Below are 106,737 nucleotides of genomic sequence, written 5' to 3'. Positions count from 1 at the left end.
ATCTTTTTTGCTCATCCCCCTTCTGTTCAAGGAATCCTCCCCTTGAAACATATGGAAGAGGATTTAGCTTCCTCCCACAAACATTTTACTCATACGATGAAAATGGCTGTTGTTTTGGCAAACACAAATGAAATGAGCCGTGAGGAGTGGCTGTCAGCGCGACGTAATGGAATCGGAGGGAGCGACGTTGCGGCAATCGCAGGATTGAACAAATGGAAGTCGCCAGTTGCCGTGTATCTTGAAAAGATTGGACAAGCCCCAGAAGAGAGCGTGAACAGCGAAGCAGCGTATTGGGGCACAATGCTTGAGGATGTCGTCGCTCAAGAATTTAGCAAGCGAACAGGTCTCAAAGTTCGACGCAAAAACGCCATTCTGCAGCATCCTGAACACTCGTTTATGTTAGCAAACGTTGATCGGCTTATTGTTGGTGAAAAAACAGGTCTTGAATGTAAAACGGCAAGCGAATACCTCAAGGAAGAATGGAAAGACGATGAGGTTCCGGCTCAATATCTCATCCAATGCCAGCATTACATGGCCGTCACAGGTTTTGATTCCTGGTGGATTGCGGTTCTAATCGGTGGAAATAAGTTCATTTACAAGAAAATTGAGCGAGATGAGGAGATTATTCGATATCTCATCGAGATTGAATCAAACTTCTGGAACAATCACGTGCTAAAGAAGAATCCGCCAATGTTTGACGGTTCGGATGCTTCGAGCGATTTGCTGAAAGCTCTCTATCCGACAGCCAAATTTGACGAGGAAATTGAATTACCGCCTACTGCTCAAGAACTGATTGCCAAGTACGAGCAGGCAAAGCAGGAGGAAGAGGAAGCTTCTGCACGCAGAAAAGAGGCAGAAAATCAACTGAAAGCAATGCTTGGTGAATATGAAAAAGCTTTTGCTGGTGAGCGAATCATCACGTGGAAAAATGTTGTGAGCCATCGCGTGGATACGAAATTATTGAAAGCTAAGTATCCAGAAATATATCAAGAGGTCGCTAAGGAATCCATATCGCGGCGATTTGCAATTAAATAATGGAGGTCATAAATATGGCAACAAACCAAACGCTAAAAAATCAACTTGCTAACAAAGCAAAAAACACGGAGGCAGCGCCTCCTTCCCCAGCTCAAACAATTGCGGCATATCTCAAAAAGATGGGCCCGGAGATTGAAAAAGCGTTGCCTTCGCACATGAATGCTGACCGTATGGCGCGCATTGCGTTGACGACGATTCGAACGAATCCGAAGTTGTTAGAATGCTCGGTTCCATCGCTTCTCGGTGCAGTGATGCAGGCGGCGCAACTCGGTCTAGAGCCTGGACTTATCGGACATTGCTATTTAGTGCCATTCAAGAACGGGAAAACAGGCCAATACGAGGTGCAGTTTATCATTGGTTACAAAGGAATGATTGACCTAGCCAGACGGAGTGGAAACATCGAAAGCATCTACGCTCATGCGGTTTACGCAAATGACACGTTCGAATATGAGTACGGCTTGCATCCGAAGCTTGTTCATAAGCCAGCGATGACAGAGCGTGGCGAATTCATCGGCGCCTACGCAGTCGCTCATTTTAAAGACGGAGGCTATCAATTCGAATTCATGCCGAAAGAGGAGATTGAAAAACGTCGCAAACGCAGTAAGGCGGCGAACGCTGGTCCGTGGATGACGGACTACGAGGAAATGGCGAAGAAAACGGTCATTCGCCACATGTGGAAGTACTTGCCGATTTCCATTGAAATTCAGCAACAAGCCGCGCAAGACGAAGTAGTTCGAAAAGATGTGACAGCAGAGCCAGAACCAGTCGAATACATCGAAGCCGAAGCGTTTGAGGTGCCGATGGAGTCCGAGACACCGCAACAAGAGGAGATCGTCTTCGATGCTGAATGAGCAGCCAATATATAAAATCCTCCTCCCACGCTGGATTTGGGAGGAGGCAAAGGACAACGAGCATTTCAAACAGCTTGTACGAGAGTATATGCGGAGATATCCAGAATATACGGTAAAAAGTGTGAAAGATGGGTTTGCGATTTGCGTCAGGAAAGGGTGACAGCATGGGTGTAATTAGAATACAGAAGAATAGCAATTACGTGGTCATGAGCAAGGTTGGATTGCACGACGATCGTTTGAGTTGGAAAGCAAAGGGGTTACTTGCCTACATGCTCTCCATGCCCGACAATTGGACTTTCTACAACGAGGAACTAATGAAACATTCTCCCGATGGCAGTTCGACGTTTAAGGCTGCAATGAATGAGTTAAAAGAATACGGATACGTCGTCAGACAGAAGGTTAAGGACGAGAAGGGTAAATTCATCGGATGGGAAACGGTCGTATATGAACAACCTGTCGAAGATGAATACCGAAAGGTCGAAAACCGACCGTCGGAAAACCGACCGTCGGAAAACCGACCGTCGAAAAACCGACCGTCGAAAAATGCCCCCCTACTAAATAATAAAGAACTAAATAATAACTTACTAAGTAATAAAGAAAATAATGTAGTAGCAGTAGTAGTAGGGAACGCTCATCAGTTCTACCAAGATAACTTCGGTGTAGAAAATCCATTCATTGCCGAGTGCATAGACCAATGGGTTGACGACATTGGAGAGGAACTTGTGATTGAAGCGATGAAAAGAGCGTTGAAACAAAACAAGTCGTGGGGCTATGCAGAAGGCATATTAAAAGATTGGGCTAAGCATAACTTGCGCACACTTACGGATGTTGAAACTTATGAAAAAGAGTTTCATAGAAAACGAGAAGAGGTGGGGAATCGTGAGGTTCGCAAGCATCGCCGAGGTGTTAGCCGACCTTCAAAAGAAGGCGGAAAGTCATATGAACAAATCCTACGAGAAGCCGAAGAGGCAAGAAGAGCATGGGGATGGAAGGGATGACTATGAGTGCCCACAATGCAAAGATACGGAGTTAATTATCAAGCGTGACGAACAAGGAAATGAGATGGCTATTTTTTGCGAGTGTCGGGAACGAAAAGCTTGGAAACGCAGATTTAAGCAGGCGCTCATTCCAGAGGAATTTGTGCACGCGAATTTCGAGAATTTCAAGAGATCAACACCGTATCAACAATCCATGTATGATACGACGCTTGAATATATGAACGAGTTCAAGAAGGACAGCGAAAAAAAAGTAATCGCGAAACACAATTTAGGTTTTATTGCGGTCTTCGGCGAACAACGATTGCGAGAGCTTCCACATCATGAACGTGCACCGATGAAGCAAAAGCATAACAACTTCGGTGTCGGCAAAACCCATTTACAAATCGCGTTGGCCAAACGGCTGATTAAGGACGGATTCAATGTGCTGGTGGTTTCCGATGTCACATTCATGGATGAGCTGATACAAGCCAAGATGATGAATGACGAGGGAGAAACACTCAATCGGCTTCTGCATAGTGCGATTCACGCGGATGTGCTCGTCTGGGATGACATCGGCAAAGCGAAATGGTCTGAGGCGAAAGAAGCGTTGTACTACCAAATCATCAATGAACGGTATAGAAAACAAAAGCCGATTGTGTTCAACAGCAATGAAGATCGAGGGACATTGAGTGAAAAAATCGGATACGCGGCGGCAAGTAGATTGATAGGACAATGCGGTTCGTATCTCCTCGAAGTAGAAGGCGAAGATTTTCGATTACAAAAAAGTGGGTGAAAAGTGATGTGTCAAAAGTGTTTTGGAAAAGGATATTCGGTCAAAGAAGTGATACCAGGAGCATTTTCTTACACTCCTTGTGATTGCGAGTGCGCGCAAATCGCAAGACAACGAGCCGAAGAGGCGAGGGCTGAGTTTAGAAAAAGGCTACGTGAAGCGAAAGAACGATTGAAGATGGAGGTGAGTGGATGATGGCATTTCTCAGAGAAGTAGCAACAAAACAAAAACTAGTCCGAGAACGCAAAGAGTATTTAATTGATTTCCTCATCGATCACGAAGTATACGAAGCGCCAGACGGTCGGCAGCTATACGAATTGCCACTTGCTGAGTTGGAACAGATGTATATTTCATTGCGTTGCAAGATTGGCAGGGAGATGAGTCAAATACGCTCGTAAACTTCAAATTTTAGCCCATACGGCGTTTCTCTTGCTAGGGTGGAAAGTACCGACTAAAAAGAAAAACGCCTCACGAGGAAAAATAAAGCGTCTAGCGAGGTGATATGATGGACGTGTGTCATCATGGCAGAATCAGGTGCTGGGAATGTGCGCGTACGCAAGAATTGAAAGAGCGCGTCAATGAACTTGAGCAGGCAATTAGAGAGGCACTTGGGCGGATGAAGCATGGGGGTGCTGGAACACGGACGTATGTTGAGTATGTATTGCGGAAGGTGTTAGGTGATGATGTATGAAGCGGACGAGAATTGTAGAGTACGAGAACATTCCGGTTCGATACAATCCGGCTGTATGCCCGACATGCAAGCACTTCACCGGCGACGCGTGCCGGATACACGTTTCAAATGTCGAGCGACAAACGACGATCACGCAGACGTATTGCATAAGGAAGATCGACTTCAACAACCCGTTCAAGCGAAAAAACAGGTGCCAGCTACAAGAACAATACACGAATCCGTTTCATGTACAAAGGTTGGATGAACAATGAACGCAAACTATTGGCGTGGTGTTCTATAACTAAAATCAATAACTAACTATAACTAAACGAGGTGATATATGTTCATTTTTGACTTTAGTTCGGTCACAAATGATTTAGTTGAAATGTGTCGTGAGAAAAGTAAGCAATCTTGGAAACGTGGAGAGTTAAGAAGATTCACATATTGGATAGAAAGAGGAGCGAGGTATGCGGCAGTTCAGTTGGAATATGAAAAGGAGAGTGGAAAAGGTGAATCTACGAAAACTTTTTGAGATGCAACGCCAGCTAGATGAGTACATTGAGCAAAAGCATCCGCGGAAAGAAGGCGAGGACAGATTAGCGAAGAAAATCCTTGCATTACAAGTAGAGTTAGGGGAGTTAGCGAATGAATGGCGCGGTTTCAAGTTTTGGTCGAATGACCAAGAGCCGAGAACGATAGCTGAACGTGGTGTGTGTGTTCATTGTGCAGGAACAGGAAATGCTTTTTTTGATGACGATGAGGAAGAATGGGAAGATTGCCCATATTGCAAAGGTGAAGGAGAAGAAATTTATAACCCACTCCTCGAAGAATATGTAGACTGCTTGCATTTTCTTTTGAGTATTGGACTTGATGAAAATATTGGAACGTTGGAATGGGAACAAATCGAACCGTTGAAAAGAGAGTCAATTATAGAACAGTTTATAGACTTATTCGATTGTACAGTACGATTGAAGACTGATATCACAGAATACGTCGTCATTTGGGGATATTTCATCGGACTTAGCGAAATGCTCGGTTATACGTGGGAACAAATCGAAGAAGCCTATATTCAAAAGCACGCGGAGAACATCGCACGGCAGGAGCGTGGGTATTGATGCTGGAGTTGATATGTCTCGGTGTTTCAGAAAATAACATGACATGCTACAACACATTGTTTTACGTCAGACGCACAGAAAATGGATCGATTATTGTGTGTAGCCAATGCGGCGCAGAACACGAGGTTGTTGTATTTTTGCAAGGTAACACAACATTTCGCTGATGGAAACAGAATGTGGTCTAGTAGTTGAGCGCATTAGAACATGGAGGATGAAAGTTGACAAAATACGGTTCGAAAAAAACAGAAGTCGACGGACATACATTTGACAGCAAGGCAGAAGCACGCTACTACGAACAGCTGAAATGGTTGCTCGCAAACAAACAAATCAGATCATTCCGACTCCAGCCGCGGTACACGCTGTTGGAGTCGTTCAAAAAGAATGGCAAGACGTTCAGAAAGACAGAGTACATCGCGGACTTTGAAATCACACATTTGGACGGTTCGATTGAAGTTGTTGACGTGAAGGGGTATGAGACACCTGTTTTCGCACTCAAACGCAAGCTGTTTGAAAAATCATATCCACACAAGCTCAGCATTGTTACATACAACAAGAAATACGGCGGATGGATTGAATTGGACAAGCTCAAAAAGTTACGGAAGAAGGTGAAGAAGGAATGAGCAGATTCACGAGCATATCACCGTATCGGCAATGGGATGTACGATTCGGAACACGCCCACACGGAATAGATACAACGGTACGGACGTATCAGCTGACACCCGACCAGCTAGAGCGATTGAGAAATGGGGAAAAACTCGATGATATCTTGAAGGGAGCGAGCGAAGTGGTAAAACAAAAACTCGATTTGACGGTTGAAGAGTACGTGGGAATGAAGTTGAAAGGCATGAACGACGCGGAAATTGCGGAGGCGAAAGGATTGACGGACAAGCAACTGTATTCATGGAAGTATGTTAGACGCAGCAAAATCGCTCAGGCGGAACGCGATATGCAAGTGAAGATGGTTGAAAAAGAAGCGGAATCGGCACAACAAGAGGTTACAGCGACGGTTGAAGCGGAATCAGAAACACAAGAACCAACTGTCACAGAAGAAACACAGCCAGACGTGGCAGAGGACGACAATGGCATCGAATGGCTCAAGCGCGAGGTGATTCACGCACACAAGCTACTGACAGAGAAAGAGCAGGAATGCGAACGGCTCAAGCAGGAAGCGGAGCACTGGAAAGAGTTGTTCGAAACCGCGATGGCGGACAAGGAACGGCTGCATAAAGAAAATTTGCTGCTAGAAAATCAGGTTCAAAGATTAAAAGAGGTGAATGACGAACTAAAAGCGCGGAATGAGCGCTATTTCGCCTCGCTGACGCGTCTTGAACAAGAGGTGAAGGGGTTAAGACTATATGCGTTGCAAAAGCTCCATACGGACGTTTACGGGGCTTAAAATGGGTGTTCCGTATGAAGAAACAGAAACGAAAACGTAAAGGGTATCTGTTGTTTCGCGTTGAGGACGGACATAAGGTTTGGCTCTACGAGGAATTGCGAAAATACGAGCTTAACAGTGAAGGGGGAAGAAAAATGAATAATCCGCGAAAAGCGTTTCAAATGTTTATGAAGCACCAATTAGATTGGGCGACAGAAGAAGGGATGTTGGACTTGTCTGATGATGATATCGAAAAAATCATTTTTTTTGCTGAAGACGACTATGATTTTCATCGTGATTTTATTGAATTCATAAAGGATTATCTCTATTGGAATGGTGAGGAAATAGGTTTAGAAGATGATGAGTTTTAGTGTGTAAACAAAAAAAAGCCGGACTTCTCCCGGCGCTCACTACATTTATTATAGCATGGGAGTGGTCCGATGGAGGAACTTTTAAAACAGTACCGCGAATCGTTGCGATTAGCAAGGAAGCTCCTAGAAACGGCATCAGATGAAGATAAAAAGATAATCAGAGGAATGATTTCGGATCTTGAATTTACGATAGAGTGGTTGGCAACAGGAAGAAGACCGGAAAATCGACGTGGCATCGAGCGACGCGCTGCCTATCAACGCGAGAAACTTTTTGACCCGTTACTGATGCAAAAATATTTCCGTTCCAGCGAACCTGTCTATGAGTGGGACGATCACGAAAGGGAAAGTGTTATTACGAGCTGGGATCGGGAACGCATTGAGGACGCTTTATCCGTGCTCACCGAACGAGAACGGGAAGTGTATCTTATGTCACGAGGATATTGCTTAACATATAGCGAGATTGCGAATTATCTTTGTATCTCATCGAGTAGTGTTCAGACGATGATTGAACGCGCTGAAAGAAAAATCAAAAAACGCATAAAAGAAAGCCTCTTCTGCATGTGTAGCTGAAGAGGCTTTTTACATTATCGGTCGGTAGCTCCCAAATGTTTTTTTAATGCTTCTTGGAGAATCTGCGAATAGTTCACATCGTATTGTTTCGCAAGGTCGTCAAGCCATTTAGGAATGGTCAATGTCTTTTTGACGGCTTTGTTCTCCATTTCGTGACGAAAAGGTGGCATCCATACCTCGACGAACACAACGACTTGGTGTTTTTTTGTTTGAATTTCCGATACTTTTGAAGGCTGAGGGATTTCTTCATTTTCCTGCTCTAATCCATACAGATGTAATGCCATCGCTTCTTTTGCCATTTGAAATGCTTCTTCTTCCGTGTCTCCGCAAGTAAAGCAGCCAGGAAGATCAGGAAACTCAACAGATATTCCGTCGCTACCATAATCGAAAATGGCTGGATAAATATAACGGTCTTTTTTATGCATATATGTTAACCTCCTTTAGGAGGGACTTAAAGTAGTCCCGCCTGTTTAAGTATGCTTTTTACTGTTTTAGTTGGTAAGTCTTTCTTAGGATGAGGGATGGTCACTAATCCGGGTTTACTGGGATGTTTAAACTGATGATGACTGCCAGTCGTTCTGACTATGTACCATCCGTCTTGCTGTATCATTTTAATTAATTCTTTTGAAGAGTAACTCTTCATTTCCCTCCCTCCTTGATTTTATTATAACACGTATAATAATACGTATCAATACTTTTTTCGTTATTTTGTGCTTTTTTGTCGTGTAAATGCCACTAATATGTAGAACTGTCCTCCTTTTTTTGAGTGCCTAGTCATGCGCTAGGCACTTATTTTATGCATGGGGTGATGAGGATGTATAAGTTATGTGACCATTTATCGGATGATGAAATAAAGAAATTAAAGGCGAAGAAAAAAGAGAAAATGAGCCGTCGTGTTTTGCTCGAATTAATGGGCGTCCGGCGTGATACGTATAAGCGAGTGCGTGGGGCGATTCGAAGAAAGTGAGGGGAATAGTTTTGGTTAGTATCCCTTTTTGGTGTGTGTTGCTTATCATTTTGGCTGTCGGGCTAGCTATTGATTATTTGGTTTTTCATTTCTTTGACAAAGGGAGTTTGGATTTTGTAACACCTGCCATATGTTTAGTTATTTTTTTTGTCACAATTTTTCTAGTTATCGGATTAGCGTTGGGGAAATATGTGTTTTAAGTAAAAATCGTGCGAATGAGGAGGTAGGTGAGATGTAGATGCGGAAGTTGACGGAAAAGCAAAAAAGATTCGCTGATTACTACATCGAACTTGGCAACGCAGAAGAGGCGGCAAAAAGGGCTGGATATAGCGCTAGAGGCAATACAACGAAGCTACTACAAAATACTACAATTAGAGAGTACATCCAGCAACGATTGGCTGAAAAAGACAAGGAACGTATCGCCTCGCAAGATGAGATACTAGCGTTTTTAACAAAAGTGCTTCGTGGCGAGGAAACAGAACAAATACCGATGACAGGAAAAGACTTTTTTGAATTAGTGGAAAATACTCCGAATATTAAAGATCGTATCAAAGCAGCCGAGCTTCTCGGCAAACGCTTCGCGATGTGGACCGAGCGCCAGCAAATCGACGCGAATTTCGGCGTTCAAATTATCGACGATGTTGGTGGGACAGATGAAGAAGATTAGGCTTTCCGAAGTGTTTACGCCTACATTTCAAAAAGTATGGGCGCTGGTAAAAGAGCAGCGCTATTTGCGTTATGTGTTGAAAGGCGGCCGCGCCAGCGCGAAGTCTACACATATTGCGATGATGGTGTTGTTGCTGGTTATGCGCTTCCCAGTGACTGCTTTGGTTGTGCGTAGAGTCGGGAACACGCTCGCTGATTCGGTGTTGGAACAGTTGAAAGAAGCGATGGAAATACTAGGTGTCACCGAGTACTTTCAAATTACCGTGAACCCAATGCGGATCACGTATCTACCGCGAGGAAACCGTATTTTGTTCCGTGGTGCTGATGATCCGCAAAAAATCAAATCGATTAAAGCCTCGCGCTTTCCGTTGGCCGTTATGTGGATTGAGGAGCTCGCTGAGTTCAAGACGGAAGAAGAAGTGTCCGTTATCGAAAAGTCCGTGCTGCGCGGAGAACTTCCAGACGGATTGCGGTACACGTTTTTTTACAGCTATAACCCGCCAAAGCGAAGACAGTCGTGGGTCAACCAAAAGTACGAAACGCAATTTATTCCTGAAAACACGTTTGTTCACCATTCGACGTATCTCGATAACCCATTTTTATCTAAAGATTTCATCGAAGAAGCCGAGCATACGAAGCGAACGAATGAGATGAAGTACCGCCATGAATATCTCGGCGAGCCGATTGGAAGTGGTGTGGTGCCGTTCGATAATTTAGTATTTCGAACGATTACTGATGAGGAAATTAAACGGTTTGATAACATCCGCCAGGGCATTGACTGGGGATATGGAGTCGATCCGTTTGCGTTTGTACGTTGGCACTACGATAAAACACGGCGAATCATCTACGCCATCGATGAAATCTATGGCGTGAAGCTGTCGAATCGAGAAGCAGCTGAAAAAATTAAAGCGAAAAATTATCACGTAGAGCCGATTATCGCCGATAGCGCCGAGCCAAAGTCGGTGGATGAGATGAAGAAAGAACACGGCATCCTGCGAATTAAAGGCGCCAAAAAAGGTCCCGGAAGCGTGGAGTACGGCGAAAAATGGCTCGATGATTTAGAGGCGATTGTCATTGACCCGAAGCGTACGCCGAACATTGCAAGAGAGTTTGAGTCCATCGATTATCAAGTGGACTCCGATGGGAATCCAAAACCGAAGCTGGAAGATAAAAATAACCATACAATCGATGCCACTCGGTATGCGTTTGAAGACGATATGAAACGACCATCGGTATCAATTTTGAAGTAGGGAGGTGAGCGCGTGCTGATTGAAGATTTATTTCGCGCGCCATGGCATGAACAAGTGCTTTCAGAGTTATCAAAAGGAATCATGACAGATGAACAGCTTTTGGCGGCGATAGTGAAAGACTGGGAAACGAGCGATAAGCGCAAATTAATGGTGCTTGGCGAGCGATATTATCGCACGAAAATGGATATCGAAAAGAAGAACCAAGACATTACATGGCGCTCGAATCAAAAGTTGGCGCATGACTTCGTGAAGAAGTTGGTGAATCAGAAGGTCGGCTATTTACTTTCGAAAGAGCCGACGATTGCGACAGAAAACGAAGACTATCGCAAAATCATGCAAGACATGTTCGATAAACGGCTATTAAAAGTGATTAAAAATCTTGGCAAAGAAGCGATCAATAAAGGAATCGCTTTTTTGTATGTGTACATTGATGAAAAGGGCGAGCTGGCGTTTAAAAAGATTCCGAGCGAACAAATTATCCCGTTTTGGAAAGATAACGACCATGAAGAAATTGTGTCGTTTATTCGTGTGTATGAAGAAGTGGTGTACACGAACACACAAAAGCAAAAACAAAAGAAAGTGGAGTATCACCATCCAAAAGGCATTAAATATTACGTGTTACAAGCCGATTCACTCGTCCCAGACGTGTTGGCTGGAGTGGAAACAAACTATCATTTCATGATCAACGAAAAGCCGTATTTGTGGGAGCGCATGCCGTTAATTGCGTTTAAGTACAACGAAGAGGAGCAACCTCTCATCGACTGTATCAAGTCGCTCGTTGACGATTACAACTTGCAAGCTTCTGTAAATGCAGATTTACTCGCAGACATCCCGAATTTTATTTACAAGCTTGTGAATTACGGCGGCGTTGACTTACAGGAATTTTTAAACGACTTGAACCGATATCGCGCGGTGAAGTTAGACGAAAACGGCGATGTAGATAAGCTACAAGCCGATTTACAGACAGATGCGGTCGAAAAAGAGTTATTGCGCATTCGCAAGGCCATTTATGAATTTGGTCGCGGTGTCGACACACAAGACGAAAACTTAGGCAATGCAAGTGGAGTGGCGTTGCGATACCGATACTCTGACTTGGATATGGACTGCAATATTCTTGAAACCGAATTTCAATCAAGCCTCGAGCAATTGATTTGGTTCATTGACCAATATTTGCTGATGACAGGAAAAGGCGATTTTACGAATGAGCCCATTTCAATCATCTTTAACCGTGACATCATTATCAATGAGTCAGAGGTAATCGCCAACTGCCAGGCATCGGTTGGCATTCTTGACGACCAAACGATTCGAGAAAACCATCCGTGGTATACGGAACAAGTGGAAGAACGATTGAAAAAGCAACAGCAACAAGAACAGATGTACAACGGCTATCAAGGCGTGTTCCAGCAACAACAGAAAGATGGGAACGTAAATGAATAGTCGTCAATATTGGGAACAACGCGCGACGCAAAGAGAACAGGAAGCACAGCTGATCGTTGAGAAGTATTTAGCGCAGATGCAGCAGCGACTGAAAGAAGCGCAGCAAGACATTTTAAGACAAATTGAAGCCTTTTATGCTCGATATGCGAGAGATAATCAAATTTCGTTACATGAGGCAAGGAAGCTGCTAACATCACAAGAAATAGAAGCGTTCAAGGAAGTTGACCTTGCTCGGTTTCGCGCGATGGCGCTTGAAGGGAATCCGCAATACGAAAATCTATTGAATGCGATTAGCTATCGCGTTCGAATTTCGCGATTAGAGCTGCTTTTGGCGCAAATAGAAATGACGATGCTGCATTTATACGGCGGTAAAAATGGCTTACAAGACTACGTTTACACAGGGCTAGTCGATGTGTACCAAAACTCGTACTATCACTTTATGTACGACTTTGCGATGGCTGGTATACCTGCCAATGTGCAAATTCTTGACGACAGCACGATGCGTGAAGTGATGTCGTATAACTGGAGTGGGAAAGAATTTTCCGAGCGAATTTGGGGACATGAACAAGAAACGATGCAGAACATTCGAAAGTCGCTCGAACAAAGCTTTATCATTGGTCGTTCCATCGACAAAACAGCGAAAGAAATTGTGAAAGTGACGGATGTGGCATACTCGCGCGCTGAAGCGTTGGTCAGGACGGAAGCGAGTTTCTTTCACAATTTGGCTGCGCAAAACAGCTATCGCGATGCAGGGATGGAGAAATACGAGATTTTGGCCACGCTCGATATGCGAACATCGGATATTTGTAGAAGCCAAGACGGCAAGATTTATAACGTGAAAGATTACAAGCCGGGAACGAATGCGCCGCCATTTCATGTCCGTTGCCGAACGACGACGATTCCATATTTCGATGAGTCGGAGTACGCAAACGGCGAAAAACGTCAGTCGATGAATGGGTTGGTGGATTCCGTTTCGTATGAAGAGTGGTATAATAAAAATGTATTGAAACCAAAACTCGAGGCTGAACGTAAAGAAAGAGAGAAAGAACAAGCGCTAGAAGAGCAGATACGGGCTGATATTCGTAATGGTGTTTATAAGTTGGAGCATAGCCGAAATCATTACGACAAGCATAATCCATCTCATAAGCGTTATCTTGATTATGTGCAAAGAAATAAAGCGAAGGGCAGACAGAAACCAAGCTATTTAACAATTTCTTATGAAGAAGCTAATGAGTTAGTGAAAAAATATGCTGGTACTGGTACACTTCAGTTCAGCAGTAAAGGAGATTGGATAAATAAAGAACTCATAAAAGGCGACGAATATATCGGGGTATATGTAGATCAAACGACAGGGAAAGAAGTAAAAACAAAAGACTTTAAAATACATTATAGTAAGACAGGAACTCATATTGTTCCAACTTTAATAAAAGAAAGGGGGATGAAGCATTGAGATTATGGGAATATGTAGGGAAGAAAATACGAGTTACTCTCAAAGATGGTGAAATATTAGAGGGGATTGTCCAAGATTACACCGACCAAGAAGATACTGATGATGATTATGACAGCCTCGACATGTTTGTTGAGGGGAAATATATCGGTGTTGGTGAACCAGAAATTAAGTCAATCGAAATCATAGAATAAGCACCTAACCAGTTAAAACGGTTACGTGCTTTTTTATTTTCTCTCGTCTTTTTAGCATTTGTAGACGTTAAAGAACAAAGCGGTTCGTGGCCGTAACCACGTTAAAAAACGTAACCAGAGGAGGAATACCATGAAACGCGAATTTCTTGAAAGTTTAGGTCTCGAAAAAGACGTCATTGACAAAATTATGGCTGAGCATGGGAAGTCGGTAGAGGCGCAAAAAGCGAGAGTAGACGATTTAAAAACAAGTCTCGACGACATGAAAAAACAGCTAGAACAACGCGACAACGACTTAAAACAACTCAAGAAGCAAGCAGAAGGAAATGAAGAACTTCAAACGAAGCTTGCGGACTTAGAGAAGCGATATAAAGACGAGAAGGCAGCATATGAGGCAAAAATCAAAGAAACGCAATTGAACAGCGCGATTAAACTAGCAATCAACGGAAAAGTACATGACGCCGACTTAGTGGCATCGCTTCTTGATAAAAATACAATTGAACTCGATGAAAATGGCAACATAAAAGGACTGGAGGAGCAGCTAAAGACGCTGCAGGAAACCAAGTCCTTTTTATTTGTGCCTGAAAACAATCAACCAAAAATTACAGGTATTAAACCAGCAGAGGGTAGTCCGACTGGCGGTGAGCCGTTTAGTTTACGCGACGCATTAGCTCAGCGACTAGCACAACGATAAAAAGCACAACGATAAAAATTTGAAAAGGAGTGTTGTTAAATGCCTATCACATTAGAACAAGCAAAAGTCGGTATGGCTGACAAAGTAGACCAACAAGTAGTCGATGAATTTCGTCGTTCTTCTCTTTTACTTGACCGTTTAGTATTCGATGATGCTGTTTCGCCGGGTACAGGCGGCTCTACATTAACATACGGATACCAACGCTTGAAAACACCGTCTACCGCTCAATTCCGTAACATCAACGAAGAATACGCAGCAAACGAAGCAGACCGCGAAGACATCTATGTAAAACTCAAAATCTTCGGTGGTGCGTTTGAAATTGACCGTGTCATCCAAGACACAAGCGGCCAAATCGATGAAATACAGTTCCAGCTACAACAAAAAATCATTGGAGCGCGCAATTTGTTCCATTACACCGTTATCAACGGTGATTCTGCCTTCGACTCTAAAGCGTTCGACGGATTGAACAAGGCGTTAGCCGGTTCGTCTACGGAATTGAACACGGATGGTGTCATTGACGTATCGACTGCCGCTGCTATTGAAGCGGATAAATTTGCATTGCTTGATGCGATTGATAGCTTTCTTTCAGAACTAGATGGTCGTCCAACCATGCTCATGGGCAATAACAAGCTAATCACCAAAATTAAATCGGTTGCTCGCCGTGCCGGATACTTGACGCAATCGGAGGATGCGTTCGGCCGTACGGTCGATCGATATGACAATATTCCACTTTTAGACTTGGGTTATTTTGTACAAATTTCTAGCGGTGTTCCAACTACTGTTCCGGTCGTACCGATTGTGAATCGTACTATTAATACGCAAAATGTAGCGGGTTTAACGGATCTTTATGCCATCAGCATCGGTATGGATGGTTTCCACGGTGTAACGGTAAAAGGAAATTCTGTGATCCGCACATACTTGCCTGATTTCAATTTACCGGGAGCGGTCAAAAAAGGTGAGGTTGAAATGGTGGCGGCCATCGCATTGAAAGCGACGCGGAAAGCGGGCGTATTGCGCAACATTAAGGTAGCGTAAGGGGGTTAACAATATGGCGATTATCAAAGCTCCTAACCCGAAATACAACGGCGTGAGCGCTTCGCTTACGTTTGTGAATGGTCAAGCGGAAACTGACAATAAATGGCTGATTCAATGGTTTAAAGAGCAAGGATATGAAGTGAGTGAAGAAGAGAAAAAGGGAACGAAGAAAGCAACAGAAAAGGCAGCTGAATAACGATGACAGTGCTTGATATTGTCAAAGCCAAGCTGGACAATCCACCACCAGATGATCGCTTGGCTGTATACATTGACGAAGTAGGTCAAGTGATCAAAACGTTTTGTAATCGCGATGACATACCGGACGAACTGCGGTATGTCCATGCGAACATGGTGGTCGATTTCATTGGTCTGAAGCAAAAAAATGCTCCCGATGCCGAACCGGCTGTTCAATCCATCAAAGAAGGGGACGTGCAAGTCACGTTTACGGCTCATGAAAAGAGCCAAGGAGAAACAGAAGTGGAAAGCATCGTTCATTCCTATAAGAGCGCTTTGTATAAGTTTCGTAAAATGAGGTGGTAGCATGTCAGTTCGCGACATCTTTCTCAAAGCCAAATCCGCGGTGGAACGGCTGTATGACCGAGCAGCTACTATCCAGCGATATGAAGCGTATCAGAAGCCGAATGGCGCCGATGGAATGCAATGGGTGACAAAGCACGAAAACGTGCCTTGTCGCCTTTCTTCTGTCGGCATGCAGACGCTCAATAACGCATCACAGGACGATGTAAATGCTATTCAGTACGATGTGAAAGTTTTTTTGTCTAGCGACATTAACGTGCGAGCTGGCGATGTGTTTGTGATCGATGGGGTGCGCTACGAGTCAGCAAAAGAACCGTTTGTATATATTACCCACCAAGAAGTATTGCTCGTTCGAAAGGGTTATGCATAATGGGCTATGAGTTTAGTGAAGTTCGATTACTGAAACAGCAATTAGTAGAGTTGAATAAAATCGCTCATCAAGTGCAAATGAAGGTAGCCCAACGCATTGCTCAGTTGGCCATTCGGAAAGTGAAGAAGTTAACGCCTGTTGATACAGGGAATTTGCGAAACAATTGGAAGTATTATGTGATGAGCAAGGGCGATACAATATATATTCACATTTACAACCAAGCTGAATATGCGTCGTTTGTAGAAAACGGGCATCGTATCGTGGTGGCTGGACAGACCGTCGGATGGGTGGAAGGCCGGTTCATGTTGAAATTGACAATGAACGACATGCAAAAAATCGCCCCAAACATGTGGCAACGGGAGATGGAAAAGGAGATGAGGAGGATCTTTGGAGATTAAAACGCTCGTCATTCAGCAAATGAAAGAAGTTTTTGGAAACATCAAAGTATACGATGAAAAAGTCAAGCAGGGGCTTCAAACTCCTGCTTTTCTCGTTCGTATGATTCAGTCTGAACAAGAACGAAAAATTAAAGGGCAAGTGTGGCGGACGTACTCGTGGAATGTTGTATATTTCCCACAATCAACGGAAGTGGATGCTGAATGCGATGACGTGTTTGAAACGTTTCAAACAGAATTTCAATATATCGCCAACAAATATCATGTGCATCGGTTAGAAGGAACGAAACAGGATGACGTGCTGGTGATTACATTCGATGTGTCTGCACGTCTGCAAGAGGTGACGACCGAAACGAAGATGCAGACATTGGGAGGTGTTTGGATTGGCAAAGCAGACTGAAAAACAAGTGAGATATGGGAAATCGGCCTTCATTCGTGCGCCCGAATACGCAAAAGATCGATTGTTGCTTGAAGTGTTACTCGATGAATCAAGAACGTACACGAAAGAAGAAGTAGACTCGCTGTTGAGTGAGTGGAAAGTGAAGGAGGTTCAATAATGGCAGGTGGAACATGGAAAACGCAAAATAAAATTCGTCCTGGCGCGTATATCAACTTTGAAACGAACAGTTTAAACACGATGGCGCCTGATTCAAATGCAATCGTAGTGATTCCGATCAAGCTAGACTGGGGTGAAACAAGAAAATTTGTAAAAGTATCGCCGAATACGAAGTTTAAAGAAGTGTTCGGAAAAGATTTAAGTGCAATTGTTCCTGTTCGGGAAGCATTCAAAGCGACTAGTCAAGTGATCGTTTACAATTTGAACAGCGAAGGAACAAAAGCAACAGCGACGGGCGGAGGATTAACAGCGACAGCGAAATATGCGGGTGCGGACGGAAATAAAATTTCGGTTGTCGTTACAGCAAATTTAGACGGAACCGCGACAGTGAAGACATACTTTGATGGGGCGGTTGTCGATACACAAACGGTAGCTGCGATTGCCGACTTGCAGCCGAACGCTTTTGTTTCGTTCAATGGCCAGTTACCGACTTCTGATGTAACGTTGACGCTTACTGGCGGAACAACAGGAACAGCAACAAACGATGCATATGCTGAATTTGCCGCAGGATTGGATACGCAAGACTTCAAAGTGGTAGCTGTCGGCACAGACGATTCAACCGTGAAGGCGTTGTTAGCACTAAAAGTAAAAGAATGGCGCGAGAATTATGGGAAAAATGTGACGCTTGTCACTAACAATTACAACGCGGCCGATCATGAAGGTGTGGTATCTGTTCTCAATGGCGTCACGCTTGAGGGAAACGAGCAGTTATCAGCAAAAGAAGCACTGTATTGGTATGCGGCGGCGTATGCGAGCGCTGGCGTCAAGTCATTAACCTATGCCGAGTATCCGGGAGCAATCGACTGCGAGCGTAAAACACATGAAGAAATTGAACAAGCATTGAAAGATGGCCATATCGTTTATACGTTCAATCGTGATGCCGTTGTTGTAGAACAAGACATTAACACATTTCGTTCTTTTACGCCGACGAAAAACCAAGACTTCCGTAAAAACAAAATCATTCGCGAAATGGACATTGTTTCGGACAATACGCAGTATATCTACTCTAAATATTTTATCGGAAAAGTGAACAACAACGAAGATGGACGGAATTTGTTCAAAAAAGAAGTGATGAAAACCGTGTTAGATCCTCTTGTGCGTGTCGGGGCTTTAGAGCCATATAATCCAGATGAAGTTGTGGTTGAGCAAGGTGATGAAAAAGATGCTGTACTTGTGAATATGGGGCTGAAATTCGTTGACGCGATGGAAAAACTATACATGATTGTTGCGTGCAAGTAATAAACGGAGGTGATAAATATGCCACGTGTAATGGAATCAAAAGACGCGATTTCTTCGAAAGAAGGGACGTTATATATTACGATTGACGGAAAGTCATATGAGTTCGCGGAAATTGTGAAATTTGACGCCACGATTGAATATATCAAAGCTGACGTCAAACGTGTCGGTGCACGTATGAACGGAAGTAAAATCGTTGGGGCAAACGGAAAAGGGAACATGACGTATTACTACCACCGCCCAGAAATTCGAGCGATGGCATTGGAATATTTACGGACAGGGAAAGCGCCGATTTTCGATGCGATGTTGGTGAATGCAGATATTACGAGCGCGGCGGGTAAACAGACGGCGATTATCAAAAATATCGTGCCGGATAGCACGTTGATTGCTAAATTGGACGGCGATTCTGATGACGTTCTAAAAGATGAAGTATCGTTCACATTTGATGATTTCGATTTGCTAGATCAATTCAAAATTAACTAAGGAGGAGCCACATGAGTAAGTTTAAGGCGTTTTTAAAAGGGAATGTCAAACCATATGAAAATGTGGAGCTAAAGCTGGAGCGTTTTGACGAACCACTTGTATTGCGCCCGTTGACTGCGGGCGAAGCTGATGCAATCAACGAACGTTGTTTCAAGTTCCGCCCAGGAAAAGGCGGCAAAATGGAACGTGTTTTTGATGTGGTGAGATACAATCGTGAAATTTGTGTTGCATCGATTGTGTACCCAGATTTAAATGACCGCGAACTGCAAGAGTCCTATGGTGTTTTAGGTGCGGACAAGCTGTTTGCTGAAATGTTCCTTTTAGGCGAAGCCAACCAAATTCTTGAGAAGGTAACGGAAATTTCGGGGCTTGATAAGACGATGGATGAAGAGGTAGAAGAGGCAAAAAACTAATCGAGGAAGGTGGAGAGGCGTTCTATGCGCATATTGCTCTCCACCGTTTTCATTGGCGTCCTCGTGAGTTTTTAGAAATGGACCGAAGAGAGAAGGCCTTTGTCATAGCCAGTATTCAGATTGAACTAAAGAAAGAGAAAGAAGAGCATGACCGCATAAAAAGCAAAATGAGGGGGTGAGCGAATGGCTGGAGTTCAAACGACGTTGGCGTTAAACGACAAATTGACAGGACCACTCATGAAAATGATTCGTGCGATGGATGCAACCATTCGCGTCATGGAAAAGATGGATGCGAGCGCAACGCAATTAGATACAAAAGGATTAGCGAAAGCACGTAAAGCGATTACGAACGCATCGGCTGATTTAGAGCGATTAATAGTGGCTTCCAAACAGGCGGATAGCTCTTTAGCGCCATTAGGCTCCAAATTCGCCAACTTGCCTCCTCCTGTTGGTCGGGCGACAGGTGCTGTGAAAGAGTTTTTTGGCGCATTTTTATTATCAACAGCAGCTTTTGCTGCACTACAAGGAATTCAAAACGGAATTCAGTCATTTGTTCAAGCCTCAGACGCTTATGTTTCTACATCGGCACGCCTAGCGAATATCAATGACGGCTTACAAACACAAGCGCAATTGCAAGAGAAAATATATCAAGCCGCGCAACGTAGCCGAAGTGGGTATATGGATATGGCGAACTCTGTGGCTAAGTTAGGGTCGTTGGCGTCTGATGCGTTTGGAAATACCGATGAAATCATTCGTTTTTCTGAACTAATGGGGAAAGCATTTGCTGCAAATGGTATATCAAAAATTGGTCGTGAATCAGCTATGTATCAGCTCACTCAATCTATGGCAGCAGGCAGATTACAAGGAGAAGAGTACAATAGTATCGCAGATAATGCTGGTTTTCTTTTAGATGCAATTGCGAAAATGATGAAGGTTCCAAAAGGAGAGCTTAAAAATTTGGCTTCTGAAGGCAAGATCACGGCCAATATTGTTAAAGCTGCCCTGTTCAAAGCCGCCGATGACATTGAAAAGAAATTCAAAAACATGCCATTGACGTTTGCGGATGCGATGACCATGTTTAAAAACTGGTCGCTCCGTGCGTTTGAACCGTTACTCATTCGCTTTAATCAGTTTGTGAACTCAGATGCGTTCGCAACAATGGCGGAACACGCAATGTTTTTTGTCAATGTGTTCATTAAAGGAATTGATCTCGCTTTCGATGCGCTGGAGTTCTTTTATCGAATGGTCGGTGCTGTCGGTCGGTTTTTTGAAGAAAACTGGTCGTGGATTGCGCCGATTTTAACGGTGATTGGTTCTGTTTTAGCTGGGATTGGCACGATTTTGCTTGGCGTTGCGGCGAAATGGTTGATAGTGCGAACAGCCACCCTCATGGCAGCAGCCGCAAAATGGGTATATGATGCAGCTATGCTTAGTTCGCCAGCTACATGGGTGTTACTAGGAATTATTGCGTTACTTGCCTTAGTAATTTATGCGACAGTAAATTGGGCAGACCAAACAGCTACAGTAGTTGGATTCATTACAGGTTTATTCGCAAGTTTAGGAGCGTTCATTTGGAATATCGTCGCGAATATTTGGAATGCGTTTGCGATGGTTGCTGAATTTATTATGAACGTCTTTTTTGACCCTGTATATGCGGTGAAAAAGCTATTTTACGATATGGTAAAAATGGTCGTAGACAATATGACTGCGCTTACTGGTTCATTTGACACGGCTGCGAGTTTTCTTGCGCGTGTTTTTGTGAAAGGAGCAAATATCGCCATTGGCGCGGTCAACGGTTTAATCAAAGCTTTAAACATGATACCGGGGGTAAACATTAGCGCGATTGGTAAGCTGAGTGCTGGTTCGGTAGGTAGTATATCCAACGGGCTTAAAAACTTTGTGGCGAATCTAAAACCGCCAACAAGCAGCGAATTTATGGTCAATATTCCTAGGATGAAAATGTTGAATGTCCCACAAGCGTTCGCGGCAGGAAATGCGGCAGGAATGAAATTTACTAAAAACATGTCTGAAAAGCTTTCTGGGATATTGGAAAAAGCAAAAAGTTTAGCGCCTAATACGAAAATGGAAAACCCGTTTAAACAATCATTAGGCAACCAAATTGCAAATAGCCCAGGCATGAAAAACCCTCTAGCGAGTGGAAAAGAGGATAAGAACCCGACAGGCGGTAAGCTCGATAAAATCGGGAAAATTGACGACGAAATTAACATCGCGGAGGAAGATTTGCAAGTTTTCAAAGAGTTAGCAACGATTAAGTCTATTCAAAACTTCGTCACGTTAACGCCGACTGTACAAGTAAAGACGGGGGACATTCGAAATAACGTCGATGTGGATCAACTCGTTCGTCGTTTTGAAGAAAGTATGGTAAACGAAATCGCCCGTTCGGCGGAAGGAGCGTATGCGTGATGGAACGAGCCATTTATTTTCACGAAAATGACCAAGAAATGTTTCGGCTTCCTGTGAATCCTGAAAAGGTGAACGTAAAAACAGAAGGAGACGGAGAGGAGTTTACAATTGCAAAGCTTGGGCGTGTAAACGTGCCGAAAGATAAAAAGTTGTCGGGCTTCTCTCTCGAATCCTTTTTTCCTGCGCAACCTACTCATTATTCTGGTGCGGTTTTTAAAGAACCGAAATACTACATTGACTTGTTAGAAAAATGGATGCGAAATAAACAACCGATTCGATATATCTATGTCAACGGCTCTTTTACAATCAATGAATTAGTCACGATTGAGCGATTTGAATACGACGAATCGTTTGGTAGTGAAGACGTCAGTTTTTCACTGGAATTAAAAACATACGTGCCATTCGCTCCAAAGAAAATGCAAGTGGTTAAAAAACAAACGTCATCGGCTGTTCAAGTCTTGAAAAAAAACGCACCAACCCGTCCTAATACGAAGCCAAAGCCGACGACATACACGCTAAAAGCAGGCGACAACCTTTGGAAAGTAGCCAAGCTTTATACAGGCAATGGCAACCGATATCCAGAGTTACAAAAGCTGAACGGGATTAAGGATAGTCAGTTGCGGAAATTACCAATCGGTTTGGTATTAAAAATTCCTACAGATTGGGTGAAATGATGGAAGTATTGATTGATAATCGGGATGGAACGGTGTGGGATATGCCTGTTTCGAGCGTGCAGTGGAAAACTAGCCGAATTGGAAAAGCTGGAACGTTGGACGCAAAATTAATCATTGAACAACCAACAAAATTCCCAGTCAATAGTGGCGCTATTATTCGTGTAACAGACGGGGAATACAATTTTTTTTACGGATATGTGTTCGAAACAGGTTTTAACACAAGTAGTGAATTTAGTGTAAAAGCATATGACCAATTGCGATATCTTATGTATAACGACACATTTGTATTTTCTTCGACAACAGCGACAGCTGGCATAAAGAAAATTGCTGCCGATGCAGGATTAAAAATCGGAACATTTGAAGATACAGGATACAAAGTGCCGGCGATGGTCGAGGACAACAAAAAAGCGCTCGATGTGGTAGCGAAGTTTTTAGATTCAACGCTAATTGCGACGAACAGAAACTATGTGCTGTTCGATAATTTCGGAAAATTAGAATTGCGAAATATCAATAACATGGCTATTTCAGCAGACGACTTCTACATTGGGGAAGAGAGTCTGCTTTTTGATTTTGAGTACAAAAAATCAATCGACGAAGAAACGTATAATCGCGTCAAGATTGTGCAAGACAATAAAAAAACCGGCAAACGCGAGGTCTATATCGCCCAAGACAGCGCGAACATTGCTAAATGGGGACGGTTGCAAGAGTTTCGCAAAGTCGATGAAAAGATGACGGCAGCGCAAATTAAAGATTTGTTGGACAAGCTGATTAAGTTACGAAATCGGGAAACGAAATCATTGAAACTTAATTGCCTTGGTCATTGGAAAGTGCGTGCCGGATGCTTTGTGTTTGTGTACATTGAAAAAATCGGCATTAAACAATATTTCCTTGTCGATGAATGCACGCATAACTGGGAAGGTGGCGTGCATACGATGCAGCTTGATTTGAAGGTGATTTGATATGAGTTTAATAGATTTAATTAAAACGGTTGCCGTAAAGGCTGTAGAAGCGACGAATCCCGTTCATGTGTTGTTTGGCACGGTCGTATCTGAAAGCCCCCTTGAGGTTCAAATACATCAGAAGTTGAAGCTGACCGAAGAGTTTTTGGTTATTACAGAGCGTGTAACCCAAGCTAATTTGAAACGCGCAGATAAAGTCATTTTGCTCCGCGTCCAAGGCGGACAACAATTTGTTGTTTTAGACAAGGTGGTGAAATGATGGTACTTCCTTCTGAAAACATCACAATTGAAGAAGCAGAAGTGGTGGAACCATCGGCGATTCCGTCAAAAACGTATCGCCTTGATTTTGAAAATGGCCAATGCAGTGGAATGGTTGATGGAGTAGAAGCGATTAAGCAATCCATTTTTAAAATGCTGAGCACCGATCGTTTTAAATATTTGATTTATAGCGATAATTACGGCTTTGAAAACTTGATTGGAAAAGAAAGACTATTCGTTCAAGCAGAATTGCCGCGACGAATTAAGGAAGCTGTATTGCAGGATGAGCGAGTAACAGATGTAGACGTGACGGTGCAATTTTCTGGGGATTCAGCCGTTGCGAAAATCGTGTGCTACACCGTTTATGGAAAAATAGAACTGCCGAAAGAGGTGAACGGTGTTGTTTGAAAATCAGACGTTCGAGACGATTTTACGCCGTATGCTGGATCGTATACCGGATGATATAGACAAACGAGAAGGGTCGATTATTTATGATGCTTTAGCGCCAGCTGCAATCGAATTGGCACAAATGTACGACGAGTTAGATATCGTTTTGCGCCTTGCGTTCGGAGAAACATCAACGGGCGAATATTTAGATAAGCGTGCCGCGGACTTTGGTGTATACAGAAAGCAAGCAACACCTGCTGTGCGAAAAGGAATATTTACGGATGGAAACGATGTACCGTTTAATATTCCAATCGGAAGCCGATTTAGACTAAACGATATGGTCTATGTAGCGATCGAAAAAATCACGGACGGCCAATTTCGCATGCAGGCTGAAACACCAGGAAGTGCGGGAAATCAGGAATTCGGGAATTTATTGCCGATTGAACCGATCGAGGGACTAGGGACAGCAACGTTGGCAGATGTGTTGTTTCCTGGCGAAGACGAGGAGAGCGACGAGTCACTGCGGAAACGATTTTTGCAAAAGGTACGGGAGCCAGGAACGAGCGGAAATGCGGCGGACTATAAACAATGGGCAACCGAGGTCGCAGGCGTAGGTGCGGCAAAAGTGACACCTCTTTGGAATGGTTCAGGCACGGTCAAAGTCACCATCGTCAATACGGATATGCGACCAGCTACAAATGATTTAGTTACACAAGTACAAGAATATATCGAACAAATGCGACCAATCGGAGCAACGGTGACAGTTGTTTCGGCAACGGGTAAACCAATCAGCGTTTCAGCGAATGTGATTCTTGCGTCAGGATATACGTTGCAAAACGTGCAAGACGCATTTGCGGTATCGTTGGATGAATATTTCAAAGAGATTGCTTTTTCAATGACATATGTCAGCTACGCAAAAATCGGAACACTCTTACTGAACACGCCAGGTGTCATTGATTACAATGGACTGACTGTGAATGGGGGCACGGCTAATGTCGCGTTGCAAGATGAGGAGGTTCCTGTTCGTGGGAGGGTATCAATAAGTGTCTAATCTATTTCAATATCTCCCTAATTACTATCAAGATATACGAGAATTTCAAACCTTAATAGGGACAGAGAACGAAGAAGTTGAACAATTGAGTGCTACAATAGATGAAGTTTTGGAACAGTTCTATGTTGACACAGCCACATGGGGACTTGCAAATTGGGAGCGCATTTGCGGTATCCCTGTCGATGAAAGTAAGCCGATTGAACAACGTCGTAGCGTGATCAAGTCAAAGTTACGCGGCATCGGAACAGTAACAGTCGCTCTCATTAAAAACGTCGCAGAGTCATGGTACAACGGCGAAGTCGAAGTAACTGAACAACCTTCGCTTTACACCGTAAAAATTAAATTCGTTAGCAAACTCGGAGTTCCGCCGAATTTAGCCGACATTCAAAACGCTTTGCGTGAAATTATTCCGGCTCATTTGGCGATAGACTTCGAGTTTTCTTATTTGCTAATAAAAGATGTTCATAACGTAATGACGCTTTCGCAATTGGAAGCGACAACGCTCGATAAATTTGCAGGAGGTGCATAATATTGGCGAGTAACACACCTCGATTAGGATTGTACAAGAAAGACCCTATTGCAGACGCAAATGACACGTTTAATATACAGACAATGCTGAATGACAACTGGGACAAAATTGATGGGAAAGTCGCTATCCTAGGACCAGATGGGAAAATTCTGTCGGAACAGTTGCCGCAACAGTCGCTGCCGTCTGCAAGCACAACACAAGCTGGTATTGTCCAACTCAACGACACACTGACAAGCACATCGACGACACAAGCCGCAACAGCAAATGCGGTGAAACAAGTGAATGATGCAGTTGTTGCGCATTCGGCGGAAACTGCGACAAAATTCACAAACATCAATCTCAATATCATAGACATGGCGGTTGAGCTTGAAACGTTAAAAGGAGCAACATTAAACGGTGTCACCGCCAATATTTTCATTGAAACATTTACAAACTTAAATGATATTAACTTGATGAACGGAATTTATGACAGCGCAAATAAAAGGTTGGTGCTTTAATTGAGCCAATCAGCAACAGATTTAATTTTATATAAAAAGGCAGAAGTATTACTGCACGAAGTCTATCCCGTTTTAAAAAACTTCCCAAAAGCGGAGAAGTTTGCTTTGTGTCAAGAAATTAAACAAGCATTCTACTCCCTTTTAAAATATATAATGCTTGCGAACAACGTAAAATCGAAAAGACGATTGTACCAAGAAGAAGTGGATGCATATATAAAACTTCTTCTTGTTTTGTTTAGTGTCGCTAAGAAGCAGAAATATCTTTCGCAGAAGAAACATTTATATTTCCAAACGAAAATTTTTGAACTCGGCAAATTGCTTGGCGGATGGATGAGAACTTAACATAATAGTAATCACTAGGGTTGCGGCTGTTTGGGCGCCTACCGTGCGATTCGCGGGTACTACTCGGCTCGTTACTCGGACTACCATTCGTCTGGCAATCGCAACACGAACATTGGTTGGCGCCCCGTCTTGTTAGTATTTTCGATTAGAACAGCTACGGCTTTTCTAACAGGCTTTGAAACTTCAAGGGAGCTGTAATCCTTCGCTCGAAGAGCGTAAACACATGAATAGCCATATCGCCTAGCGTAAAAGGAGGCAGCCGATATGGTGAAAAGATACGATCGTTTGTACGAGAAGATTGTTGATTTTAATAATCTTCTTTTTGCTTATAAACAGACCACAAAAGGTTCTCGAAAATTCAAGAGAGATGCTATTTTGTTTTCGATGGTCGAAGATGTGAATTTGTTTAATCTATGGAAAGAATTAAAAACAGGGGTGTATCGAGTCGGTGATTATATTCGATTCAAAGTGTATGAACCAAAAGAACGTTTAGTCAGCGCCCCACATATTCGAGATAAGATTGTTCAGTTTGCTGTGCATAACGTGATTAAAGATGTATACAAAGGCGTATTCACTAAAGATTCTTATGCTTGTCTTGAGGGGCGAGGAACACACCGAGCGGTTGAAGCTGTCCAACGATATATGAGGATGGCTGAACGCAATTTTGGTGGCGGTTGGATTGTGAAAGTGGATATTTCAAAGTTTTTCTATACAATTGACCGCGAAATATTGAAACGAATCTTACGCAAGAAAATAGCTTGCGAACGCACATTATGGCTTCTTGATACGATTATTGACAGTAGTCCAGAAGGAAAAGTTGGCATCCCTCTTGGGAATGTTACCAGTCAAGACTTTGCGAATATCTACCTTAATGAACTCGACCAATACGTGAAGCGTTATTTAGGTATCAAATATTACGTGCGCTATATGGATGATTGTATAGCAATAGTACCAACGAGAGAAGATGCGAAATTGTTAAAAGAGCGAATGATTTGGTTTTTACGAACAAAATTGAACTTAAAAGAAAACGAGAAGAAAACACAGATATTTCCTCTAAAACAAGGTGTAAATGCGTACGGTTTTAAAATATGGACAACTCATCGAAAAGTACGCGATCAATCAAAACGGGCAATGAAACGACGGATAAAAGCGATGGATCGCAAGTTAAAGGAAGGATTGCTGACGGAGAAAGAAGTGAAACAAGCTGTTGATAGCTGGCTTGGTCATGCACGCCATAGTAATTCTTACAACCTAGCAAAGAAAATATTCGCTCCATATCCGTATATAAAAGTGGAAGGAGAGATGAAGTTTGGCGAATGGAGATGTGATTAAACTTGGCACGCTGTATATGGGCGGTACAAGGATTCCTCGTCCGACAAACCCGTGGCGAAACGACGCAGAACCTTATACAGGTGCTGGTGTAGGGAATATACAGAATTATAGCGCGGGCGCTACATTAGAGATTCGAAACACGGAAATAAACTATGAAATGCAATGGATTGAAGTGAATGACGGTGGTAAAAAATATCTCGTCTGCGACCGTGTCATGCTCGTCAATATCAGTTGGGATGACTTAAACGCACAGCAATTGGTTACAGGAAAAACGGTAACGATTGACGGACAACAATATAAACTGCGATTGTTGACAGGCGGGTCAAATTATCGCAGCGGTACAGATGCTTATAGTGGCGGTTCACCCACGTCAAACGAGTGGGATAGATGGATTGTAAACGAAGCGGGATTGAGCGGATTACCTACCCCAACCGCATCAGATTTAGATTCAACGCTAAACAGTACAGATAAGAACGGGTCACATAATCAAAAATGGAATTGGATGGGCGTTTATTCATGGGTGCAGGAGACCTATACAGGAAACAGCGCCTCCCGTGCGATTCGCGGGTACATCTCGGCTCGTTTCTGGGACTACTATTCGTCTGGCTCTCGCTACACGTACATTGGTTGGCGCCCCGTCCTTGAAGTTCTGAATTCTGCCCCTGTGATTTCTGGCGCAGACGCGAATCTCGGGAATAAAGCTGCGCCTTTTACGATTGACTATACTGTCAACGACACAGATACAAGCGACACGCTCACGGTCACAGAAAAAGTTGATGCGACAACGATTCGAACGATTAGCAACGCGGTGCGAAATCAAACATATACATTCGATTTGAGTGGTGTATGGTCGAGCTTATCGCTTGGCTCGCATACAATCACAATTACTGTTGACGACGGAAAAGGCGGTACGGCAACAAGGACATATACATTCACCAAGACAGATGACCGTATTAAATTTACATTAAAAAATCCGATTCAAACATCTGTTGCGTCAAAGAAGATTGTTGTTAGTGGTGTAGTTACTGTTCCAACAGGGGCAACGCTATCTGTAAAAGTGTGTAATAACGGATTTGACACCTCGCCGACATGGGAGGACATCACAACAGCGTTCATTAACCGTCAATCTTATTCGTTTACAAATACAACAAAAACAGCTGCGAATTGGGGAATTAACATACAATTCGAGATACTGAAAGGAACAGCAACAGACCAAATCATTGTTGATGGGTTTGGTTTCTCATTCGAATGAGGAGGCGATAAACAGTGAAGAGTATTAGAATTAAAGATTTGGAGATTGTTGAACAAGAACGACAACAATCTGAAATGACGGAGAAAAGTATAGCGTTAACACTAGCGCAATTAGCGCTCGAAAACAAGAAAAAAGACGCTGTGATTGCGCAACTCACAAAAACAGTTTCTGCATTAAACATCGAAATCACGAAATGGAAAGGTGGTATGTGATATGTTCGATTTTTATAAAATCTTTTACCAAATGGGGTATCTAACAAAAGATGATGTGCATGAAGCGGCTTCATGGGGAGTTATCACATTAGAAGAGTATAAATTGATTACAGGTGAAGATTTTGTGGCGTAATAGGACGATTATGCGCAACAAGCACACTTTCACACGAGAGTGTGCTTTTATTTTTGTGGAAAGGTCGTGAGTCGATGGAAGAACGCATTCAGAAACTGGAGGCAGACATGGTGGATGTAAAAACACGCTTGGCGGTCGCGGAGTCAAACATCAAAGATATGCGTGAAGATATCCGAGCAATTAAGGATGACACAAAATGGCTACGACGTACGATCACAAACGCAATCATCGTTTCGGTGGTCGGCGGCATCGTGGCCATTCTTTTCGCGGCGATGAAAGGGGGTGGCAACATATGAATCTAAAAAAACGTTTACGAAATTACGGTCTTTGGATTAGCTTGGCATCTTTTATTCTTCTAGTCTTGCAGACATTCGGCGTTCAGATAGATGCAGGAAAATATAACACCATCGTCAATGCTGTTTTAACGTTCTTTGTTACGTTGGGGATTATCAACGACCCGACAACAGAAAATAAAGGATATGGAGATGACAAACAATGAGTGTATGGACAGAAAAGTTTATCCGAGTAAACAAGTATTCGCGTCCGGGGTTAAAACTGAAAGACGTGAAAAAACTCGTTTTGCATTGGACGGCAAATCCAGGCGCATCGGCAGCCAATCATGTCACGTATTTTGATCGCACCATCATCCAGGCACAACGATACGCCTCAGCGCACATTTTCGTTGATAAAAACGAAGCACTCAACATCATTCCTCTTGATGAAGTGGCGTACCATGCCAATGACGGCACGTATCGGGGTGTTCCAGAGCTGAAGCCAAATGCAAACTTCTTGTCTATCGGTGTGGAAATGTGCGTGGAGAAAGATGGCACATTCCATCCTGACACAATCGCTCGCACAGAAGATGTATTCGTGGAGCTGTGTAAGAAGTTTAAATTAGACCCAATCAAAGACATTGTACGGCACTACGACATCACGCACAAAAACTGCCCTGCGCCGTGGGTCAAAAATGGACAAGCATTTGAAAACTTTAAAAAGCGTGTGAAGTTGAAAATGAGCGCTGGGGATGTATATGTTGTCCAAAAAGGAGACACGCTTTCTGGCATCGCCAAAAAACACAATACAACAGTAGATGCGTTGCAGAAATTGAATGGGATTAGCAACCCGAATCTAATTCGCGTCGGGCAAAAATTGCGCGTGAAGTAACTTTCTTTAAATATAAAAAGCCCGTCTCTGTGATGAATCAGAGCGGGCTACTTTACTTTAGTAGTTTCCTTGTCTATCTTGATAGTAAATCGACAGATCGGAATGATGGGATAAGGTAAGGGATAATATTTGACAGTTTATTCTCCTTTATTGCTTTCCAGAACAGCATTAACAATAGGGTTTTTATTCCATCCAACCATAACGTCTGCGTTGTCTGACACTTTTTTCGGTATTCTTTCCTGTCCCCAAGGTTTGACGCCGATAATATATTTTTCACATGAGACAGCTGTGTCGATTTCAAAATCAATCCATTCACTATATGCAGCATACATACCAGATAGTATGATGACAATGGAGGTTGGTTTTATTTGACCCTCAAGCTCTTCTTTTAATTTCTTTTTTCCATACGTAGTGTTTGGATCAATTAGAGGGTCATGTTCAGGAACAGAATAATTCTTCCATTTAAATTGCCCTTCATCTTGAGCTTCATTAAGCCACTGCACAACTTTATGATAATGTTCGCTGTACTTCCAAGCATGACTGATAAAAATGTTATAAGTCTTCATAAAGAACATCTCCTTTATGTATGATATAATAATATTACAAGCGGAAAAATGGAGGTTTTACCTATGGAAAAAAGAAAATTTCGCAAAAAACCGGTTATTGTAGAAGCTTATCAAACCAAAGTTGAGATGACCATTCCTACAATGGAAGGCATTTTAAAAGCAAATCCCGGCGATTGGATAATTACAGGTATTCATGGCGAACAATATCCTTGTAAACCTGAGATTTTTGAAAAAACCTACGAACCAGTCACCGACTGATCATTTCTTCTCTTTTTTCAGTCGCGAGCTGAGACCAATTTACATTTTCGGACGAAATAATACTTTCCACTCTTTCTACTAAGAGTTGAAATGATTGTTCTTCATATGGTGTGGTAGATGTAAGAAATAAGTATTTTTCATGTTTGAGAAGTTCGCACGTTTGACGATAATGAAGCCAATTTTCATGAAACTTTCCTAATCTTGCTAACGAACCGCAGATTACGACTATCGAACCGAGTATTGAAATAATAATTCTGATCTGTGCGGATTCAGTTACCAAGCCATTCACTATTGGAATTAAGGAAGCGGAAATAATCTCGATAGTCTGAAAAATCATGTAACGCTTTTTTGCCTGCATGCTCTTTTTGTCATACCAGTTAATTTGTTCTGTTAACCTGCCATTTATATATTCTTCTACACTCAACGAAAGATTCTGTTTTATTAGACTTCCCCCTCTCGTTTTTTACCTGACAGGATACTTTTCGACAAAAAGAAACAAAATTCCTTTGCAATTTGTTTAAAAATTTGTATCATATGGTTACAGCGTTTTATACGACTGTCTGGCTCGTGGAATCGCTACTTAGTAGTAAGAGTACTGTAAGTGCTCCGTTCCAACGAGGGCGTCCATTAGGATGCTTGACCATTGATACAAAACCCGATCATGGTGATCGGGTTTTATTTTGTTGAAGAAAAACCTACTCCCCATGAGCAGGCTCTTTTTTTGTTTCCTCATAAACGACTTCGCAAAGATCCTCTAATGACACACCAATTATACGTGAAAGCAAATAAGCTTCCTCTAGGCTTGGCTGTGTAATGTTCTTACACCATTTATGGAAAGTTTGTTCCGATACCCCCATTTTCTCGGCCACGCGTTTTTGAATCAATCCTTTATCCTTTATCCAGTATTTTATTCTGTTGCGAAAAACACCTTTAATGGTTTCTCCCTCCCGAAAGTTAATATGACCTTATTTCTTCAACATTACTTCAATTCCTCTAATACATTAATTTAATAAAAATTAAATTAAAATTTAATTTTTAGGTATATCACCGTTTAACTGTTCATAACATGTACCAAAGACGTCGCCCAGACGTCAAAATACTGAAAGGGGAAATGGCGAATGACAAAAGAATTAGCTCAACAACTATTACAAATGAAAGACGTCTATTTGACGTCAGAGGGGAGAAAGATGCTTGAAGCTATTGTAAACGGAACAGCGTCGGTGACGTCAGCAAAATGAGCGTGTATCGTCCGACTGTCCGATACGCGCCTGTTTTTCGCGATTATGTCGATGCTGTGTTTCGAGCAACAACTTTAGACCGCAATCAAATTATTCGAGCAGCTCTTTTCACCGCAGCGCACACAAAAGAATTTCAAATGATGTTGAGGCAATATCAGAAAAAAGACGTCCCTCTCCCCTGCCCTAGTTGGACGATGACAGACCACGAATTATGGCTGGAACAATGCCCAGAAAACAGAAGAGGAGGTGAGGACGTCAATGCTAACGCCACACGAAGAAGAGAAACTTCGGTTGCTTCTGAGCATGTTGCAGGAACACAACTACAACAACACGCATCGGCCACGAATCGACGTGTCGAACCGCCTGCGCGACGAGAGGGGGAGATTTCTTCCGAACGACATCGACCTATACAGTTTCGGGAAACAGGGGGAATTGTTATTAGACTTGGATGACGTCACATATGAAGATGAACCGCCACGAGAAATAAAGCTGGTGAAGGTGGATGGTACGTATGGAACGTATCGCATTGAAGAAAAGATGAAGCCGAGCGATGTGGTGGCACTGGTGTGTTTTGTTATCGTTTTACTTATCGCTTATTTTGGTTAAAGAAGGCGGAGCGATCCGCCTTGTTTTTTCGTTGTTTTTGCGGTATCATCTCGTTAAGAAAAGTAGACGAGTCAAGTTGTTACTAACCTGTTAAAAAGTTTGCCTTGCATGGGCAAAGTTAATGACCGGATCGCTCGTTCCTTGGCTATAGACGTAAATCGTTGTTTCTGAACCGACTAAGGCGATGTCAGCGCCTCCGGAAAGAAGGGTTGTCATCGTTTTATCTCCGCCCCATGTCGTCGTTAACTCGACGTTAAGCCCTTCGTCTTTAAAAAATCCTTTGGCGAGGGCAACGTATTGTGGTGCATAGAAAATGGAGCGCGTCACTTCCGCCACGCGAACAGTTTTCGTTGGTTCTTGTTTCGTGCAGGCAATCGGAATGACTAACAGCATGGCGAATAATGACATCGTAGCGATACGTAGCCATTTTCTCATCCGTTCCTACCTCCTTTTCATGAATTTACCTTATCGTATGCTCGGGGAAAAAATGTGTGAATGCCTAAAACAGTTAGCGTGGTGAGTAGAGGGAGATGAAACAGACGCATGATTTATGATACGATAAAAGGGTAAGAATTGGGAAAGGGTGAAGATGATGGGCATGCCGTTAGAGTTTCAAACGATGATTGTGACCAAAGGGAAAGAGCAGCGGGTGAAAGATAATTTGTTTTTGCTTGAAAAAGAAGGGTACCGCATTTATCCGATCGATATCCCGCTTGAAGTGAAGCGGACGCTACAAAGTGAAACGAGCGGGCAAGCGGTCGTGAAAAAAATTGAATTGGCAAACAACCGAACGATTGTCACGTATGAACTCATTTCGCTACATTCGATTAACTAAAAAACGGGACATCTTCCTTTGGAAGACATCCCGTTTTTTCTTTAAACAATCGGTCCGCCGAGTTTTTCGATGTTCGGATCGATGTTTGTGAATTTTTTAAAGTTTTCGCGGAATTTCGCTGCGAGTTCTTTTGCTTTTTGTTCGTACGCTTCTTGATTAGCCCATGTGTTTTTCGGTTGCAACACTTCGTCCGGTACGCCTGGGACGTGTGCGGGAATTTCTAAACCGAAAATCGGGTCTTTGATTGTTTCGACATTGTTTAGTTCGCCTTCAAGCGCTGCTTGCACCATCGCGCGCGTATATTGCAGCTTCATGCGGCTGCCGACGCCGTATTCGCCGCCCGTCCAGCCGGTGTTCACTAAAAACACTTGCACATTGTGTTCATCGATTTTTCTTCCAAGCATTTCTGCATAGCGTGTGGCTGGCAATGGCAAGAACGGCGCACCGAAGCACGTCGAGAACGTCGCTTGTGGCGAAGTGATGCCGCGCTCTGTGCCGGCCAATTTGCTCGTATAGCCGCTTAAGAAGTGGTACATCGCTTGCTCTCTCGTTAATTTGCTGATTGGTGGTAATACTCCGAATGCGTCCGCCGTTAAGAAAATAATGGTCGTTGGATGGCCAGCAACGCTTGGAACAACGATGTTGTCGATTGCTTCAATTGGATAAGCGGCGCGTGTATTTTCTGTGAGCGTGCCATCGTCATAGTTCGGAATGCGCGTATGCTCATCGACAACGACGTTTTCTAGCACTGCCCCGAACCGAATGGCATCAAAAATTTGTGGCTCTTTTTCGCGTGACAAGTTAATGCATTTCGCATAGCAGCCGCCTTCAATATTAAACACGCCGCTATTCGACCAACCGTGCTCGTCATCGCCGATTAAGCGACGTTTCGGGTCGGCAGAAAGCGTCGTTTTTCCTGTGCCAGAAAGCCCAAAGAAGAGTGCAACATCGCCTTCTTGACCGACGTTGGCCGAACAATGCATCGACAAAATATTTTGCTCTGGAAGGAGATAGTTCATGACCGAGAAAATCGATTTTTTAATTTCGCCTGCGTATTCCGTCCCACCGATTAAGACAACGCGGCGTTCAAACGAAATAATAATAAACGTTTCCGATTTCGTTCCGTCTACCGCAGGATCTGCTTTAAAATTCGGTGCAGAAATGACAGTAAATTGTGCTTGATGTTCTGCCAATTCTTCTTCTGTCGGACGAATAAATAATTGATGGGCAAACAAGTTGTGCCATGCAAACTCGTTAATGACTTGAATTGGCAAGCGAGATTTCGGATCAGCGCCAGCAAATCCTTTAAAGACGAAAATTTCGTCTTTTGCCATTAAATAGTCAAGCACTTTATTGTATAATTTCTCGAATACTTCTTCCGCAATTGGCTGGTTAACGGAACCCCAATCGATTTTATCTTTTGTGGAAGCTTCTTCAACAATGTACTTATCTTTTGGGGAACGTCCTGTATATTTTCCGGTTGTTGTTGCGACGGCACCTGTCAGCGTCAACATGCCTTCTTTGCGGGCAAGAACTTTTTCCACTAATTGAGGAACGGACAAGTTTTCTTGCACATTCGATTGGTGTAGCAATACCGCCAATTTATTCGTGACGTCAACAATGCTCATATACAATACCTACCTTTTTTTTGTTAATTTATACCCTTGAAAATAGTATAACACATTCGAATAATTAGTCCATACTATTTCATGTAATTTTTGTTTTTATTTTTGTCTATTTTGTTGCAAACTTTTCATGGCGTTTTTTTCTACGGCAATCCGCAAAAAAAATTTGAAACGAGGTTGACTTTTTTTTATTATTTAAGCTATGATAACATATTGAACGGTTACTCTTATCCCGAGTTGGTGGAGGGACAGGCCCGATGAAACCCAGCAACCGTCACAACAATTGTACATGTGAAATGGTGCTAACCTGTGGCAAGGCAACGCCCTTGAACGATAAGAGTGAAAGGCTCGATAAGAATGCAATCACCTTTCCTCGCAGTTGAAGGAAAGGTTTTTTCGTTGATAGACGTGGGAAAATGAGTGCCGTATCAATTTTTAAAAGGGGCACAAGACACGCTCCATGATGAACAGAAAAGAGGAGGAAATTGACGAATGTCAGCAAAACGCCGTTTATTTACTTCGGAATCTGTAACAGAAGGCCATCCGGACAAAATTTGTGACCAAATTTCTGACGCGATTTTAGACGCGATTTTAGCGAAAGACCCAAATGCGCGCGTCGCATGCGAAACGAGCGTAACAACTGGCTTAGTATTAGTGAGTGGAGAAATTACGACATCGACGTACGTGGATATTCCGAAAATTGTTCGTGAGACGGTTCGCGAAATCGGCTATACGCGGGCGAAGTTTGGATTTGACGCGGATACGTGCGCGGTGTTGACTTCGATTGATGAGCAATCGCCAGACATTGCCATGGGCGTAGATAAAGCGTTGGAGGCGCGCGAAGGTCAGATGACTGACGAAGAAATCGAAGCAATTGGCGCAGGCGACCAAGGGTTAATGTTTGGCTTTGCTTGCAATGAAACGAAAGAACTCATGCCGCTACCGATTTCATTGGCACACAAATTAGCGCGCCGCTTAGCGGAAGTTCGCAAAGAAGACATTTTGCCGTACTTGCGTCCAGACGGAAAAACACAAGTAACGGTCGAGTACGATGAGAACGGCAAACCGGTTCGCATCGACACCATTGTCGTTTCAACGCAGCATCACCCAGAAATTACACAAGACCAAATTGTGCGCAACATTAAAGAGCATGTCATTCAACCGGTCGTTCCAGCAGAGTTAATTGACGAAAATACGAAATACTTCATCAACCCAACAGGCCGCTTCGTCATCGGTGGTCCACAAGGGGACGCGGGATTAACAGGCCGCAAAATTATCGTCGACACATACGGCGGATACGCTCGTCACGGCGGCGGTGCGTTCTCTGGAAAAGACCCGACAAAAGTAGACCGTTCGGCGGCATACGCGGCTCGTTATGTGGCGAAAAACATCGTTGCTGCTGGTCTGGCGGATAAATGCGAAGTGCAACTAGCGTATGCGATCGGTGTTGCAAAGCCAGTATCGATTTCGATTGACACGTTTGGCACAGGCAAAGTATCTGAAGACATTTTAATTGAAGTTGTCCGCAACAACTTCGACCTTCGCCCAGCAGGCATCATTAAAATGCTAGACTTGCGCCGTCCGATTTACAAACAAACAGCTGCTTACGGTCACTTTGGACGCACAGACATCGACCTTCCGTGGGAGCGTACAGATAAAGCAGAAGCGTTAAAAGAGCAAGCACTTGCGTTAGCGAAGTAAAAACGGAAAGAGAGTTACGAATCGTAGCTCTCTTTCTCTTTTCCTGAAACGAAATCTTTCTTATATTCGACTAATTGTTAACTGCTTCTGGCTAAACTAAATGTAATCGTTTGTCTAAAGATGTGGTATAATTCTTAAGTTGAAACACAAAAAAAGTAGGTGACAACGTCATGTGCGGGTTTATTGGATGTATTTATGATGAACCGAAAACAATGGATGAACAATGGAAACAAACGTTTACAGAGATGAATGATATCATTACCCATCGTGGGCCGGATGATGACGGGTATTTTTTTGATGACTACGTCCATTTCGGCTTTCGACGGCTCAGCATTATTGATTTAGAAGCGGGGCATCAGCCGCTTTCTTATGAAAACGAGCGATATTGGATTATTTTTAATGGGGAAATTTATAACTACGTCGAATTGCGCGAAGAACTATTGGAACAAGGGTATACATTTTCCACTCATTCGGATACAGAAGTGATTATCGCTCTTTATAGCCATGCGAAAGAAAAAGCGGTTGAAAAGCTGCGCGGCATGTTTGCTTTTGTCATTTGGGATAAAGAAGAAAAGACGATTTTTGCCGCGCGCGACCCGTTTGGTATTAAACCGTTTTTCTATTTTGAACAAAACGGACGTACGTTTTTTGCGTCGGAGAAAAAGAGCATTTTGCATGCGCTTGGGCATGATTCCCTTCATTACGATGCATTGCAACATTATTTAACGTTCCAATATGTTCCTGAGCCGTTCACGATGTCAGCGGATATTCGGAAGCTAGAGCCTGGTCATTATATGCAAAAGAAAATCGGGGAGCCGTTAACGATTCATCCATACTGGAAAGCAACGTTTCACCCGATTGTGCAAACAGAAGAGGAACTAGTAAAAGAAATTCGCGATGTGTTGTTTGACTCGGTGAAAGTGCATATGCGAAGCGACGTCCCGGTCGGGTCGTTTTTGTCTGGTGGCATCGATTCATCGCTTATCGCATCGATTGCAAAACACTTTCATCCAAATATTAAAACATTTTCGGTCGGCTTTGAACGGGAAGGGTTTAGTGAAATCGATGTAGCAAAAGAAACGGCGGCAAAACTAGGAGTAGAAAATATTAGCTACGTTATCTCCCCGCAAGAATATATGGACGAACTGCCAAAAATTATGTGGCATATGGACGACCCGCTTGCCGATCCGGCCGCTGTGCCGCTTTATTTCGTTGCACGAGAGGCGAGAAAGCACGTAACAGTTGTATTGTCCGGGGAAGGAGCAGATGAGTTGTTTGGCGGCTACAACATTTATCGTGAACCGCAGTCGCTAGAAGTGTTTGAACGGATGCCGAATGCAGCAAAATCCGCGCTGCGCGTCATTGCCCGCCTGCTCCCGGATGGAGTGAAAGGAAAAAGCTTTATTGAGCGCGGCTTAACGCCGATGGAAGAACGGTATATCGGCAACGCGAAAATGTTTAGCGAAGCGGAAAAACAAGAGTTGTTAAAAAGCTATCGCGATGGGCTAGATTATACGACAGTGACCCGTCCGCTTTATGAACAAACAACAAATTATCCACCAGTGAACCGAATGCAATATGTCGACATTCATACGTGGCTACGCGGTGATATTTTATTGAAGGCAGACAAAATGACGATGGCACATTCGCTTGAATTGCGCGTGCCGTTTTTAGATAAAGAAGTATTTGCTGTCGCTGCCAAAATCGCACCGGAATGGAAAACAGCAAACAATACGACCAAATATATTTTACGGAAAGCGGCGGAAGGAATTGTTCCTGATCATGTCTTGCATCGTAAAAAACTAGGATTCCCAGTTCCAATTCGCCATTGGCTAAAAAACGAAATGTACGATTGGGCGAAGACAATCATCAAAGAAAGCGATACGGATCACTTGTTCCGAAAAGATGTGCTCTATCGCTTATTAGAAGAGCATTGTGCGAATAAAGCTGACCATAGCCGAAAAATTTGGACAGTGCTTGCCTTTATGGTTTGGCATCAAGTGTATATCGAAAAAAAATATGATTTTGCGCATGAAAAAAGAGACAAGCAACCCGTATCGATTTAACAACCGAAAAGCCTCCCCATCACGGTAGATGGGAGAGGTTTATTTCGGCTGATACGTAATGGCTTGTTTCCCCATTTGCACCCAAGCGGCTAAAAAGTCGTCTTTCGGTGCTTTTTTATTTTTTTGGTCGGAAAGCGGATCATTGAAATAAATGTAGTCTTGGTCATAGCCGGTAATGACAACAGAATGTTCGTAATACGTAATTTTAATGGGACCATTCGGGGTATCCCATTCGCGAAACGCAGATTCCGGAAGCGCTCGAAACGTACTGTTTGTAATAACTAAAACGGGAGCGCCTTGCGATAAATATTTTTGCAGCTCAGAAAAATCGCTACCGGTGAGATTAACGATTCGATTTGGCAAATATTGCTTCGCTAGTTCCTCAATCGGCTCATGATATACGCCAAGCCCAGGGGTCGTGAGCGAATACATGTCGCCAACAAATCCGTTATGTGGATTACCGAAATATACTTTGCCGTTGCGGCGCTGAAAAGGGGTCGGGTCTTTTTTTATTTGTTTGGCAAGCGTCGTTTTATCGACTTGTACACCTGCGTCTTGCAGAAGCATCGCAAGGCTCGTTACTTCACAGCCACGCGGCAATTCTGGCAGTTGTTGAATGAGCGGGACGTCAAGCAACACAAACGGCTTAATCTCATTTTCTTCCAACGAAGCAACGATTCGACGTAACGGTACGGTCTTTTTTATATAATCGGACTGTTTCCATTGTTCGATTGCTTGTTGGATTTGTTGCTGCCATAGTAACGGAACGGCTAACACTGCTATGCAAAAGAAAACAGTGGCAGTTTTCCAGAGCGATTTTAGCCAATATACGACACTAACGACTATTAGGATTGTTAATAATAGGAAAAGTACGTACATATAGCTAACTCCCTAGTTTATGAATTTCTTCTCCTATCATAACATATAAGCAATGAAAAAACGGTGAAAAATATGTGGAAACCCCGTTAGTTGTTATGTTGGAGCGATTTGTAATATTGCCCTTTTTCCACATATTCACGGCGAATGCGTGCCATTTCGCGTTCATCGTCTTCTGTTAATTCACGAACGACTTTGGCAGGGCGTCCGAACGCGAGTGTGCGCGGCGGAATTTTTTTGCCTTGTGGGACGAGGCTTCCAGCACCGATAAACGCCCCTTCTCCAATTTCTGCTCCATCAAGGATGATAGCACCCATGCCAATTAATGCGTTTTTGCGGATGATGGCGCTATGCAAAATGACTTGATGCCCGACGGTTACATCGTCTTCGATAATGAGCGGATTGTTTGGACTTTGATGCAAAACTGAGTTATCTTGAATATTGACACGGTTGCCGATGATTGTCGGTGCGACATCGCCGCGAATGACAGTATTAAACCAAATACTTGTTTCCTCGCCGATTGTTACATCGCCAGTAATGGTTACATAGTCAGCAATAAACGCCGATTGCGCGATTTTTGGATATTTGTCTTTATATGGGTAAATCATTGCTTTCTTCCTTCCTTTTTCAGTATGTATTATAAGTGTACAAACTTTTTTTTCATTCGTAAACGAAAGCGAGGGATTTTTATGTGGAAATGGGAAGCGACAGAGCCGAAAGGAGTTGTCGTAATTGTTCACGGGGCGGCAGAGCATCATGGCCGATACAAGTGGCTAATCGAAATGTTTCGCTTGAGCGGGTTTCATGTCGTTATGGGGGATTTGCCAGGTCAAGGGACGACGACGCGAAGAAAGCGAGGGCATATTCAGTCGTTTGATGAGTATATAAACGAAATGGCGGAGTGGGTCGAAGCCGCAAAAGCGTTTCATTTGCCGATTTTCCTTCTTGGTCATAGCATGGGCGGGCTTGTCGTCATTCGGACGCTGCAAGAAAAGCATCTCCCAATAAGTGGCGTTCTTTTATCGTCGCCATGTTTAGGGCTTGTCACCTATCCGTCCAAAGGGCTTGATGCTTTGTCGAAAATGTTGAATTATGTTGCGCCTGCGATGTTGTTTGACTCTGGACTGTCGGTGGAGCTGGCGACGCGAAATGAAGAAGTGCGCGAAATGGACAAAAATGATTCGCTTTATGTGACAAGAGTATCTGTCCGTTGGTATCGTGAGCTAGTAAAAGCGATGAAGCTCGCTCGACGCAATATTGACAAATTTCCCGATGTTCCGCTGTTGCTTATGCAGGGAGGCGACGATAAAATTGTGGACAAGACCGCTGTCAAACAATGGTTTGACGATCTACCAATTTCAGAAAAAGTATATAAAGAATGGGATTCGCTGTATCATGAAATTTTTAATGAGCCGGAGCGTGAGGATGTGTTTTTGTACGCGAAAACATTTTTTGACACACAGCTAATGCTTCGGAGAACATAGTTGAGGTGAGGTTGTTGAGTATTCCGACGCATCCTGTTTCATTAATGAAAAACGTCTATCGCGATGTGTTTCCAATCGTCCATCGTGAATTGGCGTTTTGGCGAAAAAAAGCGGAGAACATTCCTGATCCGGAATTGCGCAAACAAGCGCTCGCAAGCATGAATACAAAAACATTTCATTGCGAAGGCGGCGCGATTTTGGCGTTACTAGCAGAAGCGAATCGAGAAGAATGCATCCGGTTTATTGTCGCCTATCAAACGATTAGCGATTATCTTGATAATTTATGCGACCGAAGCACATCGCTAGATCCGTTAGACTTTCGCGCCCTTCATGATTCGATGCCCGATGCGTTATGTGTCGATGCTGTTCCGACGAATTATTACCGGTATCGAAGCGAACAAAACGATGGCGGCTATTTACATGAACTTGTCTATACGTGCCAAGATGTATTGAAAAAAGTCGTTCATTATGACACGATTGCGCCGCTTTTAAAAGAACTGGCGGGATATTATTGCGATTTGCAAGTACATAAACATGTGAAACAAGAAGAACGCATTCCGCGGTTGACACAATGGTTTGCGCAGCATAAAAACAACCTCCCGCCAATGGAATGGTACGAGTTTTCTGCATGTTCGGGTTCGACGCTCGGTATCTTTTGTTTAGTGGCATATGCGTTCAATGAATCGTTTTCGAAAGAGTTAGCATACCGCGTTCGTGATGGCTATTTTCCGTACATTCAAGGCTTGCATATTTTGCTTGACTATTTTATTGACCAAGAAGAAGACCGGCTTGGCGGCGATTTAAATTTTTGTTTTTATTATCCAAACGATGTCGTGTTATTGGAACGGCTATGTCACTTTATGGAGGAAGCAGAGCGGTGTCTTTCAGAGTTGCCGCACGGGGCATTTCATCGGTTGATTCATCGCGGGCTATTAGGGTTGTATTTATCAGATGAAAAAGCCCGGGCGCATTCGAACATACGTCAGCTAGCAAAACAGTTGCTTCGTGTGGGTGGTCCTATTTCTCGCTTTTTTTACTGGAACGGTCGCCTATATCGCACATGGCAAAAATGGGCGTAAACGATCTTTTTGGCGTTGAACAAAGAAGGCTGCCTTTCGTTGGAGGCAGCCTATTGTCGTTTTTCAATCGCAATAATAAATGGCGGATGGTTGATTTGGTTGATAAACTGATAACGCAGTACGTGTGCGCGCTGCTGGTCAATCGTTTCGACATAGGAAAGCAACGCATCGCGCTCGATGGCTCCTTCTGGATGGCCGTGGTAAATGACGAGTACGATAATTCCTTCCGGTGCCATGATGTGAAGTAATTGTTCTACTGCACGAATCGTTGAATCGGGTTTCGTGACAATTTGCTTGTTTCCGCCTGGTAAGTACCCGAGATTGAAAATGGCGCCGGTAATGCGTCCATGATAGTCGGTCGGAATTGCGTCGCACAATTCATCATGGCTTTTTTGAAATAATGTCACTTGTTCCAGCGCTTGATGTTCTTTTAGACGGGCAACCGTATTTTCAATCGCTTGTGCTTGAATATCGAAGCCGAAAACGCGTCCTGTTTTCCCGACGCGTTCAGCTAAATAAAGCGTATCGTGTCCGTTGCCGACTGTAGCATCGACTGCGACGTCTCCGGGTTGGACAGCAAGGTCAAGCAGCGAGCGAGCAAACGGCAAAATACGGGCAAGCTTCATCGGGAAATCGCCTCTTTTTTATAATATTTTCCTTGGTAGCTATTGCGTCGTTCGAGTTCGGCATCAATGGCATTTAATACTTCCCATTTATTGACGCTCCACATTGGACCGATCATTAAGTCAATCGGACCGTCGCCAGTAATTCGATGGACGACCATTTCCGGCGGTAAAATTTCGAGTTGGTCGCAAACGAGTTGAACGTATTCCTCAAACGATAAAAACGTTAGCATTCCTTTTTCATATTGTTTTACCATCGGTGTCCCTTTTAATAAGTGAAGCAAATGAATTTTAATGCCTTGCACGTCTAAGTTGGCGACCGTTTTGGCAGTTTCCATCATCATGTCATAGTCCTCAAGCGGCAATCCATTAATAATATGGGAACAAACACGAATGCCGTGTTTGCGAAGTTTTTGCACCCCTTCGACGTAGCAGGCGAAATCATGCGCGTGGTTAATGAGGAGCGCTGTTCGTTCGTGAACCGTTTGCAAGCCAAGCTCGACCCATAAATATGTGCGCTCGTTTAGTTCCGCCAAATAGTCAACGACATCGTCCGGCAAGCAGTCAGGACGTGTCGCAATCGACAACCCGACGACGCCGTCTAATTGTAAGACGGTTTCGTATTTTTCACGCAACACATCGACAGGGGCATGGGTGTTCGTGAACGCTTGGAAATATGCTAAATATTTTCCATCTTTCCATTTGGCGTGCATTTTTTCTTTAATGTCTTGAAATTGGGTCACTAAGTCATCGGCGCGGTTGCCGGCAAAGTCGCCAGAGCCAGCCGCACTGCAAAATGTACAGCCACCGTATGCGACCGTACCGTCGCGATTCGGGCAATCAAAGCCGCCGTCGAGGGCGACTTTAAACACTTTATGGCCGAACGTTTGCCGCAAATGATAGTTCCACGTATGGTATCGCTTATTGTCATTGGTATATGGAAAAGGATTCATCGTCATCACCTTGTATTTACTGATAGTTGTCATTTTAGCATTGTAGCATGATTCAGCCGAAAAATCGACAATTTCCAATCATTAGCGTCATAACGAGAAAGAGAAGTGCGCACATTAAAAATGGACAACTTTTTAGGTGGAGGGAAGACGATGGCGACGCGGCAATCAGTAGATGAGTTTTTACAGCATTGTGAAGATGTCATTCGGTTTGCGAAAGAGCAATATAACGAGGCACAGCGGCAAGAACATGACAATGACATAGAATACATGAACGCGCAACAAATGCTTGAGCAGGCAGTAAATGATTTAGCCCATTTGGCGTTGAGTTGTAACGCCCAGCAGCGCGAACAGTTGCATCGGATGCGCTTACAGCTTGAGCAATTGCAAAACGACATGATTTTATTAGACCATTAAAGGAGACAGCCATGAAAAAACGTTCCAAACAAAATAATCCAGAACAAAAAACGTTGCATTTGAAAAGTTTCGACGATCCGGTAAAAGAAGTGAAACAACGGAACGCGAAAAAAGGACAGGAAGCGAAAGCAGAATACCATCCTGAGCAATAAACGAAGCACTCGGAGACAATCCGGGTGCTTTTTCCAATGCCAAGAAAAACCGAACGGAGAGGAAGCGAAAAGTAGCGAACGAAAGACGTGTTTCGTATAATAGTGTACGAAATTATTTGGATGACACTTGCAACGAAGTGATAAATTTCTTAAAATAATGATTATAATAAAATATTGCCAAATGACCGTGAAAAGGAGTAGTAGTGAACAAACGGTGCGCAGAGAGTTGACGGCTGGTGCGAGTCAACCGAAGTTTGTTTACGAACTCGCCTTGGAGTTGCGTGTGCGAATGAAGTAGCATGCGCCGTGAATCTGCGTTAAGGAGTCGAGTGAGCGTTTTTTGTGCGCTAATGAGGGTGGTACCGCGGGAAATTCGACCTCTCGTCCCTTTTGATGAAGGACGAGGGTTTTTTTATTTTCTTTTTTGTTCACACTTTGACCATAGACAGAGAAAGATGGGAGGATATGACATGAGCTTCAATCATCGTGAGATTGAGAAAAAATGGCAGAAATATTGGGAAGAGAACAAAACGTTTAAGACGACGGAAGAGGAAGGAAAGCGAAAATTTTATGCTTTGGATATGTTTCCATATCCGTCCGGCGCTGGTCTTCATGTTGGACACCCAGAAGGATATACAGCGACCGATATTTTAGCGCGTATGAAGCGCATGCAAGGCTATAATGTCCTTCACCCGATGGGATGGGATGCGTTCGGCTTGCCGGCAGAGCAATATGCACTTGATACCGGGAACGACCCAGCTGAGTTTACCGAAAAAAATATTAACAACTTCCGTCGCCAAATTAAATCGCTTGGCTTTTCTTACGATTGGGATCGGGAAGTCAATACGACTGATCCAAATTATTACAAATGGACACAATGGATTTTCTTAAAGCTATACGAAAAAGGCTTAGCGTATATGGATGAAGTGCCAGTCAACTGGTGCCCGGCGTTAGGAACGGTTTTGGCGAATGAAGAAGTCATTGACGGGAAAAGCGAACGCGGCGGACATCCAGTCATTCGCAAGCCGATGAAACAATGGATGCTTCGGATTACTGCATATGCCGACCGTTTGTTGGAAGACTTAGAAGAACTCGATTGGCCTGAAAGCATTAAAGAAATGCAGCGCAACTGGATTGGCCGTTCGGAAGGAGCACACGTTCATTTTGCCATTGACGGCCATGATGAAACGTTCACCGTCTTTACGACACGTCCAGACACGTTATTTGGTGCGACTTATGCAGTGCTTGCTCCCGAACATCCGCTCGTCGAAAAAATTACGACGCCAGAGCAAAAAGAAGCGGTGGAAGCATATTTACAACAAATTCAAAGTAAAAGCGATCTTGAGCGCACCGATTTAGCGAAAGAAAAAACAGGGGTATTTACGGGCGCGTATGCAATCAATCCAGCCAACGGCGAAAAATTGCCAATTTGGATTGCCGATTATGTGCTCATGAGCTATGGCACAGGGGCGATTATGGCAGTGCCAGCACACGATGAACGCGACTATGAATTTGCAAAAAAATTCCATTTACCAATCAAAGAAGTCGTTGCTGGCGGCGATGTGGCGAAAGAGCCGTATACGGGCGATGGGGAACATATTAACTCTGATTTCTTAAACGGCTTGAATAAAGAAGAAGCGATAAAAAGAATGGTCGAATGGTTGGAGGCAAACGGCAAAGGCGAGAAGAAAGTGTCATATCGCCTTCGCGATTGGCTATTTAGCCGCCAGCGCTATTGGGGGGAGCCGATTCCGATCATCCATTGGGAAGATGGGACGATGACGCCCGTACCGGAAGAAGAATTACCGCTTGTGCTTCCAAAAACAGATGAAATTAAACCGTCCGGAACAGGCGAATCGCCGCTAGCGAACATTGAAGAATGGGTGAACGTTGTGGACCCGAAAACAGGTAAAAAAGGGCGCCGCGAAACGAATACGATGCCGCAATGGGCGGGAAGTTGCTGGTATTACTTACGCTATATCGACCCGCACAATCCTGAACAGTTAGCTGATCCGGAAAAATTGAAAAAGTGGCTTCCAGTTGACATTTATATCGGCGGTGCGGAGCATGCTGTATTGCACTTGTTATATGCGCGTTTCTGGCACAAATTTTTATATGACATCGGCGTTGTGCCGACGAAAGAGCCGTTCCAAAAATTATTTAACCAAGGGATGATTCTTGGGGAAAACAACGAGAAAATGAGCAAATCAAAAGGAAACGTTGTTAATCCAGACGATATCATCGAAAGCCACGGCGCGGATACATTGCGTCTATATGAAATGTTTATGGGACCGCTTGAAGCGTCGATCGCATGGTCGACCAAAGGGTTGGACGGTGCCCGCCGCTTCTTAGACCGCGTTTGGCGCTTGTTCGTTGAAGAAAACGGCGAATTGAATCCAAAAATCGTCGATGATTCAGAAGCAGATACATTAGAACGAATTTATCATCAAACGGTGAAAAAAGTAACCGAGGACTATGAAGCCATTCGTTTTAACACCGCTATTTCGCAGCTAATGGTATTTATCAACGAAGCGTATAAAGCAACCGTATTGCCAAAAGCGTATATGGAAGGGTTCGTGAAGCTGTTGTCCCCGGTTTGCCCACATATCGCAGAGGAGTTATGGGAAAAGCTAGGCCACACGAACTCGATTGCATACGAAGCGTGGCCGGCGTATGACGAAGCGAAGTTAGTCGAGGACGAAGTCGAAATCGTTGTGCAAGTAAACGGAAAAGTGCGCGCGAAATTGAACGTACCGGCAGATGCTTCTAAAGAGCAGCTTGAGCAAATTGCGATGGAAGACGAAAAAATTAAAGAACAAATCGAAGGAAAGACCGTACGTAAAGTGATCGCTGTTCCAGGAAAATTAGTAAATATTGTCGCCAATTAATATCGAGTGAGTGTAGTCCCCCGCTTCCCGTTAGGCGGGGGACAATATTGAGAAAAGAAAGGGGACTGTGTCATGGAAGAAATTAAAGAAATTACAGCCGAAGAGCTTAAACAAAAGCTAGAAAGAGGAGAGCGCCTAAATTTAGTAGATGTGCGCGAAGATGAAGAGGTTGCCCAAGGGATGATCCCCGGCGCAAAGCATATTCGAATGGGAGACATTCCGAACCGTTTAGACGAATTCAAAAAAGACGAAGAATACATTTTTATTTGTCGTTCCGGCGCACGTAGCGGAAACGTTTGTTACTATTTGCAAGAGCTAGGCTATAACGTATGCAACATGACCGGCGGCATGCTTGCATGGGACGGAGAAATCGTCCAAAAATGACACAAAGCTTTTACAGCTTTGTGTTTTTTTGAAAGGTAAGAAAGTATAAAATCTTACCATTAGGTGGAGCGCTGTCTAGCTCCAAGCGCCATCGGCTCGAGTCGCTCCGCCCCACGCTGCGGCGGCGAAGCCTCCTTGGTGGGGCTTGTGCGATCTTCGCCGATAGGCGGGCGCTTTGCGCTTTTCTTATGTAGAAAGGATTTTTGCCGTAAAGAAAGAACTATATTTGCGAGGGGGGAGGAGAATGTATAAAGTGAAAGTGTTCGATGAAGAGCATGAAAAAGATTTAGAAGCGTCCGTCAATAAGTTTTTAGCGGGATTGAAAGAAGGACAGCTCATCGATATAAAATACGATGTCGCATTAATGGAATCAGAAGGGGAGCAAATCTATTGCTTCTCGGCGATGGTCGTGTATCGAGCCTAGCCAAAAAGGACTAGGCTCTGTGTGCATATTTTGCTGCATTCATTCCAGCAAGACGACCAGTGACGAGGGCAGCGGTAATGTTATATCCGCCTGTGTAGCCGTGGATGTCTAAAATCTCCCCGCAAAAATAAAGACCTTCCATCAGCTTTGACGCCATTTCTTTCGGATGAATTTCTTTTACCGACACGCCTCCGCCGGTAACGAACGCTTTTTCGAGCGGCAATGTGCCGTGGACAAGAAACGTAAACTGCTTGCAGCTCGCTACGAATGCGCGCAGTTTTTCATGCGAAAGCGTACTCGCTGGCATTTGTGGGTCAATGCCGTTTTGCTCAAGCAAAAATAATAAATAGCGTTCTGGAAGCAACCCTTTTAAGACGTTTTTCACCGCTTTTTTCGGCTCTTCTTTTATCAGATGGAGGAGGCGCTGAAATAGCGCTTCGCTATTTTCGTCAGGAAGCGCATCGATGCTCATCGTCACCGCCTCGGATTTTTTCAATTCTTTCACGACAAATTGACTGCAACGTAATGCAGCTGGACCAGAGATGCCAAAATGGGTGAAAATCATGTCCATGCGATGGGTGACGACTATCTTCCCTTTTTGGTTCAGCACGCTTAACGCCACATCCCGCAGCGAAAGACCTTGTAGCGTCCGCGCTTGAATAAACGGTTCATGCGAGGTAATCGGCACTTCGGTTGGAAACAATTCGGTCACCGTATGCCCAGCTTTTTCCGCCCACACGTAGCCATCACCGGTTGAGCCGGTGTGAGGGACGGATTTTCCGCCGACAGCAATTACGACGCTTGTTGCAGCGATAAATTCTCCTGTTTTTAACGTTATTCCGATCGTTTTCCCGTCTTTATATTCGACATCGGCAACAGGGCTGTTAAGGCGAATGTGCACCCCGAGCCGCTCCAATTCATGAATCAATGCGCGTACAACCGATTGAGCATCGTCTGTCACAGGAAACATTCGCCCGTGGTCTTCTTCTTTGAGCGCCACCCCAAGCCGCTCAAAAAACTGGATAATGTCTTCGTTGTTAAAGACGGAAAACGCACTATATAAAAAGCGGCCGTTTCCAGGGATGTGCCGAATGATTTCCTCAATCGGCAACCGATTCGTTACATTGCAGCGTCCTCCACCAGAAATCGCAAGCTTTCGACCAAGCTTGTCTCCTTTATCAATGAGTAGAACGCTCGCGTTTTGTTCTGCGGCGGCAATCGCTGCCATTAAGCCAGACGGTCCGCCACCGATGACAATGACATCATACACTTGCTCCACCAACCTTTCTTTCTCTATTATAGTCAAGAGAAGAAAATTTCTCGACTTTCTCGTGAATGTGATAAAATACAGAAGTTATGAAAAGTCGCTTTTAGGGAAGGGATATTATGTCATCAAAATTGTTGCGCGGGACGTTTATATTGACCGCTGGAGTACTGCTATCACGCATTCTCGGGCTTGTGTATGTCATCCCATTTTACCCGCTTGTCGGAAAACAAGGGGGAGCGCTTTATTCGTATGGATATGTACCGTATCAAATTTTTATTAGCCTTGCAACAGCTGGGGTGCCGCTAGCTGTTTCAAAATTTGTCTCGAAATATAATGCGTTAGGAGAATATCGCACCGGTTACCGGTTGTTCCGCTCGGGGCTTGTATTAATGACGATGACTGGTCTTGCCGCTTGCGCCATTCTTTATATGATTGCCCCGTGGCTTGCGCCGTTTGTTATTGATGAACAAATCAAAGGAAACTCGGTGGCTGATGTCGTCACCGTCATTCGCGCCGTAAGTTTTGCGTTAATTATTGTGCCAGTGATGAGTTTAATTCGTGGGTTTTTCCAAGGGCATGAATCGATGGGGCCGACGGCAGCGTCACAAGTAATCGAACAACTCATTCGTATCGTTTTTTTACTTGCCAGCTGCTATATTGTCTTACGCGTGCTTCACGGTTCGCTTGTGACGGCGGTTAGTTTGGCGACGTTTGCTGCGTTTGTCGGCGCGTTAGGAGGTCTTGCCGTATTAGTTTGGTATTGGTGGAAACGAAAAGAGTATTTAGCACAATTGCTTACAAAAGATCGCGGACAGCTTCATCCTCCATTAAAAGATATGTACAAAGAATTAATTATGTATGCGGCACCGTTCGTCTTTGTTGGATTAGCAACACCGCTCTATCAGCTCATCGACCAGTTTACGTTCAATCGAGCGATGACAGAGATTGGTTTAGCAAAAATTTCAGAAGAAGCGTATTCTATTTTTAACGTTTGGGCACAAAAACTTGTGATCATCCCTGTAACGCTGGCGACGTCATTTGGGTTGACGCTTATTCCAACGATTACAAAAGCGTATGTGGCGAACGACCGAAAATCGTTGCGCAAATATTTAAACCAAACATTTCAAGTTGTCCTATTTTTAACGGTACCGGCCGTCGTCGGGATGGCTGTTTTAGCGGAGCCAGTGTATGCGGCGTTTTACAGCTACGATTCGCTCGGAGGAGAAGTGTTGCGCTGGTATGCGCCAACGGCGATTTTATTTGCGCTGTTTTCCGTGACGGCAGCGGTGTTGCAAGGAATTAATCAGCAGCGCTTTACGGTTGTTAGTTTAACGCTTGGTTTATTGGTGAAGCTTTTACTTAATACATTTTTCATTACGCAATTTGCGACAATAGGTGCGGTATTAGCAACGACGTTTGGATATTTCGTATCGGTTACATTGAATTTATGGATTATTAAAAAATACACTAACTATCGTTATAAACTTGTTATTCGCCGCACGATGTTAATCGGAATTTTTACGGCGGTTATGTCGGTCGTTGTCACGATTGTACTGCACATATGCGAATGGTTGGTTCATTACGATGGAGGACGAATGGAATCGATTGTGATTGTGACTATTTGCGCTATTTTTGGTGCAGGCGTGTATTGGGTGATGAGCGAGCGAATTGGGTTACTCGCATTATTATTTGGCGAGCGATTCACTTTTTTGCAACGAAAAAAGAAGGCGGTATCATAAACCAGCCTTCTTTTAAAGATTACAACCCGTCTGTGGAAAACGGAATGCCAAGCTGCCGCTCGACGCGCTGTAATCGGCGGTTGAGGCGATTGATGCGCTCTCCTTGCCGTTCAAGTGTTCGCTCGATTTGGTTTAGTCGTTGTTCAATGTTTCCTGGATAGCCAGGGTATCCTCCGGGATATCCTCCTGGCGTACCGCCTGGATATCCTGGATATGCACCGCTCGGTTGTTGTGGACGATAATCGTACATGGGCAAATCTCCTTTCGTTTTTTTCTTAAGCATTGTATGTCACAAAGGAAAAAGCGGACTAGGTAAATGCCTAACTTGCAAAATTTTCATAAGGGAGGGATTGTGTTTGCGAATTGATAAAATGCTCGCGAATATGGGATATGGAACGCGCAAAGAAGTAAAAAAACTATTGAAATCAGGCGTGGTGAAAGTGGACGATAGTATCGTCAAAGACCCGAAAACGCAAGTCAACCCTTCAGAGCAAACGGTGACGGTATGGGGGGAAGAGGTGGAATATAAACCATTTATTTATTTAATGATGAATAAACCGCCTGGCGTCATTTCAGCAACGGAAGATGATTTTGAAGAAACGGTCGTTGACTTGTTAGAAGAGGACGATCAACGATTCGCCCCATTTCCTGTCGGACGGCTTGATAAAGATACGGAAGGCTTGTTGTTATTAACAAACGATGGACAGCTTGCCCATCAATTGTTGTCTCCGAAAAAGCATGTGCCAAAAACGTATTTTGCGATTATTGATGGGGAAGTGACAAAAGCAGATATAGAAGCGTTTCGTCGCGGCGTTGTTCTCGATGATGGGTATGAAACAAAGCCGGCCGAGCTTGTGATTTTGTCAGCTGGTCTTCGTTCGGAGGTAGAGGTGACGATTACAGAAGGGAAATTCCATCAAGTGAAACGAATGTTTCAAGCGGTTGGAAAGCGAGTAGTGTATTTGAAGCGAATACAAATGGGGCCGCTGCCGCTTGATCCGACGCTTGCGTTAGGGGAATATCGGGAATTAACAGAGGACGAAATAGAGCAGTTAAAACAATACGCACCGTCTGACGCAAAAAAAGGGAACCTTTTCTAAGGTTCCTTTTCTATATCGATGGTTTTTTGGTATGTTGAGGCTAACCGTTTGTTTTATAACCTCTCACCTTTCTCTCATGACCTTTTAAGAGGACATTCTCACCTTCTTGTTGGTTACCATCCATTTGCCTTTGCTTGGGCTGCAAACCAGGTCATTATATGCTAACACGTTCAAATCACGCTGAATCGTCCGTGGAGTGATGCCAAATTCATCAACGAGTTCTTGCGTTGTCACGGTGCCTCTTTCGCTGATAAACATGTAAACAGACTTAATCCGTGTTAGCATCCGATGAGTAGAAGGTTTCAAAAGACCACTCCCTATCCTTACGTAATTCGCATGGCATAACATCAGCGCTGCTTCTAAGATGAGAGATTATTTTGCTATTTTGTTTTACTACTATTTTACACGAAAAGGGAGGGAAAATGCTACATTTTCGCTTAGATTTACGAAATATTTCAACATTTTTAATATCGTTGTAATATTCGAAACGAATGATTCCTTTTTGACTTTTTTCTGCTTTCTATGGTACGTTGGCAAGGGAGAAATGTCGAGAAGGAGGGTGCTGGATGACAATCCATTGGATGGAAGAAGTGATGAAACGAAAAGAAGCGTTGCTTCGCGATACAAGACAATTGTTGCAAATTCCAAGTGTGCTCGATGAAACGAGTGCAACCGAAAAAGCGCCATTTGGCAAAGGAATTGATGATGCGTTACAATTTTTATTAAAAAAAGGACAAGAAGAAGGGTTTATCGTCAAAAACGTTGACGGTTTTGCAGGACATATTGAAATGGGAAGCGGAGAAGAATTGCTCGGTATTTTATGCCATGTCGATGTCGTTCCTCCAGGAGATGGGTGGACGAGCGATCCGTTTGCTGCGGAAATTCGTGACGGAAACATATATGCGCGCGGAGCGATTGATGATAAGGGACCAACGATGGCGGCGTTTTACGCGATGAAAATCGTCAAAGAGCTCGGTTTGTCGCTAAGGAAACGAGTACGAATGATTATCGGCACCGACGAAGAAAGCGACTGGCGCTGTGTCGACCATTATTTTGCGAAAGAAGAAATGCCAACAATGGGCTTTGCGCCAGATGCCGATTTTCCAATTATTTATGCGGAGAAAGGGATTGCCGATCTGACTTTACAACAAACAAGAAACGGTGAAGACGACAATGGAGAACTCATGCTGCAGTCGTTTCATTCCGGCCGTCGATATAATATGGTGCCAGATGCAGCGGAAGTGATATTGGGTGGGGCGCATGACCGGTTGATAGAAGTCGAGCAGCAATTTCAACGCTTTTTAGCGGAAAACAATATGAACGGAAAAGCGGTTGTTCGAGAAGATATGCTCACTCTTCAGCTCGAAGGAGTTTCTGCTCATGCGATGGAGCCGGAGCATGGGAAAAATGCTGGGTTGTATGCAGCGCACTTTTTAGCCACATTTCCGCTAAACGGAAATGCTCGGTCATTTGTTCAACTACTAGACCGTTTCTATGGCGATTCGCGCGGAAAAAACATCCGTATTGCGTATCGTGATGACATTACCGGTGACCTTACCGTCAATGTTGGCATTATGTCCTATACAAAAGAAAACGGTGGGACGATCGGCATTAATTTACGTGTCCCTGTCACAAAGGATGTAGAGGATACGAAGCAGACGATAGAAATGGTTGCCGCGCAATACGGGTTTTCGATGAAGCAGTTTAGCTATTCTAAACCGCACCATGTCGATCAAAACCATCCGCTCATTCAAACATTAAAACGCGTCTATGAAGAACAGACAGGCGAACGCGCCGAGTTGCTTTCGATTGGCGGCGGAACATACGCCCGTTCCTTACAAGCCGGTGTCGCGTTTGGTCCACTATTTCCAGGAAGACCGGACGTTGCCCATCAAAAAGACGAATATATTATCATCGACGATTTATTAAAGGCGACTGCGATTTATGCGCAAGCCATTTATGAACTTGCTAAGTGAAAAACTTTCCAAAATATGTTACAATAAAACTAACCGCTCGATGCCGGGCGGTGTTTTTTCTGAAAGGACGTGGGGATATGGAAATGATCATACGCCGCGGTGCAACACCGCTAAACACAATTTTTCCGCTCTTTTACTTTTTTACGTTTTTTGGCTTCGGTTCACTTTTCCCGCTTCTGTCGGTATATTTAAAAAATGAAGTAGGTCTGTCTGGAACGCAAATTGGTACGGTTATGTCAATTAGTCCCATTGTCATGATTTTTGTTCAGCCGCTTTGGGGGATGATTAGCGATTATACGAGACAGCCTGTGCCGGTATTGGTTGTTTCGCTTATCGGCACCGCACTTGCAGGATTATTTTATGCGTCTATGGAGCAATATACATGGATTGTGGTTGCTGCTGCGTTACTGGCGTTTATGCAAAGTGCGGTCGTTCCGCTGTCGGATAGCATTACATTAAGCTATGTGCAAAAAACAAAAGGGAACTACGGTTCTATTCGATTGTGGGGAGCGATTGGATTTGCCGTATCTGTACTCGTTGGCGGTTGGCTGTCAGAAACGTTTTCGCTTTCGATCATTTTTTCTGTATTTGCCTTCATTTTATTCTTTTCTGCAACGCTTGCATGGAAGTTACCGCGGGAAAGCCAACCGATGCGGGTGAAAATGAAACAAGGGATAAAGCAGCTATTTCATATTCCTGCATTTGTCTTATTTTTAGTTGTGACGTTTCTCGTGTTTGGTCCGATTTATGCAAACAATTTTTATTTTGGCGTTTTTGTCAAAGAAATTGGCGGAACGTTGACCGGTGTTGGGCTTGCCTTTTTGCTAGCGGCAGGGAGTGAAGCGCCGTTTATGCGAGTGGCAGATCGTTTGCTCCGTCGCTACGGAATGCTTCCGATTTTAGCGTTTGCGGCAACGATTTCTGCTTTTCGCTGGTTGTTTTACTATTTTGAGCCGTCGCTTTGGCTTGTTTATGCGACAACGGTAGCGCAAGGGTTTTCCGTCGGATTGTTTATTCCAGCTGCATTGCAATATGTTCGCGACATTTCTCCGACCGAGGTGCGCGTCACGGCTGTTTCGCTTTATTCTGCAGTTGGCAACGGTGTCGGGAGCTGGTTTTGTACGTTTATCGGAGGTTATATTTTAGAACATAGCCACATCGGCACAGTATACTTATTTTTCAGCCTCTTAACGTTCGGTGGATTAGCGATTTTATTGGCGCTAATGATGATACAGCGGAAAAACGCATACAATAGGACATAATGGCTGGAGGAACAGACATGAAGCAAACTCATTATTTTCTTGCAGTTCCAATTACTGATGAAATTAAGCGGGAGATTGCCAATTGGTGTGAGAGAGTAGCGCCGCGCTTTCCATTTCGCACGTGGGTGCACAAAGACGATTACCACCTTACGCTCGCTTTTTTAGGCGCGGTTTCTGACAAACAATTGCAGGCGGTGAAGGAGAAAATGGCGGCTATTTGCAACAACTATTTGCCGTTTTCCTTAACGTTAAAAGCGATAGGGACGTTCGGAACATCGTCTTCTCCGCGTATTTTATGGCAAGGAATTGAGCGAGAAGAAACGTTATGGTTGCTTCGTCACGACATATATGAGGCGTGCCGTGCGCTTAGGTTTTCGTTAGACGCTCGTCCGTTTGCACCGCATATTACGCTTGCCCGTAAATGGGAAGGTGAGAAACCATTTTTATTTATGGAGTTGCCGGATGCAGTAGAAGGGTATGTTTCGGTGCACGAAGTTGTCCTTTATCAAACGCATCTTGACCGGGTGCCAAAATATGAGGCAATCGCTTCGTTTCCACTTCGTCAGCGGTGGGAAGAAAATAATCGCAGGGGGCACGAATCGTGGGGCAATTGATTAAATTGCAAGATTACATTTCGAGATACGAAACAGATGTTTATCGATATGCAAGCGAATTTATTCGTCTGAAGAAAAAACAATGGGAAAAAGTAAAAGAAGAATGGGAAAACGGGGAAACGGCTCCTTCTGTTGATGCATCGCTCGAATGGCTAGAAGAAAAACCGTCGTTTTGGCAGTCGATGAAACGGTGGTGGAAGCGTTCGAACTTAGAGGAAGAAATAAAGCCCGTCGTGTCGGAAGAAGAGCGTTTTTTCGCTTCATTGTTTGTGACCGAGCCGAAAACGATCGATGAGTTGAAAATATTATTTCTTGAAAAAGTGTTTCAGCTGCAAATAAAATGGGCGAGCTCGACGGTCAAATACGAATCGATGGTGGATAAAAAATTTTATTACGAAGAACCGTTGAAATATTTTCTCCAGCGGTTTCCGGATACGTATTTATGTTTATATAAGCCGGTTTTCTTAGTTAAAAGCGCTCCAGTAGAACTGGATATTATTTTAGTTAGTCCGACTGCGACGTGGTGTGTGACGTTTGCGGAAGGAGAAATTATTGTCGGATCTAGTGAACGATTTTGGACGGAGATGGGAAAAGAGGGCGAGAAAAAATTAGTAAACCCGCTTATTTCATTGTATCGGACGGAAAAAATTATAAAAGATTTATACGAACATTATGCAATTGAATTGCCGATTAAAAAAGCGGTGCTCAACCGTGCTGGATACCTTGACTATCGCTATGCGCCAAGCGATGTGCAGCTTATTGATAAACGGTATTACGACCAATGGTTTACTTCCTTACGCAGCTTAACGGCGCCGTTAAAGCACGTTCAACTCAAAGCAACTTCGCATTTATTGCAACATTGTTACAGCCATTATTATGAACGACAATGGCAGGAAGAATGATAAGGGAGGAAAAAATGGGGAAGAAGTGGGGGTGATGGAGTGCTAACGGTTCATCGGACGTTTGAAGCATATTTAGATACAATGGAAACGATTACGATTTTAGTACCGAAATCGTATTGCCAAGGGATAGTGCGCTCATTTACAATCCAAACGCCAAACGGAGAACGACGCGCACTACAAATTATGAAACGCGAAGATTTATGGACGAGCATTAAATATGAGTGCATCCCCGATGTTCCGGTGGAAATCGGAAAAAGCTATTTCATTTATGAAGAACATGGGGCGTTTACCGATTTGCAAATGGGGGCGGTTATTCGCACCGAAGCATTTGACGAGCAGTTTTATTATGACGGTGACCTTGGCATTACGTACAGCAACGATGCCACAACGTTTAAACTTTGGGCACCGACAGCAACAGAAGTAAAACTAAAGCTCATTAACAAAGCAGGAAAAGAAGAACAAATCTCGATGCAACGCGGAGAAAAAGGGGTATGGTGCGCGACAGTACTCGGTAATTTAGATGGGATATACTATACGTATTTAGCGTGTATTAACCTTGTTTGGCGAGAAGCGGTCGACCCGTATGCTGTAGCGGTATCGGTGAATGGAGAATACGGGGTCGTCGTCGACCTCGCCAAAACGCGAGTGCCCAAACCAGCGCTACCTCCGCTTGCTGCCCCAGTCGATGCCATTATTTATGAAATGCACGTTCGTGATTTTACAATTGATCCTCATAGCGGCGTTGTCCATAAAGGAAAGTATCTAGGACTGACTGAATTTCCAACAACAGAACCGTCTGGAACAGTGACAGGGCTTGCCTATTTGAAACAACTTGGGGTTACACACGTAGAGCTGCTTCCGGTGAATGATTTTGCGGGAGTGGATGAACACGCGCCGGAAAAAGCGTACAATTGGGGCTATAATCCGCTTCATTACAACGCACCGGAAGGAAGTTATGCGACCGATCCTTACGATCCGTATGCGCGTATTCATGAATTGAAACGAGCAATTCGCGCTTTGCAGCAAGAAGGTATTCGCGTCATTCTCGATGTCGTTTATAACCACGTTTACATTCGCGAACAGTCGTCACTAGAAAAACTCGTGCCTGGGTATTATTTTCGCCACGATGCTTACGGCATGCCGTCAAACGGGACAGGGGTCGGAAATGATCTTGCCCCCGAGCGCAAAATGGTTCGCAAGCTCATTGTCGATTCCGTTCGTTTCTGGCTTACAGAGTATGGCGTTGATGGGTTTCGTTTTGATTTAATGGGCATTCTCGATATTGACACGATGAAAGAAGTCGAGGCAGTTGTTCGTGCGCTCCATCCATCCGCTCTATTGCTCGGCGAAGGATGGGATTTGCCGACACCGTTGCCGTCGGAAAAAAAAGCAACGATGCAAAATGCCCACCTTCTGCCGACGATTGCCTTTTTTAACGATCGGTTTCGCGATTATGTCAAAGGGAGTACGTTTCATTTAGGGGAACAAGGATTTGTTCTAGGAAACAGCGAACATCGCGAACAAGTGAAACGAGTAATCGAAGGAAGCCATCATTTGTTTTCTCAACCAACGCAAACGGTTAACTACGTCGAATCACACGACAACCATACGCTTTGGGACAAAATGAGCATCGCCAACTATTACGAGCGAGAAACCATTCGTAAAAAACGACAAAAATTAGCGACAGCGATGACCTTATTAGCACAAGGCATTCCATTTTTGCATAGCGGCCAAGAATTTTACCGTACAAAACAAGGAATAGAAAATAGTTATAACGCTCCAGATGACATTAACCGCATCGATTGGACGAGAAAAAGCATGCACGAAGAAGACGTCCGTTACGTGCAAGGATTGATTCGGCTGCGGAAATGGCACGGTGCTTTTCGTTTTCAAACAGTGGAAGAAATAAGAAATTATCTTGTATGGCTTGAACCGATGCCGTCGACAGTGCTCGCTTTTCATCTTTACGACGTATCAGCGTATGGGCCGTGGCGTGATATCATTGTCATTCACCATAACGAAGAAACAGAGCTAACGGTTACACTCCCTGATGAAGAAAGATGGCATGTCGTATGTGATGAAACAAGAAGTGGAATCGATCCTCTGTACACGGCGACAAAAAAAATCGAGCTGCAAGGAATTGGCACAGTTGTGCTTGTGAAAGGACTGACTTGACGAGAAAAGCATCTCGCATATAAAATCTAGTAAGACATACTGTCTGAATATATACTCAGATTACTGTCTCTTATTTTTGATGAGTTGAAGGTGAACTTGCTTGGAACAGGTACTGGGAAAGGAGTGGGAGATCACTCCTGCTGGTGGAGCTACCGGAGATGCATATGTTGCTGAATATGATGGACGAAAATTATTTTTGAAACGCAACTCTTCCCCCTTTCTCGCCGTTTTGTCAGCGGAAGGAATCGTCCCAAAACTCGTCTGGACGAAACGGATGGAAAATGGCGATGTCATTACCGCTCAGCAATGGCTTAATGGCAGAGAATTAAAACCACATGATATGGGAAGCGAACAAGTTGCCAGTTTGCTGCGGAAAATTCATCGCTCAAAAGATTTGGCAGAAATGCTACGAAGGCTAGGAAAAAAACCACTTTTTCCGCAGGCGATGATGGAAAAATTGGAACCGTTGCTGCAGCCATGGCGCGACGAGCCAATCGTCACGCAAGCGGTTGCTTGGCTGAAAGAACATCTTTCTTCCCTTCGTTGTGAAGAGCTTGTGGTTTGTCACGGGGATATGAACCATAATAATTGGTTGCTTTCAGAGGACGGTCAGTTGTACTTAATCGATTGGGATGGGGCATTAATCGCTGACCCTGCAATCGATATTGGGATGTTGCTCTACACATATATCCCGAAAGAAAAATGGGAAACTTGGCTAACGTTTTACGGATTGGACTGGACGAGTGATCTGCAGTTACGGATGAAATGGTATACGGTCGTGCAAACGTTATACGCCCTTGTTTGGCAAAAAAAGAAACAAATGGGAAAAGAAGTGGAGCAATCGCTTCACTTCTTAAAAAACGTTCTATATAATTAGATGGCGACAAAAGGCAAGCGGATGGCTTGCCTTTTGAGTTTTATGGGCAGTAGTAGCTACGTCAGTTGGTCGACCCAATCCGATAGTTGTTGCTGATGGGCGGAAATGTGCGAATCGAGGTCAGCGCTATATTTTCCGGCTTGACCATAATCGTAAATGGAAGGAAGTACTTGTTTTACTTGTTGGTCAATTTGTCCATTTCCCATTAACGATTTCGCCAGCCGCTCAATTTGTTCGCACTCTGACACCGTTCCGCAGCAGTCGGTTTGATGGTTCGATAAAATATCTTTCAGTACGGTCATTTGATGTTCGTGATTTAACGGCATACTGCTCCCCCTTTTTTCTTTTACTATGCGTGAAACGTGGTCAAATTATGCAGACAGTCGTTGTTCCGGCTGTTTTTTCTTCTTGCCTCCCTTGCTGCTTCGTGGTATCGTTGACAACGATGACAAACGAATGGAGGAGAAACATGCGTTTACGAAATAAACCGTGGGCGAAAGATAAAATTGCCGCATATCCGCAATATATTATTCCGAATCCCGAACAATATAAAGGAAAATGGCATGAGCTATTTGGCAATCAGCAGCCGCTTCATATTGAAATCGGGACGGGAAAAGGACAGTTTATCACTGGCATGGCGAAAGCCAATCCACATATTAATTACATTGGCATCGAACTTTATGAAAGCGTCATCGTTTCTGCGCTCGATAAGCTCATTGAACATGATTTACCGAATCTTAAGCTATTAAACATAAACGCTAACCAATTGACGAACGTGTTTGCTGCTGGCGAAGTAGCGCGTATTTATTTAAATTTTTCCGACCCGTGGCCAAAAAAGAGACATGAAAAACGGCGATTGACGTATCGCTCGTTTTTAGCGCTTTATGAACAAATCTTAGTGGATGAAGGAGAAATCCATTTCAAAACCGATAACCAAGGGCTATTTGAATATTCGCTCGTCAGCTTTTCGCAATATGGGCTATTATTGACGTTTGTGAGTTTAGACCTTCATCGCAGCGATTTTGCTGGAAATATCATGACCGAATACGAAGAAAAATTTGCGGCAAAAGGAAACCGAATTTACCGTTGTGAAGCAAAATATCCGCCGAAAAAGGTAGGCTGTCGTTAAAAAAGGCAGCCTCTATTTTTTGTTTTCGAAACATTTCGTGAATGGTACACTAGTAGTTGAGGTGATGGGACATGGAGAAATTGCAAGTCGGTGAGGTTACGATTACATGGTTGAACGGAGGGGTGACGCATTTAGACGGCGGAGCGATGTTTGGTGTCGTTCCAAAGCCGCTTTGGTCGAAAAAGTATCCGTGCAATGACAATAACCAAATTGAGCTTCGTACCGATCCGTTGCTTTTGCAAGTAGAAGGACAGTACATATTGATTGATGCAGGAATCGGCAATGGAAGACTGTCGGACAAGCAAAAGCGAAATTTTGGCGTCACCGAAGAATCGCTTGTTGAGCAATCGCTAGGCGAGCTAGGAATCACGCCCGATGACATTGATTGGATTTTAATGACGCATATGCACTTTGACCATGCGTGCGGATTGACGAAATGGGATGGGGATACGCTCGTACCTACGTTTCCGAACGCCCGAATCGTTACGTCGCAAATCGAATGGGACGAAATGCGAGCGCCAAATATTCGCTCACGTAATACGTATTGGAAAGAAAATTGGGAAGCGATTAAAGAGCAAGTTGTAACGTTTGCGGAGGAATTGACAGTGGCTAGCGGGGTGAAAATGGTGCATACCGGTGGCCATAGCGACGGGCACTCCATCGTTGTCATTGAATCAAACGGCGAAGTAGCCATTCATTTAGCAGACTTAATGCCAACGCATGCCCATCAAAACGTGTTATGGGTACTTGCCTTTGACGATTACCCGATGACGTCGATTGCTCAAAAGCAAAAGTGGATTCCGTACGCCATCGAAAAACGAGCATGGCTGACGTTTTATCATGACGCATATTACCGAGCGCTGAAGTGGGATGAAAATGGAGAAATTGTCGAAAGCATTTTGCGAAAACGGTAAAAAGGGCGGATTCGCCCTTTTTATAACGTCTTCGTTTCGATCATCGTCCCTGTAGTGGCATCGATGAAAAATTCGTATTGCTCCTCGCCGCGGCAAATGCCACCTTTATAGACGTTGTATATGATTCCACCTTTTTCGTACGTTTCTGGTGTAGTTTGAATCCATGAGCCACTAATTGGTCCGGCGTGTTGAAACGCCTTTTTCGCCAACGCGAGCGCTTTTTCTGATGAAAGCAATTGGTTTTTCCGCCATGACTGCACGAAGCAAGCAGCGGCAAATCCTGCGGTCGCACCAGCGATAAATGTTCTCCAGTTCATCGTTTTCCCTCCTGAATGAGTAGCTTCTCATATAGTATACCTAATTTTTTGCAGGATTGAGCTAGGAAAGTGGCAAATGCCGCCTTTGTTCGTTAAAATGAAAAAAGAGATGATAAGAAGGGGTAGAAGCTATGAACGTTGAAACGCTTCAGTTATTTAAAACGTTAACGGAATTGCCGGGAGCACCAGGCAATGAACATGCGGTGCGACAGTTTATGCGTAAAGAATTGGAGAAATATGCTGACGATATCGTTCAAGACCGGCTTGGCGGCATTTTTGGCGTGAAGCGTGGGGCAGAAGGCGATCCGATCGTCATGGTCGCAGGACATATGGATGAAGTCGGATTTATGGTTACGGCGATTACCGACCAAGGCATGGTTCGCTTCCAACCGCTTGGCGGCTGGTGGAATCAGGTGTTGTTAGCCCAACGTGTCCATATTATCACCGACTATGGTCCGGTTGTCGGAGTGATCGGTTCGGTTCCGCCGCATTTGCTTTCAGACGACCAGCGAAATAAGCCAATGGACATACAGCATATGCTTATTGACGTTGGCGCGGATGACCGGGAAGATGCAAAGCGAATGGGGATTAAACCAGGGCAGCAAATCGTGCCGATTTGTCCATTTACCCCGATGGAAAACCCGAAAAAAATTTTAGCGAAAGCTTGGGATAATCGATATGGTTGTGGGCTAGCGATTGAACTGTTAAAAGAGTTAAAAGGGGAAACGCTACCGAATACGCTGTACTCTGGAGCGACGGTTCAAGAAGAAGTTGGATTGCGTGGAGCGCAGACGGCGGCACATTTGATTCAGCCAGATCTTTTCTTTGCCCTTGATGCGAGCCCAGCGAATGATATGACTGGAAGCCAAAAAGAGTTTGGGCATCTTGGCAAAGGGGCGCTCGTTCGTATTTATGACCGTTCGATGGTGACGCACCGCGGAATGCGCGAGTTTGTATTAGATACCGCGGAAACGCATCACATTCCGTATCAATTTTTCATTTCGCCTGGAGCGACGGATGCAGGGCGTGTCCATGTTGCGAATAGCGGCATTCCTTCGGCGGTCATCGGCATTTGCGCCCGCTATATCCATTCTCATGCGTCGATTATCCATGTCGATGATTATGCGGCGGCAAAACAGTTGTTAATTGAACTTGTGAAAGCGTGCGACCGTACGACTGTTGAAACGATAAGAAAGGGTTGAAACGCATGGTCATTGCCGTAGGTACTACGAACCGAGCGAAAGTAGCAGCCGTGGCAGCGGTGTTTACAAAGGAGCAAGTCGTCCCAGTGGAAGTTGATTCGGGAGTAGCAGCCCAACCGTTTTCCGATGCAGAAACGCGAATAGGGGCAATTCACCGCGCGAAAGAGGCGTGTGTGAAAATCAAGGCGGATATTGGTATCGGGTTAGAAGGGGGTGTCGTCGAGATGAATGACACGCTGTGGGTATGCAATTGGGGAGCGCTTGTTGATTCCGCTGGAACGGTCATCACGGCAGGCGGCGCTCGCTTTCCTTTGCCGCCGGAAGTAGCAAACGACGTATTACGGGGCAAAGAACTTGGAGAAGCGATGAACGAATATACGGGAAAAGAAGACATCCGACAAAACGAAGGGGCTGTCGGCATATTGACGAACGGTCGTATTAGCCGCGCGGATATGTATGCACATATCGTTCAGTTATTGGTTGGACAATACGAATTTTTACAGTCGAAGGGAGAAGATAACAATGCAATATATTGCGACCGCAGCACAATACGAAGAAGTTAAACAAACGAAAAAAGTGGTGTTCGTATTTTCCGCAGATTGGTGCCCAGATTGCCGGTTTATCGAACCGGTGCTGCCGGAAATCGAGCAGGGGTTTCCAGAGTATGCATTTTATTATGTCGACCGCGATCAGCTATTAGATGTATGCCAAAGAGAAAACGTATTCGGTATTCCAAGCTTCATCGCGTATGACAACGGAAAAGAGCTCGGCCGCTTTGTCAGCAAAGACCGGAAAACAAAAGAAGAAATCGAGCAGTTTATTCGCGGGCTGTAGTGAGGGATTGCGATGGACAGCAAAACGATGGCGAAAGAAATCGAACGCCGGCTAGCGCAGTACGATTGGGCGTTTCATTTCGACCGAAAAAAAGATACGTTGCGCATTGAAGACAAAAAGACGAAAAAAGGGGTAACGATTTCGCTTCCAAATATCATAGCCAAATGGGAAGAAGCGAAAGAACAAGCAGTGGAAGAAATTGTTTATTATGTTGAACAGACGCTTTGCACGATGCACAAAACATACACGCTATCCGGCAAAGAAAAAGACATTTATCCGGTCATTCGCTCGACTTCGTTTCCGACGGAAACAAGCGACGGAATCCCGCTTGTGTACGATGAACATACGGCGGAAACGCGCATTTATTATGCGCTTGATTTAGGAAATACATATCGACTCATTGACAAAAAGCTCATCGAGCAGGAAAATTGGGATGTTCGCCATATGAAAGAAATGGCGCGCTTTAACGTTCGCTCGCTCGCCGTCCCGGTGAAAGAAGATACGGTGGCAGGAAATACGTTTTATTTCGTCAATACAAACGACGGCTATGACGCAAGCCGAATATTAAACGAGCCGTTTTTAGCTAATCTATCGGCGAAAATAAACGGAACGATGTTTGTAGCGGTGCCGCACCAAGACGTGCTTATTATCGCCGACATTCAAAACGACACAGGGTACGATGTGCTCGCCCAATTGACGATGAGCTTTTTTGCGAGCGGACGTGTGCCGATTACGGCGCTTTCGTTTTTATACGAAAACGGCAACCTAGAGCCGATATTTATCTTAGGAAAAAATCGACGAAAACAGTAGGGAAAGAAAGGAAGGATACGATGAACGTATTTTATAATCGTGACGGAATTGGAGACGTACTACTTGTTTCTTTAAAACCGCTCGATGCCGAGAAGCGAGCCATCGAGAAAAAGGGCGATGTTGTGCGCATTTTTGATGAAACGACGAATGAAACAGCAGGGTACAATCTATTTAACATTTCTTCTTATTATGCGGTGAGCGGAAATGGGACAGTAGAGGTAACCGATGAACTTGTCGGTGTGATGAACGAGTTGTTAGCGAAAAATGGTTTTTCGGAAACGATTGAAGCTGACTTTTCACCAAAGTTTGTCGTTGGCTATGTGAAAGAAAAACAAAAACATCCGAACGCAGATAAATTAAGCGTTTGCCAAGTCGATGTCGGAACAGAAGTGCTGCAAATTGTGTGCGGCGCGCCAAACGTGGAGGCAGGGCAAAAAGTAGTCGTGGCAAAAATCGGTGCGGTTATGCCGAGTGGGCTTGTCATTAAAGAAGCAGAGTTGCGCGGCGTTCCATCGTATGGGATGATTTGCTCGGCGCGCGAGTTAGAGTTACCGAATGCACCGCAAGAAAAAGGCATCCTCGTCTTGTCGGACGAATACGAAGTCGGACAGCCGTTTATGCGGTAATGATTGCATAGTCACTAGGATATCTAGTGACTTTTTTTCTAAAGTTGGTAAAATAGAAAGTTGAAAAGAGAATAGAAAGAGTGACATGCCCATGAATTGGCTAAAGCGCCTTATTCGCTATTTTTTTCAAGAAGAACGCCAAGCACTAGAATATGAAGCACCGCCACAAGCGCCAACGTCAACACCAGAGTTAGAAGTGAAAGTGGCGTATCAATACCCGTCCGGAAAATTTCGCTTTCCGTTAATCCCTGATGAGCGGCGGTCGGCAGTTGTCGATGACGAGCCGGTAGAAAAGGAAATGATGGATAGCTTCACGTCGGTAAACAGCCGCTTTGCGGACAACGAACCGATAGAAAACGAAAGAAAACGTTATTTTGCAGAAAAACGCCCGTTTCGTCCGACCGAAGTGCCGTCGCCGGTTTACGGCTATAAAGCGCGTCCGAAGCGAATAGAGCGAACAGCTGACGCATCAACGGACTTGGCCGAAATGAATTTTTCGCCAGAGGAAGCAACTCCTCTTCAACTGGAGGAAGCAGTGGGCGAGGCGCACTTTTTCGAAGAAACAGTGCAAGAAAGCCAAAAAGAGCGCTTTTTCGAAGAAGCAGCGGGAGAAAGTGAAGAAGAGCGTTTTCTCGAAGAAGCAGGGCGAGAAAGTCAAAAAGAGCGCTTTTTTGAAGTAGTGCAAGAAAGTGAAGAATCGCCTGTGCTAGAGGAATCGCTTGTGCCTAAAGAAGCAACACCGCCAAAACAAGAAGCGCCGAAAACGGAAGAACGACAGCCATCGTCGCGCATTCCATACAATGTGATGATGCTGAAGCAAGACCGAAAAAAATTAGAGGAAAAGAAAAAAGAAGAAGCGAAAAGCTATCGCTTTCCGTCGTTCGATTTGTTGCAGCCGCCGCAAGCAAGAAAAGAAATGGACGAACATTGGCTGCATGAACAGCGAAAGCGGTTAGATGAAACGTTTCAAAATTTCCATATCGGAGCGAAAGTCGTCGGCGTGACGCAAGGGCCAACGGTGACTCGGTTTGAAGTACAGCCAGCGCCAGGTGTGAAAGTAAGTAAAATTACAAGCCTTGCCGATGATATCAAGCTGAGCCTTGCGGCAAAAGACGTTCGTATGGAAGCTCCAATCCCAGGAAAAAGCACAATCGGCATTGAAGTACCAAACGTCCATAGCCGACCGGTATTCCTGCGCGAAGTGTTGCAAAGCGAAGCGTTTCGCCGGAATCCGTCGCCGCTTGCTGTCGCGCTTGGGTTAGATTTATCTGGGGAGCCGATTGTCACCGATATAAAAAAAATGCCGCACGGGCTCATTGCTGGCGCGACTGGTTCTGGAAAAAGCGTCTGCATTAACGCCATGCTTGTGAGCTTATTATATAAAGCAGCTCCGCACGAAGTGAAACTATTATTAATTGACCCGAAAATGGTCGAACTGGCGCCGTACAACCATATTCCGCATTTAGTCAGCCCGGTCATTACGGATGCAAAAGCGGCAACTGGGGCGCTCAAATGGGCGGTCGAGGAAATGGAGCGGCGGTATGAGTTGTTTGTCCATACAGGTGTACGGGATATTGAAAAATATAATGAGCTCGTGAAAAAAGACGGAGCGCAAGGACAACATCTTCCTTATATTGTCATTATCATTGATGAATTGGCTGATTTAATGATGGTTGCACCAGCCGATGTCGAAGAAGCGATATGCCGAATTGCCCAAAAAGCGAGAGCGTGTGGCATTCATTTACTCGTTGCGACGCAACGCCCGTCGGTTGACGTTATTACGGGATTGATTAAAGCGAACATTCCGACGCGCATCGCGTTTTCTGTTTCATCCCAAGTCGATTCGCGGACGATTATCGACACAAACGGGGCAGAAAAATTGCTTGGAAAAGGCGATATGCTGTTTTTAGAAAACGGTACATCGAAAACGGTGCGCATTCAAGGGAACTTTGTTTCCGATGAAGAAATCGAGCGGGTTGTCGCGCATGTGAAAGCGCAAATGCCGCCGGCTTACTTATTTGAGCAGGACGACTTTCTTAAACAAAGCGCGCTATCGAACGATGGCGACGACTTATTTTATGAAGCGTGTGAATTTGTGGTGCAGCAAGGAGGCGCTTCGACGTCAAGCTTGCAACGGCGGTTTCGCATCGGTTACAACCGTGCCGCCCGCTTGATTGAAATGATGGAAGAACAAGGAATTATTTCTGAGGCGCGCGGCAGCAAACCGCGCGAAGTATTAATTACGGAAGAAGAACTAGCTGAGCTACAAGAGCAACTGTAAATGACGGGTGTGGGATACTAAAAATTGAACATAAGTTTTTTATCCGTCGAAAAATGGACTTTAGCAAAAAAACTAGTCTATTAGTGGATGAAATATTCTTAAAAGTGGGGAGACGACATGATGATAGGCGAGGGAACAGAAGCCATGAAAGAAATTGAATTAAAGCTGCAAGGGAAAATTAAACGGTTAACGAATAAAACGTTCAAATTTGATGAACGTATTCGTGACGGATGGTTTTCGGCGGTTTATTTTTTAAAGACGCGGGAAATTGTGCGCGAATTTTGTCCAAATAACATTGTAACGATGCAATTTTTCCAAAAAGAACACGCCGTATTGTGCGGCACAGACGAAGTCATTGCCCTTGTGAAAACATTTGCCGATGAGCCGGAAAAGCTTGAAATTTATTCGTTGAAAGACGGCGATAAAATAAGCCCGTTTGAAACGGTATTGACGATTACAGGTCCATACCAAAACTTCGGCTATTTAGAAGGGATTATTGACGGCATTTTAGCCCGCCGGACATCGGTGGCGACGAACGTCTACAACGTCGTCAAAGCCGCGGCGCTATCTGGCGTACAAAAGCCGATTATTTTTATGGGTGACCGCGATGACCATTATACGCAACAAGCTGGCGACGGATATGCGGCGTTCATTGGCGGTTCTACTGCCCAAGCGACCCATGCGATGAACGAATGGTGGGGCAAGCAAGGGATGGGAACGATGCCGCATGCGCTTATCCAGCTGTTTGACGGCGATGTCGTTGCGGCAGCGAAAGCATATTATGCCAAATATCCAGAAGACGATTTAATCGTTCTTGTTGATTATAATAATGACTGTATTACAGATGCCCTTCGAGTGGCGCGCGAGTTTGGCGATAAACTAAAAGGGGTGCGCGTCGATACATCCCGAACGATGATCGACCAATATTTTATTCGCCATCCGGAAGTGCTCGGCACGTTCGACCCGCGCGGCGTTAACCCTCCGCTTATTTTCGCTTTACGCGAAGCGCTTGACCGCGAAGGATTCCATCACGTCAAAATTGTTGTAAGCGGGGGATTTAACGAACAGCGCATTATCGAGTTCGAAAAACAAGGCGTACCAGTGGATATGTATGGGGTCGGAAGCAGCTTGTTAAAAATTCATATCGGCTTTACAGGGGATAACGTTTTGCTTAATGGCAAACATCAAGCAAAAGCAGGACGAAGATACCGCCCGAATCCACGGCTAGAAAAAGTGGACTAACCGGAAATACAATTTTGATTTGCGGGAAAACTGATAGAGATATCAGTTTTCTTTTTTTCCTCATAGTCGTGAACGAAAAACAGTGATATAATGATGAAATGTGAGAATACATATGGAAATGGCAAATTCGCATCGATGTCATATACTGTGTTACAGAAGAAGCGTCAAAAAAGGGGCTTCCACGTACGAGGACGCTCCAGTACTAGCCCCGCAGATAGACGATTGTTGGAGGTCTTGCTATGACTGTTTACCATTTCGTAGGCATTAAAGGAACAGGAATGAGCCCATTAGCACAAATTCTTCATGATATGAACTACACGGTTCAAGGGTCTGATGTAGAAAAGTACTTTTTTACGGAAAAAGCGTTACACGAGCGGGGAATTCCTATTTTTCCGTTTCGCAAGGAAAACATTCGACCGGGGGTAACGGTAATTGCCGGGAACGCGTTTCCAGATACACATGAAGAAATTCAAGCAGCGCATGAACTAGGAGTTCCAGTCATCCGCTATCACCGCTTTTTAGGGGAATTTTTGCAAAAATTCACGAGCATTGCGGTGACAGGAGCGCACGGAAAAACATCGACGACGGGACTGTTGGCGCATGTGATGCAAGGAGCGAAGCCGACGTCGTATTTAGTTGGCGACGGCACAGGAAAAGGGGTGCCAGGCAGCCAATATTTTGTATTTGAGGCGTGTGAATATCGCCGACACTTCTTATCGTATTTTCCGGACTATGCGATTATGACAAATATTGATTTTGACCATCCGGATTATTTTGCCAATATTGAAGACGTATTTGCGGCGTTTCAAGAGATGGCGCTCCAAGTGGAAAAAGGCATTATTGCGTGCGGCGATGACGAGTATTTACAAAAAATTCAAGCGAAAGTGCCAGTATTGTTTTACGGGTTTGGAGAAGATAATGACTTTCAGGCACGAAACGTTGTGAAGACGAAAGAAGGCACGTCATTCGATGTATTCGTCCGCAATACGTTTTTTGCGTCGTTTGACATTCCGCGCTTTGGCGACCATAACGTGTTAAACGCGTTAGCCGTTATTGCGCTTTGCCATTACGAAGAAATAGATGTTCACATTATTCAAGAGCGGTTGAAAACGTTCCAAGGTGTGAAGCGCCGCTTTAGCGAAAAGCAGCTTGGCGACCAGATTTTAATTGATGATTACGCACATCATCCGCGGGAGATTGTCGCGACGTTAGAAGCAGCAAGACAAAAATACCCAGAGCGAGAAGTTGTCGCGATTTTCCAACCACATACGTACACAAGAACGCAGACGTTTTTGCAAGAGTTTGCCGAAAGTTTGCAACTGGCGGATCATGTATACTTATGCGACATTTTCGGTTCGGCGCGCGAGCATCACGGCAAGGTCTCGATTCGCGATTTGCAGGCGAAGATTCCGCAAGCTCGCCTCGTAGAAGAAAACGATATATCGGTGTTAAAACAGCATCCGCAGGCGGTGCTAGTATTCATGGGCGCAGGCGACATTCAAAAATTCCAAGAAGCATATGAACAAACCGTTCACTCGTAACACCAAGGAGCGTCCTTGGTGTTTTTTGTGAGCCTAACAAAAAAGCCGGCCTGTTTCAGACCGGCAGTGTGTTATTTTAAATGTTCTGGATTGAGCGGCTCTAGTTCTGGGATGACGAAGCGTCCGTCTTTACGGATGAGCACGCCGTCGAAATAAATTTCACCGCCACCATACTCTGGGCGTTGAATCATGACCATGTCCCAATGAATGTTCGAATGGTTTCCATTGTACGCTTCGTCGTAGCATTGTCCCGGTGTGAAATGAAAGCTTCCGTCAATTTTTTCATCAAATAAAATGTCTTGCATCGGATGTTGAATGTACGGGTTAACGCCAATCGCAAACTCGCCAATGTAGCGTGCCCCTTCATCTGTATCAAAAATTTTGTTGATGCGTTCCGTATCATTAGCGGTTGCTTCGATAATTTTTCCGTCTTTAAAGGTTAGTTTCACGTTTTCAAACGTAAATCCATGGTACGGCGATGGGGTGTTAAAGGAAATCGTGCCGTTGACAGAATCGCGCACAGGTGCGGTATACACTTCCCCGTCAGGGATGTTCATTTGCCCTGAACATTTAATCGCTGGAATGCCTTTAATCGAGAACGTTAAATCCGTTCCAGGCCCGGTAATGCGCACTTCGTCCGTTTTTTCCATTAACGCGACAAGTGCATCCATCGCTTTGTCCATTTTGCTGTAATCAAGGGTACATACGTTAAAATAAAAGTCTTCAAATGCTTCCGTGCTCATTTTCGCAAGCTGCGCCATCGACGAATTTGGATAGCGGAGCACGACCCATTTTGTTTTTGGTACGCGAATGTCGCGATGCACTTTTTGCATAATCGTTCGGCCGTGCAGTTTCATTTTGTCGTCTGGCACATCCGCTAATTCGTTAATGTTGTCGCCAGAGCGCAAGCCGATGTACGCATCCATTTGCGCCATGACGTTTGCTTCAAATTCCGCCATCATGGTGAACTGTTCCTCTTGGGCGCCGAGAAGAAGGGCGCGGTCGACTTGTTGGTCTTTCAATAAGACGAACGGATATCCTCCCGCAGCGTACGCTTCACGAACGAGTGCGATGACAAGTTCACGCTGCAAGCCGAAATTTTCGATTAGCACCTTTTCGCCTTTTTGTAGGCGAATCGAATAATGAATTAACGTTTTTGCTAATTGTTCAATGCGTGGGTCTTTCATTGATGATTCCTCCTATTGTATATGTACATGCTTATTGTAACCGATTTCACATCATTTGTTGAACGAAATGTTTTGCAGGAATTTGTCGAGGATGTGTCGAATGATGGAATAGACTGCAACATTGAGGGAGGAGAAGATGTGAAAATTCTTTTATACTTAAGCGTCGCTTTGATTGCCGTTGCTTTTTTTCTTTTAGTCATTTATTTAATCAAAACATTGAAAACGGTGCAAGGCACGCTGCAAAGCTTAACGAAAACAATCGAAGGAATGGAAAAGCAAATTCAAGCAATCGGCACGGAAACGGCAGAACTGCTTCATAAAACGAACGCGGTCGTCGATGACGTGCAAAAAAAGGTTGAAAGTGTCAACGTTCTATTTGAAGCGGTGAAGCAAGTCGGTTCGACCGTGCAAACGTTCAATGACGCATTAGTGAAAAAATGGACAGCAAACGAACAAAAACTCGTCCAAGCGTTTCAATGGAGCAATGCTTTTTTAGAAATATGGGGAAAATGGAAAGAGAAGAAAAAAAGAAAAGCGAAGGAAGGTGTGGAAGATGGGAAAAAATAATGGATTTTTATTCGGAGCGATTGTCGGTGGTGTTGTTGGCGCTGCTACTGCCATCTTTTTAACGAGCGAGAAAGGAAAACAGTGGCTAGAAGAACTGAACAAAAACGAGGCATTGGAACCGCTAAAGGAAACAGCGAATGAGTGGCTAGAAATCGCGAAAGAAAAGACGAAGGAAGTTGCGAAATTCGTTCCGATAGCGAAACAAGAACAAGAAGCGCCACAAGAAGGAATCACTTCGATTCCGATTCCGCTTGACAACAAAGAAAACAAAGAAAATATTGAAAAGTTGTTGAAAGAAACGGAAGCAGCGCTTCATGAGGCAGAACAAAAGTTGCATGAGGAGTGAAGAGGATGGGGAAACAAAAGGTAGAAACGATTGAACAATTCGAGCAAGTGTTGGCCGAAAACCACCGGTTTTTGCTTATCAAACATAGTTTGACATGTCCGATTAGCCGCGCAGCTTTTGACGAATATGAAACATTTGTAGCCGACCATCCGGAGATGGAGACGTACTATTTATTCGTGCAAGAAGCGCGCCCGCTGTCGAATTATATAGCAGAAACGTTCGGCGTCAAGCACGAATCTCCGCAGGCGCTTCTGTTTGAAAATGGCGCTGTTGTCTGGCATGCGTCGCATTGGAATATCACGTATGAGGCGTTAACAAAACAAGCAGGCTGAACCGACAGATGGTTCAGCCTTTTTGCACGACGTTTTCCCAGACAATTTCTAAATGATCGCCTGGCGCAAGCGGTTCATAAAACGTGACACGTTCGCCGTTTTTTAATAAATGAAACGATGTTCCAGAGGATGGAACGTCCACTTCGACGTAGTTGAAAATGTCTTGGAAAATAAAAGTTTCTCCTGCTTGCTCAACGATTTCTATCGTTGCCCCGCTTTCGATAACGTCGTCCGCGTTGAGCAGCTGTCCGTTTTTCATTACTTGAACTGCCGGTTTGGTGAGCGTCACGATTTCTCCGTTAAAGCGGACGGGGATGGAATAGGTCAGACGAAGTTGTTTAGCGTCCGCCAATTCTTGAACGGTCGGTGTTTTTTGCGGGATAATGTCAATACTATCCCCGTCTTCAAAGCTAGCAGACGGTTTCACTTCGATTCGATTTTTATAAAGGGCGCCGGAAAACGGTTTGATTTCTGTCGTTGTCCCGTTGATGTGTACCGTATACGGGACAGCGGTTTGCAATAAATGAGAAAGCTGTAGTTCTTCTAGCAATGCCGCAATCGTTTCCGGCATCTTTACGTTAATAACGTCGCGGTCATGCACTTCCCCGTCAAGGGAAGCTGGTCGTCCGTTTTGGTAGACCGTTGCTTTCATTTCGTACGGCTTTCCGTTAATGGTGATGGTTTTACGCGGCAGTTCGTCGATTAGCTCTTTTAGCTGAATCGTTGCTTTTTCTCCATCTTTCCCTTTTTCCACAACTATTCGATCTCCGTTTTGCACAAAAGAATCTAACGAAGCAGGCTCGCCGTTTTTCCATAATCGCGGCGGCTCACCGTACGTTCCAGGGATGGTGACGAGTTGGCCGTTGACGGTAACAACAAGCGCCATCCCTGGCTTTCCGTACAGTTTATGAAGCGGAATGCCAGCCGCAAGCAAACAGTCGCCAATGGTCAATTGTTTCATGTCGAATAGGCGAATGAGTTGGTCGTTGACGTGAACGGTAACGTATTGCACCGGATTTTGTTTGGCGGAAATAGCGATGCCAATCGGTGTCACTAACCCAGGACCATATGCTTGTAGCTCTCGTGTCACATTTAATTTTTGAATCGCTTCGACGCCGCGGATAGCAACGCGATTTTCTGGCAGTTGAAGTTGATGGGCAAGCCGCTTCGGAAGTTCTGGCGTTAAGCTGCCGCCGCCAACGAGCATGACTGCTTTTGGCGGTTTTCCGCCATTTAATGCGAAAATTTCTTCACTAATTGCCGCTGCTAAACGGTCAATCGCAGGAGAGATTGCCGCAATCATTTCTTCACGTGGCACCGCGGTTTCGAACCCTAAAATATCGGTAATCATTACCGTTTCGTTTACAGAAAGTTCGCGCTTCGCTTTTTCCGCAAGCGGAAAATCAAGCAAATAATGGTCGGAAATCGCTTCGGTAATTTCATCGCCGGCAATCGGCACCATTCCGTAGGCGACGACAGTGCCGAGGTCGGTGATGGCAATATCGGAAGTGCCTGCCCCGATGTCGACAAGCGCGACGTTTAAGCGGCGCATCGTTGGCGGAATAAGGACGTTAATCGCCGCGATCGGTTCAAGCGTCAACGCTTCCATTTCCAGCTCTGCTCGCTGTAAAGCCGCTAACAGCGATTCGACGACGATTTTTGGCAAAAACGTCGCAATCACCTCGACCGTTGCTTCTGTTCCTTGTTGGTCAATTAAGCTGCCGATTTCTTGGCCATCGATTGTATAATGAACGACAGAGTAGCCAACGCAGTAGTAGTGGTGGCTTTGTTCGTGTTGCTGTGCGGCAAGTGTTGCTTGTGCTTGTTGTACCGCGCTTAATTCTAAATGGGTCACATCTTCTTTCGTCATCATTGGCTTGCCGGCAATGGAAAACGTCGCTTCCGCCCGCACGGTTTTTAACGCTCTTCCTGCGGCGGCGACGGATACTTTTTTTAGCGGGCCATATTTTTGTTCTAATTCGTTTTTCATGTCCATAATGATAGAAGCAACGGCTGGCACGTCATGAATTTGTCCGTCGAGCATCGCCCGTTCGCGATGTTCTTTGATTATCATTTCTACTACTTGATAAATTCCATTCGTTTCTTGTAAAATAACTCCAACAACAGAACGAGTTCCGATGTCGAGGGCAAAAATAGTGGACATCACGTTCACCTTCTTTATGGAAATATCATATGATACTTTATCGCTTAAAAGCGTTTAATTATTAAAGTTTTTTCGTGACAATCGAAATGGTTTGCATTATAATAATGTCTAATTATTAGAAATGTATCATATTTTTCAGCTTTTATAAAGAAAGGATGAGAGAAAGCATGAGCAATGAAAGATTAGATGAGTTGCGGGCAAGGGTCGATGAGGTGAATTTGCAAATTTTGAAATTGATTAATGAACGGGGACGGCTTGTTCAAGAAATCGGAAAAATCAAAGAAGCGCAAGGAACATACCGGTACGACCCGGTTCGCGAGCGCAAAATGCTTGATTTAATTCTTGAACATAACGATGGGCCGTTTGAAACGGCGACATTGAAACATATTTTTAAAGAAATTTTTAAAGCAGGATTAGAGTTGCAAGAAGATGACCATCGAAAAGCGCTTCTCGTTTCACGGAAGAAAAAGCCGGAAGATACGATTGTTGATGTGAAAGGCGAAAAAATCGGCGACGGCAAGCAATATTTTGTCATGGGGCCATGCGCGGTCGAAAGCTACGAACAAGTAGCCGAAGTAGCGAAAGCGGTGAAAAAGCACGGCTTGAAATTATTGCGCGGCGGCGCTTATAAGCCAAGAACATCCCCATACGATTTCCAAGGACTCGGATTAGAAGGATTGAAAATTTTAAAACAAATCGCGGATGAGTATGAGTTAGCGGTCATTAGCGAAATCGTTACGCCGGCAGATATTGAGCTTGCGCTCGATTACATTGACGTCATTCAAATCGGCGCCCGCAACATGCAAAACTTTGAACTGTTGAAAGCGGCAGGGCAAGTGAAAAAACCGGTATTGTTAAAGCGCGGATTGGCGGCGACGATTGAAGAATTTATTAATGCAGCAGAATACATTATGTCGCAAGGAAACGACCAAATCATCCTTTGCGAGCGCGGCATTCGCACGTATGAGCGTGCGACGCGAAATACGCTTGATATTTCAGCAGTGCCAATTTTGAAGAAGGAAACGCATTTACCGGTATTTGTCGATGTGACGCATTCGACCGGACGACGCGACTTATTGCTTCCTTGTGCGAAAGCGGCATTGGCAATCGGTGCAGACGGCGTCATGGCCGAAGTCCATCCAGACCCAGCAGTTGCTTTATCAGATTCCGCGCAACAAATGGACATCGACCAATTCAATGAATTCATGGAAGAACTAAAATCGTTCCAACGACAAATGGTAAGAGTCTAACCCCTCCCCCTCCACTTGTATCATAGGTGGAGGGGGTTTTGCGTAATGTATGAAAACATTTGCAAAATGTTTGCGAAGACGTTGCGATTAAGCGATAATGTATCGTATGATAAATCTACATAAATAGGCAAGATTTGCGGTGTGAGAAAATAGATTGAGGAGTGAAAAGAAATGAATGTAACGATTTATGATGTGGCGCGGGAAGCGAACGTGTCGATGGCGACCGTGTCGCGCGTCGTCAATGGAAACCCAAATGTGAAACCATCCACAAGAAAAAAAGTATTGGAAGCGATTGAGCGATTAGGGTATCGGCCAAACGCAGTTGCTCGCGGGCTTGCAAGCAAAAAAACGACGACGGTTGGCGTGATTATCCCTGACATTTCGAGCATCTTTTTTGCCGAATTAGCTCGCGGAATTGAAGATATCGCAACGATGTATAAATATAATATCATTTTAAGCAACTCCGACCAAAATAAAGAAAAAGAGTTGCATTTGCTCAACACGATGCTTGCAAAGCAAGTGGACGGCATTTTGTTTATGGGCGGCAATATTACAGAAGAGCATGTGAACGAATTTCAAAAATCGGACGTGCCGATTGTTTTAGCGGCGACGATTGAAGAAAATCATCTCATTCCGTCTGTCAATATCGATTACGAACAAGCTGCTTTTGAAGCGGTTACGCACTTGCTGGAAAAAGGGCATACGCGTGTTGCGTATATTACAGGGCCAGCAAACGACCCAATCAATACTAAAAAGCTTGCAGGATATCGCCGTGCGTTAGAAGCGCATGGCATCGCTTACGATGAAGCGCTTATTGTCGAAGGGGATTATTCGTATGATTCCGGCATTGAGGCGTATGAAAAAATAGCGGAATTAGAAGAAAAACCGACCGCGGTATTTGCCGGAACAGACGAAATGGCGCTTGGCATTATCCATGGTGCGCAAGACCACGGAGTGCATGTGCCAGAGCAATTGGAAGTCATCGGCTTCGATAATACAAGACTAGCAACGATGGTGCGCCCGCGCTTAACAACGGTCGTTCAACCAATGTACGACATCGGCGCCGTCGCGATGCGCCTGCTTACAAAATACATGAACAAAGAGCGTGTCGAAAACCATATCGTCGTCTTACCACACCGCATCGAATACCGCCAATCGACGAAATAAAAAGAAAAGCGGAGAACGGTCCTTGGCGAAGCCAAGGAAACATCCGACGGAAGCGAAAGCTTTCGACGAGACGTGCCGTGCACGTCGACGGAGAAAGCGGAGCGGAGGAGGATGTTAGTTCGTAGCTAGACAATACCGAAAAGCGGAGGCGAGCAGTTGTAAAACAAAGCCTGCGAAATGTTCACAGGCTTTGTTTCATGTTTGAGCGCGGGTTGCGAATCGGGTAGAGCGCTTTTTCGACCGTTTGGGCATTTTTTTCGGTAATTTCCGCCTTGCGCGGAATGGGCGGGTATAACATGTCGGGGTCGTCCCATTCCGGCGGAAGCGGCACTGGGGCGTGCGGCTGCCATTTATCAAGCCACGCTTGCGGAAGGTTGCCTGAAATGTTTGATTGTTCCGTCATTTCAAGCCAGATGAGCGCCCAAGCGCGCGGGACGACCCGCCAAATATCATATCCTCCGCCGCCGACCGCCACCCAACGTCCCCCACAATATTCATGGGCAATTTCGTGCGCGATTTTCGGAATTTCTCGATACGTTTTCATCGTTACCGACAAATGGGTAAGCGGGTCATAATAGTGCGCATCAGCACCATTTTGCGTTAAAATAATGTCCGGTTTAAAAAAAGCGGCAATTTCCCGAAACGCTTGCGTATACGCATCAAGCCATGACTCATCTTCCGTAAACGCATCGACTGGGATATTAAACGAAAAGCCGTAGCCTTTCCCTTGTCCTCGCTCCGTAATATTTCCTGTCCCTGGGAACAAATACCGTCCTGTTTCGTGAATTGAAAACGTGCAAACGTTCGGGTCGTCATAAAACGCCCACTGCACCCCATCGCCATGATGGGCGTCCGTATCGACGTATAGCACGCGTAATCCGTACCGCTCCTGCATATACTTAATCGCTACCGCGCTGTCGTTATAAATGCAAAAGCCAGATGCTTTGCCACGAAACCCATGATGAAGCCCTCCGCCTAAACTGAGCGCGTGCTCTGCTTTTCCTGACACGACGTAATCGACCGCGGTTAACGTTGCCCCTACTAACAATGCGCTTGCCTCATGCATATTCGGAAAAATCGGCGTGTCTTCGGTGCCAAGCCCATAATTCATTGCGACCTCTTCCGACAGCCGCCCTTGCCCGGCAGCTTTCACCGCATCGATATACGCGCGGTCATGGATGAGTTCAAGTTCTTCATCTGTCGCCATGCGTGGGGAAACAATTTGCTCATCCGTTAGTGCTCGCATCTCCCGCAGTAATTCATACGTCAGTTTTACCCGCAACTGATTGAACGGGTGTGCCTCATGAAATTTGTAAAGCTGAAAGTCATCTGAATACACGAATACGCAATTTGTTTTCATGATGAAACCCCCGGCAAATTCGGCCATAATACGGTATACCCCGCGCTTTTTAAATCGGCGATTACTTGAATTGGGTTCATCGTTTGAATCCGGAAGACAAGAATTTTATAACGTTCATCTTTATCAGGATAGACAAGGACGCTAGCAATATTCACATTTCGCTTCGCAAAAACGGCGGTGACTTCACTTAACATGCCGCTCAAATTCGGCACTTTTACTTCGATTTGCGAGCCAGGTTGATGTGCCCCTGTTAGCTGTACAAGCGTATATAATAAATCCGTTTCGGTAATAATGCCGACGAGCTTTCCGTCTTTTGTAATCGGTAAACAGCTAATGCGATGTTCGTAAAACAATGCCGCGACTTCTTCGACGAAATCGAGCGGATGACCAGTAATCACATCTGTTTTCATAATCGTGCTAACTGGTTTTTCAAAATCTTCTAAATGCTCGCACGCATGGAAAATGGACGGGCTTACATCGCGAATATCGCGGTCGGTCACAATGCCAACGACATGTTGCTCTTCGTCGACGATCGGAAGATGGCGGATTCGGTGCTGCTTTAATAGCTGCATCGCTTCGGCAATCGTCTGATGTGGCTGAAGCGTCGCCACGTTTGTTTTCATGATTTGCTCGACAATCATTCGTAACTCTCCCCCTTTGTTTTCCCCTAATACATAAACCGATTCATAAACCGAAGCCGGTCAAATTTTTGAATGGACTCTTGATCGACCCGTTTTCCGATGCGCGCCATTAAACAGTTGGCTGGATGGGAGCATATTTCCGGATCATCAGTCGCATACCAAACGAGTCCGCCGGCATTCATCATTTTCTCCATCACTTTTCGATATTCCCACACGTTAAGACCTGTCCGCTTTAAATCCCAATGCCAATAATATTCCGTTGTAATGATAATATAGTCTTCCATCGCATCGTCCATCATCGACACAATCAATAAGTTTTTACCGACTTGATAGCCACGAAATTCGGGAATGACTTCGATTGCCCCTAGTTCAATTAAATTTTCCATCTTTCCTTCCGACCAGCGCTCGAGCGGGTCAGGATACAAAAACGTCACATAGCCGACGATCGTTTGATGGTGTCGAGCAATAATAATTCTCCCTTCTGGAAGACGAGCGATGTCGATTAATGCTTGATGTTGTTGTTCGGGTTGGCGGAAGGCGGTTAAATCATGGTGAAATTCATAGGCTGCTAATTTTTCAGCCGGCACAGGACCTTCGATAATAAGCGTCCCTTTTGGTGTTTTTAGTTCCTTGGCATTATATGTTTTCTTATGTTCCATTTAGCCACCACCTGACTAAGTTTTCTACCTCTCATTATACATAAAAACCGAAAAATTAAAGCGTTTTCAAAAAAATTTCTTTATTTCCAAAATAAAATTTTTTAAAAATTGAGAAATTAAAAAAGTTGTACTATAATGGGAATGTAATCACTTACATAAAGGGGGAACTAGGGGAATGAAAGTAGAAATGCTACCGGTCATACAAGGGGAACACAACTTAAAAAACTATGACGAAACGTATCAAACGTTCGACTGGTCGGAAACAGAAAAACAATTTTCATGGGCCGAAACAGGACGGGTGAATATGGCCTATGAAGCGATTGACCGCCACGTAGAAACGTTCCGGAAAAATAAAGTGGCGCTTTATTATCGCGACGCTTCGAGAGAAGAAAAATATACGTTTAAAGAAATGAAAGAGTGGTCAAACAAAGCAGCAAACGTATTTAAACAAGTCGCGGATGTGGAAAAAGGTGACCGCGTGTTTATCTTTATGCCGCGTTCTCCGGAATTATATTTTGCGGTTCTTGGCGCAATCAAAGTCGGAGCGATTGTTGGGCCATTGTTTGAAGCGTTTATGGAAGGAGCGGTGCGCGACCGGTTAGAAGACAGCGAAGCGAAAGTCATCGTGACAACAAAAGAGTTGCTTCCGCGCGTTCCGGTCAATGAACTTCCGGCGTTAAAACACGTCTTGCTTGTTGGCGACGATATTGTCGAAGAAGGACCATATATCGACTTTAAAAAGCGGATGAGCGAAGCGAGCAAACATTTTGATATTGAGTGGGTTGACCGGCAAGACGGACTCATTTTACATTATACATCTGGTTCGACAGGAAAGCCAAAAGGCGTTTTGCATGTGCATAACGCAATGATTCAACATTATCAAACAGCGAAATGGGTGCTTGATTTAAAAGAAGACGACGTCTACTGGTGTACGGCTGACCCGGGCTGGGTAACAGGGACATCGTACGGCATTTTCGGGCCATGGTTGTGCGGCGCTTCGAACGTCATCGTCGGCGGTCGGTTCAGCCCAGAAGCATGGTATAAAACGATTGAAGACTACGGGGTTACTGTTTGGTACAGTGCGCCGACAGCGTTCCGCATGTTAATGGGAGCAGGCGATGAGTTAGTGAAAAAATTTGATTTGAGCTCATTGCGCCATATTTTAAGCGTCGGGGAGCCGTTAAATCCAGAGGTCGTTCGCTGGGGAATGAAAGTGTTCCATCGCCGCATCCATGATACGTGGTGGATGACAGAAACAGGGGCGCAGCTCATTTGTAACTATCCGTGCATGGAAATTAAGCCAGGCTCCATGGGTAAGCCGATTCCAGGAGTAAAAGCAGCGATTATCGACGACCAAGGCAATGAGCTTCCGCCATACCGCATGGGGAACTTGGCTATTCGCAAAGGGTGGCCGTCGATGATGAAGACGATTTGGAACAATCCGCAAAAATATGAGTCGTACTTTATCGGCGATTGGTATGTGTCCGGCGATTCGGCGTACATGGACGAAGACGGATACTTCTGGTTCCAAGGCCGCATTGATGATGTCATTATGACCTCTGGTGAACGGGTCGGTCCGTTTGAAGTAGAAAGTAAACTCGTCGAACATCCAGCTGTTGCGGAAGCAGGGGTCATCGGCAAGCCAGATCCGGTACGCGGCGAAATTATTAAAGCGTTTATTTCGCTTCGTGAAGGATATGAGCCGTCAGAAGAACTCATCGAAGACATTCGCCAGTTTGTGAAAAAAGGATTGGCAGCTCACGCGGCACCGCGCGAAATCGAGTTCCGCGATAAATTGCCGAAAACGCGCAGCGGAAAAATTATGCGCCGCGTCTTAAAAGCGTGGGAATTGAATTTACCAACAGGCGACTTGTCGACAATGGAAGACTAAAACAAGAGGGTGTCCCAAAATTGGGGCACCCACTTTTATCACCATATACACGTACGAACGATTTTGGCGAAACGATACGTCGCATCTTTCTTAAAAAAAGACAATCGTTAGAGACAATCCCTTTTTTAGTGTTCTGTTTGATTCGTGGCATTGTTCGGCTTTTCTTCTGTCGTTACCGGTGTGGCAAACGACAGGAGGTTGGATGGGGCGGATTCGTTTCCGCTAATATCAACAGCGGTGACGTAATAAACGCCGGTCGCAGACGGAACGATAAATGATGGTGATGTTTCAGATTTTAGCGTCGCCACTACTTGAAACGGCAATCCTTCTTGTTCCGCTCGATATACGCGGTAGCCAATCACATCTGGCTCGCGGTGTGCTACCCATGTCAATTTTTTATTTGTCAATTGCACGACAGGTGGGTCGGGACGTTTGCCGTTTTCTTTCAGTTCGGCAAAAACACCAACGTTTTTCCATTCAGATGAATCAGGCAACAATTTTGCAAGATCAGTCTCTTTTATTCCCCAGTCTTCGAGCAGTTGAGCATTCAACCCTACCCCATCGTTTGTAAACTCTTGCGGGGTGGTCGGAAGCGCCGCGTACCGTTTGCCGTTCACTTCGACAAATTTTCCGCTCATTAACGAACGATCCTCTTCTGTCGGTACAAATTTGGCGTTGTATAAATCACTGCTGACTAACCCCGCTTTTTCGCACATCGCAGACGGAATGAGCCCTGATACGGTGCAGTAAGCGCGGCGAACGATGCCGCCTGGCATCTGAAAGCGCTCTTTTGGTGCGATGATGTCCGGTTTGACATCGTAAGCGGCGTTCATCAGTTGTGCCCATAGCAACAAGTTTCGTTTGCTATAGGTCAAGCCTTTATATTTCATCTCTAGTGGACGTGGGGTATCATAACCGATCCACGTTCCAAACGTAACGTTCGGATTCGTTGCGACAAACCACGCATCTTTATTATCTTGTCCTGTTCCTGTTTTCCCTGCCCAATCGGCGCGGAATTTTAAAAATGACGGCAGAGAAGCAGCAGTTCCTTGACGAATGACGTCACGCATCATGTCGATTGTTAAATAGGACGTTTGCGGCGAAAAGACGTTGACTGGCTCGCTTTTATGCTCGTAAACGACGCGTCCGTCTTTCGCGATAATTTTCTCAATTAAGTAGGCATCGACGAATGTGCCGTAATTGCCAAACGTAGCGTAAGCGTTCACGTTTTCTTCGACCGTTACCCCTTTTGTTAACGCACCGAGCGCCATTGACAAGTTAGTAGCGTCTGCCTTCGTCAAACTAGTAAAGCCCATTTTTTCTAAATACGTAATCGGACGTTGGTTAATGGTTTTCATGTATGTGCGCACCGCAGGGATGTTATACGAATATTGCAAGGCGCGGCGCACCGATACGAGCCCATGCGTCTTGTGATCGGCGTTTTTTGGGCTGTATGTGCCACTTGGTGTTTGCACGTTTAAATCAATATCTGGAATGACCGATCCTGGTTGCACAATCCCCATTTCCATCGCTGGCGCATAGACTAATAACGGTTTCATCGTTGAACCGTTCGAACGATATGCTTGGGTGGCGTGGTTTAGTTGTTCACGATGATAATCTCGTCCTCCGACAAAGCTGATGATGCGCCCTGTTTTGTTTTCGATCAGCATCGCTCCGACTTCGACCGGTTCTACTTTTGTCACGATTTTTCCCGTTTTCTTATCTTTTTCCCGCGTTACAATATCGCTCCCGAAATATGGATATTTCGCCACAACTGCTTGCATGCGGTCGTAAATGTCTTTGTCGATCGTTGTATAAATGTCGTATCCGTTTTGTCGCAGTTGCCTTTCGGCTTTTGCTTTATATTCTTCGTATAAAGAAGAATTGTTTTGTAAATCTTTTTTTGTATAGCCGTCTTTTTTCGCGAGTACGTCTGCTAAAATCGCTTTTGCCCGTTGTTCAATTTCCATCGTTAGCCACGGATATTTTTCGAATGGCGATGGCTTTGGTGGCGCGAGATGTTTAGTGATGTCATACGCTAGCGCCTCATTGTATTGTCTTTCAGAGATGAAACCTGCTTTTTTCATTCGTGTTAATACCGTTTTCATCCGCTGCAAGGCAGGAGAAATGTCTTTTTTCACTTCCCCGTCGCTCGTAAACGGAGTATATCCGAACGGGCTTTGCGGGAGTCCGGCCAAAAAAGCGGCTTGTGCTAAATTTAAATCTTTTGCATTTACGCCAAATACCCCTTGCGCCGCTGCTTGGATGCCGGCGATGTTGCGGCCGGAGGAGTTTCTTCCAAACGGAACGACGTTTAAATACGCTTCTAAAATTTCGTCTTTGCTAAAAAAATGTTCGAGGCGAAGGGCGAGCAAAATTTCTTTTGCTTTTCGCTCAAACGACACTTCGTTCGTTAAAATTTGGTTTTTGACGAGTTGTTGGGTTAACGTACTCCCACCTGTTCGAAGAGAAGAATTGGTTGCTTCTTGAAATAAGGCGCGGATAATTGCTTTTGGCACAACGCCTTTATGTTCGTAAAAATATTCATCTTCGGTTGCAATAATTGCTTTAATGACATAAGGAGAAACGTCTTTTAAAGCGACTTCTTCCCGCTCGATGTCCGAACGGAAGCTCCCTAAATAGACGCGGTTCGCAAAATAAATGTGTGTCGTTTCCTCGTAATTATAAATGTCTTTTTTCATTTCGGTATACGACGGGATACGCATATCTTTTACTAAAGAAGCAAAATAGCCGGCACCGACACCGAACGAAAAGGAAACGGCCGAAAGCAACACAACAGCGAGCACAAGGAGCACGTTCCATGCAATTTCGTATGTAATGTATAACCGTCGCAACAAATTTGGAAAGGAAATAGGCTGTTTTTCTTGCTCCATACACATCCTCCGTATACGTCTGAAAATTACTTTTATTATACCATACCGCTTGTCTAATATTATGTTTTTTTGTCATTTTTCTGCTAAGTAGTTTGACAAGCCAGAGGGATTGTGGTAAAACGGTGTATATCGAAAATCAAATAAAAAAGCGATGACAGGAATAAGTAGTGGTTATCTCCCTGCTTCAGAGAGCTGGTGGATGGTGCGAACCAGTGCAAAGATAAGCATGAATTACGTCCTCGAGCTTCTTTTGTGAACGGCGTTGCTCAGTAGCAAAAGACGGTTATGCCGTTATCTAAAGGAAGTGAGAGAGCGTTTGCTCTCTAAGTAGGGTGGTACCGCGAATGACACTCGTCCCTTCAGTGAGGGGACGAGTTTTTTATTTTTTAGAGAGGTGAGGGAAATGGATTTATTAAACGAGTTAGAGTGGCGAGGACTGATTAACCAAGTCACAGACCGTGAAGGACTAGAGAAGCTGTTAGGGGAGGAAACGGTCAGTTTATATTGCGGGTTTGACCCGACGGCGGATAGTTTGCATATCGGAAGCTTATTGCCCATTTTGACGTTACGACGATTTCAATTAGCAGGGCATCGTCCGATTGCTCTCGTTGGTGGAGCGACGGGATTAATTGGCGACCCAAGCGGCAAAAAAAGTGAACGAACATTAAACGCGAAAGAAGTAGTTGTGCAATGGAGCGAAAAAATTAAAGAACAGCTGTCGCGCTTTTTAGATTTTGAAGCGGAAGGCAACCCGGCGATGATTGCGAACAACTATGAGTGGATTGGAGAGTTAGATGTTATTTCTTTCTTGCGTGATGTCGGAAAGCACTTTGGCTTGAATTATATGCTGGCAAAAGAGTCAGTGCAATCGCGCATTGAAACCGGCATTTCGTTTACAGAATTTAGCTATATGATTTTACAATCGTTTGACTTTTTAAAGTTATATCAAAAAGAAAATTGTAAATTGCAAATTGGCGGAAGCGACCAATGGGGGAATATTACAGCAGGATTAGAGCTCATTCGCAAAACGGAAGAAGAGGCAAAAGCGTTCGGGCTAACGATTCCGCTTGTGACAAAAGCGGACGGAACGAAATTCGGAAAAACGGAAAGCGGTACGATTTGGCTTGATAAAGAAAAAACGTCGCCATATGAGTTTTACCAATTTTGGATTAATACGGATGACCGCGATGTCATTAAATATTTGAAATACTTTACGTTCTTAACAAAAGAAGAAATAGGCGAACTAGAAAAACAATTGCAAGAAGCGCCAGAAAAACGGGCGGCACAAAAAGCGCTCGCCGAAGAAGTAACGAAGCTTGTCCATGGGGAGGAAGCACTTCGACAAGCGGTGAAAATTTCGGAGGCACTCTTTAGCGGCAGCGTTTCTAATTTGACGGCGGACGAAATTCGCCAAGGGTTTAAAGACGTCCCTTCTTTTGAATACGATGGGGAAGAAGTGCCGCTTGTGGAATTGCTTGTCATGAGTGGGGTCGTTTCATCGAAACGTCAAGCGCGTGAGGATTTGGCAAACGGTGCAATTTATGTAAACGGGGAGCGCGTGCAAGACGTGAACAAAGTATTAACGCGTGACGACCGCATTGAAGGGCAGTTCACAGTCATTCGCCGCGGAAAGAAAAAATATCATGTCATTCGCTACAAATAGGAAAAATCCCTCCGGACGTTGTCCAGAGGGATTTCTTATTAACGAGAGTAGAACTCAACGATTAGCGCTTCGTTGATTTCTGCAGGCAATTCAGAACGTTCAGGGAAACGAGTGTACGTTCCTTCTAATTTTTCTGCGTCTAATGTTAAATAGTCTGGTACGAAGTTGTTGACTTCTAACGCTTCCTTAATGATTTGCAAGTTGCGAGATTTTTCGCGAACCGCAATCGTTTGGCCAGGTTTTACACGGTAAGACGGAATGTCTACGCGGCTTCCATTCACTAAAATATGGCCGTGGTTTACTAATTGGCGAGCTTGGCGACGTGTGCGCGCAAAGCCTAAACGGTAAACAAGGTTATCAAGGCGAGATTCAAGCAAAATCATGAAGTTTTCCCCGTGTTTACCAGCCATTTTGCCAGCTTCGTCGAACGTTTTACGGAATTGACGTTCGTTCACGCCGTACATATGGCGAAGCTTTTGCTTCTCTTGTAATTGTAAACCGTATTCAGAAAGTTTTTTGCGTTGTCCTGGGCCATGTTGTCCTGGCGGATAAGGACGTTTTTGCAATTCTTTGCCTGTGCCGCTTAACGAAATGCCAAGACGGCGAGAAATTTTCCAAGTTGGACCTGTGTAACGAGCCATTAAATGCTCCTCCTTCGCTTTTATTTTAGGTAAAATAAAAGCAGACGCAATCAACAATTACGGCCATTTTGTTTTCATGTATCCTCGCTCTAGCAGCTAAGAGTTACACGATACACCTCTTCGTTTGAGGAACAAAATGGGCACATAAAGGTGATCACTAAGGCTGCTATATTTTACACAAACGCTATTATATGATTTTTACAAAATAAAGTCAACATTTTATTTTGTGTTTGCCGGCAGTGTGGTATAATAAAAGATGTAATTTTTTGAAAAAAACTTTCTATCTTTCGAATGGCATAATATACTTTAATGATAAGACTATAGATACGGGTGAATAACATGATGAAAGTGCATGAGAAAGAAATGTACGCTGCTTTTAAGGAAAAGTTTTTCGATTGGTTACTATCGTATGACGATTATGAACAATTTGCGCAAACGATGCTTCAGTTGTTTTTGTTGCTAAAACAGGAGTTGCTGATGCAAGATGTTACGTTGTTTTTGTTTGACCCAATCGAAAAAACGTTTTATCCAGAGGTGACGACAAAAACGGATTCCTGTAATGTGTTGCCGGATATTGAATGGCAAACGTCTCCGCCGGATAAGCGGATACATATAGAGGAAAATCAGGAATGTACAGTCGCACAGCTTTTGCTTCAGCAATCGGAAGAATTTTCGGGCGTTTTGCAGCTCGTGTATGCTAAAGGACAATGCCCGAGCGAGGCGTTTCTCGAACAGGTGGCAACCGATTTTTCGTATTTATTCGGCAAATTGAAAAAAATTGCACGTGGATTGAGCGAAGAAAAACGGTACGAGCGTCTTCACCACTTTACCGCGAAAATCCATGCGTCAATGAAAATCGAAGATGTATTGGAAGAAATTATTGATACGCTGCAAGAAGTATACCCTTCTTTTACGTACTACTTGTTTTTATCCGATGACCATCCGTATCACGAACGTTTGCCGATAAAAACGCTAATGTTCGAGCAAGCGGACGAAAATATGGCAGCAATGCAAGCGTTTTTGACAGGGAAAATTCAACTCGAAGATTCGTTAGTGCTTCAACGTTCTATTTTGTATGCTCCGATTAAAGGTGCTCAAGGGGTTTATGGGGTCATTGAAATTATCGCTTCGCACATTATGGAATTTCCAAAAAGTGAAATCAATTTCATTTCGTTGCTCGCGAATACAGCAGGTAGCGCGCTTGAAAATGCGAAACTTTATGAGCAATCGCGCCGGTTGGTGGCGGATTTGCAGCTAATTAACGAAACGATGCACCGGTTGAACGCTAATTTGCGTTTGCAAGACGCGTTAGAATTTATGGTCAGTCAAATTAAACGCTCCTTTGGCGCTGAAGAAATCGGATTCTTTTTATTTGACCAAGAAAAGAAAAAACTATTGCCTGGAAGCACACCGTTTTTTCAATCGCGCCAAGCGAAAAAATATATTGAGTTTGTGGCAAAGCGGCTGCGAACCGAGCGGGATATGGTGTTTTTAGGAGATGCGAAAGTAAACTCACCGTCTGCTCCTCAATACCGTTCCGTGATGGCAGTGCCGATGGTGCAAAACGGTGCGTTGAAAGGAATGGCCATCGTCTTGCACCGAGAACCGTACCATTTTACATTTGAAATGTTTAAGCTGCTGCAGTCGCTCATCCATCATTCGACATTGGCGTTTGCGAATGCGATGCTTCGCGAAGAGTTGGAAAGCATGGTCATTACCGATTATTTGACGAAGCTATACTCCCGCCATTATTTAGATGAGCAGTTGCAAAAATCGATGGAAGTTGATGCGTTTGGTACGTTTATTTTAATTGACATCGACAATTTCAAGAGCATCAACGACACATACGGCCACCAGACGGGCGATGATATTATTGTGCAAGTAGCGAATATTATTAAACAAAACATTCGTGAGCATGATATCGGAGCGCGTTGGGGCGGAGAAGAGTTGGCGATTTATTTGCCAAAAGTTCCGTTAACGACTGGCGTTGCTATTGCGAATCGCCTAGCGGCAAAAGTGCGACAAGAAACGAATCCGCCAGTGACCGTTTCATGCGGCGTTTCGTATTGGAAAAAAAATCGCCGCGAAGAAGCGACCGAGCTGTTCAAACGAGCAGACGAGGCGTTATATATGGCAAAGCGGTCAGGGAAAAACTGCGTGTTTGTGAAAGACTATCAACACCAATACAAAGCGTAAAAAGGAATCCGTTTCGTTGGATTCCTTTTTTCGCGAACGCTACAACGACGCAACTAACACGTCGACAAATTTCTCTAAATATTGTTGATCGATTTCGTCAAAGCGGTTTTTGCTTGGGCTATCGATATCGAGCACGCCGATGACTTTTCCATCTTTTAACATCGGCACAACGATTTCTGACTGGGAAGCAGCATCGCAAGCGATATGGCCTGGAAATTGGTGGACGTCAGGAACGAGCTCTGTTCTTTTGTTTTGCGCTGCTGTTCCGCACACGCCTTTTCCGAACGGAATGCGCACGCACGCTGGCAACCCTTGAAACGGGCCTAATACTAGTTCTTCCCCTTCGGCTAAATAGAAGCCAACCCAATTAATATTATCAAGAAATTGATGAAGAAGGGCAGCGGCATTCGCTAAATTGGCGATTAGATTCGGTTCACCGGCAATGAGCGCTTCGAGCTGCTTAATCACAAGCGCATAATTTTCTTCGCGTGTGCCGGTATACTGGATATGGTGGAACAAAGCAATCCTCTCCTTTATAAAAAATTGCGAATCATTTGTTCTCTTCCTTGATGCAAATCGCGAGCACAATGGGCGTCTGACCCATATATGAGTGGGATATTTCGTTTCAGTGCCTCATAAACGACCCAATCTGGCGGGTACGGTTCTTGACAAAGCGGTTTTTGTACGCCGGCTCCGTTATAGTCTAGTTCGTATTGCCGCCCGTTGATTTCATCGAGGATGTGCATAATCCGTTCTGTCATAGAAACAGGACAAGGAAATTGTTTTTGAAACTTATGAACGAGCGTTAAATGGCCAATGCGTTTCGGTTTGTACTTGCCTAAATCTGTTTGCACCGCATACAAAACCGCTTCGTAATATGCCTCGTACGCGCGAATCGTCGATCCAAATGATTCAACCATCGCTTGAAACATCTTAGGGCTGTAGTCTAAACAAAAATATTGGCCGTTTGCCGGCAGAAAATGCACCGATAAAATACTATCATCTAACTCGGGACCGATTTGTTCGAGAAAACGTGCAGTTGCTTCCTCGTAACCGACAATAAAATCGATTTCCAGTCCGATGCGAATCGTGATATCCGCTTGATACTGTTTCTTTACCCGCTGTAGTGTAGAAAGATACGAATCAAGTTGTTCCATCGCCATGGCGCTGTCTTGTTCAGGGGTCGGGTCGATAAATGTCGACGGAAGCGGTGCATGTTCGGTAAACGAAATGTCTGTATATCCTAGTTCGATGGCTCGTTCGATGTATTGCTCGAGTGAATCGTTACTTCCGTGCGGACAAAACGGGGTATGAATATGACCATCGCGCAAACGAATTCCTCCTTTCATTACATAATTGAGAAAAATGCAGATTTTTGTAAAAAAAAATTAAAAATTTTGGTCAAAAAATGTCGTTAACATGGTATCATAAAAACATTAAAAGAACATTATGTCAATGTTTTTGCCTTCTACATAATATGTGACTTAACTTGGATGCAAGGGGGCTTCTTATGGAAATCGCAGTCACGATGTTACTCCTCGCGAGCGGAGGAATGATATATAACTACATGTACCGGAAGAAGATGTACCGCGAAATTGATCGGTTAGAAGCGTGGAAAATTGCCATTATGAATCGGCAAGTCACGGAAGAACTTTCGAAAGTCAAGCAATTGAACATGACGGGAGAAACAGAGCAGTTGTTTGAGCGTTGGCGCCAGCAATGGGACGATATTGTCACTATACGACTTCCGGAGATCGAAGAAAAGCTATTTGATGTGGAAGAATTTCTTGATAAATATCGGTATGCGAAAGCAAAAGCAGTATTGCGGGAAATCGAGCAGGCGCTACGAAAAATCGAGGAAGACATTCAGACGATTCTTCACGAACTAGATGAACTCGTTGGCAGCGAAGAACAAAACCGAACGGAAATTGAGCAGCTAAAAACGTTGTATCGCGAAGCGAAAAAAACGCTGCTTGCCTATCGTCATACGTTTGGCGAAGCGGAGGAAAACTTGGCGCGGAAGCTTGAGGAGATACAGCAAGGGTTTCAAAGATTCGAAGAGTTGACGAACGATGGCAACTATTTAGCAGCGAGGGAAGCAGTGTTCGTTTTGAAACAACAGCTGACCGACGTTTCTAACATGCTTCAAGAAATTCCAGCGTTGCTTACGGAGTGTCAAACAGCTGTTCCGGCTCAGCTTTCAGAGCTTGTCGAAGGCTATCAAGAAATGAAAGAGGCAGGCTATATTCTCGATCATTTAGATATTGAACAAGAAATAGCAAAACAGCAAGAAAAGCTGCCGCAATGTCTGGATATGATTCGAACGCTTGAACTTGAGGAAGCAAAGCGACTACTCGAGGAAATCAAATCAGATATCGATGCGCTTTATGACTTGTTAGAAAAAGAAGTATTGGCGTATCAATACGTGAAAACCGAGATGGGACAACTACAAGAGCAGCTAGAACAGCTAGACGAGGAAGCGAAGCAGACAGGAGCGGAAACGTTGTTCGTGCAGCAAAGCTACCGGCTGTCGACAAAAGACCTCGAAAAATATCGAAGCATCGAAAAGCAAATACAACAGCTAGCGAAACGATTCGTTTTCATTCAAGCGCGCGCGCTAGAGGAACGAACGGCACACTCGCTCATTAAAGAAGAACTGGAGTCATTAGCAGGACAAATGCAGCTGCTAAAGGAAGAGCATGAACAGTTTCGTGAAATGTTGCAAACGTTGCGAAAAGATGAATTGGCTGCGCGAGAAAAACTTCGCGAAATGCGCCATCAGCTATCCGAAGCGGTTCGGTATGTGAAAAAAAGCCGACTTCCAGGACTTCCGGAAACATATAAGTTGCAGCTTGATGAGGCGAAAGATTTGTTAACAACCGTATCGCTACGCCTTGATGAAAAACCGCTTAACATGGAGGCCGTTCAGCAAGCGCTAGCGGCAGCGGCAGCGCTAGTAGAACGCGTCAGTGAACAAACGATCAGCATGGTCGAGCAAGCTGACCTTGTCGAAAAAGTGATTCAATACGGCAATCGCTATCGCCGTCGGTATTCGTCGGTAAAGGAAGGATTGGAGGAGGCAGAGCAGCTTTTCCGTCAGTATGAATACGAACAGGCGTTAGAGCAAGCAGTCGCAACGGTAGAAGCGGTTGAACCAGGAGCGTTTGAGCGTGTTCGCCAACTGTTGCAAGAAGAAGTGCCAAAATGAACGATAAACCGATAAATACCTACATATGTAGATATTTATCGGTTTTTTCGCGAATACTATCAATAAACGTTTTTGTTGCGGTTAGACGAATTTCTTTTTATTATTTTCTTTGTGTTCAGCATGCATGCGGAGGATGGACGTCATGATTTATCTAGATAACAGCGCAACGACAAAGCCGTTTCCTGAGGTGCTTGATTCGTTTGTGGCGGTTGCGACGAACTATTTTGGCAACCCTTCGTCGCTTCATGAATTAGGCAGGAAAGCAGAGCGGTTGCTTTCCCAAGCGCGAGAGCAAGTGGCAGCGCTTCTGTCTGTGAGACCGAATGAAATTATTTTTACATCTGGCGGAACGGAAGCGAACAATTTAGCGATTAAAGGTGTTGCCCTTCAGTATCGCAAACGGGGAAACCATATTATTACGACGGCTATTGAACACCCGTCAGTGACAGAGCCGTGCCGGCAATTAGAAGAATTGGGATTTGAAGTAACGTATTTACCAGTCAATGCGTACGGGCGTGTGGAAGTGGAGACGCTAGCGCGCGCCCTACGCGACGATACGATTCTTGTATCCGTCATGCACGTAAATAACGAGGTCGGTTCGATTCAACCGATTGAGCAAATTGGCGAGCTGTTGCAGCGTTACCCAAAAGTGATTTTCCATGTCGACCATGTGCAAGGCATAGCGAAAGTTCCGCTTGATATGAAAAAAGCACGTGTCGACTTATGTACGATGTCGGCACATAAATTTCACAGTTTGCGGGGAGCGGGCATTTTATACGTTCGCAACGGCATTCGCCTTTCTCCGCTTTTAGCAGGTGGGGGACAAGAATGGCAAGTTCGGTCGGGAACAGAAAACGTTGCCGCCATTGTTGCGATGGCAAAAGCGCTTCGTCTCTCGATGGAAGCGTATGAACAGCAAATACGGCAATTACACGTACTGAAAGAGCGATGGTTTGAAGCGTTACGCCATATGGACGGCATTGAACTTCATACGCCTATAAAACATTCGGCGCCGCACATCATTAACTTTTCGCTAGATGGTTTAAAATCGGAAGTATTTGTTCATGAATTAGCAAAGCAGCAAATTTTTGTTTCTACGACGTCGGCATGCTCGTCGAAAAAACGAGCGCCAAGTAAAACGTTGCTCGCGATGGGAGTTGAGCCGAAACGGGCGGAGAGATCTATTCGCATTAGTTTATCGTGGGAAAACACGCTAGAGGAAATTCCGGTCGTCGTTCGTGCTATGGAAGCAGCAATTCAAAAACTACAAGGTGTAAAGAGGTAGAGGATATGCGCTACGATCGTATTTTAATTCGTTACGGAGAAATGTCGACAAAGGGAAAAAACCGCAACCGCTTCGTCGTGCGGTTGAAACGGAACATTCAAAAAAAATTAACCGCGTTTCCGAACATAAAAATTGAATATATGCGCGATAGAATGTACATTTTATTGAATGGTGAGCCGCATGAGGAAATTATGGAACAATTAAAGACGGTGTTTGGCATTCAATCGTTTAGTTTGGCGATGAAGTGCGAAAACGACATCGAGCAAATAAAAACAACGGCATTAGCGGCAGTGCAACAAGTGGAAGGAAAAACGTTTAAAGTGAGCGCCAAACGGATTGATAAACAATTCCCGATTGGAAGCAATGAGCTAAACTATACGCTTGGCAGCCATATTTTACGAAATACGAATCATTTAACGGTCAATGTGCATGAGCCGGATATTGACGTGCGCGTGGAAGTGCGTAAAGACGGTACATATGTGACATGCCATGATATTCCTGGAGCAGGCGGTCTTCCGGTTGGCACAAGCGGAAAGGCGATGTTAATGCTGTCTGGCGGCATTGATAGTCCAGTCGCTGGGTATTTAGCGATGAAGCGCGGGTTGGAAATTGAAGCGGTTCACTTTTTTAGCCCGCCGTTTACAAGCGAACGGGCGAAACAAAAAGTAGTGGATTTAGTGAAAAAACTGACGCGGTTTGGTGGGAAAATTCGCTTGCATATCGTTCCGTTCACCGACATTCAACAGACGATTCACCAACAAGTTCCTAATGGCTATTCGCTCATTTCGTCGCGACGAATGATGTTGAAAATTACGGATATGTTGCGGAAAAAATATAACGGCTTAGCGATTGTCACTGGGGAAAGTCTTGGACAAGTGGCGAGCCAGACGTTAGAAAGCATGTTTGTGATTAACGATGTCACGACAACTCCTGTTCTCCGTCCGCTCGTGTCGATGGATAAAACAGAAATTATTGCGATTGCCAAAAAAATTGATACGTTGGATATTTCCGTTCTTCCATACGAAGACTGCTGTACCATCTTTACGCCAAGCGCACCAAAAACAAGACCAAAACGGGAAAAAGTGGTTTATTATGAAAGTTTTATTGATTTAGAACCGCTTCTTCAAGCAGCGGTGGCGAATACAGAAACGATTATTATTGATGAAGAATTCACGGCAGAGAAAGAGTTTGAACAGTTGTTCTAATCTCAAAATTTACCAAAATGATAAATGCATGAACGCATGTGTTTTCACACATTCTATAGCTACAAGGAGGTGAAAACACATGGCACGCAACAACTCGTTATTAGTATCTGGTGCACAACAAGCACTTGATCAAATGAAATACGAAATTGCGCAAGAATTTGGTGTCACACTAGGTGCAGACACAACAGCACGCGCAAACGGCTCTGTCGGAGGAGAAATTACAAAACGCCTCGTTGCAATGGCGCAACAACAATTAGGCGGTTCGTATCCAAAACAATTTTAATTTCATATTCATGGCTACAAGGGCGGGAGTATTTCCCGCCTTTTATTATGTTAAAAAATTATTCAAAAAATTAAAATTGTTTTGTATAATTATGATGAAAAAGAAAAAATGGGGGATGAGGATATGAAACGCGAAGATTTAATTGCGCCAGAACAGTACAATTTAACCGCAGAAATGGAAAAGTATGCACAACAAACTCCCGAACGAACAGCATTAAAATGGGAAAGCGAGGACGGCCAGACAAAAGAGATTACATATGGCGAGCTAATGAAAAAAGCAAACCAAATTGGAAACGCTTTACTTCGGGCAGGGCTGCAAAAAGGTGACAAAGTGCTCATTATGGTGCCGCGCTTGATTGAAGCGTATGAAGTATATTTAGCATCATTAAAAGCGGGATTTGTCGTCATTCCAAGTTCGGAAATGCTGCGGACAAAAGATTTGCAATATCGCATTTCCCACGGGGAAGTAAAGGCTGTCATTGTTTACGAACCGTATGTTGACCAATTTCTCCCGATCGAGAATATGGATGCGATATTAAAATTTGTCATTGGCGACAACGAAGTCGATGGTTGGACAAACTTATTAAAGGCAAGCGAAACGGAAAACGAGGAATTAACAGCTGCAAATACGAATCGCGACGATATGGCGTTTTTATCATACACATCAGGAACAACCGGCAACCCAAAAGGCGTCGTGCATACGCATGGCTGGGCATATGCGCATTTGCGTACCGCAGCGAAAAACTGGCTTTGCATTGAAGAAGGAGATGTCGTATGGGCGACGGCAGGGCCTGGTTGGCAAAAATGGATTTGGAGTCCGTTTTTGTCGACGTTAGGGTCAGGAGCAACAGGCTTTGTTTATTTTGGGCGGTTTGAGCCAGAAAAATATTTGCAGCTTTTAAGCAAATACGAAGTAAACGTTCTTTGCTGCACACCGACCGAATATCGGTTAATGGCGAAAGTGCCGACAATCGGAAATTATCAGCTCCCGCATTTGCATAGCGCTGTATCTGCTGGTGAGCCATTGAATCGTGAAGTGATTGATACGTTTGAAAAATATTTCCATGTACAAGTTCGCGATGGATATGGACAAACAGAAAATACATTGCTTGTTGGTGTGTTGAAAGGAATGGAAATTAAGCCAGGTTCGATGGGGAAACCAACGCCAGGAAACCGCGTCGAAATTATTAATGAGAACGGCGAGCCGTGTGCGGTTGGTGAAGTGGGCGACATTGCGGTGCATGTGGAAACCCCAGCTTTATTTAAGCACTACTACAAAGACCCTGAACGGACAGCGATGCAATTCCGTGGCGATTATTATATTACAGGGGATAAAGCGAAAAAAGACGAAGACGGCTATTTCTGGTTTGAAGGACGCGGAGACGATATTATTATTAGCGCCGGTTATACGATTGGTCCGTTTGAAGTCGAAGATGCGCTTGTCAAACATCCAGCGGTCAAAGAATGCGCAGTCGTCGCAAGTCCAGACGAGGTGCGCGGCCATGTCGTAAAAGCGTTCATCGTGCTTCGTGAAGGCGTCGATCCGACTGACCCGTCGCTCATCCCAGCGTTGCAAGAACATGTCAAACAATTAACAGCGCCATATAAATATCCACGCAAAATCGAATTTGTCGACGAATTGCCAAAAACGACATCTGGAAAAATTCGTCGTGTCGAATTGCGCGAGCGGGAAATGCGGCTGGCGCAAAAATAAAAAAAAAACGCTCCCTTGTTTGGATTAATTGCCTCCAAGCAGAGGAGCGTTTTTTTTTTTTATTATCAGAAAAATAAAAAAACTACTTGACGGAAAGTGATAACTCATGTACTATTCTTTTTAGAATTTTCTAAAAAATATGAATAATAAAGAGGTGATTTTCGTAAGCGTTTACATAAAGGCATTGTTTCTGTTTCGAATACCTATTGTACCTCGCTCTATTTGCTGCATAGAACGTTGCTTTCGCTCAAGCAAAACAAGTTACTCCATATCGTGCTTTTCCATATGAATATGCATTTCCACTTTTTATTTGAAATGAACGATATTTTGTCAGTCATAAACCGAAGCGATCCGCCATATACAATGTTATCAAAGAAATAACGTTAATGTTTTAGTAACATATGTCAATTTGTGCATATCGTCGAGCGATCGTTCAGGAAAAAAGGGGGCGTGAAAGTGGGGATATTACAAGTAAAAAACCTTTCGCTTCGATTCGGTGGTGTCGTTGCTTTAGACAACGTTTCGTTCGAAGTGAAGGAGGGAGAAATTTTTTCATTAATCGGACCGAACGGAGCAGGAAAAACAAGTATGTTAAACTGCATTAGTGGTCTATACAAACCGAGCGACGGGGAAATTTTGTTTAAAGGGGCATCAATTACTCGATTAAAACCGCATAGACGAACAGTGCTAGGGATTGCGAGGGCTTTTCAAAATATCGAACTTTTCCCGCATTTGTCCGTATTAGATAATTTAATGCTCGGCCGACATGTGCGCATGAAAACAGGATTGCTTGCAGGCGGCTTGTATTGGGGGAAAGCCCAAAAAGAAGAAGTCGAGCATCGGCGAAAAGTAGAGGAAGTTATCGATTTTCTTGAGCTGGAGCATGTTCGTAATGTGCCAGTCGGAACGTTATCCTACGGGTTGCAAAAGCGGGTCGAAGTTGGCCGAGCTTTAGCGCTAGAACCAGAACTGCTTTTGCTAGATGAGCCGATGGCAGGAATGAACAATGAAGAAAAAGAAGATATGGCTCGCTATATTATCGATATTCATGAAGAGAAGAAAACAACGATTATTTTAATTGAACATGATATGGGGGTAGTCATGGATTTATCGAACCACATTGCCGTTCTCGATTTTGGAAAGCTCATTGCATACGGTACCCCACAAGAGATTCAGACAAACCCGCGGGTCATCGAGGCATATTTAGGGGAAGAGCATGCTGTGTAGGGGGGAGAGTTGAATGGAGAACATGACGTTTCCGCAAATGCTTGTTGCTCGTGCGGAAAAAGAAGGAGAACGAGTTGCTTTACGTGAAAAAGACTACGGCATCTGGAATGAATATACGTATCGCGAATATTACGAACAAGTAAAAGCGTTTTCATTAGGACTTGCTTCTCTCGGATTTCAACGAGGAGATAAGCTGGCGATTATCGGTGATAATCGTCCGGAGTGGGTGTTTAGTCAGCTAGCAGCGCAAGGCTTAGGCGGTGTTTCTGTGGGGATTTACCAAGAATCGCTTCCAAACGAATTAGCCTACATTATTAACAACTGCGATGCCCGTTTTGTCGTTGTGGAAGACCAAGAGCAAGTTGACAAACTGCTTGAAATCGAAGAAGACATTACGCACGTCGAAAAAATCATTTACTACGATCGCCGCGGGATGAGAAATTATCATCACGCCAAACTGTTATATTTTGAGGAAGTACAAAAATTAGGGGAACAGTTTGCGCAAGAAAATCCGCTATATTTCCATGAAGAAGTGAACAAGGGCGATTATGACGATATCGCTATCTTATCTTATACGTCAGGAACAACTGGCAATCCAAAAGGGACGATGCTTTCCTACCGAAACTTATTGGAAATGGCAAAACACCTAGCGGCAATTGACCCGTTGCAAGAGCAAGATGAATACCTTTCTTTCTTGCCGCTTGCTTGGATTGGGGAACAAATGATGACAATTTCTATGGCGTTTTATAGTGGAATTATTGTCAATTTTCCTGAAGAACCGTCTACCGTTTTTGAAAATTTGCGGGAAATTGGGCCGCATGTCATGTTTTCTCCTCCACGCGTCTATGAAGACATGGTTTCTCGCTTCCAAGTGCGCATTCAAGATGCAGGATGGTTAAAGCGAAAATTGTACGAATGGTGTAAGCCGGTTGGAGAAAAAGTAGCAGAAGCCCATTTTACGAAAAAAGAATTATCATGGTGGACAAAATGTCTGTATTCATTGGCAGATTATTTTATGTTTAGCGCCATTCGCGATCATTTTGGCTTGTTGCGGATTAAGCGGGCATATACAGGAGGCGCACCGCTTGGACCGGATGTGTTTCGCTTCTTTCATAGTATAGGTGTTAATGTAAAAAGCATTTATGGACAGACGGAAGTATCGGGTATAGCTATTGTTCATCGAGACGGGGATATAAAATTAGATAGCGTAGGAATTCCAATTCCAGAAACAGAAGTAAAAATCTCAGAAGAAGGGGAAATTTTAATTAAAAGCCCGAGCGTTTGCTGTGGATATTACAAAAATGAAAAAGCGACAAACGAAACGATTGAAAATGGGTGGCTTCGCACCGGCGATGCTGGCTACATGGATGAAGACGGACATTTATATGTTATTGACCGTTTAAAAGATGTTATTCGTTTACAAACAGGAGAGATGTTTTCCCCGCAATTTATTGAAAATAAGCTGAAATTTAGTCCATATATTAAAGAAGCTGTTGCCATTGGACGCGATCGCCCTTATGTCGTAGCAATTATTAACATCGACATGGCTAACGTTGGGCGATGGGCAGAGAAAAAACAACTCGTGTATACAACCTATTCCGACCTTTCCGCTAAACAAGAAGTCATTCAACTTATTCAAGAACAAGTAAACGAAATTAATAAAACGTTGCCAGAAAAGGCGAGAGTGAAAAAATTTGTGCTTCTTTACAAAGAATTGGATGCAGACGATGAAGAACTAACAAGAACGAAAAAAGTTCGTCGGCAGTTTATTGCGAAAAAATACGCGTCCCTTATTGAAGGAATGTACTCAGAAAATGATCGTATTGACGTAGAAGGAACGATTAAATATCGCGATGGAAAAGAGCAAACGATTAGAACTACTTTGCAAATAGTTTGCATCGATCAAGGAGAGGGGGCGGCATAATGGAGTTTTTCCTGCAAATGCTTGTGACAGGGATTGTAGTCGGGAGTGTTTATGCTCTCGTCGCACTTGGTTTCGTTTTAATTTATAAATCAAGCGATGCTATTAACTTTGCTCAAGGAGAGTTTTTACTCGTTGGCACATATGTTTGTTTGACGTTAGTCGCTAGCTACAATATCCCATTTATCGCGGCGTTGCTCATCACATTGGCGTTCAGCGCAATACTAGGATTCGCGGTGGAAAAAGTAGTGCTTCGCCCGTTTATCGGTAAACCAGTCATTTCGATGATTATGGCAACGATCGGATTATCTAGTATTTTAGCGGGGATTGTGCACATTATTTGGGGACATGAAACGAGAGTGTATCCACCGATTTTTTCAGAAACACCGATTCGTCTTGGGAAAGTCATCATCACCCCTGTATACGCATGGTCGTTTGTCATCGTTATCGCTTGGCTCATTCTTTTAAGCGCATTTTTCAAATACTCTCGACTTGGCATTGCGATGAGGGCAACAGCAGACGATCAACAAGCAGCGCTGTCGATGGGGATTAGTGTAAAAATGGTATTTGCGGTAGCATGGGCGATTGCGGCAATCGTTTCTTCTGTTGGTGGCGTTTTGTTAGGAAATATTAATGGAGTAAACTCTTCTTTATCGATGATCGGGCTGAAAGTATTGCCAGTTGCCATTCTCGGTGGGCTCGACAGCATTCAAGGCGCCATCATCGGTGGGTTAATTATCGGCATCATCGAAAGTATGACAGGCGGATATTTAGACCCTCTCGTTGGCGGAGGATTAAAGGAAGTAGTTCCATTCATCATCCTTGTTCTTATTTTAATGGTGAAACCGTATGGCTTGTTTGGCAAGAAAGAAATTGAGAGGGTGTGAAGTGATGCGAAATCCGTTTGTAATGCAGTGTGGAGAGTTTCATGTAAACTACAGGCAAGATATGGCTATTTGGAAAATTGCTCGAGTACGTTGGCGGATCTTCTTTATCGTTCTTTGTTTTGCTGCTTTTCCTATGCTCGCAACAGACTATATAGTCGGTCTTGCGACACTATGTGGGATTGCAGCGATTGGAGCAATCGGGCTCAACATTTTAACCGGGTTCACTGGACAAATTTCCATTGGCGTCGGAGCATTTTTAGGAGTCGGCGGCTATACATCAGCGATTTTAACGACAAAGTTAGGTCTTAGCTTCTGGCTTGCTGCGCCGTTTGCAGGATTAGTGACGGCGATTGTTGGTGCTTTATTTGGCATTCCTTCTCTTCGATTAAAAGGGCTCTATTTAGCGATTGCTACTTTGGCAGCGCAAGTCATTATTTTGTTTGTCATTTCTCGATGGGATTCCGTTACAGGTGGCACAGCAGGGCTTGTGCTAAATCGCCCAACGATCGGGTCATTCGTATTTATGAGTGAAAAAAGCTATTACTATTTGACATTTGTTATCTTGCTTTTGACAACCATCTTTTCTCTCAATTTGTTCCGTACTCGCGTCGGTCGAGCATTTATTGCTGTTCGCGACAGGGACATAGCAGCAGAAGTCATTGGCATCGATTTATTTAAATATAAAGTACTAGCTTTTTTCGTAAGTTCATTTTTCGTTGGTGTGGCAGGCGCTTTGCTCGGACATTATACGATGATTGTGAGCCCAGAGCTGTATAGCATTTCTGTATCGATTGAATATTTAGCGATGATTTTGGTCGGTGGGCTCGGAAGTATATTTGGATCCATCTACGGAGCAGCGTTTATTACACTTATGCCGGTCGTTTTGCGAGAAGTGGTGAATTTATTAAGCGGAACTTTCCCAGGATTAGAAGGGATATTAGTCGGCATGAAAGAAGTGGTGTTTGGCCTCATTATCATCTTATTTCTTGTTTATGAGCCGGAAGGGCTTGATAAAATTTGGCGAAATATAAAAGATTATTTCCGCTTATGGCCGTTCTCTTACTAATGGAATAAGGCGATAAACATCTGTTTGTCGCTTTATGATAAAAAAACAAAGGGGGATGATGCAATGAAAAAAAGAAACGCATTGCTAGCGGCGCTCTTGCTAGCAGCGGGGACATTATTTGGCTGCTCAGGAGGAGAAAAACCTGCTAGTACAGAAGGAACAACAAAAACAGACAAAGGAACAATCAAAATAGGGGGGCTATTCGATATTACTGGCGCAACAGGCGATGTCGGCACCCCGTATGCAGAAGGGGAGAAAGCGTACATTGAGTACATTAATTCCAAAGGAGGCGTTAACGGTTACAAAATTGAACTAGTTGGTCAAGACTACGCGTACAAAATTCCAGAGGCACAAAAGCTGTATCAAAAATTTAAATCAAGCGACAAAGTAGCAGCAATTTTAGGATGGGGGACAGGCGATACAGAAGCGCTTCGTCAACAAGTTGCAGCAGACAACATTCCATATTTTTCAGCTTCTTATTCAGAAAACTTAAAAAATTTAAAAGAAAGCCCATTGAACTTTTTAACTGCTGCTTCTTATTCCGATCAGGCACGTTCCGTGTTGAAGTGGATTAAAGACAATCATCAAGGCGGAACGCCGAAAGTAGCGCTTATTTACAATGATACAGCATTTGGAAAATCTCCGATTCAAGACGCGAAAGAGTTTGCTAAAGAAATTGGCGTGGAAATTGTCGATGAGCAAATTGTTGATTTGAAAGCGCTTGATGCAACTTCACAACTTTTAAATATGCAAAAGAAAAACCCGGATTATGCGATTATTCAAGAAACATGGGGAGCGACTGCGACGATTTTAAAAGATGCAAAAAAACTCGGCATTAAAACACAATTTATCGGCTTAAACTGGGCGACAGGAGAAGGATTGCTTCCGATTGCCGGCGATGCAGCAGAAGGATTTATTGGAGTAGTAACCCACGCCTTCCCGTATGAAGAGTTACCAGGAATGAACGAGATAAAAGAATATTTAGCAAGCAAAGGAGAAAAGTTGGAGGATAAAAACCAAAAATTTGTTCAAGGATGGGTAACGGCGAAAATTTTAGTGGAAGGAATTAAATTAGCGGACGATCCGACAACAGGAGAGGGAATTCGGAAAGGGATTGAAAAAATTAACGGACTTGATTTAGGAGGATTGGCTGCTCCTGTGACATTTACGCCAGAAAACCATGCCGGAACAAACCAAATTCGTCTTGCTAAAGTCGAAAACGGAAAATTTAAAGTGTTTACAGACTATATCGGTTATTAAAAAACGAGAAAGGGTGTTTTCCATATGAAACACCCTTTGTTTTGAATAAAGGGGTGAGACGGTATGTTGACATTAAATAACGTAGAAGTGATGTATAACCGTGTTATTCTTGTGTTAAAAGGGATGTCAATGGTCATCCCGAAAGGAAAAATCGTTGCCTTGCTTGGCAGTAACGGTGCTGGAAAGACGACGACCCTTAAAGCAATTTCCGGGCTTTTAAAAAGTGAAGACGGGGAAGTTACGGATGGATACATTGAGCTGTATGGCGAGAGAATTGAGGGAAAAGATGCGGAAGAAATCGTAAAAAAGGGAATTTTTCAATGTATGGAAGGTAGAAGGGTGTTCGAACATTTAACGGTGGAAGAAAATTTAATTGTCGGTGCTCATACTCGAAAAGATCGCCAAAACATTAAAGCAGACTTACAAAAAGTATACCATTATTTCCCTAAATTAGAGATGTTAAAACATCGACAAGCAGGTTATTTATCTGGTGGAGAACAACAAATGCTGGCAATTGGACGCGGATTGATGGCAAGACCAAAAATATTATTACTAGACGAGCCATCTCTCGGAATTGCTCCATTATTAGTGAAAGAAATTTTTTCGATTATTAAAAGAATCAATGAAGAAGAAGGGACGACTATTTTAGTGGTCGAACAAAACGCCAATATCGCTTTATCTATCGCTCATTACGGATATATTATGGAAAATGGTCGGATTGTGATGGATGGACCAGTGGAAAAGCTGCTTGAAAATGAAGATGTAAAAGAGTTTTATCTTGGGATGGGGGATAAAGGAAGGAAAAATTATCGCGAAGTCAAATCATATAAACGAAGAAAGCGGTGGCTATAATGGATTGGAAACATATCGTCAACTATGCGTTTGAGCGGTCTTCGGAATTTCATGAACGGTTAAAACGTGCGGGTATCGGTGTTTCTGATATTCATACAATAGAAGACTTAGCGCGCATCCCCGTTCTTAAAAAAGACGAATTACCTGCTATTCAGCACAATCATTATCCATTTGGTGGAATAGCAACAATTGCATCGAATGAAATGGCACGCATTTTTATGTCACCAGGCCCAATTTATGATCCACAATCTATTGATGGAGATTATTGGGGCTTTTCCGAGGCATTGCAAGCGGCAAAATTTACAAGTAGCGATATAGTGCAAAATACGTTTTCTTACCACTTGTCCCCCGCGGGATTTATGTTTGATAGTGCTTTACGGAAAATCGGCGCTACCGTTATTCCAGCCGGAACAGGAAATCGGGAGTTACAAGTACAAATGATGAACGATTTACAAGTCACAGGATATGTCGGCACCCCGAGTTTTTTAATGTTGTTGTTTGAAGCGGCCGAAGAAAAGGGGTATCGTCTTCCATTAAAAAAAGCATTTTTTACAGCGGAAAAACTAACCGAGCAGATGCGTCTGTTTTTTGAAGAAAAAGGAATTTCTACGTCCGAAGGATACGGTACTGCTGATTGTGGTTGCCTAGCATTTACAGATGGGGAAGAACCAGGACTAAAAGTAAGTTCACGCGCACTCATTCAAATTTGTGATCCAGTGAGCGGAAATGTCACGAATGATGAAGAAGGAGAAATAGTCGTCACATTGTTTGATGAAACGTATCCTCTTATTCGTTTTGGCACAGGTGATATATCGAAATGGGTAGACGGATACGAAGGGACACGAATTGTCGGGGTATTAGGACGTGTCGGTTCAAGTGTAAAAGTTAAAGGAATGTTTGTACATGCGCAGCAGCTTGTAACCGTTATGAAAGAGGTCGGATACGAAAGATTTCAAGCGGTAGTAACGAATGAAAGCGGGCAAGATGAACTGAAAATTTTTGTTGAACATGCAGATGCCGTACCTGAAACGGTAAGAGAAAAAGTAAAAAGCGTCATTCGCGTGACGCCGACATTTATTCATGTAGAGCGATTATATACATGCACTTTAAAGTAATGACTTCTGTATGAACACCTTTTTTCATGGTTATACTGCTCCTAAATAATCATGTATAAAAGGAGCGGAAAT

Annotated in this window: 119 protein-coding genes, 1 pseudogene, 1 riboswitch and 2 other annotated features; of the genes and pseudogenes, 95 read left to right on the top strand and 25 right to left on the bottom strand. The window is 44.1% G+C overall.

Going from position 1 to position 106,737, the window contains the following annotated elements; translation table 11 throughout:
• Positions 1–102 precede the first annotated feature (102 nt).
• From GGR02_RS09015 to GGR02_RS08960, 12 genes are all read left to right on the top strand, one after another.
• On the top strand, positions 103–1,035 hold the full coding sequence (locus GGR02_RS09015; protein ID WP_183184401.1) for a YqaJ viral recombinase family nuclease: 933 nt from the start codon (positions 103–105) through the stop codon (positions 1,033–1,035).
• Positions 1,036–1,049: 14 nt separating this feature from the next.
• Positions 1,050–1,886, top strand: coding sequence for a recombination protein RecT (gene recT, locus GGR02_RS09010; protein ID WP_183184392.1), 837 nt, complete (start codon positions 1,050–1,052; stop codon positions 1,884–1,886).
• A 314-nt stretch (positions 1,887–2,200) separates the two neighbouring features.
• Positions 2,201–2,884 carry a DnaD domain-containing protein gene (locus tag GGR02_RS09005; protein ID WP_229706165.1) on the top strand — a complete coding sequence of 228 codons (684 nt, stop codon included), beginning with the start codon at positions 2,201–2,203 and terminating at the stop codon, positions 2,882–2,884.
• Positions 2,826–3,656, top strand: coding sequence for an ATP-binding protein (locus tag GGR02_RS09000; protein WP_183184390.1), 831 nt, complete (start codon positions 2,826–2,828; stop codon positions 3,654–3,656). The genes GGR02_RS09005 and GGR02_RS09000 overlap by 59 nt, the downstream gene beginning before the upstream one ends.
• Positions 3,657–3,844: 188 nt before the next feature.
• The gene (locus tag GGR02_RS08995) at positions 3,845–4,051 is read left to right on the top strand and encodes a Fur-regulated basic protein FbpA (RefSeq protein ID WP_183184389.1); all 207 of its coding nucleotides are present in this window, start codon (positions 3,845–3,847) and stop codon (positions 4,049–4,051) included.
• A gap of 107 nt (positions 4,052–4,158) precedes the next feature.
• The gene (locus tag GGR02_RS08990; protein WP_183184388.1) at positions 4,159–4,344 is read left to right on the top strand and encodes a hypothetical protein; all 186 of its coding nucleotides are present in this window, start codon (positions 4,159–4,161) and stop codon (positions 4,342–4,344) included.
• Complete coding sequence (locus GGR02_RS08985) at positions 4,341–4,595, top strand: hypothetical protein (RefSeq protein ID WP_183184403.1); 255 nt, start codon at positions 4,341–4,343, stop codon at positions 4,593–4,595. The genes GGR02_RS08990 and GGR02_RS08985 overlap by 4 nt, the downstream gene beginning before the upstream one ends.
• 237 nt (positions 4,596–4,832) lie before the next feature.
• Positions 4,833–5,438 carry a dUTP diphosphatase gene (locus tag GGR02_RS08980; RefSeq protein ID WP_183184387.1) on the top strand — a complete coding sequence of 202 codons (606 nt, stop codon included), beginning with the start codon at positions 4,833–4,835 and terminating at the stop codon, positions 5,436–5,438.
• 218 nt (positions 5,439–5,656) lie between these two features.
• Positions 5,657–6,058: a DUF1064 domain-containing protein gene (locus GGR02_RS08975; protein ID WP_183184386.1), complete on the top strand. Its 402-nt coding sequence runs from the start codon at positions 5,657–5,659 to the stop codon at positions 6,056–6,058.
• A complete protein-coding gene (locus GGR02_RS08970; RefSeq protein ID WP_229706164.1) occupies positions 6,055–6,834 on the top strand; it encodes a hypothetical protein in 780 nt (259 codons plus the stop codon). The genes GGR02_RS08975 and GGR02_RS08970 overlap by 4 nt, the downstream gene beginning before the upstream one ends.
• A 14-nt stretch (positions 6,835–6,848) precedes the next feature.
• Complete coding sequence (locus GGR02_RS08965; protein ID WP_183184402.1) at positions 6,849–7,184, top strand: hypothetical protein; 336 nt, start codon at positions 6,849–6,851, stop codon at positions 7,182–7,184.
• A 69-nt stretch (positions 7,185–7,253) separates the two neighbouring features.
• Positions 7,254–7,754 (top strand): sigma-70 family RNA polymerase sigma factor, encoded by a 501-nt coding sequence (locus GGR02_RS08960; protein WP_183184385.1) that lies wholly within the window; start codon positions 7,254–7,256, stop codon positions 7,752–7,754.
• Between the two features lie 14 nt (positions 7,755–7,768).
• Here GGR02_RS08960 and GGR02_RS08955 read toward each other — a convergent pair whose 3' ends face one another.
• Positions 7,769–8,179: a type II toxin-antitoxin system HicB family antitoxin gene (locus GGR02_RS08955; RefSeq protein WP_183184384.1), complete on the bottom strand. Its 411-nt coding sequence runs from the start codon at positions 8,177–8,179 to the stop codon at positions 7,769–7,771.
• 26 nt (positions 8,180–8,205) lie between these two features.
• Positions 8,206–8,397 (bottom strand): type II toxin-antitoxin system HicA family toxin, encoded by a 192-nt coding sequence (locus tag GGR02_RS08950; protein ID WP_064220537.1) that lies wholly within the window; start codon positions 8,395–8,397, stop codon positions 8,206–8,208.
• Positions 8,398–8,568: 171 nt separating this feature from the next.
• Here GGR02_RS08950 and GGR02_RS08945 point away from each other — a divergent pair, with 171 nt between their 5' ends.
• The 33 genes from GGR02_RS08945 to GGR02_RS08785 all read left to right on the top strand — a co-directional run bounded on the left by GGR02_RS08945 (position 8,569) and on the right by GGR02_RS08785 (position 30,705).
• Positions 8,569–8,721 carry a hypothetical protein gene (locus GGR02_RS08945; protein WP_183184383.1) on the top strand — a complete coding sequence of 51 codons (153 nt, stop codon included), beginning with the start codon at positions 8,569–8,571 and terminating at the stop codon, positions 8,719–8,721.
• A 238-nt stretch (positions 8,722–8,959) separates the two neighbouring features.
• Positions 8,960–9,388 (top strand): terminase small subunit, encoded by a 429-nt coding sequence (locus GGR02_RS08940; RefSeq protein WP_183184382.1) that lies wholly within the window; start codon positions 8,960–8,962, stop codon positions 9,386–9,388.
• Positions 9,375–10,637, top strand: a complete 1,263-nt coding sequence (locus GGR02_RS08935) for a PBSX family phage terminase large subunit (protein ID WP_183184381.1) — start codon at positions 9,375–9,377, stop codon at positions 10,635–10,637. Before GGR02_RS08940 ends, GGR02_RS08935 begins: the two co-directional genes overlap by 14 nt.
• Before the next feature lie 12 nt (positions 10,638–10,649).
• Complete coding sequence (locus tag GGR02_RS08930; protein WP_183184380.1) at positions 10,650–12,074, top strand: phage portal protein; 1,425 nt, start codon at positions 10,650–10,652, stop codon at positions 12,072–12,074.
• Complete coding sequence (locus tag GGR02_RS08925) at positions 12,067–13,524, top strand: minor capsid protein (RefSeq protein ID WP_183184379.1); 1,458 nt, start codon at positions 12,067–12,069, stop codon at positions 13,522–13,524. The genes GGR02_RS08930 and GGR02_RS08925 overlap by 8 nt, the downstream gene beginning before the upstream one ends.
• Entirely contained in the window at positions 13,521–13,715 is a 195-nt protein-coding gene (locus tag GGR02_RS08920; protein WP_013524089.1) for a hypothetical protein, read from the top strand. The genes GGR02_RS08925 and GGR02_RS08920 overlap by 4 nt, the downstream gene beginning before the upstream one ends.
• Positions 13,716–13,845: 130 nt before the next feature.
• A complete protein-coding gene (locus GGR02_RS08915; protein ID WP_183184378.1) occupies positions 13,846–14,406 on the top strand; it encodes a phage scaffolding protein in 561 nt (186 codons plus the stop codon).
• A gap of 39 nt (positions 14,407–14,445) precedes the next feature.
• A complete protein-coding gene (locus tag GGR02_RS08910; RefSeq protein ID WP_183184377.1) occupies positions 14,446–15,441 on the top strand; it encodes a major capsid protein in 996 nt (331 codons plus the stop codon).
• 13 nt (positions 15,442–15,454) lie between these two features.
• Complete coding sequence (locus tag GGR02_RS08905; RefSeq protein ID WP_183184376.1) at positions 15,455–15,637, top strand: hypothetical protein; 183 nt, start codon at positions 15,455–15,457, stop codon at positions 15,635–15,637.
• A gap of 2 nt (positions 15,638–15,639) precedes the next feature.
• On the top strand, positions 15,640–15,981 hold the full coding sequence (locus GGR02_RS08900; RefSeq protein ID WP_183184375.1) for a head-tail connector protein: 342 nt from the start codon (positions 15,640–15,642) through the stop codon (positions 15,979–15,981).
• Position 15,982: 1 nt separating this feature from the next.
• Positions 15,983–16,348 (top strand): hypothetical protein, encoded by a 366-nt coding sequence (locus GGR02_RS08895; protein ID WP_099668717.1) that lies wholly within the window; start codon positions 15,983–15,985, stop codon positions 16,346–16,348.
• The gene (locus GGR02_RS08890; RefSeq protein WP_033020556.1) at positions 16,348–16,746 is read left to right on the top strand and encodes an HK97 gp10 family phage protein; all 399 of its coding nucleotides are present in this window, start codon (positions 16,348–16,350) and stop codon (positions 16,744–16,746) included. The genes GGR02_RS08895 and GGR02_RS08890 overlap by 1 nt, the downstream gene beginning before the upstream one ends.
• On the top strand, positions 16,736–17,143 hold the full coding sequence (locus GGR02_RS08885; protein WP_183184374.1) for a phage tail terminator family protein: 408 nt from the start codon (positions 16,736–16,738) through the stop codon (positions 17,141–17,143). Before GGR02_RS08890 ends, GGR02_RS08885 begins: the two co-directional genes overlap by 11 nt.
• Positions 17,127–17,300: a hypothetical protein gene (locus GGR02_RS08880; protein WP_183184373.1), complete on the top strand. Its 174-nt coding sequence runs from the start codon at positions 17,127–17,129 to the stop codon at positions 17,298–17,300. The genes GGR02_RS08885 and GGR02_RS08880 overlap by 17 nt, the downstream gene beginning before the upstream one ends.
• Positions 17,300–18,598: a phage tail sheath subtilisin-like domain-containing protein gene (locus GGR02_RS08875; protein ID WP_183184372.1), complete on the top strand. Its 1,299-nt coding sequence runs from the start codon at positions 17,300–17,302 to the stop codon at positions 18,596–18,598. Before GGR02_RS08880 ends, GGR02_RS08875 begins: the two co-directional genes overlap by 1 nt.
• An 18-nt stretch (positions 18,599–18,616) precedes the next feature.
• On the top strand, positions 18,617–19,078 hold the full coding sequence (locus GGR02_RS08870) for a phage tail tube protein (RefSeq protein WP_183184371.1): 462 nt from the start codon (positions 18,617–18,619) through the stop codon (positions 19,076–19,078).
• An 11-nt stretch (positions 19,079–19,089) separates the two neighbouring features.
• Positions 19,090–19,491, top strand: coding sequence for a phage tail assembly chaperone (locus GGR02_RS08865; RefSeq protein ID WP_033020559.1), 402 nt, complete (start codon positions 19,090–19,092; stop codon positions 19,489–19,491).
• Positions 19,492–19,674: 183 nt separating this feature from the next.
• Positions 19,675–21,915 carry a tape measure protein gene (locus GGR02_RS08860; RefSeq protein ID WP_183184370.1) on the top strand — a complete coding sequence of 747 codons (2,241 nt, stop codon included), beginning with the start codon at positions 19,675–19,677 and terminating at the stop codon, positions 21,913–21,915.
• Complete coding sequence (locus tag GGR02_RS08855; RefSeq protein ID WP_183184369.1) at positions 21,915–22,589, top strand: LysM peptidoglycan-binding domain-containing protein; 675 nt, start codon at positions 21,915–21,917, stop codon at positions 22,587–22,589. Before GGR02_RS08860 ends, GGR02_RS08855 begins: the two co-directional genes overlap by 1 nt.
• Positions 22,589–23,548, top strand: a complete 960-nt coding sequence (locus GGR02_RS08850) for an XkdQ/YqbQ family protein (protein WP_183184368.1) — start codon at positions 22,589–22,591, stop codon at positions 23,546–23,548. The genes GGR02_RS08855 and GGR02_RS08850 overlap by 1 nt, the downstream gene beginning before the upstream one ends.
• Before the next feature lies 1 nt (position 23,549).
• On the top strand, positions 23,550–23,807 hold the full coding sequence (locus tag GGR02_RS08845; protein WP_183184367.1) for a DUF2577 domain-containing protein: 258 nt from the start codon (positions 23,550–23,552) through the stop codon (positions 23,805–23,807).
• The gene (locus GGR02_RS08840; protein ID WP_033020564.1) at positions 23,807–24,214 is read left to right on the top strand and encodes a DUF2634 domain-containing protein; all 408 of its coding nucleotides are present in this window, start codon (positions 23,807–23,809) and stop codon (positions 24,212–24,214) included. The genes GGR02_RS08845 and GGR02_RS08840 overlap by 1 nt, the downstream gene beginning before the upstream one ends.
• Positions 24,207–25,244, top strand: coding sequence for a baseplate J/gp47 family protein (locus GGR02_RS08835; RefSeq protein WP_183184399.1), 1,038 nt, complete (start codon positions 24,207–24,209; stop codon positions 25,242–25,244). The genes GGR02_RS08840 and GGR02_RS08835 overlap by 8 nt, the downstream gene beginning before the upstream one ends.
• Positions 25,237–25,773 (top strand): YmfQ family protein, encoded by a 537-nt coding sequence (locus tag GGR02_RS08830; protein WP_183184366.1) that lies wholly within the window; start codon positions 25,237–25,239, stop codon positions 25,771–25,773. The genes GGR02_RS08835 and GGR02_RS08830 overlap by 8 nt, the downstream gene beginning before the upstream one ends.
• Positions 25,774–25,775: 2 nt before the next feature.
• Positions 25,776–26,270: a tail fiber protein gene (locus GGR02_RS17290; protein WP_229706163.1), complete on the top strand. Its 495-nt coding sequence runs from the start codon at positions 25,776–25,778 to the stop codon at positions 26,268–26,270.
• Positions 26,271–26,612 (top strand): diversity-generating retroelement protein Avd, encoded by a 342-nt coding sequence (gene avd, locus GGR02_RS08820; RefSeq protein WP_183184365.1) that lies wholly within the window; start codon positions 26,271–26,273, stop codon positions 26,610–26,612.
• A gap of 264 nt (positions 26,613–26,876) precedes the next feature.
• Positions 26,877–27,944 (top strand): reverse transcriptase domain-containing protein, encoded by a 1,068-nt coding sequence (locus tag GGR02_RS08815; protein WP_183184364.1) that lies wholly within the window; start codon positions 26,877–26,879, stop codon positions 27,942–27,944.
• Entirely contained in the window at positions 27,922–29,196 is a 1,275-nt protein-coding gene (locus tag GGR02_RS08810) for an Ig-like domain-containing protein (RefSeq protein ID WP_229706162.1), read from the top strand. The genes GGR02_RS08815 and GGR02_RS08810 overlap by 23 nt, the downstream gene beginning before the upstream one ends.
• Positions 29,197–29,210: 14 nt before the next feature.
• The gene (locus GGR02_RS08805; RefSeq protein WP_183184363.1) at positions 29,211–29,408 is read left to right on the top strand and encodes a hypothetical protein; all 198 of its coding nucleotides are present in this window, start codon (positions 29,211–29,213) and stop codon (positions 29,406–29,408) included.
• Between the two features lies 1 nt (position 29,409).
• Positions 29,410–29,541 (top strand): XkdX family protein, encoded by a 132-nt coding sequence (locus tag GGR02_RS08800; RefSeq protein ID WP_183184362.1) that lies wholly within the window; start codon positions 29,410–29,412, stop codon positions 29,539–29,541.
• Positions 29,542–29,615: 74 nt separating this feature from the next.
• Positions 29,616–29,837 carry a hemolysin XhlA family protein gene (locus tag GGR02_RS08795; protein WP_183184361.1) on the top strand — a complete coding sequence of 74 codons (222 nt, stop codon included), beginning with the start codon at positions 29,616–29,618 and terminating at the stop codon, positions 29,835–29,837.
• Complete coding sequence (locus GGR02_RS08790) at positions 29,834–30,040, top strand: phage holin (protein WP_183184360.1); 207 nt, start codon at positions 29,834–29,836, stop codon at positions 30,038–30,040. The genes GGR02_RS08795 and GGR02_RS08790 overlap by 4 nt, the downstream gene beginning before the upstream one ends.
• Complete coding sequence (locus tag GGR02_RS08785; protein WP_183184359.1) at positions 30,037–30,705, top strand: N-acetylmuramoyl-L-alanine amidase; 669 nt, start codon at positions 30,037–30,039, stop codon at positions 30,703–30,705. Before GGR02_RS08790 ends, GGR02_RS08785 begins: the two co-directional genes overlap by 4 nt.
• A gap of 137 nt (positions 30,706–30,842) precedes the next feature.
• On the opposite strand, the gene GGR02_RS08780 is transcribed toward GGR02_RS08785, so the two are convergent.
• The gene (locus GGR02_RS08780; RefSeq protein WP_221210773.1) at positions 30,843–31,271 is read right to left on the bottom strand and encodes a TIR domain-containing protein; all 429 of its coding nucleotides are present in this window, start codon (positions 31,269–31,271) and stop codon (positions 30,843–30,845) included.
• 63 nt (positions 31,272–31,334) lie between these two features.
• Here GGR02_RS08780 and GGR02_RS08775 point away from each other — a divergent pair, with 63 nt between their 5' ends.
• Complete coding sequence (locus tag GGR02_RS08775; protein ID WP_183184357.1) at positions 31,335–31,529, top strand: hypothetical protein; 195 nt, start codon at positions 31,335–31,337, stop codon at positions 31,527–31,529.
• Here the strand turns inward: GGR02_RS08775 and GGR02_RS08770 are convergent.
• Both GGR02_RS08770 and GGR02_RS08765 read right to left on the bottom strand, forming a co-directional pair.
• Positions 31,519–31,953, bottom strand: coding sequence for a DUF4231 domain-containing protein (locus tag GGR02_RS08770; protein ID WP_183184356.1), 435 nt, complete (start codon positions 31,951–31,953; stop codon positions 31,519–31,521). The two genes, GGR02_RS08775 and GGR02_RS08770, sit on opposite strands and share 11 nt — an antisense overlap.
• Positions 31,954–32,224: 271 nt before the next feature.
• On the bottom strand, positions 32,225–32,440 hold the full coding sequence (locus GGR02_RS08765) for a helix-turn-helix transcriptional regulator (protein WP_268238445.1): 216 nt from the start codon (positions 32,438–32,440) through the stop codon (positions 32,225–32,227).
• Positions 32,441–33,025: 585 nt separating this feature from the next.
• On the opposite strand from GGR02_RS08765, the gene GGR02_RS17515 reads away from it, so the two are divergent.
• A complete protein-coding gene (locus GGR02_RS17515; protein ID WP_229706160.1) occupies positions 33,026–33,373 on the top strand; it encodes a hypothetical protein in 348 nt (115 codons plus the stop codon).
• 96 nt (positions 33,374–33,469) lie between these two features.
• On the opposite strand, the pseudogene GGR02_RS08755 reads toward GGR02_RS17515, so the two are convergent.
• Positions 33,470–33,918 (bottom strand): annotated as a pseudogene (locus GGR02_RS08755) (ABC transporter substrate-binding protein); the annotation flags it as partial.
• Positions 33,919–33,965: 47 nt separating this feature from the next.
• Between GGR02_RS08755 and GGR02_RS08750 the strand changes: the two are divergent.
• Positions 33,966–34,208 carry a DUF2584 domain-containing protein gene (locus tag GGR02_RS08750; RefSeq protein ID WP_183184355.1) on the top strand — a complete coding sequence of 81 codons (243 nt, stop codon included), beginning with the start codon at positions 33,966–33,968 and terminating at the stop codon, positions 34,206–34,208.
• Between the two features lie 41 nt (positions 34,209–34,249).
• Here the strand turns inward: GGR02_RS08750 and pckA are convergent, their stop codons facing one another.
• On the bottom strand, positions 34,250–35,836 hold the full coding sequence (gene pckA / locus GGR02_RS08745) for a phosphoenolpyruvate carboxykinase (ATP) (protein WP_183184354.1): 1,587 nt from the start codon (positions 35,834–35,836) through the stop codon (positions 34,250–34,252).
• A 221-nt stretch (positions 35,837–36,057) separates the two neighbouring features.
• Positions 36,058–36,173, top strand: a riboswitch (SAM riboswitch).
• 152 nt (positions 36,174–36,325) lie between these two features.
• On the opposite strand from pckA, the gene metK reads away from it, so the two are divergent.
• Both metK and asnB read left to right on the top strand, forming a co-directional pair.
• Positions 36,326–37,534 (top strand): methionine adenosyltransferase, encoded by a 1,209-nt coding sequence (gene metK / locus GGR02_RS08740; protein WP_183184353.1) that lies wholly within the window; start codon positions 36,326–36,328, stop codon positions 37,532–37,534.
• A gap of 170 nt (positions 37,535–37,704) precedes the next feature.
• Positions 37,705–39,600 carry an asparagine synthase (glutamine-hydrolyzing) gene (gene asnB / locus GGR02_RS08735; RefSeq protein WP_183184352.1) on the top strand — a complete coding sequence of 632 codons (1,896 nt, stop codon included), beginning with the start codon at positions 37,705–37,707 and terminating at the stop codon, positions 39,598–39,600.
• A 39-nt stretch (positions 39,601–39,639) separates the two neighbouring features.
• Here asnB and GGR02_RS08730 read toward each other — a convergent pair whose 3' ends face one another.
• Positions 39,640–40,479, bottom strand: coding sequence for a C39 family peptidase (locus GGR02_RS08730; RefSeq protein ID WP_183184351.1), 840 nt, complete (start codon positions 40,477–40,479; stop codon positions 39,640–39,642).
• An 86-nt stretch (positions 40,480–40,565) separates the two neighbouring features.
• Complete coding sequence (locus tag GGR02_RS08725) at positions 40,566–41,084, bottom strand: gamma carbonic anhydrase (RefSeq protein ID WP_183184350.1); 519 nt, start codon at positions 41,082–41,084, stop codon at positions 40,566–40,568.
• Between the two features lie 81 nt (positions 41,085–41,165).
• Between GGR02_RS08725 and GGR02_RS08720 the strand changes: the two genes are divergently transcribed.
• The gene (locus GGR02_RS08720; RefSeq protein ID WP_183184349.1) at positions 41,166–41,960 is read left to right on the top strand and encodes an alpha/beta hydrolase; all 795 of its coding nucleotides are present in this window, start codon (positions 41,166–41,168) and stop codon (positions 41,958–41,960) included.
• Between the two features lie 14 nt (positions 41,961–41,974).
• Positions 41,975–43,039 carry a tetraprenyl-beta-curcumene synthase family protein gene (locus tag GGR02_RS08715; RefSeq protein WP_183184348.1) on the top strand — a complete coding sequence of 355 codons (1,065 nt, stop codon included), beginning with the start codon at positions 41,975–41,977 and terminating at the stop codon, positions 43,037–43,039.
• A gap of 50 nt (positions 43,040–43,089) precedes the next feature.
• Here the strand turns inward: GGR02_RS08715 and GGR02_RS08710 are convergent, their stop codons facing one another.
• Together GGR02_RS08710 and GGR02_RS08705 are read right to left on the bottom strand one after the other, a co-directional pair.
• Positions 43,090–43,665 (bottom strand): class I SAM-dependent methyltransferase, encoded by a 576-nt coding sequence (locus tag GGR02_RS08710; RefSeq protein WP_183184347.1) that lies wholly within the window; start codon positions 43,663–43,665, stop codon positions 43,090–43,092.
• On the bottom strand, positions 43,662–44,615 hold the full coding sequence (locus GGR02_RS08705) for a TIGR01212 family radical SAM protein (protein ID WP_183184346.1): 954 nt from the start codon (positions 44,613–44,615) through the stop codon (positions 43,662–43,664). Before GGR02_RS08705 ends, GGR02_RS08710 begins: the two co-directional genes overlap by 4 nt.
• A gap of 150 nt (positions 44,616–44,765) precedes the next feature.
• Between GGR02_RS08705 and GGR02_RS08700 the strand changes: the two genes are divergently transcribed.
• The 5 genes from GGR02_RS08700 to GGR02_RS08680 all read left to right on the top strand — a co-directional run bounded on the left by GGR02_RS08700 (position 44,766) and on the right by GGR02_RS08680 (position 48,877).
• The gene (locus GGR02_RS08700; protein ID WP_183184396.1) at positions 44,766–45,029 is read left to right on the top strand and encodes a YtzC family protein; all 264 of its coding nucleotides are present in this window, start codon (positions 44,766–44,768) and stop codon (positions 45,027–45,029) included.
• A gap of 11 nt (positions 45,030–45,040) precedes the next feature.
• Positions 45,041–45,181, top strand: a complete 141-nt coding sequence (locus tag GGR02_RS08695) for a hypothetical protein (protein ID WP_183184345.1) — start codon at positions 45,041–45,043, stop codon at positions 45,179–45,181.
• Between the two features lie 178 nt (positions 45,182–45,359).
• Positions 45,360–45,573 (top strand) — a binding site (T-box leader).
• A 78-nt stretch (positions 45,574–45,651) separates the two neighbouring features.
• Positions 45,652–48,069: a leucine--tRNA ligase gene (leuS, locus tag GGR02_RS08690; protein ID WP_183184344.1), complete on the top strand. Its 2,418-nt coding sequence runs from the start codon at positions 45,652–45,654 to the stop codon at positions 48,067–48,069.
• 72 nt (positions 48,070–48,141) lie between these two features.
• On the top strand, positions 48,142–48,453 hold the full coding sequence (locus GGR02_RS08685) for a rhodanese-like domain-containing protein (RefSeq protein ID WP_183184343.1): 312 nt from the start codon (positions 48,142–48,144) through the stop codon (positions 48,451–48,453).
• A 244-nt stretch (positions 48,454–48,697) separates the two neighbouring features.
• Entirely contained in the window at positions 48,698–48,877 is a 180-nt protein-coding gene (locus tag GGR02_RS08680; RefSeq protein ID WP_183184342.1) for a sporulation protein Cse60, read from the top strand.
• Positions 48,878–48,887: 10 nt separating this feature from the next.
• Here the strand turns inward: GGR02_RS08680 and GGR02_RS08675 are convergent, their stop codons facing one another.
• Positions 48,888–50,156 (bottom strand): BaiN/RdsA family NAD(P)/FAD-dependent oxidoreductase, encoded by a 1,269-nt coding sequence (locus tag GGR02_RS08675; RefSeq protein ID WP_373286621.1) that lies wholly within the window; start codon positions 50,154–50,156, stop codon positions 48,888–48,890.
• A gap of 104 nt (positions 50,157–50,260) precedes the next feature.
• On the opposite strand from GGR02_RS08675, the gene GGR02_RS08670 reads away from it, so the two are divergent.
• The gene (locus tag GGR02_RS08670) at positions 50,261–51,883 is read left to right on the top strand and encodes a putative polysaccharide biosynthesis protein (protein WP_183184395.1); all 1,623 of its coding nucleotides are present in this window, start codon (positions 50,261–50,263) and stop codon (positions 51,881–51,883) included.
• 19 nt (positions 51,884–51,902) lie between these two features.
• Here the strand turns inward: GGR02_RS08670 and GGR02_RS08665 are convergent, their stop codons facing one another.
• Positions 51,903–52,133: a hypothetical protein gene (locus tag GGR02_RS08665; RefSeq protein WP_183184340.1), complete on the bottom strand. Its 231-nt coding sequence runs from the start codon at positions 52,131–52,133 to the stop codon at positions 51,903–51,905.
• 100 nt (positions 52,134–52,233) lie between these two features.
• On the opposite strand from GGR02_RS08665, the gene GGR02_RS08660 reads away from it, so the two are divergent.
• On the top strand, positions 52,234–52,983 hold the full coding sequence (locus tag GGR02_RS08660) for a pseudouridine synthase (protein WP_183184339.1): 750 nt from the start codon (positions 52,234–52,236) through the stop codon (positions 52,981–52,983).
• An 84-nt stretch (positions 52,984–53,067) separates the two neighbouring features.
• On the opposite strand, the gene GGR02_RS08655 is transcribed toward GGR02_RS08660, so the two are convergent.
• Positions 53,068–53,289, bottom strand: coding sequence for a DeoR family transcriptional regulator (locus GGR02_RS08655; protein ID WP_066327762.1), 222 nt, complete (start codon positions 53,287–53,289; stop codon positions 53,068–53,070).
• A gap of 260 nt (positions 53,290–53,549) precedes the next feature.
• Between GGR02_RS08655 and pepV the strand changes: the two genes are divergently transcribed.
• From pepV to GGR02_RS08625, 6 genes are all read left to right on the top strand, one after another.
• The gene (gene pepV, locus GGR02_RS08650) at positions 53,550–54,959 is read left to right on the top strand and encodes a dipeptidase PepV (RefSeq protein ID WP_183184338.1); all 1,410 of its coding nucleotides are present in this window, start codon (positions 53,550–53,552) and stop codon (positions 54,957–54,959) included.
• 77 nt (positions 54,960–55,036) lie between these two features.
• Complete coding sequence (locus GGR02_RS08645) at positions 55,037–56,221, top strand: MFS transporter (protein ID WP_183184337.1); 1,185 nt, start codon at positions 55,037–55,039, stop codon at positions 56,219–56,221.
• Positions 56,222–56,238: 17 nt separating this feature from the next.
• Entirely contained in the window at positions 56,239–56,835 is a 597-nt protein-coding gene (gene thpR / locus GGR02_RS08640) for an RNA 2',3'-cyclic phosphodiesterase (protein WP_183184336.1), read from the top strand.
• Positions 56,823–57,737 (top strand): nuclease-related domain-containing protein, encoded by a 915-nt coding sequence (locus tag GGR02_RS08635; protein ID WP_183184335.1) that lies wholly within the window; start codon positions 56,823–56,825, stop codon positions 57,735–57,737. Before thpR ends, GGR02_RS08635 begins: the two co-directional genes overlap by 13 nt.
• Before the next feature lie 39 nt (positions 57,738–57,776).
• Positions 57,777–59,912 (top strand): type I pullulanase, encoded by a 2,136-nt coding sequence (gene pulA, locus GGR02_RS08630; RefSeq protein WP_183184334.1) that lies wholly within the window; start codon positions 57,777–57,779, stop codon positions 59,910–59,912.
• Between the two features lie 100 nt (positions 59,913–60,012).
• Complete coding sequence (locus tag GGR02_RS08625) at positions 60,013–60,789, top strand: phosphotransferase family protein (RefSeq protein WP_183184333.1); 777 nt, start codon at positions 60,013–60,015, stop codon at positions 60,787–60,789.
• A gap of 56 nt (positions 60,790–60,845) precedes the next feature.
• On the opposite strand, the gene GGR02_RS08620 is transcribed toward GGR02_RS08625, so the two are convergent.
• Entirely contained in the window at positions 60,846–61,115 is a 270-nt protein-coding gene (locus GGR02_RS08620; protein ID WP_183184332.1) for a YtzH-like family protein, read from the bottom strand.
• Between the two features lie 143 nt (positions 61,116–61,258).
• Between GGR02_RS08620 and trmB the strand changes: the two genes are divergently transcribed.
• Positions 61,259–61,918, top strand: coding sequence for a tRNA (guanosine(46)-N7)-methyltransferase TrmB (gene trmB / locus GGR02_RS08615; RefSeq protein WP_183184331.1), 660 nt, complete (start codon positions 61,259–61,261; stop codon positions 61,916–61,918).
• 71 nt (positions 61,919–61,989) lie between these two features.
• On the top strand, positions 61,990–62,832 hold the full coding sequence (locus tag GGR02_RS08610; protein WP_183184330.1) for a YtnP family quorum-quenching lactonase: 843 nt from the start codon (positions 61,990–61,992) through the stop codon (positions 62,830–62,832).
• 20 nt (positions 62,833–62,852) lie between these two features.
• On the opposite strand, the gene GGR02_RS08605 is transcribed toward GGR02_RS08610, so the two are convergent.
• On the bottom strand, positions 62,853–63,149 hold the full coding sequence (locus GGR02_RS08605; protein ID WP_183184329.1) for a PepSY domain-containing protein: 297 nt from the start codon (positions 63,147–63,149) through the stop codon (positions 62,853–62,855).
• Positions 63,150–63,280: 131 nt separating this feature from the next.
• Here GGR02_RS08605 and GGR02_RS08600 point away from each other — a divergent pair, with 131 nt between their 5' ends.
• The 8 genes from GGR02_RS08600 (at position 63,281) to murC (ending at position 71,685) form a co-directional block, all read left to right on the top strand.
• Entirely contained in the window at positions 63,281–64,351 is a 1,071-nt protein-coding gene (locus GGR02_RS08600) for a M42 family metallopeptidase (protein ID WP_183184328.1), read from the top strand.
• Between the two features lie 5 nt (positions 64,352–64,356).
• A complete protein-coding gene (locus GGR02_RS08595) occupies positions 64,357–64,914 on the top strand; it encodes a DUF84 family protein (RefSeq protein ID WP_183184327.1) in 558 nt (185 codons plus the stop codon).
• Positions 64,874–65,185, top strand: coding sequence for a thioredoxin family protein (locus tag GGR02_RS08590; RefSeq protein ID WP_183184326.1), 312 nt, complete (start codon positions 64,874–64,876; stop codon positions 65,183–65,185). Before GGR02_RS08595 ends, GGR02_RS08590 begins: the two co-directional genes overlap by 41 nt.
• Positions 65,186–65,197: 12 nt before the next feature.
• A complete protein-coding gene (locus GGR02_RS08585) occupies positions 65,198–65,995 on the top strand; it encodes a DUF1444 domain-containing protein (protein ID WP_183184325.1) in 798 nt (265 codons plus the stop codon).
• 20 nt (positions 65,996–66,015) lie between these two features.
• Positions 66,016–66,621, top strand: coding sequence for a YtpR family tRNA-binding protein (gene ytpR / locus GGR02_RS08580; protein ID WP_183184324.1), 606 nt, complete (start codon positions 66,016–66,018; stop codon positions 66,619–66,621).
• A 91-nt stretch (positions 66,622–66,712) separates the two neighbouring features.
• Positions 66,713–68,902: a DNA translocase FtsK gene (locus GGR02_RS08575; protein ID WP_183184323.1), complete on the top strand. Its 2,190-nt coding sequence runs from the start codon at positions 66,713–66,715 to the stop codon at positions 68,900–68,902.
• A 144-nt stretch (positions 68,903–69,046) separates the two neighbouring features.
• Positions 69,047–70,144 (top strand): nicotinate phosphoribosyltransferase, encoded by a 1,098-nt coding sequence (locus GGR02_RS08570; RefSeq protein WP_183184394.1) that lies wholly within the window; start codon positions 69,047–69,049, stop codon positions 70,142–70,144.
• A gap of 239 nt (positions 70,145–70,383) precedes the next feature.
• Positions 70,384–71,685 carry a UDP-N-acetylmuramate--L-alanine ligase gene (murC, locus tag GGR02_RS08565; protein ID WP_183184322.1) on the top strand — a complete coding sequence of 434 codons (1,302 nt, stop codon included), beginning with the start codon at positions 70,384–70,386 and terminating at the stop codon, positions 71,683–71,685.
• 71 nt (positions 71,686–71,756) lie between these two features.
• Here murC and GGR02_RS08560 read toward each other — a convergent pair whose 3' ends face one another.
• Positions 71,757–72,872: an aminopeptidase gene (locus GGR02_RS08560; RefSeq protein ID WP_183184321.1), complete on the bottom strand. Its 1,116-nt coding sequence runs from the start codon at positions 72,870–72,872 to the stop codon at positions 71,757–71,759.
• Between the two features lie 138 nt (positions 72,873–73,010).
• Between GGR02_RS08560 and GGR02_RS08555 the strand changes: the two genes are divergently transcribed.
• The 3 genes from GGR02_RS08555 to ytxJ are packed head-to-tail and all read left to right on the top strand — an operon-like array spanning position 73,011 to position 74,117.
• Positions 73,011–73,439: a DUF948 domain-containing protein gene (locus GGR02_RS08555; RefSeq protein WP_183184320.1), complete on the top strand. Its 429-nt coding sequence runs from the start codon at positions 73,011–73,013 to the stop codon at positions 73,437–73,439.
• Positions 73,426–73,785 (top strand): YtxH domain-containing protein, encoded by a 360-nt coding sequence (locus GGR02_RS08550; RefSeq protein WP_183184319.1) that lies wholly within the window; start codon positions 73,426–73,428, stop codon positions 73,783–73,785. The genes GGR02_RS08555 and GGR02_RS08550 overlap by 14 nt, the downstream gene beginning before the upstream one ends.
• A 5-nt stretch (positions 73,786–73,790) precedes the next feature.
• Positions 73,791–74,117 (top strand): bacillithiol system redox-active protein YtxJ, encoded by a 327-nt coding sequence (gene ytxJ, locus GGR02_RS08545; protein ID WP_183184318.1) that lies wholly within the window; start codon positions 73,791–73,793, stop codon positions 74,115–74,117.
• Positions 74,118–74,130: 13 nt separating this feature from the next.
• On the opposite strand, the gene pilM is transcribed toward ytxJ, so the two are convergent.
• Positions 74,131–76,281 (bottom strand): pilus assembly protein PilM, encoded by a 2,151-nt coding sequence (gene pilM / locus GGR02_RS08540; protein WP_183184317.1) that lies wholly within the window; start codon positions 76,279–76,281, stop codon positions 74,131–74,133.
• 167 nt (positions 76,282–76,448) lie between these two features.
• On the opposite strand from pilM, the gene GGR02_RS08535 reads away from it, so the two are divergent.
• Positions 76,449–77,531, top strand: coding sequence for a bifunctional 3-deoxy-7-phosphoheptulonate synthase/chorismate mutase (locus GGR02_RS08535; RefSeq protein WP_183184316.1), 1,083 nt, complete (start codon positions 76,449–76,451; stop codon positions 77,529–77,531).
• Between the two features lie 171 nt (positions 77,532–77,702).
• Positions 77,703–78,698 carry a catabolite control protein A gene (ccpA, locus tag GGR02_RS08530; protein ID WP_183184315.1) on the top strand — a complete coding sequence of 332 codons (996 nt, stop codon included), beginning with the start codon at positions 77,703–77,705 and terminating at the stop codon, positions 78,696–78,698.
• 181 nt (positions 78,699–78,879) lie between these two features.
• On the opposite strand, the gene GGR02_RS08525 is transcribed toward ccpA, so the two are convergent.
• Genes GGR02_RS08525 through GGR02_RS08515 form a run of 3 tightly spaced genes read right to left on the bottom strand, consistent with a single transcriptional unit; the run spans position 78,880 to position 81,358 of the window.
• Positions 78,880–80,058: an acetoin utilization protein AcuC gene (locus tag GGR02_RS08525; protein WP_183184314.1), complete on the bottom strand. Its 1,179-nt coding sequence runs from the start codon at positions 80,056–80,058 to the stop codon at positions 78,880–78,882.
• Entirely contained in the window at positions 80,055–80,699 is a 645-nt protein-coding gene (locus tag GGR02_RS08520; RefSeq protein ID WP_183184313.1) for an acetoin utilization AcuB family protein, read from the bottom strand. The genes GGR02_RS08525 and GGR02_RS08520 overlap by 4 nt, the downstream gene beginning before the upstream one ends.
• 26 nt (positions 80,700–80,725) lie before the next feature.
• Positions 80,726–81,358, bottom strand: a complete 633-nt coding sequence (locus GGR02_RS08515; RefSeq protein WP_183184312.1) for a GNAT family N-acetyltransferase — start codon at positions 81,356–81,358, stop codon at positions 80,726–80,728.
• 175 nt (positions 81,359–81,533) lie between these two features.
• Between GGR02_RS08515 and acsA the strand changes: the two genes are divergently transcribed.
• Positions 81,534–83,249: an acetate--CoA ligase gene (gene acsA, locus GGR02_RS08510; protein WP_183184311.1), complete on the top strand. Its 1,716-nt coding sequence runs from the start codon at positions 81,534–81,536 to the stop codon at positions 83,247–83,249.
• 125 nt (positions 83,250–83,374) lie between these two features.
• Here acsA and GGR02_RS08505 read toward each other — a convergent pair whose 3' ends face one another.
• Positions 83,375–86,143: a transglycosylase domain-containing protein gene (locus GGR02_RS08505; RefSeq protein WP_183184310.1), complete on the bottom strand. Its 2,769-nt coding sequence runs from the start codon at positions 86,141–86,143 to the stop codon at positions 83,375–83,377.
• 142 nt (positions 86,144–86,285) lie between these two features.
• Positions 86,286–86,505: a binding site (T-box leader), on the top strand.
• Positions 86,506–86,546: 41 nt separating this feature from the next.
• Between GGR02_RS08505 and tyrS the strand changes: the two genes are divergently transcribed.
• The gene (gene tyrS / locus GGR02_RS08500) at positions 86,547–87,806 is read left to right on the top strand and encodes a tyrosine--tRNA ligase (RefSeq protein WP_183184309.1); all 1,260 of its coding nucleotides are present in this window, start codon (positions 86,547–86,549) and stop codon (positions 87,804–87,806) included.
• Between the two features lie 38 nt (positions 87,807–87,844).
• Here the strand turns inward: tyrS and rpsD are convergent, their stop codons facing one another.
• Positions 87,845–88,447, bottom strand: coding sequence for a 30S ribosomal protein S4 (gene rpsD, locus GGR02_RS08495; protein WP_183184308.1), 603 nt, complete (start codon positions 88,445–88,447; stop codon positions 87,845–87,847).
• A gap of 342 nt (positions 88,448–88,789) precedes the next feature.
• Here rpsD and GGR02_RS08490 point away from each other — a divergent pair, with 342 nt between their 5' ends.
• Positions 88,790–90,643 (top strand): sensor domain-containing diguanylate cyclase, encoded by a 1,854-nt coding sequence (locus GGR02_RS08490; protein ID WP_183184393.1) that lies wholly within the window; start codon positions 88,790–88,792, stop codon positions 90,641–90,643.
• Positions 90,644–90,682: 39 nt separating this feature from the next.
• Here GGR02_RS08490 and GGR02_RS08485 read toward each other — a convergent pair whose 3' ends face one another.
• Together GGR02_RS08485 and hisJ are read right to left on the bottom strand one after the other, a co-directional pair.
• The gene (locus GGR02_RS08485; RefSeq protein ID WP_183184307.1) at positions 90,683–91,162 is read right to left on the bottom strand and encodes a GAF domain-containing protein; all 480 of its coding nucleotides are present in this window, start codon (positions 91,160–91,162) and stop codon (positions 90,683–90,685) included.
• 14 nt (positions 91,163–91,176) lie between these two features.
• Positions 91,177–91,974 carry a histidinol-phosphatase HisJ gene (hisJ, locus tag GGR02_RS08480; protein ID WP_183184306.1) on the bottom strand — a complete coding sequence of 266 codons (798 nt, stop codon included), beginning with the start codon at positions 91,972–91,974 and terminating at the stop codon, positions 91,177–91,179.
• Positions 91,975–92,153: 179 nt separating this feature from the next.
• Between hisJ and ezrA the strand changes: the two genes are divergently transcribed.
• From ezrA to GGR02_RS08420, 12 genes are all read left to right on the top strand, one after another.
• On the top strand, positions 92,154–93,851 hold the full coding sequence (gene ezrA / locus GGR02_RS08475) for a septation ring formation regulator EzrA (protein ID WP_183184305.1): 1,698 nt from the start codon (positions 92,154–92,156) through the stop codon (positions 93,849–93,851).
• 142 nt (positions 93,852–93,993) lie between these two features.
• A complete protein-coding gene (locus tag GGR02_RS08470; protein WP_183184304.1) occupies positions 93,994–95,136 on the top strand; it encodes a cysteine desulfurase family protein in 1,143 nt (380 codons plus the stop codon).
• Between the two features lie 5 nt (positions 95,137–95,141).
• Positions 95,142–96,341: a tRNA uracil 4-sulfurtransferase ThiI gene (gene thiI / locus GGR02_RS08465; RefSeq protein WP_183184303.1), complete on the top strand. Its 1,200-nt coding sequence runs from the start codon at positions 95,142–95,144 to the stop codon at positions 96,339–96,341.
• A gap of 79 nt (positions 96,342–96,420) precedes the next feature.
• On the top strand, positions 96,421–96,624 hold the full coding sequence (locus GGR02_RS08460) for an alpha/beta-type small acid-soluble spore protein (protein ID WP_066327687.1): 204 nt from the start codon (positions 96,421–96,423) through the stop codon (positions 96,622–96,624).
• A 123-nt stretch (positions 96,625–96,747) separates the two neighbouring features.
• Positions 96,748–98,337, top strand: coding sequence for an acyl-CoA synthetase MbcS (mbcS, locus tag GGR02_RS08455; protein ID WP_183184302.1), 1,590 nt, complete (start codon positions 96,748–96,750; stop codon positions 98,335–98,337).
• Positions 98,338–98,793: 456 nt separating this feature from the next.
• Positions 98,794–99,564 (top strand): ABC transporter ATP-binding protein, encoded by a 771-nt coding sequence (locus tag GGR02_RS08450; protein WP_183184301.1) that lies wholly within the window; start codon positions 98,794–98,796, stop codon positions 99,562–99,564.
• A 13-nt stretch (positions 99,565–99,577) separates the two neighbouring features.
• On the top strand, positions 99,578–101,488 hold the full coding sequence (locus GGR02_RS08445) for an AMP-binding protein (RefSeq protein WP_183184300.1): 1,911 nt from the start codon (positions 99,578–99,580) through the stop codon (positions 101,486–101,488).
• Positions 101,488–102,372, top strand: coding sequence for a branched-chain amino acid ABC transporter permease (locus GGR02_RS08440; protein ID WP_183184299.1), 885 nt, complete (start codon positions 101,488–101,490; stop codon positions 102,370–102,372). Before GGR02_RS08445 ends, GGR02_RS08440 begins: the two co-directional genes overlap by 1 nt.
• A 4-nt stretch (positions 102,373–102,376) precedes the next feature.
• Positions 102,377–103,438: a branched-chain amino acid ABC transporter permease gene (locus tag GGR02_RS08435; RefSeq protein ID WP_183184298.1), complete on the top strand. Its 1,062-nt coding sequence runs from the start codon at positions 102,377–102,379 to the stop codon at positions 103,436–103,438.
• 63 nt (positions 103,439–103,501) lie between these two features.
• Positions 103,502–104,698, top strand: a complete 1,197-nt coding sequence (locus GGR02_RS08430; protein WP_183184297.1) for an ABC transporter substrate-binding protein — start codon at positions 103,502–103,504, stop codon at positions 104,696–104,698.
• A gap of 63 nt (positions 104,699–104,761) precedes the next feature.
• Positions 104,762–105,550 (top strand): ABC transporter ATP-binding protein, encoded by a 789-nt coding sequence (locus GGR02_RS08425; protein ID WP_183184296.1) that lies wholly within the window; start codon positions 104,762–104,764, stop codon positions 105,548–105,550.
• Positions 105,550–106,665 (top strand): phenylacetate--CoA ligase family protein, encoded by a 1,116-nt coding sequence (locus GGR02_RS08420; RefSeq protein WP_183184295.1) that lies wholly within the window; start codon positions 105,550–105,552, stop codon positions 106,663–106,665. Before GGR02_RS08425 ends, GGR02_RS08420 begins: the two co-directional genes overlap by 1 nt.
• The last annotated feature ends 72 nt before the right edge of the window (positions 106,666–106,737 follow it).

Source organism: Anoxybacteroides voinovskiense, from assembly GCF_014196205.1.
GTDB classification, from domain to species: domain Bacteria; phylum Bacillota; class Bacilli; order Bacillales; family Anoxybacillaceae; genus Anoxybacteroides; species Anoxybacteroides voinovskiense.
The sequence above is the reverse complement of the archived record's forward strand: the minus strand, read 5'-3'. Positions and strand labels throughout refer to the sequence as shown.

What these genes read in the sequence shown, in the direction of transcription:
- GGR02_RS08965 (WP_183184402.1), top strand. Translation starts at nt 6,849, where the DNA reads ATGAAGAAACAGAAACGAAAACGTAAAGGGTATCTGTTGTTTCGCGTT.
- GGR02_RS09015 (WP_183184401.1), top strand. Translation starts at nt 103, where the DNA reads ATGGCTGTTGTTTTGGCAAACACAAATGAAATGAGCCGTGAGGAGTGG.
- GGR02_RS08505 (WP_183184310.1), bottom strand. Translation starts at nt 86,143, where the DNA reads ATGGAGCAAGAAAAACAGCCTATTTCCTTTCCAAATTTGTTGCGACGG.
- GGR02_RS08845 (WP_183184367.1), top strand. Translation starts at nt 23,550, where the DNA reads ATGAGTTTAATAGATTTAATTAAAACGGTTGCCGTAAAGGCTGTAGAA.
- mbcS (WP_183184302.1), top strand. Translation starts at nt 96,748, where the DNA reads ATGAAACGCGAAGATTTAATTGCGCCAGAACAGTACAATTTAACCGCA.
- GGR02_RS08840 (WP_033020564.1), top strand. Translation starts at nt 23,807, where the DNA reads ATGGTACTTCCTTCTGAAAACATCACAATTGAAGAAGCAGAAGTGGTG.
- GGR02_RS08915 (WP_183184378.1), top strand. Translation starts at nt 13,846, where the DNA reads ATGAAACGCGAATTTCTTGAAAGTTTAGGTCTCGAAAAAGACGTCATT.
- acsA (WP_183184311.1), top strand. Translation starts at nt 81,534, where the DNA reads ATGAAAGTAGAAATGCTACCGGTCATACAAGGGGAACACAACTTAAAA.
- GGR02_RS08750 (WP_183184355.1), top strand. Translation starts at nt 33,966, where the DNA reads ATGGGCATGCCGTTAGAGTTTCAAACGATGATTGTGACCAAAGGGAAA.
- GGR02_RS08910 (WP_183184377.1), top strand. Translation starts at nt 14,446, where the DNA reads ATGCCTATCACATTAGAACAAGCAAAAGTCGGTATGGCTGACAAAGTA.
- GGR02_RS08780 (WP_221210773.1), bottom strand. Translation starts at nt 31,271, where the DNA reads ATGAAGACTTATAACATTTTTATCAGTCATGCTTGGAAGTACAGCGAA.
- GGR02_RS08710 (WP_183184347.1), bottom strand. Translation starts at nt 43,665, where the DNA reads ATGAAGCTTGCCCGTATTTTGCCGTTTGCTCGCTCGCTGCTTGACCTT.
- GGR02_RS08600 (WP_183184328.1), top strand. Translation starts at nt 63,281, where the DNA reads ATGAACGTTGAAACGCTTCAGTTATTTAAAACGTTAACGGAATTGCCG.
- GGR02_RS08855 (WP_183184369.1), top strand. Translation starts at nt 21,915, where the DNA reads ATGGAACGAGCCATTTATTTTCACGAAAATGACCAAGAAATGTTTCGG.
- GGR02_RS08985 (WP_183184403.1), top strand. Translation starts at nt 4,341, where the DNA reads ATGAAGCGGACGAGAATTGTAGAGTACGAGAACATTCCGGTTCGATAC.
- pckA (WP_183184354.1), bottom strand. Translation starts at nt 35,836, where the DNA reads ATGAGCATTGTTGACGTCACGAATAAATTGGCGGTATTGCTACACCAA.
- GGR02_RS08590 (WP_183184326.1), top strand. Translation starts at nt 64,874, where the DNA reads ATGCAATATATTGCGACCGCAGCACAATACGAAGAAGTTAAACAAACG.
- GGR02_RS08875 (WP_183184372.1), top strand. Translation starts at nt 17,300, where the DNA reads ATGGCAGGTGGAACATGGAAAACGCAAAATAAAATTCGTCCTGGCGCG.
- GGR02_RS09005 (WP_229706165.1), top strand. Translation starts at nt 2,201, where the DNA reads ATGAAACATTCTCCCGATGGCAGTTCGACGTTTAAGGCTGCAATGAAT.
- GGR02_RS08705 (WP_183184346.1), bottom strand. Translation starts at nt 44,615, where the DNA reads ATGAATCCTTTTCCATATACCAATGACAATAAGCGATACCATACGTGG.
- GGR02_RS08470 (WP_183184304.1), top strand. Translation starts at nt 93,994, where the DNA reads ATGATTTATCTAGATAACAGCGCAACGACAAAGCCGTTTCCTGAGGTG.
- GGR02_RS08890 (WP_033020556.1), top strand. Translation starts at nt 16,348, where the DNA reads ATGGGCTATGAGTTTAGTGAAGTTCGATTACTGAAACAGCAATTAGTA.
- GGR02_RS08865 (WP_033020559.1), top strand. Translation starts at nt 19,090, where the DNA reads ATGAGTAAGTTTAAGGCGTTTTTAAAAGGGAATGTCAAACCATATGAA.
- GGR02_RS08520 (WP_183184313.1), bottom strand. Translation starts at nt 80,699, where the DNA reads ATGATTGTCGAGCAAATCATGAAAACAAACGTGGCGACGCTTCAGCCA.
- tyrS (WP_183184309.1), top strand. Translation starts at nt 86,547, where the DNA reads ATGGATTTATTAAACGAGTTAGAGTGGCGAGGACTGATTAACCAAGTC.
- GGR02_RS08425 (WP_183184296.1), top strand. Translation starts at nt 104,762, where the DNA reads ATGTTGACATTAAATAACGTAGAAGTGATGTATAACCGTGTTATTCTT.
- GGR02_RS08785 (WP_183184359.1), top strand. Translation starts at nt 30,037, where the DNA reads ATGAGTGTATGGACAGAAAAGTTTATCCGAGTAAACAAGTATTCGCGT.
- GGR02_RS08515 (WP_183184312.1), bottom strand. Translation starts at nt 81,358, where the DNA reads ATGGAACATAAGAAAACATATAATGCCAAGGAACTAAAAACACCAAAA.
- GGR02_RS08995 (WP_183184389.1), top strand. Translation starts at nt 3,845, where the DNA reads ATGATGGCATTTCTCAGAGAAGTAGCAACAAAACAAAAACTAGTCCGA.
- rpsD (WP_183184308.1), bottom strand. Translation starts at nt 88,447, where the DNA reads ATGGCTCGTTACACAGGTCCAACTTGGAAAATTTCTCGCCGTCTTGGC.
- recT (WP_183184392.1), top strand. Translation starts at nt 1,050, where the DNA reads ATGGCAACAAACCAAACGCTAAAAAATCAACTTGCTAACAAAGCAAAA.
- GGR02_RS08575 (WP_183184323.1), top strand. Translation starts at nt 66,713, where the DNA reads ATGAATTGGCTAAAGCGCCTTATTCGCTATTTTTTTCAAGAAGAACGC.
- GGR02_RS08970 (WP_229706164.1), top strand. Translation starts at nt 6,055, where the DNA reads ATGAGCAGATTCACGAGCATATCACCGTATCGGCAATGGGATGTACGA.
- GGR02_RS08535 (WP_183184316.1), top strand. Translation starts at nt 76,449, where the DNA reads ATGAGCAATGAAAGATTAGATGAGTTGCGGGCAAGGGTCGATGAGGTG.
- GGR02_RS08925 (WP_183184379.1), top strand. Translation starts at nt 12,067, where the DNA reads ATGAATAGTCGTCAATATTGGGAACAACGCGCGACGCAAAGAGAACAG.
- ytxJ (WP_183184318.1), top strand. Translation starts at nt 73,791, where the DNA reads ATGGGGAAACAAAAGGTAGAAACGATTGAACAATTCGAGCAAGTGTTG.
- GGR02_RS08435 (WP_183184298.1), top strand. Translation starts at nt 102,377, where the DNA reads ATGCGAAATCCGTTTGTAATGCAGTGTGGAGAGTTTCATGTAAACTAC.
- GGR02_RS08430 (WP_183184297.1), top strand. Translation starts at nt 103,502, where the DNA reads ATGAAAAAAAGAAACGCATTGCTAGCGGCGCTCTTGCTAGCAGCGGGG.
- GGR02_RS08665 (WP_183184340.1), bottom strand. Translation starts at nt 52,133, where the DNA reads ATGTACGATTATCGTCCACAACAACCGAGCGGTGCATATCCAGGATAT.
- thpR (WP_183184336.1), top strand. Translation starts at nt 56,239, where the DNA reads ATGAAGCAAACTCATTATTTTCTTGCAGTTCCAATTACTGATGAAATT.
- GGR02_RS08700 (WP_183184396.1), top strand. Translation starts at nt 44,766, where the DNA reads ATGGCGACGCGGCAATCAGTAGATGAGTTTTTACAGCATTGTGAAGAT.
- GGR02_RS08420 (WP_183184295.1), top strand. Translation starts at nt 105,550, where the DNA reads ATGGATTGGAAACATATCGTCAACTATGCGTTTGAGCGGTCTTCGGAA.
- ytpR (WP_183184324.1), top strand. Translation starts at nt 66,016, where the DNA reads ATGAACGTATTTTATAATCGTGACGGAATTGGAGACGTACTACTTGTT.
- pepV (WP_183184338.1), top strand. Translation starts at nt 53,550, where the DNA reads ATGACAATCCATTGGATGGAAGAAGTGATGAAACGAAAAGAAGCGTTG.
- GGR02_RS08440 (WP_183184299.1), top strand. Translation starts at nt 101,488, where the DNA reads ATGGAGTTTTTCCTGCAAATGCTTGTGACAGGGATTGTAGTCGGGAGT.
- leuS (WP_183184344.1), top strand. Translation starts at nt 45,652, where the DNA reads ATGAGCTTCAATCATCGTGAGATTGAGAAAAAATGGCAGAAATATTGG.
- GGR02_RS08720 (WP_183184349.1), top strand. Translation starts at nt 41,166, where the DNA reads ATGTGGAAATGGGAAGCGACAGAGCCGAAAGGAGTTGTCGTAATTGTT.
- GGR02_RS08610 (WP_183184330.1), top strand. Translation starts at nt 61,990, where the DNA reads ATGGAGAAATTGCAAGTCGGTGAGGTTACGATTACATGGTTGAACGGA.
- GGR02_RS08695 (WP_183184345.1), top strand. Translation starts at nt 45,041, where the DNA reads ATGAAAAAACGTTCCAAACAAAATAATCCAGAACAAAAAACGTTGCAT.
- GGR02_RS08775 (WP_183184357.1), top strand. Translation starts at nt 31,335, where the DNA reads ATGGAAAAAAGAAAATTTCGCAAAAAACCGGTTATTGTAGAAGCTTAT.
- GGR02_RS08725 (WP_183184350.1), bottom strand. Translation starts at nt 41,084, where the DNA reads ATGATTTACCCATATAAAGACAAATATCCAAAAATCGCGCAATCGGCG.
- GGR02_RS08790 (WP_183184360.1), top strand. Translation starts at nt 29,834, where the DNA reads ATGAATCTAAAAAAACGTTTACGAAATTACGGTCTTTGGATTAGCTTG.
- GGR02_RS08815 (WP_183184364.1), top strand. Translation starts at nt 26,877, where the DNA reads ATGGTGAAAAGATACGATCGTTTGTACGAGAAGATTGTTGATTTTAAT.
- GGR02_RS08990 (WP_183184388.1), top strand. Translation starts at nt 4,159, where the DNA reads ATGGACGTGTGTCATCATGGCAGAATCAGGTGCTGGGAATGTGCGCGT.
- GGR02_RS08595 (WP_183184327.1), top strand. Translation starts at nt 64,357, where the DNA reads ATGGTCATTGCCGTAGGTACTACGAACCGAGCGAAAGTAGCAGCCGTG.
- GGR02_RS08955 (WP_183184384.1), bottom strand. Translation starts at nt 8,179, where the DNA reads ATGCATAAAAAAGACCGTTATATTTATCCAGCCATTTTCGATTATGGT.
- GGR02_RS08460 (WP_066327687.1), top strand. Translation starts at nt 96,421, where the DNA reads ATGGCACGCAACAACTCGTTATTAGTATCTGGTGCACAACAAGCACTT.
- GGR02_RS08730 (WP_183184351.1), bottom strand. Translation starts at nt 40,479, where the DNA reads ATGTACGTACTTTTCCTATTATTAACAATCCTAATAGTCGTTAGTGTC.
- GGR02_RS17515 (WP_229706160.1), top strand. Translation starts at nt 33,026, where the DNA reads ATGCTAACGCCACACGAAGAAGAGAAACTTCGGTTGCTTCTGAGCATG.
- GGR02_RS08850 (WP_183184368.1), top strand. Translation starts at nt 22,589, where the DNA reads ATGGAAGTATTGATTGATAATCGGGATGGAACGGTGTGGGATATGCCT.
- GGR02_RS08860 (WP_183184370.1), top strand. Translation starts at nt 19,675, where the DNA reads ATGGCTGGAGTTCAAACGACGTTGGCGTTAAACGACAAATTGACAGGA.
- GGR02_RS08445 (WP_183184300.1), top strand. Translation starts at nt 99,578, where the DNA reads ATGGAGAACATGACGTTTCCGCAAATGCTTGTTGCTCGTGCGGAAAAA.
- GGR02_RS08560 (WP_183184321.1), bottom strand. Translation starts at nt 72,872, where the DNA reads ATGAAAGACCCACGCATTGAACAATTAGCAAAAACGTTAATTCATTAT.
- GGR02_RS08905 (WP_183184376.1), top strand. Translation starts at nt 15,455, where the DNA reads ATGGCGATTATCAAAGCTCCTAACCCGAAATACAACGGCGTGAGCGCT.
- GGR02_RS08900 (WP_183184375.1), top strand. Translation starts at nt 15,640, where the DNA reads ATGACAGTGCTTGATATTGTCAAAGCCAAGCTGGACAATCCACCACCA.
- GGR02_RS08795 (WP_183184361.1), top strand. Translation starts at nt 29,616, where the DNA reads ATGGAAGAACGCATTCAGAAACTGGAGGCAGACATGGTGGATGTAAAA.
- GGR02_RS08620 (WP_183184332.1), bottom strand. Translation starts at nt 61,115, where the DNA reads ATGCCGTTAAATCACGAACATCAAATGACCGTACTGAAAGATATTTTA.
- GGR02_RS08685 (WP_183184343.1), top strand. Translation starts at nt 48,142, where the DNA reads ATGGAAGAAATTAAAGAAATTACAGCCGAAGAGCTTAAACAAAAGCTA.
- GGR02_RS08525 (WP_183184314.1), bottom strand. Translation starts at nt 80,058, where the DNA reads ATGAAAACAAATTGCGTATTCGTGTATTCAGATGACTTTCAGCTTTAC.
- GGR02_RS08550 (WP_183184319.1), top strand. Translation starts at nt 73,426, where the DNA reads ATGGGAAAAAATAATGGATTTTTATTCGGAGCGATTGTCGGTGGTGTT.
- trmB (WP_183184331.1), top strand. Translation starts at nt 61,259, where the DNA reads ATGCGTTTACGAAATAAACCGTGGGCGAAAGATAAAATTGCCGCATAT.
- ezrA (WP_183184305.1), top strand. Translation starts at nt 92,154, where the DNA reads ATGGAAATCGCAGTCACGATGTTACTCCTCGCGAGCGGAGGAATGATA.
- GGR02_RS08940 (WP_183184382.1), top strand. Translation starts at nt 8,960, where the DNA reads ATGCGGAAGTTGACGGAAAAGCAAAAAAGATTCGCTGATTACTACATC.
- GGR02_RS08490 (WP_183184393.1), top strand. Translation starts at nt 88,790, where the DNA reads ATGAAAGTGCATGAGAAAGAAATGTACGCTGCTTTTAAGGAAAAGTTT.
- metK (WP_183184353.1), top strand. Translation starts at nt 36,326, where the DNA reads ATGTCAGCAAAACGCCGTTTATTTACTTCGGAATCTGTAACAGAAGGC.
- GGR02_RS08960 (WP_183184385.1), top strand. Translation starts at nt 7,254, where the DNA reads ATGGAGGAACTTTTAAAACAGTACCGCGAATCGTTGCGATTAGCAAGG.
- pilM (WP_183184317.1), bottom strand. Translation starts at nt 76,281, where the DNA reads ATGTCCACTATTTTTGCCCTCGACATCGGAACTCGTTCTGTTGTTGGA.
- GGR02_RS08895 (WP_099668717.1), top strand. Translation starts at nt 15,983, where the DNA reads ATGTCAGTTCGCGACATCTTTCTCAAAGCCAAATCCGCGGTGGAACGG.
- GGR02_RS08800 (WP_183184362.1), top strand. Translation starts at nt 29,410, where the DNA reads ATGTTCGATTTTTATAAAATCTTTTACCAAATGGGGTATCTAACAAAA.
- GGR02_RS08945 (WP_183184383.1), top strand. Translation starts at nt 8,569, where the DNA reads ATGTATAAGTTATGTGACCATTTATCGGATGATGAAATAAAGAAATTA.
- GGR02_RS09000 (WP_183184390.1), top strand. Translation starts at nt 2,826, where the DNA reads ATGAACAAATCCTACGAGAAGCCGAAGAGGCAAGAAGAGCATGGGGAT.
- GGR02_RS08950 (WP_064220537.1), bottom strand. Translation starts at nt 8,397, where the DNA reads ATGAAGAGTTACTCTTCAAAAGAATTAATTAAAATGATACAGCAAGAC.
- thiI (WP_183184303.1), top strand. Translation starts at nt 95,142, where the DNA reads ATGCGCTACGATCGTATTTTAATTCGTTACGGAGAAATGTCGACAAAG.
- asnB (WP_183184352.1), top strand. Translation starts at nt 37,705, where the DNA reads ATGTGCGGGTTTATTGGATGTATTTATGATGAACCGAAAACAATGGAT.
- GGR02_RS08585 (WP_183184325.1), top strand. Translation starts at nt 65,198, where the DNA reads ATGGACAGCAAAACGATGGCGAAAGAAATCGAACGCCGGCTAGCGCAG.
- ccpA (WP_183184315.1), top strand. Translation starts at nt 77,703, where the DNA reads ATGAATGTAACGATTTATGATGTGGCGCGGGAAGCGAACGTGTCGATG.
- GGR02_RS08645 (WP_183184337.1), top strand. Translation starts at nt 55,037, where the DNA reads ATGGAAATGATCATACGCCGCGGTGCAACACCGCTAAACACAATTTTT.
- GGR02_RS08680 (WP_183184342.1), top strand. Translation starts at nt 48,698, where the DNA reads ATGTATAAAGTGAAAGTGTTCGATGAAGAGCATGAAAAAGATTTAGAA.
- GGR02_RS08570 (WP_183184394.1), top strand. Translation starts at nt 69,047, where the DNA reads ATGAAAGAAATTGAATTAAAGCTGCAAGGGAAAATTAAACGGTTAACG.
- GGR02_RS08605 (WP_183184329.1), bottom strand. Translation starts at nt 63,149, where the DNA reads ATGAACTGGAGAACATTTATCGCTGGTGCGACCGCAGGATTTGCCGCT.
- GGR02_RS08870 (WP_183184371.1), top strand. Translation starts at nt 18,617, where the DNA reads ATGCCACGTGTAATGGAATCAAAAGACGCGATTTCTTCGAAAGAAGGG.
- murC (WP_183184322.1), top strand. Translation starts at nt 70,384, where the DNA reads ATGACTGTTTACCATTTCGTAGGCATTAAAGGAACAGGAATGAGCCCA.
- GGR02_RS08935 (WP_183184381.1), top strand. Translation starts at nt 9,375, where the DNA reads ATGAAGAAGATTAGGCTTTCCGAAGTGTTTACGCCTACATTTCAAAAA.